The organism is Pseudomonas fluorescens, assembly GCF_019212185.1.
Lineage (GTDB): Bacteria > Pseudomonadota > Gammaproteobacteria > Pseudomonadales > Pseudomonadaceae > Aquipseudomonas.
Genome location: NZ_CP078138.1, coordinates 578,509 through 693,851 on the forward strand (window position 1 = coordinate 578,509; position 115,343 = coordinate 693,851).

At 61.0% G+C, this 115,343-nt stretch carries 96 protein-coding genes and 2 pseudogenes (2 of these 98 only partly in view); 44 read left to right on the forward strand and 54 right to left on the reverse strand.

Annotation, left to right across the window (positions count from 1 at the left end; all coding sequences use genetic code 11):
* The 9 genes from KW062_RS02495 to ubiE form a co-directional block, all read right to left on the reverse strand.
* Nucleotides 1-28, reverse strand: partial view of a 16S rRNA (uracil(1498)-N(3))-methyltransferase gene (locus KW062_RS02495; RefSeq protein ID WP_027617400.1) — the beginning only. 680 nt of this gene lie to the left of the window's left edge; 28 of the gene's 708 nt are visible here — the first part of the coding sequence; it begins with the start codon at nucleotides 26-28; the stop codon falls past the left edge of the window.
* Nucleotides 25-819 carry a twin-arginine translocase subunit TatC gene (gene tatC / locus KW062_RS02500; RefSeq protein WP_027617401.1) on the reverse strand — a complete coding sequence of 265 codons (795 nt, stop codon included), beginning with the start codon at nucleotides 817-819 and terminating at the stop codon, nucleotides 25-27. The genes KW062_RS02495 and tatC overlap by 4 nt, the downstream gene beginning before the upstream one ends.
* A complete protein-coding gene (tatB, locus tag KW062_RS02505; protein ID WP_027617402.1) occupies nucleotides 816-1,238 on the reverse strand; it encodes a Sec-independent protein translocase protein TatB in 423 nt (140 codons plus the stop codon). The genes tatC and tatB overlap by 4 nt, the downstream gene beginning before the upstream one ends.
* Nucleotides 1,239-1,248: 10 nt before the next feature.
* On the reverse strand, nucleotides 1,249-1,527 hold the full coding sequence (locus KW062_RS02510; protein ID WP_027617403.1) for a twin-arginine translocase TatA/TatE family subunit: 279 nt from the start codon (nucleotides 1,525-1,527) through the stop codon (nucleotides 1,249-1,251).
* Between the two features lie 25 nt (nucleotides 1,528-1,552).
* On the reverse strand, nucleotides 1,553-1,885 hold the full coding sequence (locus tag KW062_RS02515) for a phosphoribosyl-ATP diphosphatase (RefSeq protein ID WP_027617404.1): 333 nt from the start codon (nucleotides 1,883-1,885) through the stop codon (nucleotides 1,553-1,555).
* A complete protein-coding gene (gene hisI / locus KW062_RS02520) occupies nucleotides 1,878-2,279 on the reverse strand; it encodes a phosphoribosyl-AMP cyclohydrolase (RefSeq protein WP_027617405.1) in 402 nt (133 codons plus the stop codon). Before hisI ends, KW062_RS02515 begins: the two co-directional genes overlap by 8 nt.
* Before the next feature lie 81 nt (nucleotides 2,280-2,360).
* Nucleotides 2,361-3,965: a ubiquinone biosynthesis regulatory protein kinase UbiB gene (gene ubiB / locus KW062_RS02525; RefSeq protein WP_027617406.1), complete on the reverse strand. Its 1,605-nt coding sequence runs from the start codon at nucleotides 3,963-3,965 to the stop codon at nucleotides 2,361-2,363.
* Complete coding sequence (locus KW062_RS02530; RefSeq protein WP_027617407.1) at nucleotides 3,962-4,585, reverse strand: ubiquinone biosynthesis accessory factor UbiJ; 624 nt, start codon at nucleotides 4,583-4,585, stop codon at nucleotides 3,962-3,964. Before KW062_RS02530 ends, ubiB begins: the two co-directional genes overlap by 4 nt.
* Entirely contained in the window at nucleotides 4,585-5,355 is a 771-nt protein-coding gene (gene ubiE / locus KW062_RS02535; RefSeq protein WP_027617408.1) for a bifunctional demethylmenaquinone methyltransferase/2-methoxy-6-polyprenyl-1,4-benzoquinol methylase UbiE, read from the reverse strand. The genes KW062_RS02530 and ubiE overlap by 1 nt, the downstream gene beginning before the upstream one ends.
* 165 nt (nucleotides 5,356-5,520) lie before the next feature.
* On the opposite strand from ubiE, the gene KW062_RS02540 reads away from it, so the two are divergent.
* The 3 genes from KW062_RS02540 (at nucleotide 5,521) to KW062_RS02550 (ending at nucleotide 7,356) form a co-directional block, all read left to right on the forward strand.
* Nucleotides 5,521-5,796, forward strand: a complete 276-nt coding sequence (locus tag KW062_RS02540) for a polyhydroxyalkanoic acid system family protein (RefSeq protein ID WP_027617409.1) — start codon at nucleotides 5,521-5,523, stop codon at nucleotides 5,794-5,796.
* Nucleotides 5,797-6,056: 260 nt separating this feature from the next.
* On the forward strand, nucleotides 6,057-6,479 hold the full coding sequence (locus KW062_RS02545) for a phasin family protein (protein ID WP_105754055.1): 423 nt from the start codon (nucleotides 6,057-6,059) through the stop codon (nucleotides 6,477-6,479).
* 10 nt (nucleotides 6,480-6,489) lie between these two features.
* Nucleotides 6,490-7,356, forward strand: a complete 867-nt coding sequence (locus KW062_RS02550) for a phasin family protein (protein ID WP_105754054.1) — start codon at nucleotides 6,490-6,492, stop codon at nucleotides 7,354-7,356.
* A 132-nt stretch (nucleotides 7,357-7,488) separates the two neighbouring features.
* Here the strand turns inward: KW062_RS02550 and KW062_RS02555 are convergent, their stop codons facing one another.
* The 10 genes from KW062_RS02555 to KW062_RS02600 form a co-directional block, all read right to left on the reverse strand.
* Nucleotides 7,489-8,109, reverse strand: coding sequence for a TetR/AcrR family transcriptional regulator (locus KW062_RS02555; protein ID WP_027617412.1), 621 nt, complete (start codon nucleotides 8,107-8,109; stop codon nucleotides 7,489-7,491).
* A gap of 75 nt (nucleotides 8,110-8,184) precedes the next feature.
* On the reverse strand, nucleotides 8,185-9,867 hold the full coding sequence (gene phaC, locus KW062_RS02560; protein WP_027617413.1) for a class II poly(R)-hydroxyalkanoic acid synthase: 1,683 nt from the start codon (nucleotides 9,865-9,867) through the stop codon (nucleotides 8,185-8,187).
* 113 nt (nucleotides 9,868-9,980) lie between these two features.
* Entirely contained in the window at nucleotides 9,981-10,838 is an 858-nt protein-coding gene (gene phaZ / locus KW062_RS02565) for a poly(3-hydroxyalkanoate) depolymerase (protein ID WP_105754053.1), read from the reverse strand.
* 72 nt (nucleotides 10,839-10,910) lie between these two features.
* Nucleotides 10,911-12,590, reverse strand: coding sequence for a class II poly(R)-hydroxyalkanoic acid synthase (gene phaC, locus KW062_RS02570; protein WP_105754052.1), 1,680 nt, complete (start codon nucleotides 12,588-12,590; stop codon nucleotides 10,911-10,913).
* Between the two features lie 257 nt (nucleotides 12,591-12,847).
* Entirely contained in the window at nucleotides 12,848-13,219 is a 372-nt protein-coding gene (locus KW062_RS02575) for a gamma-butyrobetaine hydroxylase-like domain-containing protein (RefSeq protein WP_105754051.1), read from the reverse strand.
* A gap of 143 nt (nucleotides 13,220-13,362) precedes the next feature.
* Complete coding sequence (gene hslU, locus KW062_RS02580; protein WP_027617417.1) at nucleotides 13,363-14,700, reverse strand: HslU--HslV peptidase ATPase subunit; 1,338 nt, start codon at nucleotides 14,698-14,700, stop codon at nucleotides 13,363-13,365.
* Nucleotides 14,701-14,752: 52 nt separating this feature from the next.
* Nucleotides 14,753-15,283, reverse strand: coding sequence for an ATP-dependent protease subunit HslV (gene hslV, locus KW062_RS02585; RefSeq protein ID WP_007975582.1), 531 nt, complete (start codon nucleotides 15,281-15,283; stop codon nucleotides 14,753-14,755).
* Between the two features lie 221 nt (nucleotides 15,284-15,504).
* Complete coding sequence (locus KW062_RS02590; protein WP_027617418.1) at nucleotides 15,505-16,203, reverse strand: SPOR domain-containing protein; 699 nt, start codon at nucleotides 16,201-16,203, stop codon at nucleotides 15,505-15,507.
* 1 nt (nucleotide 16,204) lies between these two features.
* Nucleotides 16,205-17,941, reverse strand: coding sequence for an arginine--tRNA ligase (argS, locus tag KW062_RS02595; RefSeq protein ID WP_105754050.1), 1,737 nt, complete (start codon nucleotides 17,939-17,941; stop codon nucleotides 16,205-16,207).
* Nucleotides 17,942-18,096: 155 nt separating this feature from the next.
* Entirely contained in the window at nucleotides 18,097-20,316 is a 2,220-nt protein-coding gene (locus KW062_RS02600; protein ID WP_027617420.1) for a primosomal protein N', read from the reverse strand.
* A gap of 289 nt (nucleotides 20,317-20,605) precedes the next feature.
* Between KW062_RS02600 and rpmE the strand changes: the two genes are divergently transcribed.
* Complete coding sequence (gene rpmE / locus KW062_RS02605; RefSeq protein ID WP_027617421.1) at nucleotides 20,606-20,824, forward strand: 50S ribosomal protein L31; 219 nt, start codon at nucleotides 20,606-20,608, stop codon at nucleotides 20,822-20,824.
* A gap of 441 nt (nucleotides 20,825-21,265) precedes the next feature.
* The gene (locus tag KW062_RS02610; RefSeq protein ID WP_027617422.1) at nucleotides 21,266-22,534 is read left to right on the forward strand and encodes a malic enzyme-like NAD(P)-binding protein; all 1,269 of its coding nucleotides are present in this window, start codon (nucleotides 21,266-21,268) and stop codon (nucleotides 22,532-22,534) included.
* Nucleotides 22,535-22,717: 183 nt separating this feature from the next.
* Here the strand turns inward: KW062_RS02610 and KW062_RS02615 are convergent, their stop codons facing one another.
* Complete coding sequence (locus KW062_RS02615; protein WP_371321439.1) at nucleotides 22,718-25,159, reverse strand: penicillin-binding protein 1A; 2,442 nt, start codon at nucleotides 25,157-25,159, stop codon at nucleotides 22,718-22,720.
* 218 nt (nucleotides 25,160-25,377) lie between these two features.
* On the opposite strand from KW062_RS02615, the gene pilM reads away from it, so the two are divergent.
* The 12 genes and pseudogenes from pilM (at nucleotide 25,378) to KW062_RS02675 (ending at nucleotide 40,868) form a co-directional block, all read left to right on the forward strand.
* Nucleotides 25,378-26,418: a type IV pilus assembly protein PilM gene (gene pilM / locus KW062_RS02620; RefSeq protein WP_027617424.1), complete on the forward strand. Its 1,041-nt coding sequence runs from the start codon at nucleotides 25,378-25,380 to the stop codon at nucleotides 26,416-26,418.
* Nucleotides 26,418-26,987 (forward strand): PilN domain-containing protein, encoded by a 570-nt coding sequence (locus KW062_RS02625; protein WP_105754048.1) that lies wholly within the window; start codon nucleotides 26,418-26,420, stop codon nucleotides 26,985-26,987. The genes pilM and KW062_RS02625 overlap by 1 nt, the downstream gene beginning before the upstream one ends.
* Nucleotides 26,984-27,595: a type 4a pilus biogenesis protein PilO gene (locus tag KW062_RS02630; protein WP_027617426.1), complete on the forward strand. Its 612-nt coding sequence runs from the start codon at nucleotides 26,984-26,986 to the stop codon at nucleotides 27,593-27,595. The genes KW062_RS02625 and KW062_RS02630 overlap by 4 nt, the downstream gene beginning before the upstream one ends.
* A complete protein-coding gene (locus KW062_RS02635) occupies nucleotides 27,592-28,119 on the forward strand; it encodes a pilus assembly protein PilP (protein WP_105754047.1) in 528 nt (175 codons plus the stop codon). The genes KW062_RS02630 and KW062_RS02635 overlap by 4 nt, the downstream gene beginning before the upstream one ends.
* Nucleotides 28,120-28,240: 121 nt before the next feature.
* Nucleotides 28,241-29,464, forward strand: a pseudogene (locus KW062_RS02640) (type IV pilus secretin PilQ); the annotation flags it as partial.
* Between the two features lie 4 nt (nucleotides 29,465-29,468).
* On the forward strand, nucleotides 29,469-29,987 hold the full coding sequence (gene aroK, locus KW062_RS02645; protein WP_027617428.1) for a shikimate kinase AroK: 519 nt from the start codon (nucleotides 29,469-29,471) through the stop codon (nucleotides 29,985-29,987).
* Between the two features lie 148 nt (nucleotides 29,988-30,135).
* Nucleotides 30,136-31,236, forward strand: coding sequence for a 3-dehydroquinate synthase (aroB, locus tag KW062_RS02650; protein ID WP_027617429.1), 1,101 nt, complete (start codon nucleotides 30,136-30,138; stop codon nucleotides 31,234-31,236).
* 10 nt (nucleotides 31,237-31,246) lie between these two features.
* Nucleotides 31,247-32,836, forward strand: coding sequence for an SPOR domain-containing protein (locus KW062_RS02655; protein ID WP_105754045.1), 1,590 nt, complete (start codon nucleotides 31,247-31,249; stop codon nucleotides 32,834-32,836).
* Nucleotides 32,837-33,184: 348 nt separating this feature from the next.
* Nucleotides 33,185-37,630, forward strand: a complete 4,446-nt coding sequence (gltB, locus tag KW062_RS02660; RefSeq protein ID WP_105754044.1) for a glutamate synthase large subunit — start codon at nucleotides 33,185-33,187, stop codon at nucleotides 37,628-37,630.
* 33 nt (nucleotides 37,631-37,663) lie between these two features.
* On the forward strand, nucleotides 37,664-39,082 hold the full coding sequence (locus KW062_RS02665) for an FAD-dependent oxidoreductase (RefSeq protein ID WP_027617432.1): 1,419 nt from the start codon (nucleotides 37,664-37,666) through the stop codon (nucleotides 39,080-39,082).
* A 252-nt stretch (nucleotides 39,083-39,334) separates the two neighbouring features.
* Nucleotides 39,335-40,402 (forward strand): uroporphyrinogen decarboxylase, encoded by a 1,068-nt coding sequence (hemE, locus tag KW062_RS02670; RefSeq protein WP_027617433.1) that lies wholly within the window; start codon nucleotides 39,335-39,337, stop codon nucleotides 40,400-40,402.
* 118 nt (nucleotides 40,403-40,520) lie between these two features.
* The gene (locus KW062_RS02675; RefSeq protein WP_027617434.1) at nucleotides 40,521-40,868 is read left to right on the forward strand and encodes a YgiW/YdeI family stress tolerance OB fold protein; all 348 of its coding nucleotides are present in this window, start codon (nucleotides 40,521-40,523) and stop codon (nucleotides 40,866-40,868) included.
* Between the two features lie 44 nt (nucleotides 40,869-40,912).
* On the opposite strand, the gene KW062_RS02680 is transcribed toward KW062_RS02675, so the two are convergent.
* Nucleotides 40,913-42,142 carry an MFS transporter gene (locus KW062_RS02680; RefSeq protein WP_306218831.1) on the reverse strand — a complete coding sequence of 410 codons (1,230 nt, stop codon included), beginning with the start codon at nucleotides 42,140-42,142 and terminating at the stop codon, nucleotides 40,913-40,915.
* A 166-nt stretch (nucleotides 42,143-42,308) separates the two neighbouring features.
* Between KW062_RS02680 and KW062_RS02685 the strand changes: the two genes are divergently transcribed.
* A complete protein-coding gene (locus KW062_RS02685; protein WP_027617436.1) occupies nucleotides 42,309-43,196 on the forward strand; it encodes a LysR family transcriptional regulator in 888 nt (295 codons plus the stop codon).
* Nucleotides 43,197-43,206: 10 nt separating this feature from the next.
* Here the strand turns inward: KW062_RS02685 and KW062_RS02690 are convergent, their stop codons facing one another.
* Nucleotides 43,207-43,566, reverse strand: coding sequence for a DUF6124 family protein (locus KW062_RS02690; RefSeq protein WP_105754042.1), 360 nt, complete (start codon nucleotides 43,564-43,566; stop codon nucleotides 43,207-43,209).
* Nucleotides 43,567-43,964: 398 nt separating this feature from the next.
* On the opposite strand from KW062_RS02690, the gene KW062_RS02695 reads away from it, so the two are divergent.
* Nucleotides 43,965-44,564, forward strand: a complete 600-nt coding sequence (locus KW062_RS02695; protein ID WP_027617438.1) for a helix-turn-helix domain-containing protein — start codon at nucleotides 43,965-43,967, stop codon at nucleotides 44,562-44,564.
* Complete coding sequence (locus tag KW062_RS02700; protein WP_027617439.1) at nucleotides 44,554-45,426, forward strand: queuosine precursor transporter; 873 nt, start codon at nucleotides 44,554-44,556, stop codon at nucleotides 45,424-45,426. Before KW062_RS02695 ends, KW062_RS02700 begins: the two co-directional genes overlap by 11 nt.
* 48 nt (nucleotides 45,427-45,474) lie before the next feature.
* Here KW062_RS02700 and queC read toward each other — a convergent pair whose 3' ends face one another.
* From queC to KW062_RS02800, 20 genes are all read right to left on the reverse strand, one after another.
* Nucleotides 45,475-46,173 (reverse strand): 7-cyano-7-deazaguanine synthase QueC, encoded by a 699-nt coding sequence (queC, locus tag KW062_RS02705; protein ID WP_027617440.1) that lies wholly within the window; start codon nucleotides 46,171-46,173, stop codon nucleotides 45,475-45,477.
* A gap of 130 nt (nucleotides 46,174-46,303) precedes the next feature.
* A complete protein-coding gene (locus KW062_RS02710) occupies nucleotides 46,304-47,527 on the reverse strand; it encodes a beta-ketoacyl-ACP synthase (RefSeq protein ID WP_027617441.1) in 1,224 nt (407 codons plus the stop codon).
* The gene (gene fabG, locus KW062_RS02715) at nucleotides 47,527-48,255 is read right to left on the reverse strand and encodes a 3-oxoacyl-ACP reductase FabG (protein ID WP_027617442.1); all 729 of its coding nucleotides are present in this window, start codon (nucleotides 48,253-48,255) and stop codon (nucleotides 47,527-47,529) included. Before fabG ends, KW062_RS02710 begins: the two co-directional genes overlap by 1 nt.
* Nucleotides 48,248-48,712: a hotdog family protein gene (locus KW062_RS02720; protein ID WP_105754041.1), complete on the reverse strand. Its 465-nt coding sequence runs from the start codon at nucleotides 48,710-48,712 to the stop codon at nucleotides 48,248-48,250. The genes fabG and KW062_RS02720 overlap by 8 nt, the downstream gene beginning before the upstream one ends.
* Entirely contained in the window at nucleotides 48,709-49,902 is a 1,194-nt protein-coding gene (locus KW062_RS02725) for a beta-ketoacyl-[acyl-carrier-protein] synthase family protein (RefSeq protein ID WP_105754040.1), read from the reverse strand. Before KW062_RS02725 ends, KW062_RS02720 begins: the two co-directional genes overlap by 4 nt.
* The gene (locus KW062_RS02730; RefSeq protein ID WP_371321427.1) at nucleotides 49,899-50,387 is read right to left on the reverse strand and encodes a hypothetical protein; all 489 of its coding nucleotides are present in this window, start codon (nucleotides 50,385-50,387) and stop codon (nucleotides 49,899-49,901) included. The genes KW062_RS02725 and KW062_RS02730 overlap by 4 nt, the downstream gene beginning before the upstream one ends.
* Nucleotides 50,384-51,616 (reverse strand): NAD(P)/FAD-dependent oxidoreductase, encoded by a 1,233-nt coding sequence (locus KW062_RS02735; RefSeq protein ID WP_371321440.1) that lies wholly within the window; start codon nucleotides 51,614-51,616, stop codon nucleotides 50,384-50,386. Before KW062_RS02735 ends, KW062_RS02730 begins: the two co-directional genes overlap by 4 nt.
* A 1-nt stretch (nucleotide 51,617) precedes the next feature.
* Nucleotides 51,618-52,778 carry a sodium:proton antiporter gene (locus KW062_RS02740; protein WP_105754038.1) on the reverse strand — a complete coding sequence of 387 codons (1,161 nt, stop codon included), beginning with the start codon at nucleotides 52,776-52,778 and terminating at the stop codon, nucleotides 51,618-51,620.
* Complete coding sequence (locus KW062_RS02745) at nucleotides 52,775-55,114, reverse strand: MMPL family transporter (RefSeq protein ID WP_105754037.1); 2,340 nt, start codon at nucleotides 55,112-55,114, stop codon at nucleotides 52,775-52,777. The genes KW062_RS02740 and KW062_RS02745 overlap by 4 nt, the downstream gene beginning before the upstream one ends.
* A complete protein-coding gene (locus KW062_RS02750; RefSeq protein WP_105754036.1) occupies nucleotides 55,098-55,754 on the reverse strand; it encodes an outer membrane lipoprotein carrier protein LolA in 657 nt (218 codons plus the stop codon). The genes KW062_RS02745 and KW062_RS02750 overlap by 17 nt, the downstream gene beginning before the upstream one ends.
* Nucleotides 55,748-56,176 (reverse strand): acyl-CoA thioesterase, encoded by a 429-nt coding sequence (locus KW062_RS02755; RefSeq protein WP_027617450.1) that lies wholly within the window; start codon nucleotides 56,174-56,176, stop codon nucleotides 55,748-55,750. Before KW062_RS02755 ends, KW062_RS02750 begins: the two co-directional genes overlap by 7 nt.
* Nucleotides 56,169-57,713, reverse strand: a complete 1,545-nt coding sequence (locus KW062_RS02760; protein ID WP_105754035.1) for an HAL/PAL/TAL family ammonia-lyase — start codon at nucleotides 57,711-57,713, stop codon at nucleotides 56,169-56,171. The genes KW062_RS02755 and KW062_RS02760 overlap by 8 nt, the downstream gene beginning before the upstream one ends.
* Nucleotides 57,694-58,641: an LpxL/LpxP family acyltransferase gene (locus KW062_RS02765; RefSeq protein WP_027617452.1), complete on the reverse strand. Its 948-nt coding sequence runs from the start codon at nucleotides 58,639-58,641 to the stop codon at nucleotides 57,694-57,696. The genes KW062_RS02760 and KW062_RS02765 overlap by 20 nt, the downstream gene beginning before the upstream one ends.
* Nucleotides 58,638-59,372: a glycosyltransferase family 2 protein gene (locus KW062_RS02770; protein WP_105754034.1), complete on the reverse strand. Its 735-nt coding sequence runs from the start codon at nucleotides 59,370-59,372 to the stop codon at nucleotides 58,638-58,640. The genes KW062_RS02765 and KW062_RS02770 overlap by 4 nt, the downstream gene beginning before the upstream one ends.
* A complete protein-coding gene (locus KW062_RS02775) occupies nucleotides 59,365-61,047 on the reverse strand; it encodes an acyl-CoA synthetase family protein (protein WP_105754033.1) in 1,683 nt (560 codons plus the stop codon). Before KW062_RS02775 ends, KW062_RS02770 begins: the two co-directional genes overlap by 8 nt.
* Nucleotides 61,044-61,589 (reverse strand): membrane protein, encoded by a 546-nt coding sequence (locus KW062_RS02780; RefSeq protein WP_027617455.1) that lies wholly within the window; start codon nucleotides 61,587-61,589, stop codon nucleotides 61,044-61,046. The genes KW062_RS02775 and KW062_RS02780 overlap by 4 nt, the downstream gene beginning before the upstream one ends.
* Nucleotides 61,586-61,840: an acyl carrier protein gene (locus KW062_RS02785; protein WP_007909503.1), complete on the reverse strand. Its 255-nt coding sequence runs from the start codon at nucleotides 61,838-61,840 to the stop codon at nucleotides 61,586-61,588. Before KW062_RS02785 ends, KW062_RS02780 begins: the two co-directional genes overlap by 4 nt.
* A gap of 9 nt (nucleotides 61,841-61,849) precedes the next feature.
* Nucleotides 61,850-62,110 (reverse strand): phosphopantetheine-binding protein, encoded by a 261-nt coding sequence (locus KW062_RS02790; RefSeq protein WP_027617456.1) that lies wholly within the window; start codon nucleotides 62,108-62,110, stop codon nucleotides 61,850-61,852.
* On the reverse strand, nucleotides 62,091-62,900 hold the full coding sequence (locus KW062_RS02795) for a lysophospholipid acyltransferase family protein (RefSeq protein ID WP_105754032.1): 810 nt from the start codon (nucleotides 62,898-62,900) through the stop codon (nucleotides 62,091-62,093). The genes KW062_RS02790 and KW062_RS02795 overlap by 20 nt, the downstream gene beginning before the upstream one ends.
* Complete coding sequence (locus KW062_RS02800) at nucleotides 62,876-63,595, reverse strand: beta-ketoacyl synthase chain length factor (protein ID WP_027617458.1); 720 nt, start codon at nucleotides 63,593-63,595, stop codon at nucleotides 62,876-62,878. Before KW062_RS02800 ends, KW062_RS02795 begins: the two co-directional genes overlap by 25 nt.
* Before the next feature lie 356 nt (nucleotides 63,596-63,951).
* On the opposite strand from KW062_RS02800, the gene KW062_RS02805 reads away from it, so the two are divergent.
* Nucleotides 63,952-64,722 carry a ParA family protein gene (locus KW062_RS02805; RefSeq protein WP_027617459.1) on the forward strand — a complete coding sequence of 257 codons (771 nt, stop codon included), beginning with the start codon at nucleotides 63,952-63,954 and terminating at the stop codon, nucleotides 64,720-64,722.
* A 14-nt stretch (nucleotides 64,723-64,736) separates the two neighbouring features.
* Here the strand turns inward: KW062_RS02805 and trxC are convergent, their stop codons facing one another.
* The gene (trxC, locus tag KW062_RS02810) at nucleotides 64,737-65,171 is read right to left on the reverse strand and encodes a thioredoxin TrxC (protein ID WP_105754031.1); all 435 of its coding nucleotides are present in this window, start codon (nucleotides 65,169-65,171) and stop codon (nucleotides 64,737-64,739) included.
* Between the two features lie 196 nt (nucleotides 65,172-65,367).
* Here trxC and KW062_RS02815 point away from each other — a divergent pair, with 196 nt between their 5' ends.
* Both KW062_RS02815 and KW062_RS02820 read left to right on the forward strand, forming a co-directional pair.
* Entirely contained in the window at nucleotides 65,368-65,664 is a 297-nt protein-coding gene (locus KW062_RS02815; protein WP_105754030.1) for a type II toxin-antitoxin system HigB family toxin, read from the forward strand.
* Nucleotides 65,661-66,062, forward strand: coding sequence for a helix-turn-helix domain-containing protein (locus KW062_RS02820; RefSeq protein WP_027617462.1), 402 nt, complete (start codon nucleotides 65,661-65,663; stop codon nucleotides 66,060-66,062). Before KW062_RS02815 ends, KW062_RS02820 begins: the two co-directional genes overlap by 4 nt.
* 6 nt (nucleotides 66,063-66,068) lie before the next feature.
* On the opposite strand, the gene selO is transcribed toward KW062_RS02820, so the two are convergent.
* From selO to KW062_RS02835, 3 genes are read right to left on the reverse strand one after another with little or no spacing between them, the layout of a single operon-like run.
* On the reverse strand, nucleotides 66,069-67,532 hold the full coding sequence (selO, locus tag KW062_RS02825) for a protein adenylyltransferase SelO (RefSeq protein WP_105754029.1): 1,464 nt from the start codon (nucleotides 67,530-67,532) through the stop codon (nucleotides 66,069-66,071).
* Nucleotides 67,533-67,580: 48 nt separating this feature from the next.
* A complete protein-coding gene (gene mscK / locus KW062_RS02830) occupies nucleotides 67,581-70,931 on the reverse strand; it encodes a mechanosensitive channel MscK (protein ID WP_027617464.1) in 3,351 nt (1,116 codons plus the stop codon).
* Between the two features lie 33 nt (nucleotides 70,932-70,964).
* A complete protein-coding gene (locus KW062_RS02835; RefSeq protein ID WP_105754028.1) occupies nucleotides 70,965-72,707 on the reverse strand; it encodes a potassium/proton antiporter in 1,743 nt (580 codons plus the stop codon).
* A 319-nt stretch (nucleotides 72,708-73,026) separates the two neighbouring features.
* On the opposite strand from KW062_RS02835, the gene KW062_RS02840 reads away from it, so the two are divergent.
* The 4 genes and pseudogenes from KW062_RS02840 to KW062_RS29170 all read left to right on the forward strand — a co-directional run bounded on the left by KW062_RS02840 (nucleotide 73,027) and on the right by KW062_RS29170 (nucleotide 75,594).
* Nucleotides 73,027-73,257 (forward strand): hypothetical protein, encoded by a 231-nt coding sequence (locus KW062_RS02840; protein WP_027617466.1) that lies wholly within the window; start codon nucleotides 73,027-73,029, stop codon nucleotides 73,255-73,257.
* Nucleotides 73,254-73,556: a cell division protein ZapA gene (locus KW062_RS02845; protein ID WP_027617467.1), complete on the forward strand. Its 303-nt coding sequence runs from the start codon at nucleotides 73,254-73,256 to the stop codon at nucleotides 73,554-73,556. The genes KW062_RS02840 and KW062_RS02845 overlap by 4 nt, the downstream gene beginning before the upstream one ends.
* A 169-nt stretch (nucleotides 73,557-73,725) precedes the next feature.
* Nucleotides 73,726-74,730 (forward strand): annotated as a pseudogene (locus KW062_RS29165) (HAMP domain-containing protein); the annotation flags it as partial.
* 132 nt (nucleotides 74,731-74,862) lie between these two features.
* A complete protein-coding gene (locus KW062_RS29170; RefSeq protein WP_371321441.1) occupies nucleotides 74,863-75,594 on the forward strand; it encodes a methyl-accepting chemotaxis protein in 732 nt (243 codons plus the stop codon).
* A 67-nt stretch (nucleotides 75,595-75,661) separates the two neighbouring features.
* Here the strand turns inward: KW062_RS29170 and KW062_RS02855 are convergent, their stop codons facing one another.
* Together KW062_RS02855 and putA are read right to left on the reverse strand one after the other, a co-directional pair.
* Entirely contained in the window at nucleotides 75,662-77,464 is a 1,803-nt protein-coding gene (locus KW062_RS02855; protein WP_105754026.1) for an acyl-CoA dehydrogenase, read from the reverse strand.
* 273 nt (nucleotides 77,465-77,737) lie between these two features.
* Nucleotides 77,738-81,691 carry a trifunctional transcriptional regulator/proline dehydrogenase/L-glutamate gamma-semialdehyde dehydrogenase gene (putA, locus tag KW062_RS02860; RefSeq protein ID WP_105754025.1) on the reverse strand — a complete coding sequence of 1,318 codons (3,954 nt, stop codon included), beginning with the start codon at nucleotides 81,689-81,691 and terminating at the stop codon, nucleotides 77,738-77,740.
* Nucleotides 81,692-82,151: 460 nt separating this feature from the next.
* Between putA and putP the strand changes: the two genes are divergently transcribed.
* Entirely contained in the window at nucleotides 82,152-83,636 is a 1,485-nt protein-coding gene (gene putP, locus KW062_RS02865) for a sodium/proline symporter PutP (protein ID WP_027617471.1), read from the forward strand.
* A 169-nt stretch (nucleotides 83,637-83,805) separates the two neighbouring features.
* On the forward strand, nucleotides 83,806-84,642 hold the full coding sequence (locus KW062_RS02870; RefSeq protein ID WP_105754024.1) for a 23S rRNA (adenine(2030)-N(6))-methyltransferase RlmJ: 837 nt from the start codon (nucleotides 83,806-83,808) through the stop codon (nucleotides 84,640-84,642).
* 93 nt (nucleotides 84,643-84,735) lie between these two features.
* Here the strand turns inward: KW062_RS02870 and msrA are convergent, their stop codons facing one another.
* The 5 genes from msrA to aceE form a co-directional block, all read right to left on the reverse strand.
* The gene (msrA, locus tag KW062_RS02875; protein WP_027617473.1) at nucleotides 84,736-85,386 is read right to left on the reverse strand and encodes a peptide-methionine (S)-S-oxide reductase MsrA; all 651 of its coding nucleotides are present in this window, start codon (nucleotides 85,384-85,386) and stop codon (nucleotides 84,736-84,738) included.
* A 74-nt stretch (nucleotides 85,387-85,460) separates the two neighbouring features.
* A complete protein-coding gene (locus tag KW062_RS02880; RefSeq protein WP_027617474.1) occupies nucleotides 85,461-88,154 on the reverse strand; it encodes a sensor domain-containing phosphodiesterase in 2,694 nt (897 codons plus the stop codon).
* Nucleotides 88,155-88,362: 208 nt separating this feature from the next.
* The gene (locus KW062_RS02885; RefSeq protein WP_105754124.1) at nucleotides 88,363-89,760 is read right to left on the reverse strand and encodes an alkaline phosphatase D family protein; all 1,398 of its coding nucleotides are present in this window, start codon (nucleotides 89,758-89,760) and stop codon (nucleotides 88,363-88,365) included.
* 297 nt (nucleotides 89,761-90,057) lie between these two features.
* Complete coding sequence (aceF, locus tag KW062_RS02890; protein ID WP_105754023.1) at nucleotides 90,058-91,698, reverse strand: dihydrolipoyllysine-residue acetyltransferase; 1,641 nt, start codon at nucleotides 91,696-91,698, stop codon at nucleotides 90,058-90,060.
* A gap of 11 nt (nucleotides 91,699-91,709) precedes the next feature.
* Nucleotides 91,710-94,355 carry a pyruvate dehydrogenase (acetyl-transferring), homodimeric type gene (aceE, locus tag KW062_RS02895; protein WP_027617477.1) on the reverse strand — a complete coding sequence of 882 codons (2,646 nt, stop codon included), beginning with the start codon at nucleotides 94,353-94,355 and terminating at the stop codon, nucleotides 91,710-91,712.
* Between the two features lie 382 nt (nucleotides 94,356-94,737).
* Here aceE and glnE point away from each other — a divergent pair, with 382 nt between their 5' ends.
* The 13 genes from glnE (at nucleotide 94,738) to KW062_RS02960 (ending at nucleotide 111,672) form a co-directional block, all read left to right on the forward strand.
* Nucleotides 94,738-97,677, forward strand: coding sequence for a bifunctional [glutamate--ammonia ligase]-adenylyl-L-tyrosine phosphorylase/[glutamate--ammonia-ligase] adenylyltransferase (gene glnE / locus KW062_RS02900; RefSeq protein ID WP_105754022.1), 2,940 nt, complete (start codon nucleotides 94,738-94,740; stop codon nucleotides 97,675-97,677).
* A 208-nt stretch (nucleotides 97,678-97,885) separates the two neighbouring features.
* Entirely contained in the window at nucleotides 97,886-98,920 is a 1,035-nt protein-coding gene (waaF, locus tag KW062_RS02905; RefSeq protein WP_105754021.1) for a lipopolysaccharide heptosyltransferase II, read from the forward strand.
* Between the two features lies 1 nt (nucleotide 98,921).
* Complete coding sequence (gene waaC, locus KW062_RS02910; protein WP_027617480.1) at nucleotides 98,922-99,983, forward strand: lipopolysaccharide heptosyltransferase I; 1,062 nt, start codon at nucleotides 98,922-98,924, stop codon at nucleotides 99,981-99,983.
* Nucleotides 99,983-101,104, forward strand: a complete 1,122-nt coding sequence (locus KW062_RS02915; RefSeq protein ID WP_027617481.1) for a glycosyltransferase family 4 protein — start codon at nucleotides 99,983-99,985, stop codon at nucleotides 101,102-101,104. Before waaC ends, KW062_RS02915 begins: the two co-directional genes overlap by 1 nt.
* A complete protein-coding gene (rfaP, locus tag KW062_RS02920; RefSeq protein WP_105754020.1) occupies nucleotides 101,104-101,910 on the forward strand; it encodes a lipopolysaccharide core heptose(I) kinase RfaP in 807 nt (268 codons plus the stop codon). The genes KW062_RS02915 and rfaP overlap by 1 nt, the downstream gene beginning before the upstream one ends.
* Nucleotides 101,910-102,662 carry a lipopolysaccharide kinase InaA family protein gene (locus KW062_RS02925; protein WP_027617483.1) on the forward strand — a complete coding sequence of 251 codons (753 nt, stop codon included), beginning with the start codon at nucleotides 101,910-101,912 and terminating at the stop codon, nucleotides 102,660-102,662. Before rfaP ends, KW062_RS02925 begins: the two co-directional genes overlap by 1 nt.
* Entirely contained in the window at nucleotides 102,662-104,098 is a 1,437-nt protein-coding gene (locus KW062_RS02930) for a lipopolysaccharide kinase InaA family protein (protein ID WP_105754019.1), read from the forward strand. Before KW062_RS02925 ends, KW062_RS02930 begins: the two co-directional genes overlap by 1 nt.
* 142 nt (nucleotides 104,099-104,240) lie before the next feature.
* Nucleotides 104,241-105,998 carry a carbamoyltransferase family protein gene (locus tag KW062_RS02935; RefSeq protein WP_027617485.1) on the forward strand — a complete coding sequence of 586 codons (1,758 nt, stop codon included), beginning with the start codon at nucleotides 104,241-104,243 and terminating at the stop codon, nucleotides 105,996-105,998.
* Nucleotides 105,982-107,112 carry a glycosyltransferase gene (locus KW062_RS02940; protein ID WP_027617486.1) on the forward strand — a complete coding sequence of 377 codons (1,131 nt, stop codon included), beginning with the start codon at nucleotides 105,982-105,984 and terminating at the stop codon, nucleotides 107,110-107,112. Before KW062_RS02935 ends, KW062_RS02940 begins: the two co-directional genes overlap by 17 nt.
* A complete protein-coding gene (locus tag KW062_RS02945) occupies nucleotides 107,112-108,008 on the forward strand; it encodes an antimicrobial resistance protein Mig-14 (protein WP_105754018.1) in 897 nt (298 codons plus the stop codon). Before KW062_RS02940 ends, KW062_RS02945 begins: the two co-directional genes overlap by 1 nt.
* 8 nt (nucleotides 108,009-108,016) lie before the next feature.
* Nucleotides 108,017-109,420 (forward strand): PIG-L deacetylase family protein, encoded by a 1,404-nt coding sequence (locus KW062_RS02950; RefSeq protein WP_105754017.1) that lies wholly within the window; start codon nucleotides 108,017-108,019, stop codon nucleotides 109,418-109,420.
* 85 nt (nucleotides 109,421-109,505) lie between these two features.
* On the forward strand, nucleotides 109,506-110,462 hold the full coding sequence (locus KW062_RS02955; protein WP_027617489.1) for a glycosyltransferase family protein: 957 nt from the start codon (nucleotides 109,506-109,508) through the stop codon (nucleotides 110,460-110,462).
* 109 nt (nucleotides 110,463-110,571) lie between these two features.
* Nucleotides 110,572-111,672: a glycosyltransferase gene (locus KW062_RS02960; RefSeq protein ID WP_105754016.1), complete on the forward strand. Its 1,101-nt coding sequence runs from the start codon at nucleotides 110,572-110,574 to the stop codon at nucleotides 111,670-111,672.
* On the opposite strand, the gene KW062_RS02965 is transcribed toward KW062_RS02960, so the two are convergent.
* Entirely contained in the window at nucleotides 111,658-112,263 is a 606-nt protein-coding gene (locus tag KW062_RS02965; protein WP_033866049.1) for a toluene tolerance protein, read from the reverse strand. The genes KW062_RS02960 and KW062_RS02965 overlap by 15 nt on opposite strands.
* Nucleotides 112,264-112,372: 109 nt before the next feature.
* Here KW062_RS02965 and KW062_RS02970 point away from each other — a divergent pair, with 109 nt between their 5' ends.
* Both KW062_RS02970 and msbA read left to right on the forward strand, forming a co-directional pair.
* On the forward strand, nucleotides 112,373-113,545 hold the full coding sequence (locus KW062_RS02970; protein WP_027617492.1) for an O-antigen ligase family protein: 1,173 nt from the start codon (nucleotides 112,373-112,375) through the stop codon (nucleotides 113,543-113,545).
* A 15-nt stretch (nucleotides 113,546-113,560) separates the two neighbouring features.
* Nucleotides 113,561-115,343, forward strand: the 5' portion of a protein-coding gene (msbA, locus tag KW062_RS02975) for a lipid A export permease/ATP-binding protein MsbA (RefSeq protein WP_027617493.1). 26 nt of this gene lie beyond the right edge of the window; only the first 1,783 of its 1,809 coding nucleotides appear in the window; it begins with the start codon at nucleotides 113,561-113,563; its stop codon lies beyond the right edge, outside the window.

Consider the following 115,343-nt stretch of genomic DNA (forward strand, 5'->3'; position numbering starts at 1 on the left):
CAGCCTCTTCGAGGAGCAGCAGATTCACGGCTGGGTCGCTGGCGGCTGGTCGTTGTGATCGTCTGCCGCCTGGTCGTCCGGATGGTCGCCGCGCTTGCTGATCAGGCTGCCAAACAGGATGCCGACTTCAAACAGCATCCACATCGGCACGGCCAGCAGGGTCTGGGAGAAGATATCCGGCGGCGTGAGGATCATCCCGACCACGAAACAGCCGATGATCACGTACGGACGGATTTTCTTCAGGTAGGCCACGTCGACCACGCCGATCCACACCAACAGGACCACAGCCACCGGGATTTCAAACGCCACGCCGAAGGCGAAGAACAGCGTCATGACGAAATCCAGGTAGCTGGTGATGTCGGTCATCATCTCCACGCCGGCCGGAGTGGCGGCGGCGAAGAATTTGAAGATCAGCGGGAACACCAGGAAATAGGCGAACGCCATGCCGGCGTAGAACAGCACAATGCTTGAGCACAGCAACGGCACGGCGATGCGCTTCTCGTGCTTGTACAGGCCGGGTGCGATGAAGCCCCAGATCTGATGCAGGATCACCGGGATCGCCAGGAACAGCGAGACCATCATGGTCAGCTTCAACGGCGTCAGGAACGGCGATGACACGTCGGTGGCGATCATCGTCGCGCCGGCGGGCAGGTAGGCTCGCAACGGGGTCGAGACGAAGGTGTAGATCTGCTGGGTGAAGGCGAACAGCCCGGCGAAGATCAGGAAGATCGCCGCGACGCAGCGCAGCAGTCGGGTACGCAGCTCGGTGAGGTGCGAAACCAGCGGCATGTGTTGGTCATTCTCTGGAATATCGCTCATGGGGCTCGCGGCGGCAGAGTGGAGTCATGGGGGGCAGGCGCCGCAGCGGCCGCCTCGGGAGTAACGCTGGCTGGCGCAGGCGGGCTGGCCGGTGCCGGGGCTGGCTCGACCACCGGGGCCGCGGCCTGGGCGTTCTGCTCGGTCGAGGTGGCCGGCGGAGTCGGCTGTTGCTGGACCGGATTGAGGATGTTGCGCGCCTCTTGTTCCAGCGACAGGATGTGCTCGTTGTGCAGTTGCCGACGGATTTCGTCGGCACCGATTTCACGCTCAACTTCCTGTTTGATCGCATTGAAGCTGCGCTTCAGGCGCCCGACCCACAGGCCGGCGGTGCGCGCAGCGCCGGGCAGGCGCTCGGGACCCAGCACCAGCAGGGCAACGAGGCCGACCAGCAGCAATTCAGAGAAGCTGATACCGAACATTAGTCTGTGCTCACGAGTCTTTGCGGGTCGGCTCTTCGACTTTCTGCGCCTGCACGTCGATGGTGTGCGGCTCTTTCAGGGTCGAAGCCTGTGGCTGCACTGGCGGTACTGGCTGTGCAGTGGGTGGGACGCCCGGCTCGGCGGGTTTTTCATCGTCGTTCATGGCCTTGCGGAAGCCCTTGATCGACTCGCCGACGTCGGTGCCGAGGTTTTTCAGTTTCTTGGTGCCGAACACCAGAACGACCACCACGAGAATGACGATCCAGTGTTTCCAGTCAAAAATGCCCATGTTGCAACTCCTCTCTAATCGTTATTCAGTTGGACGGACGCGAGGCTTTCTCGACGTGCCCGGAAAGGCCGAAGCGACGGTCCAGTTCGTCCAGGACCGCCTGTGGATGCTGGCCCAGTTGGGCGAGCATGATCATGCTATGGAACCACAGGTCTGCGGTTTCGTAGATGACATCGCTGCAATCTCCGCTGGCGGCGGCATCCTTGGCGGCGATGATGGTCTCGACCGACTCTTCGCCGACCTTTTCCAGAATCTTGTTGAGGCCCTTGTGGTACAGGCTGGCGACGTAGGAACTGTCGGCGGCAGCGCCTTTACGGTCTTCGAGCACTTGGGCCAGGCGGTTCAGGGTGTCACTCATGGGTGTGTCCTGCGCTGTAGATGGCATGCGGGTCCTTGAGCACCGGATCGACGGTTTTCCAGTCGCCGTTTTCAAAGACGCGATAGAAGCAGCTCTGGCGACCGGTATGGCAGGCGATGTCGCCAATCTGCTCGACCATCAGGATGATCACGTCGGCGTCGCAGTCCAGACGCATCTCATGCAGGGTCTGGACGTGGCCGGACTCTTCGCCCTTGCGCCACAGTTTGCCACGCGAGCGCGACCAGTAGATGGCGCGGTTCTCGGCGGCGGTCAGTTGCAGTGCTTCGCGGTTCATCCAGGCCATCATCAACACGCGCCCGGTCTTGTAGTCCTGGGCAATCGCCGGCACCAGGCCGTCACTGTCCCATTTGATCTCGTCCAGCCAGTTTTTCATCTTCGACTCCGACAACCTGACCCGGCGTGTTCGCTGGGCCCAGGCGAATTGAAACAGTGTGCCAGCCGATGACGCGGCTGGCTATCGACGAACGACCAGATACAAGCCCACAGCCACCATTACGCCGCCTGGCCAGTGGCCCAGTTCGTTCAGTGGACCACCCGCCAGCAGGATTGCGCCACCGGCCAGATGGGCTGTACCGAGCAGGCGCAGGAACCAGTCGTCGCGGCGCCGGTGCCAGGGTGGCGGAGGATCGGACGCGTGGGGTTGGGACATGCGCTCCAGCAGATCGCGGGTCATGCTGGCCAGGTGCGGCAGTTGCTCCACCTGACTGTGCAGGTTGCCGAGCAGGGTTTTCGGGCTGACGCGCTCGCGCATCCAGCGTTCGAGGAATGGCTGGGCGGTGTTCCACAGGTCCAGGTCGGGGTACAGCTGACGACCCAGGCCTTCGATGTTGAGCAGGGTTTTCTGCAGCAGGACCAACTGCGGCTGCACTTCCATGTTGAAGCGGCGAGCGGTCTGGAACAGGCGCATCAGCACCTGGCCGAAGGAAATATCTTTTAACGGTTTTTCGAAGATCGGCTCGCACACGGTGCGAATCGCCGCCTCGAATTCGTTGAGCTTGGTTTCCGCCGGCACCCAGCCGGAGTCGATGTGCAACTGTGCCACACGGCGGTAGTCACGCTTGAAGAAAGCGAACAGGTTGCGTGCCAGGTAGTCCTGGTCTTCCGGGGTCAGGCTGCCGACGATGCCGCAGTCGATGGCAATGTACTGCGGACTCCACGGGTTGACGGTGCTGACGAAGATGTTGCCCGGGTGCATGTCCGCATGGAAGAAGCTGTCGCGGAACACCTGGGTAAAGAAGATTTCGACGCCGCGTTCGGCGAGCATTTTCATGTCGGTGCGTTGGTCGGCGAGGGTTGCCAGGTCGGTCACCTGGATTCCGTAGATACGCTCCATCACCAGCACTTTGGGGCGGCACCAGTCCCAGTAGACCTGAGGCACGTAGAGCAGCGGCGAGCCATCGAAGTTGCGCTTGAGCTGGCTGGCGTTGGCCGCCTCGCGCAGCAGGTCGAGTTCGTCGTAGATGGTCTTTTCGTAGTCCTGGACCACATCCACCGGGTGCAGCAGGCGCGCGTCGGCGGAAAGCTTTTCGGCGGCTCGGGCGAGGATGAACAACCATGCCAGGTCCTGCGCGATGATCGGCTTGAGGCCCGGGCGGATGACCTTGACCACCACTTCTTCGCCGGTTTTCAGTTGCGCGGCATGCACCTGCGCCACCGAGGCCGAAGCCAATGGCTCGACGTCGAAACGGCTGAACACTTCGCTGATCTTCTTGCCGAGTTGCTCTTCGATCAGCTTCACCGAAAGCTGCGAATCGAACGGCGGAACGCGGTCCTGCAGCAGCATCAACTCGTCGGCAATGTCTTCCGGCAGCAGGTCGCGGCGGGTGGACAGGATTTGCCCGAACTTGATGAAAATCGGTCCCAGGTCCTGCAATGCCAGGCGCAAGCGTGCGCCACGGCTGAGATCGAGGGGCTTGCGCGGGAACCAGCGCCACGGCAGTGCGTAGCGCAGGGCCAGCAGGAACCAGGGCAGGGGCAGGGCAAACAGCAGGTCATCGAGGCGGTAGCGGATCACGACGCGCTGGATGCGCAACAGACGGCGGACGGCGAGCAGCTTCATGCGTTATCGCTTGAGTCGAGGGATCGGGAAAGACGCTCCAGGCGCGCCTCAAGACGTTCCAGGTCGAGTTTGACCTGGTCCAGTTCACTGAATCGGGCTTCGGCTTCGCGCTGGCCCACCAGGGTGCGCGATTCTTCGGCGAGGTATTCGGCGAGGTTCTGGTTGAGACTGGCGAAACCTTGTTGATACCAGCGGGCGCGACTGCGCAGGTGACCGCCGATCAGGTGGCTGGCGACCGGGCCGAGCCAGCGCGAGAGTTCGTACTCCCAGTCCAGCTCCAAGTCCTGCAGCACGCCGGCCAATTCCAGCAACACGCCGCTGTCGCCATCGAGCTCGACTTCGGGGCGGTGCAGGATCGCCGTCTTGTCCTTGCTCAACGCCAGCGCCAGCAAACTGGAAGCGGGGGCGCGCAAGGTGCAGTCGGCTTCGGCTTCCCAATGCGCGGCCAGCAGCAGGCCTTCATCGCTAGGCAGGATGAACAGCTGCAGTGCCGGGCTGCGACACTCGACGGCAATCACCTTGCCGCTCAGGTGCGCCAGGCGCGGCAGCGCGGTGCTGTCGAGACGAAGAACCCGATTCAGGCCGAGTTCGACACTGGCGAGCAGGCCGGCGAGCAGCATCAGGGCTTGATGCCGCGGTGCAGGGCGACGATACCGGAGGTCATGTTGTGGTAGGTCACGCGGTCGAAACCGGCCTCGACCATCATCGACTTCAGGGTTTCCTGGTTCGGGTGCATGCGGATCGATTCGGCCAGGTAGCGATAGCTTTCCGGGTCGTTGAGGATCAGCTTGCCGACCATCGGCATAAAGGCAAACGAGTAGGCGTCATAGACCTTGGACATCAGCGCATTGGTTGGCTTGGAGAACTCCAGCACCAGCAAGCGGCCGCCGGGCTTGAGTACGCGTAGCATCGAGCGCAGGGCGTCTTCCTTGTGGGTCACGTTGCGCAGGCCGAAGGCGATGGTCACGCAATCGAAGTGGTTGTCCGGGAAGGGCAGCTTCTCGGCGTCGGCCTGGACGAACTCGATGTTGCCGGCCACGCCTTTGTCCAGCAGGCGATCACGACCGACCTTGAGCATGGACTCGTTGATGTCCGCCAGGACTACCTGGCCGGTAGGGCCAACCAGGTGCGAGAACTTGGCCGCCAGGTCACCGGTGCCGCCCGCGATGTCCAGCACGCGATTGCCTGCGCGCACACCCGACAGCTCGATGGTGAAACGCTTCCACAGACGGTGCATGCCGCCGGACAGCACGTCATTCATCAAGTCGTACTTGGCCGCTACCGAGTGGAATACTTCGGCGACTTTTTCCGCCTTCTGGCTTTCCGGAACGTTCTTGAAGCCAAAGTGCGTGGTGGGTTCGGCATCGCTGCCTTTGCGCTGATCAGTCATATCGCTGTCACCATAAGAGAATGCGCGCCATTCTAATCCCCAAGCCATGCTTTGTCTTGGAATGGCTAAAGGTAAGATGGGCGACCTTCGGGACGATTTGCCGCAGTGGCGGTCAGATTTACCGACAAGCATCCATCGCTGAATTTACAAAGAAGGAGTCATTCAATGGCCCGCATTAGTGTTGAACGTGCCCACAGCCTGGGTAAGGACGCGGCCCGCGAGAAGGCCGAGAAGCTGGCGAAGAAGCTCTCCGAGGAATACGGCCTGGAGCCGCAATGGGCCGGCGACACCCTCAATCTCAAGCGCTCCGGGGTCAAGGGGGCGGTGCATGTGGCCGAGGATTCGATTCGGGTCGATGTCGAGCTGGGCCTGATGATGTCGGCGATGAGCGGCGTGATCAAGGCGGAAATCGAGAAGGCGCTGGACAAGGCGTTGGTTTGAATCGGGCATCGATTTGCAGATATCCCCCCTTCCTCCTGTGGGAGCCGGCTCGAACTGGCGATGGCGTGCTCGAGGGCAGTGCATGGTTTGAGGGCCTCTTCGCGACGGTGCGACGATTCGACAGGCTCGCTCCCACAATTCAAACGGTGCACTCAGCAATCCCGGGTTAGGGTGCCGTTTCTAATTTTTCTCCCTACCGTGTGCCTGAGCCCGACTCTTTCGCGGGCAGTTCCTCAAACCTTCTGCGCGTGAGGTGCACTATGGCCAAAGTTATTCTGAAGAAAAAAACCGACGTTCAGCCTGCCCCGGTGAATGAAGTGAAATCCTATGCCCGCAAGATCTGGCTGGCTGGCCTGGGTGCCTACGCCAAGGTTGGCCAAGAGGGCAGCGAGTACGTTCAAGAGTTGATCAAATCGGGTCAAGCTGTTGAAAAGAAAGGCAAAAAAGTTGTGGGTGAACAACTTGAAGCCGCCAACACTCAGATCGATAACGTCAAGGGTGAAGTGGTCAGTCTCAGGGAGCGTGTTGAAGTGCAGTTCGACAAAGTCGAGCGGGCTTTCGACACCCGTGTCGCCAATGCCTTGAATCGTGTCGGCATTGCGTCTAAACATGACGTTGAGACACTCTCTGCTAAGCTCGATGGGCTGACGGCATTGCTCGAACGTGTCGCGCGTAAACATTAAGGAGAACGGGATGGCTGGTAAAAAAACCACTGATAAAGAAGGCAGCTCGTGGATCGGGAAAGTCGAAGACTACTCCCGCAAAATCTGGCTGGCTGGTTTAGGCGTGTACTCGAAGATCGACACTGACGGCAGCAAACTCTTCGATGCATTGGTTAAAGATGGCGAGAAAGCAGAGAAGCTCACCAAGAGCGCTGTGGGTAAAAAAGTCGACGCTGCCAAAGACTCTGCGTCGTCCGCCAAGTCGCGTATCTCCGGCGTGAAAGATCGTGCGCTGGGCAAATGGGATGAACTGGAAGGGGCTTTCGACAAGCGCCTGAACAGCGCCATTTCCCGTCTGGGCGTGCCAAGCCGCAATGAAGTCAAGGCACTGCACAGCAAGGTCGATACCCTGACCAAGCAGATCGAAAAACTCACCGGTGCCAAGGTTGCACCTGTTGCGGCGAAAACCGCAGCGGCCAAACCTGCTGTTGCCAAGCCAGCCGCCAAACCGGTTGCCGCCAAGGCCGCCGCCAAACCTGCAGCCAAACCTGCAGCCAAAGCAGCGGCCAAGCCGGCTGCGAAAACGGCAGCGGCCAAACCCGCCGCCAAACCCGCCGCCAAGCCGGTCGCCGCCAAGGCCGCAGCAAAACCGGCAGCCAAGCCAGCCGCCAAGCCTGCGGCGAAAACCGCAGCGGCCAAGCCTGCAGCCAAACCGGCCGCAGCGAAAAAGCCGGCAGCCAAAAAGCCTGCGGCACCGAAAGCGCCAGCCGTCGCTGCGAAGCCGGCCGCTGCTGCCGCGCCAGCGCCGGTCAGCTCGGCAAACTCCGCCGCCGCGCCAGCACCTGCTGCAACCCCGACTGCAACGCCAACTCCAGCGGCGCCAACCAGTCAGTCCTGATTACTGCGGGACACACAAAAACGCCCGGCCTGCGAAGGTCGGGCGTTTTTGTTTGGGCCTTTTGAGTTGAACCACAGACCACCGTAGGAGCTAGCCTGCTCGCGATGGGGCCTACGCCACACCGTACTGCGTTCAGGCGTGCGCTTCGAGATATTGCTGCGCCAGTTGCTCGGTCGCTATCTTGCCCGCCGGCTGCAGGTGGGGCGCCACCAGCATCATGATCTGATAGACCACCACCCGCACCTCGCCTTCACGATCGAGAATCCGCTGGTAGTCGAGGGAGAACAGCAGGGTCATGGTGATCTGCTCGACCAGTTGCCCGAGAGCACGGGTATCGCTCACCAGTCTTCCCTCAGCCTTGAGGCGCGCCAGCAATGAGGCCAGCGTACGCTTGAGGGCGTTGAGCAGGTTGCGGATGCCCTTGGCCAGTTTCGGCAGGCGTCCGGCCAGGTTCGACAGGTCCTGGAACAGAAAGCGGTAATGCGCCAGGCGCTCGATGATCAGGTGCAGGAACAGCCAGTACTCGTCCGGACTCAAGCGTGCATCGGAGGGCGGATCCAGCAGCGGTGTCAGCTCACTTTGAAAGCGTTCGAACAAACCGAGAATCAACGGCTCCTTACCGTGAAAGTGGTAGTAGAGGTTGCCGGGGCTGATCCCCATTTCGTTGGCAACCTCCATGGTCGAGACATTCGGTTCGCCCTTCTGGTTGAACAACAACAGGGCGCATTCAAGAATCCGGTCGCGGGTTTTCATCCAGTCTTCTTAGTGGTCGATGCTTGAGGTCGGTGAATGCGACGGCCCGTGTCCCGGCCGCCGCGCAGTCTGTGGTCAACGCACCCGCACATAGGTGCCAGGTGCGGCTTCCTGAGGAGGGTATTTCTGGTTCCCCAGCGCCATAAGGGTTTCCCGTTGGGCGCCGGAGCGCGCCTGGATCCAGCCCAGCCACTCGGTCCACCAACTGCCCTCGGCCTGCTTGGCATCGTAGTACCAGGCCCGCGGGTCGCTGGTCATTTTTGCGCTCTCGACATAGTGGGCCTTGGGGTTGCCCGGTGGGTTGAGAATGCTCTGCACGTGACCGCTATTGGACAGCACGAAGCGCCGATCGCCGCCAAGCAGCAGGGTGGAGCGGTAGACCGCGTCCCACGGGGTGATGTGGTCATTCATGCCGGCCACGCTGAAACTGTCGACGTTGACTTTCTGCAAGTCGATCGGCGTACCGCACACCTCCAAGCCGCCTGGGTGGGTCAGCGGGTTGTGCTTGAAGAAGTCCAGCAGGTCGCCGTGCAGGGCTGCCGGCAGGCGTGTGTTGTCGTTGTTCCAATAGAGGATGTCGAACGCCGGCGGCTCCTTGCCCAGCAGGTAGTTGTTGACCCAGTAGTTCCAGATCAGGTCGTTGGGGCGCATCCAGGCAAACACCCGGGCCATGTCGCGGCCATCGAGCACGCCTTGCTGATAGGAACGGCGTTTGGCTGCTTCGAGGGTCTGCTCATCGGCAAACAGCGTGGCCGGGCTGTCCAGTTGGCTGTCGAGCAGGCTGACCAGGTAGGTCGCACTGGCGATCCGGCGCAATTGCCGCTTGGCCTGCAGATGGCCCTGCAAGGCTGCGATGGTCAGCCCGCCGGCACAAGCGCCCATCAGGTTGACGTCGCGGCTGCCGGTGATTGCCCGGCAGACGTTCATCGCCTCTTCCACGGCTTCGACGTAGCTGGACAAGCCCCATTCGCGGTGCCGCACATCCGGGTTGCGCCAACTGATCATGAACACTTGCAGGCCATTCTTCAGGGCAAACTGGACGAAGCTGTTGCTCGGGCTCAAGTCGAAAATGTAGTACTTGTTGATCTGCGGCGGCACCACCAGCAATGGCCGGGCGTACTGCTTTTCGCTCATCGGCTTGTACTGCATCAACTCCAGCAGCTCATTGCGAAACACCACGGCGCCGGGGGTGGTGGCGACGGTTTTGCCGACCTCGAAAGCATGCTTGGTGACCTGGCTGGGCAAGCCATTGTTGTGTAGCAAGTCATCGAACAGGTGGGTCAGTCCGCGGACCAGGCTGTGGCCGCCGGAGTTGAACAGCTCCTTGACCGCCAGCGGGTTGAGTAGGGTGTTGGAAGGCGAAACCGCATCGTTGATCAGGGCGAAGGCGAAGTGCGCGCGGGCGCGGTCATCGTCGGGCATGCCGCTTTCGTCGATCCAGCTTTTGACCTGTTTCTGCCAGCTCAGGTAGGCCTGCAGGCTGCGCCGGTAAAAGGGATTGAGGCTCCAGCTGGGATCGCTGAAGCGACTGTCGGTGGCGTGCGGCTGATGCAGCGTTTCGCCCAGCAATACTCGACCCAATTGCCCGCCGAGCGCCAGTGCGTGACGAGCGCTGTGCACGGGATGGCGCAAGCCATGGGCGGCGACGCTGCGCAGGGTTGAGAGCAGGTCGCGGCCACGCAGGCCGGTGATCGCACTCTGGGCATTGATGAACGTCGCCGCTGTCGGCAGGGTGCCCGGTGCTGGTTTGTCTCGCATGAGTCAACACTCCTTCGTCAAGCCTTCTACAGGTTGCTCAATCCCGCACGCACGCTAACGGCGCGGCAGGCCTGACCGGCGCCCTCGACTGCCTTGTCGAGGTGCGCGGTGTCTCATGTGCCGCCATAGGGCGCCGGATGCGGGTGCATGACCGCGCGCTGGCGTTCTTCCTGAAGGAATTTCATGATGATGGGGGCGACGGCCTCGGCCCGGGTGATCAGGAATAAATGACCGTCGTCGATTATGTGTAGCTGGGCATTGGGAATACGCCAGGCGAGCATGCGCATATTGACCAGCGGGATCAGCGGGTCGTCGTCACCGGCCAGCACCAGGGTGGGTTGGCGGATCTTGTGCAGCCAGTGAATGCTGGTCCAGCCCAGGCCTGCGAACAGTTGCCAGTAGTAGCCCAGCTTGCCAGCCGAACGAACCTTGCTGGCGTGGTCGGCTGCCAGGTTGGGGTCGCGGCGGAACGAACCGCCATAGATCATTGGCGCGATGCGAATCACGTGGGACGGCTGGATGTAGCGTCGCGGGCTGGCCATCATCCACAGCACCTTCGGCTTGCCCGGGACCATCACCGCGCCGGCTGCCGTTGCCGCCAGCACCAGTTTCTTGCAGCGTTCGGGATAGTCATGGGCGAACTGTTGCGCCAGCGCGCCACCCCATGACACGCCAATCGCGTTGACCTGGCCGTAGTCGAGGTAGTCGAGCATCCGCGCGGTCAATTTGGCCAGCCCGGGAAAACGGTACGGACGTCGAGGCGTCGACGAGCCGCCCACACCCGGCACGTCGAAGGCAATCACCTCAAGGTCCGGATCCAGCGCTTGGACGAACGGAAACACCAGCTCCAGGTTGGCGCCGATGCCGTTGAAAATCAGCAAGGGGGTCAAGTGCGACTTGCCCGGGCGTACCGCGGTGCGGATGGTCTGGCCATCCAGGTCGACGGTACGAAAAATGAACGGTTGCGCCATGATTCGGAACCTGCAGTTGGGGTCGAGCAGATTCCAGCTGCAAGCGCCCGGCTTGCAGCTGGAAGCTTGTCGCTAGCGTTCGTGTACGTACGTCCCCGGTGCGGCTTCACCCGCAGTAAAGGTCTTGTTGCCAAGGGCGGTCGGGGCTTTTTTCAGCTTGCCCGCACGTTCGGCCTGCCAGGCCTGCCAGTGCAGCCACCAGGAATCGGTGTGCTTGGTCGAGTTTTCCTGCCATTCATCCGCACTCGATGCCGATTCCGAGTTGGTCATGTAGCGCGACTTCGGATTGCCCGGCGGATTCAGAATGCTCTGGATATGACCGCTGCTGGACAGCACAAACTCGACCTTGCCGCCAAACAGCTGGGACGACTTGTAGCAGGACTTCCACGGTGTGATGTGGTCGCTGGTGCCGGCCAGGGCATAGACATCGGCGGTGACCTGCTTGAGGTCGATCGGCGTGCCGCACACTTCCAGTGCATTCGGACGGATCAATGGGTTGCTCTTGAACATTTCGATCAGGTCGCCGTGGAACGCCGCCGGCAAGCGGGTGGTGTCGTTGTTCCAGAACAGGATGTCGAAGACCGGCGGCTCGTTGCCCAGCAGGTAGTTGTTGACCCAGTAGTTCCAGATCAGGTCGTTGGGGCGCATCCAGGCGAAGACTTTGGCCATGTCTTTGCCTTCCAGCACGCCGGCTTGATAGGAGTGGCGCTTGGCGCTTTCCAGGGTCTGCTCGTCGACGAACAGGGCCACCTGGGAGTCGAGGGTGGTGTCGAGCACGCTGACCAGCAGAGTCAGCGCATTGACCTTCTTCTCGCCGAGTGCGGCGTAGTGCCCCAGCAAAGCGGTGCAGGTAATGCCGCCGGAGCAGGCGCCGAGCATGTTGACGTCTTTGCTGCCGGTGATGGCGCTGACCACGTCGACCGCTTCCTTGAGCGCTTCGATGTAGGTCGACAGGCCCCACTCGCGCTGCGCCTTGGTCGGGTTGCGCCAACTGACGATGAAGGTCTGCACGTTGCTGCGCAGGCAGAAGCGCGCCAGGCTTTTTTCCGGGCTGAGGTCGAACACGTAGAATTTGTTGATCTGCGGCGGCACCACCAGCAGCGGGCGTTCGTAGACCTGTTCGGTGATGGGGCGGTACTGGATCAGCTCCAGTACGTCGTTGCGAAACACCACCGCGCCTTCGGTGGTGCCCAGGCTCTTGCCGACTTCGAAGGCGCCCATGTTGACCTGGCTCGGCATGCCGCCGTTGTGTACCAGGTCCTTGGCGAGGTGCGAGAGACCATCAAGCAGGCTCTTGCCGCCAGTCTCGAAGAAGCGTTTGACCGCTGCGGGGTTGGCCGCGCTGTTGGTCGGGGCCATGGCTTCGGTCATCAGGTTGATCACGAAGTGACCGCGGCTGATGTCCTGCTCGGACAGGTTGCTGTCGCCGATCCAGTCGTGCAGCTCCTTGCGCCAGGCCAGGTAGGTTTGCAGGTAACGTCTGTAGAGCGGGTTCTGGCTCCATGCCGGATCGTTGAAACGACGGTCATCGCCTTCCGGTTGCAGCTCGGACTTGCCGAATATCACGTTCTTCAGCTCAAGGCCGAAGTGAGCAACGTGCTTGACGCTATGGATGGGTTGTTTGATGGCCTGTGTCAGCACCATGCGAGCAGAACCAAGCAGATCTTTTCGGCGCAAGCCGATGACAGGATTTAGCCCCAGGGTGTTTTCCGAGGCTTGGCGTTTCAGGTCATCGTTATTCTTGTTACTCATCTACGACGCTCCATTGTCCCGAGTCGAGTACCTGAGTCCGGCTGTGGAGTCACACAGCTCTTGCCAGGTGCGCGCTCGGGTGACCGTTAATTGCACATCGCTGAGTTTTCAGTTCAGGGAGCGCTGCACAGAACTTGCCAGCTCCATTGGTTACCCGAGTTTAATTTTTTTCGCAAGCAGGCCAATCAATGGCTCACGGGGGGAGCATTCAAGCAGATGAAATTAGAAAATGCGCTCTAAAGAGCGAGAGGCCCGGACTAGAGCATCAGCTTGACGACGGACTCGCTGGGGTCGCGGGATTTTCCGGCGGCCTTGAGCTCGTCCAGATAGTCGGCCCAGAGATCGTCCTGACGTCGCGCCAATTGGTAGAGATAATCCCAAGTGAACAGGCCGCTGTCGTGGCCGTCATCGAAGGTCAATTTCAGTGCGTACTGACCGGCCGGTTCGACCTTGCTCAGGCCGACGCCGATCTTGCCAAATTGCAGGATAGGTTTGCCGTGGCCCTGGACCTCGGCGGAGGGGGAGTGCACGCGCAGGAATTCTGCGGGCAGTTGGTACTCTTCGCCGGACGCGTATTTCAGCGACAGGGTTTTCGAGGCTTTGTGCAGTTTGATGTCAGTGGGGATCATGGCCGGATGTCCGCTTTGCGAGGCTCCCTGTGGGAGCGAGCCTGCTCGCGATGGCGGTATATACATCAACACAGTGGTTGAATGTACCTCCGTCATCGCGAGCAGGCTCGCTCCCACAGGTTCTCTATCGCTGTAAGAGTTGCTTACAGGATATAACGGGACAGATCTTCGTTCTGCGCCAATTCACCCAGGTGGCTGTTGACGTAGTCGGCGTCGATGCGGATTGGCTGCTCGCCATGGGCACTGGCCAGGTCGCCGGCGCTGAACGACACCTCTTCGAGCAGGCGCTCGAGCAGGGTGTGCAGGCGGCGGGCACCGATGTTCTCGGTCTTCTCGTTGACCTGCCAGGCGATCTCGGCCAGGCGCTTGATGCCGTCTGGCTGGAACTCGATGGCCAGGCCTTCGGTTTTCAGCAGGGCGGCGTATTGCTCGGTCAGGGACGCGTGCGGCTCGCTGAGGATGCGCTCGAAATCTTCCGGCGAAAGGGCCTTCAGTTCGACGCGAATCGGCAGGCGGCCTTGCAGCTCCGGTACCAGGTCGCTCGGCTTGCTCAGGTGGAACGCGCCGGAAGCGATGAACAGGATGTGGTCGGTCTTGACCATGCCCAGTTTGGTGTTGACGGTGCAGCCCTCGATCAGCGGCAGCAAGTCGCGTTGCACGCCTTCGCGGGACACGTCGACGCCACCGGCATTGCCGCGCTTGGCGACTTTGTCGATTTCATCGATGAACACAATGCCGTGCTGCTCGACTGCTTCCAGAGCCTTGGCCTTCAACTCTTCATCGTTGACGAGGCGGCTGGCTTCTTCGTCGCGCACCAGCTTGAGCGCTTCCTTGACCTTGAGCTTGCGGGCCTTCTTCTTGCCCTTGCCCATGTTGGCAAACAGGCTCTGCAACTGATTGGTCATTTCTTCCATGCCTGGCGGCGCGGAAATGTCGACGCCGGCGTTCTCGGCGACTTCGATTTCGATCTCTTTGTCGTCCAGTTGACCCTCACGCAGGCGCTTGCGGAACAGCTGACGGGTGTTGGAGTCCTGGGTCGGCGCTTCGTCGTTGTTGAAGCCCATGCGCGCCGGCGGCAGCAGCGCGTCGAGGATGCGCTCTTCGGCGGCATCTTCGGCGCGATGGCGAACCTTGGTCATTTCCTGTTCGCGCAGAAGCTTGATCGCAGCATCGGCCAGGTCGCGGATGATCGACTCGACGTCACGGCCGACATAGCCGACTTCGGTGAACTTGGTCGCTTCGACCTTGATGAACGGCGCGTTGGCGAGTTTCGCCAGGCGACGGGCGATTTCGGTTTTGCCGACACCGGTTGGGCCAATCATCAGAATGTTTTTCGGGGTTACTTCAACGCGCAGTTCTTCGGGTAGTTGCATCCGGCGCCAGCGGTTTCGCAGGGCGATGGCGACGGCGCGCTTGGCGTCGTCCTGGCCGATGATGTGGCGATTGAGTTCGTGGACGATTTCACGGGGAGTCATGGACATAGTAATTGGCGGACCTCAAGCAAGCAGGAGCCGTGGCGCAGGGCGCACGGGCTTACTCGGCGCAGTCCTGCTCCTCAATGGTCTGGGTGTGGTTGGTGAACACGCAAATGTCGCCGGCGATGCCCAGGGCGGTCTCGACGATTTCACGGGCCGACAGATCGGTTTTTTTCAACAGGGCACTGGCTGCGGCCTGGGCGTAGGCGCCACCGGAGCCCATGGCGATCAGGCCATCTTCGGGCTCAACCACATCGCCGTTGCCGGTGATGATTAGGGAGGCGTCTTTGTTGGCAACGGCGAGCATCGCTTCGAGGCGGCTCAGGGAGCGGTCGGTGCGCCATTCCTTGGCCAGTTCGACGGCGGCACGCACCAGATGACCCTGATGTTTCTCAAGCTGGCCTTCGAAGCGTTCAAAGAGGGTAAAGGCGTCGGCGGTGGCGCCAGCGAAACCGGCGATGACCTGGCCGTGGTACAGGCGGCGAACTTTTTTCGCGTTGCCTTTCATCACGGTGTTGCCCAAGGAAACCTGGCCGTCGCCGCCCATGACGACTTTGCCGTGGCGGCGAACTGAAACGATGGTGGTCAAGGGAAGAGTCTCCACGCAGCGGGGCGAAAATGCCTTATGCAGACTCATATGGGGGTGGTGTGGCGTTTTTCAACTGTAGGACGTGGAGCAGGACGGGCGGTCTGTAGGAGCGAGCCTGCTCGCGATGAGGCCATCAGCAACACCGCATCAAATTCATCGCCAGCAGGCTGGCTCCTACAATGGATTGGGGTACACCGCAGAATCCCGGTGAAAACCGCCGATCAGCGGCTCTGACGTTGTTGTAACAACAAGTTGCTGAAACCGCTGCCGGCCAGTTGCTTCTGCGCCGTCGTCAGTTGCTCACGATTGCTGAACGGACCAACCAATACCCGATACCAGGTTTCATCCTTGACCGTGCCCGACTCCACCGAAACCGATTGGCCGAGCAGGATGATCTGTGCTCGAACCTTGTCAGCATCGGCTTCCTTGCGGAATGAACCGGCCTGCAGGAAGAACTTAGTCACCGGCGCGGCCTTCGCCACCGGTGGCGCTGGTGGTGGCGTCAGGCCGCTGAGGGCGGCTTGGGCGCGGGCAGTGTCGATCTTCGCCGCTTCTGCCGGTGTCACAGGCGCCACGGGGGCGGTCTGCGGGGTCGGCAGGGTTTTCTCGGGCACGGCGTCCGGCGGCACGATGACTTCCGATTCCGGCAGCAAGGTGTAAAAGTCGTACTTCGGCTTCACCGGTTGCTGCGGGCTCGGCGGGGTCTTGTTGGCCTCGGCCATGCGCGTGGCTTTCTGTTCTTCCTGCTTGACCCGCTTGACGTCGTCGCCCTTGCCGGGCTCCAGCTTCATCAGGAACACGATAAACGCGCCCACGGTCAGACCGATGGCCATCCATAGCCAGCCCGGAATCGGCTGTTTTGCTGGAGCTTGGTAACGGCTGGCGCCACGCTTGGGTGCAGGTTTTTTCTTGGCAGCCAACTTACATACGCTCCAGGGTTTCCAGGCCCAACAGCTCCAGGCCTTGCTTGAGAGTGCGACCGGTCAGTGCGGCGAGGCGCAAGCGGCTCTGCATCTGCGTCGGGGTTTCGGCGGCGAGGATCGGGCAGTTCTCGTAGAAGCTGGAGAACAGGCCGGCAACGTCATACAGGTAGGCGCACAGGATGTGCGGCGTGCCTTTCTCGGCGACGTTGTTCAGCACCTCGGCGAATTGCGCCAGCTTGGCGGCCAGCTCCTGTTCGTGGGCGGCTTCGAGGACGATCTGCCCGTCAACTTCGTTGAAATCCTTGCCCAGCTTGCGGAACACGCCGGCCACGCGGGTGTAGGCGTAAAGCAGGTACGGCGCGGTGTTGCCTTCGAAGTTGAGCATCAGGTCGAAGTTGAAGCTGTAGTCGCTGGTGCGGTGCTTGGACAGGTCGGCGTATTTCACCGCGCCAATGCCCACCACCTTGGCGATGTTGCGCAGGTCGGCTTCGGCCAGTTCCGGGTTCTTGTCCTTGACCAGGCTGTAGGCGCGTTCCTTGGCTTCGTTGAGCAGGTCGATCAGCTTGACGGTGCCGCCATCACGGGTCTTGAACGGACGGCCATCGGCGCCGTTCATGGTGCCGAAGCCCATGTGCTCCATTTCCATCGGATGGGTCACGAAGCCGGCCTTGCGGGCCACGGCAAATACTTGCTGGAAGTGCAGGGCCTGACGCTGGTCGACGAAGTACAGGGCGCGGTCGGCCTTGAGCACGCCGCTGCGGTAGCGCACGGCCGCCAGGTCGGTGGTGGCGTACAGGTAGCCGCCGTCGGCCTTGACGATGATCACCGGCAGCGGCTCGCCGTCGGCGTTCTTGAATTCATCGAGGAACACGCATTGTGCGCCGTTGCTCTCGACCAGCATGCCCTTGGCCTTGAGGTCGTTGACCACGTTGATCAGGTCGTCGTTGTAGGCGCTTTCGCCCATCACGTCGGCCATCGTCAGCTTGACGTTCAACTGCTCGTAGATTTTCTGGCAGTGCGACAGCGAGATGTCCTTGAACTTGGTCCACAGCGCCAGGCATTCGGCATCGCCGGCCTGCAGCTTGACCACCAGGCCGCGCGCGCGGTCGGCGAACTCGGCGGACTCGTCGAAGCGCTGCTTGGCGGCGCGGTAGAAATTTTCCAGGTCCGACAGCTCGTCGCTGGTGATCGGGTTTTCCTGCAGGTAAGCCATCAGCATGCCGAACTGGGTGCCCCAGTCGCCTACGTGGTTCTGACGGATCACGGTGTCGCCAAGGAACTCCAGGACCCGTGCCACGCCGTCACCAATGATGGTCGAGCGCAAGTGGCCGACGTGCATTTCCTTGGCCAGGTTCGGCGCCGACAGGTCGACCACGGTGCGCTGCACTGGGCCGGTCTTGCGTACGCCGACGTGGGCGTCGGCCAGGGCGGCATCCAGGCGCGCTGCCAGGGCCTGGGTGTTCTGGAAGAAATTGAGGAAGCCCGGGCCGGCGATTTCGGCCTTGCTGACGTTTTCGTCGGCTGGCAGCGCGGCGATGATTTTCTCCGCCAGGTCGCGCGGCTTCATGCCGGCCGGCTTGGCCAGCATCATGGCGATGTTGCTGGCGAAGTCACCGTGGGTCTTGTCGCGGGCGTTCTCCACCTGAATCGCCGGCGTCAGGCCTTCAGGCAACACACCGTCGGTAACGAGTTGGGTGAGGGCTTGCTGGATCAACTGGCGAATGGTGTCTTTCATGGGCTTCTCTTTCAACCGCATAGCGGCGGCGCGTCAATGCGCGGGTGGAAAAACTGGGCATTATCCGTTGCCAGGGCGGGCTTGCCAACCTTAGCAGGCCGGTTATGGATGTGTGGTGACAATTCGCCGCCCTTCACTGGCAAGCGACCTGCCGATCAATACAAGTCCACCGGATCCACATCCAGCGACCAGCGCACTGCCCGGCCGCTGGGCAAGTGCTCCAGCACCAGCATCCAGCTGTTGAGCAGTCGGTGCAGGGGCGCCCGGGCGCTGGCTTGCACCAATAATTGTGCGCGATAACGCCCGGCGCGGCGTTCCATGGGGGCCGGCACAGGGCCGAGGAGTTCGATGCCGCCGAGGTTCTGTTCGGCCAGCAGGCGCTCCGCTTCGCTGCAGGCTTCGTCGAGGAAGCTTTCGGCCTGGCCGGGCTTGTGCGCCTCGGCGCGGAGCAGGGCCAGGTGGGCGAAAGGCGGCAGGCCGGCGGCACGACGCTCGCTCAGAGCCTGCTCGGCGAAGGCGAAGTAGCCCTGTTCGGTCAATTGCACCAGCAGCGGGTGATCGGCGAGATGGGTCTGGATAATCACTTTGCCCGGCTCTTCGGCACGCCCGGCGCGTCCGGCAACCTGCACGATCAACTGCGCCATGCGTTCGCTGGCGCGGAAATCGCCGGAGAACAGGCCGCCATCGGCGTCGAGGATCGACACCAGGGTCACTCGTGGGAAGTGGTGACCCTTGGCGAGCATCTGGGTGCCCACCAGAATGCACGGTTGGCCTTTTTGGATAGTGGCGAACAGCTGGTTCATCGCATCCTTGCGCGAGGTGCTGTCACGATCGACCCGCAACACCGGATAGTCCGGGAACAGAATGCCCAAGCGTTCCTCTGCGCGTTCAGTGCCGGCACCTACCGGGCGCAGGTCGACTTTGCCGCACTTGGGGCAATGCCGCGGAACGCGCTCGACGTAGCCGCAGTGATGGCAGCGCAGTTCACCGGAGCGTTGATGCACGGTCATGCGCGCATCGCAGCGTTGGCATTCGGACATCCAGCCGCAATCGTGGCAGAGCAGGGTCGGCGCGAACCCGCGGCGGTTGAGGAACACCAGGACTTGCTGGCCGGCCGCGAGGGTCTGGCCGATGGCCTGTTGCATCGGCCCGGAAATGCCGCTGTCCAGCGGTCGACTCTTGACGTCCAGGCGCAGGAAGCGCGGCTGTTTGGCGCCGCCGGCACGCTCATTCAGGCGTAGCAGGCCGTAGCGTCCGGTGTAGGCGTTTTGCAGGCTTTCCAGGGACGGCGTTGCGGAGCCGAGGACAATCGGGATGTTTTCCTGGCGTGCCCGCACCAGCGCCAGGTCGCGGGCGTGGTAGCGCAGGCCTTCCTGCTGTTTATAGGAGCCGTCGTGCTCTTCGTCGATGATGATCAGCCCGGGGTTTTTCATCGGTGTGAACAGCGCCGAACGGGTGCCAATAATAATGTCGGCCTCCCCATCGCGGGCGGCGAGCCAGGCATCCAGGCGTTCACGGTCGTTGACCGCTGAGTGCAGCAGAGCGATCCGTGCATTGAAACGTTGCTCGAAGCGCGCCAGAGTCTGCGGCCCGAGGTTGATTTCCGGGATCAGCACCAGGGCTTGCTTGCCGGCCTCCAGGGTGGCGCGGATCAACTGCAGATAGACTTCGGTCTTGCCGCTGCCAGTGACACCGGCCAGCAAAAACGCGTGAAAACCGTCCATCCCGGCACTGATGGCTTCATAGGCGGCGCGCTGTTCGGGGTTGAGTGGCAGCTCTGGCTGGGCCAGCCAGTGTTCATGGCGCTCGCCGGGTGCATGCTTGCGGATTTCGACCTGGACCAGATCCTTGGCCAGCAGCAAGTCGAGGCTGTCCTTGCTCAGCATCAGTTTGCTCAGCAGCGCATGGGCGACGCCATGAGGGTGCTGGGCCAGGGTCGCGAGGGCCTCGCGTTGGCGCGGGGCGCGGGCAATGCGTGGGTCGTCGAGCCTGGCGCCTGGCGCCGCTGACCAGAAACGCTCCTGGCGGGCTTCGGCCAGTTCGCCCTGGCGCAGCAGGACCGGCAGGGCCCAGCTCAGAGTGTCGCCCAGGCTGTGCTGGTAATACTGGGAAGTCCACAGGCACAGCTTGAACAACGAGGCCGGCAGCGGCGGCGTGGCATCCAGCAGGGCCAGCGCCGGCTTGAGCTTGTCGGCAGGCACTTCGCTGTGATCGCTGATTTCCACCAGGATTCCGATCATCTCCCGGCGTCCGAACGGCACCCGCAGGCGCATGCCTGGTTGCAATTGCGTGCGCTTGACGCCGGCCGGGGCTCGATAATCGAACAGGCGGCGCAGGGGCGAGGGCAGGGCGAGGCGCAGAATGGCGTCGGGCACGCGGGAAAGTCTCGATAGCTGACATAGAAGATGGCGCATTCTCTGTAGGAGCGAGCCTGCTCGCGATAGCGACGTGTCAGACGACATATCCGCTGACTGACACTGAGCTATCGCAGGCAAGCCCGCTCCCACAAGGGTTGGGTCGCACCCATAGGGGGCGGAGCCTAGCAGACGACCGGTTTGAGGGACAGCTTGCGTCATCGTCAAGGTCTGGTAGAATCCGCGGCCTAATTACGTGCGGTATTCAACAATGGTGTTGAGTGGCGGCACGCTAGCTGAGGAAAACACCATGAAAGCTGATATCCATCCAGAATACCCAGTCATCGCTGTGACCTGCAGCTGTGGCAACAAGTTTGAAACTCGTTCGACTTTCGGCAAAGCTCTGCCAATCGACGTTTGCAACGAGTGCCACCCGTTCTACACCGGTAAGCAGAAGACTCTGGACACCGGCGGCCGTGTACAGCGCTTCGCAGACCGCTTCGGTGCGTTCGGTGCGAAAAAGGCCTAAGGCCGATCTACCGGGAAAACCCTCGCGGTTTTTTCTCGGTGATGAAAAAAGCGTCCCTTGCGGACGCTTTTTTTATGCCTGTGATTTTGCTTTTCGCAAGCGCGGCCTGGAGCAATCGCGAGGTGTTTTGGCTCAGGTTCAGGGTTCAGTTGTACTGCTGGTTGCACCCAATCGGCTACAGCCCTCTGGATTGAGCATCCCGTCAGGGGCTGCGGGGGTGTTGAGGTCTCGAGGGCGCCTGAATGGCAGGTACGCCATAAAAAATTGTAGACATTTTTTATATCGATTGTGAACACTTGTAGGCCTTGTGTTCCGTGGCTCTTGGGCGAAAGTCGTAGGGCAGGGCGCTTGACAGGGGTGACCGGTCAGTCTTGTGGGGACTTTGCGAGGCGCGTATCCTCGCTGACCAGTCTGTCCAACAGTAAAAAGCGGAATGCCCCTATGTCTGATCTGAAAACTGCCGCTCTCGAATATCATGCTCAACCTCGTCCAGGTAAGCTGAGTGTCGAGCTCACCAAGGCCACCGCTACCGCCCGCGACCTGTCGCTGGCCTACAGCCCCGGCGTAGCCGAACCAGTACGCGAAATTGCTCGCGATCCTGAGCTGGCCTACAAATACACCGGTAAAGGCAACCTGGTTGCAGTGATTTCCGATGGCACCGCGATTCTTGGCCTGGGCAACCTCGGCCCGCTGGCGTCCAAGCCGGTAATGGAAGGCAAGGGCGTACTGTTCAAGCGTTTCGCCGGCATCGACGTATTCGACATCGAAGTCGATTCCGAAAGCCCGCAAGCCTTTATCGACACGGTAAAGCGCATCTCCATCACCTTCGGTGGCATCAACCTGGAAGACATCAAGGCGCCTGAGTGCTTTGAGATCGAACGTGCTCTGATCGAGCAGTGCGATATTCCAGTGTTCCACGATGACCAGCACGGCACCGCGATCGTCACCGCGGCCGGCATGATCAATGCCCTGGAAATCGCTGGCAAGACCCTGCCAGAAGCCAAGATCGTCTGCCTGGGCGCTGGCGCTGCCGCCATCTCCTGCATGAAATTGCTGGTGAGCATGGGCGCGAACATCGAGAACATCTACATGGTTGACCGTACCGGTGTGATCCACTCCGGCCGTGACGACCTGAACCAGTACAAGGCAGTCTTCGCTCACGCGACCGACAAGCGTTCCCTGGCGGACGCGCTGGAAGGCGCTGACGTGTTCGTCGGCCTGTCCGGTCCGAACCTGCTGAGCGCTGAAGGCCTGAAGTCCATGGCCGCCAACCCGATCGTGTTTGCTTGCTCGAACCCGGATCCGGAAATCTCCCCTGAGCTGGCGCACGCCACTCGTAATGACGTGATCATGGCGACCGGTCGTTCGGACTACCCGAACCAGGTGAACAACGTACTGGGCTTCCCGTTCATTTTCCGTGGTGCCCTGGACGTTCGCGCCAAGCGCATCAACGAAGAAATGAAAGTGGCTGCGGCCAACGCCCTGCGTGAACTGGCCAAGCTGCCAGTGCCTCAGGAAGTGTGCGACGCCTACGGCGGTATCAAGCTGGAATTCGGCCGTGAGTACATCATTCCGAAACCAATGGATGCCCGCCTGATCACCGTGATCTCCGATGCCGTGGCCAAGGCCGCCATCGAGACCGGCGTAGCGACCCTGCCGTATCCGAAGAACTACCCGCTGAAAAGTGTGGATGATGTGTTCAACGGCTAAGTCGTTGTAGCGCGTCAATAGAAAACCCCGGCTCTGGCGAGTCGGGGTTTTTTTATGCCTGAGGTTTTGTGTGGGGTTGTACCGGCCCTTTCGCGGGCAAGCCCGCTCCCGCAGAGAGCACCTCAGCAGTCAATAAAAAGCCCCGCACTCCTCACGGAGGCGGGGCTTTTTGGCTGGGCCAGATCAGAACAGATCGATCGGCGCCACTTCATCCGCCGGCAGCGGGCTGCCAGGTGCGGTGCCGTTGCCCAGCTCGCTGCCATTGGGCGGCGTGTCTTCGGCCTTGAACAGTTCGAAGTAGGCGCCTGGTGTGCCTGGGGAGGCGGCGCGGCCGCTGATCGGGTCGACGCGCAGGCTGAGGATGCCCTCAGGCTCTGGCTGGGTGTGGGGCGGCTTGTCCTTGAGGGCGGCGCCCATGTAGCTCATCCAGATCGGCAGCGCGACGGTGCCGCCGAACTCGCGTCGGCCGAGGCTTTCGGGTTGATCGAAGCCAGTCCAGACGGTGGTCACGTAATCGCCGTTGTAGCCCGAGAACCAGGCATCCTTGGATTCGTTGGTGGTCCCGGTCTTGCCGGCCAGGTCGGTGCGACCCAGCGCCAGGGCGCGACGCCCGGTGCCAAGTTTGATCACGTCCTGCAGCATGCTGTTGAGAATATAGGTGGTGCGGGCATCGACAATCCGCTCGGCGACCGCAGGCGCCTGCTCGGTGGCAGCGGTTGTGGCCGGTGCTTCGCCAGGTGTCGGGTTGATGGTGAACGCCTCGTCGGTAGGTGCTGCGATGCCGCTGGTGGCGGTGTCGCCCTTGGGCACGCTTGGCGGGTTGGCGACGAACAGTGTGTCGCCATTGCGGCTTTCGATCTTGTCGATGATGTACGGACTGATCTTATAGCCGCCGTTGGCAAAGGTGCTCCAGCCGGTGGCAATTTCCATCGGCGTCAGGGTGGCGGTGCCCAATGCCAGGGACAGGTTGGGTGGCAGGTCCTGTTTGTTGAAGCCGAAGCGGCTGATGTAGTCGATGGTCTTGCCGACGCCCATGGCCTGCAGCAGGCGGATCGACACCAGGTTGCGCGACTTGTATAGCGCCTCGCGCAGACGGATCGGGCCGAGGAAGGTGTTGGTGTCGTTCTTTGGTCGCCAGACCTTGTCCAGGTACTCGTCGACAAACACGATCGGTGCGTCGTTGACCAGTGTGGAGGCAGTGTAGCCACTGTCCAGGGCGGCGCTGTAGACGAACGGTTTGAAGCTGGAGCCCGGTTGACGCTTGGCCTGCATGGCGCGGTTGTAGTTGCTTTGCTCGAAGGCGAAGCCGCCGACCAGGGCGCGAATGGCGCCGTTTTGTGGGTCCAGCGAGACCAGGGCGCTTTGGGCGGCTGGCAGCTGTTTGAACTTCAGGCTGCTATCGGCTTGGCGCTGCACCCGAATCAGGTCGCCGATCTGTGCCACATCCGACGGCTGGCGTGGATTCGGGCCCATGCTGTTGGTGTTCAGGAAGGGGCGCGCCCACTTCATGCTGTCCCAGGAAACATGTTCGGTCCCGCTGCGGGTCAGGACCTGCAGGCCGTTCTTGTCGACTTCGCTGACAATGGCCGGCTCAAGGCTGCTGATGGTCCGTTGCTTGGTCAGCTCAGTGGCCCAGGCGTCCGGGGTCTTGCCCGGCAGTCGGGATTCCGGGCCGCGGTAGCCGTGACGCTGGTCGTAGGTAATCAGGCCTTCGTGGACGGCGGTGTTGGCCATTTCCTGCAGGTTGCTCGGCACCGTGGTGGTGACGCGGAAACCTTCGGTGTAGGCATCGGCGCCGTAGCGGCCGACCATTTCGGCGCGGGCCATTTCGGCAATGTACGGTGCGTTCACTTCCGGGGTTGGCACGTGGTAGCTGGCATTCAGCGGTTCGTTGATCGCCGCCTGATACGCCGCCTCGTCGATTTTCCCGAGCTTGTACATGCGGCCCAGGATCCAGTCGCGACGCTCTTTACTGCGTGCCGGGTTGGCCAGCGGGTTGAAGCGCGAAGGGGCCTTGGGCAGGCCGGCGATCATCGCCATCTGCGCCAGACTGACGTCGCGGATCGATTTGCCGTAGTACACCTGCGCCGCCGCCTCGATGCCATAGGCGCGGTTACCCAGGTAGATCTTGTTCACGTACAGCTCGAGGATCTCGTCCTTGCTCAGCTGTCGTTCGATTTGCAGGGCCAGCAGGATCTCGGTGGTCTTGCGCGAGAAGCTGCGTTCGCTGGTCAGGAAGAAGTTCTTTGCCACCTGCATGGTGATGGTGCTGCCGCCGGACTGAATATGTCCGCTCTTGACCAGTTGGGTCGCGGCGCGCATCAGGCTGCTTGGATCGACCCCATAGTGGTTGAGGAAGTTGTCGTCCTCAGCACTTAGTAACGCATTGATGAAGTTGGGGGGAATGTCGGCAAAACGGATTGGATTGCGGCGCATTTCGCCGAATTCTGCGATCAACTTGTCGTCGCTGCTGTAGACCCGCAACGGAATCTGCAACTGGATACTTCTGAGCGCCTCCACCGACGGCAGTCCAGGACTAAGGTAGAGGAACGCGCCGCTCAGACCCAGAAGCAGTCCGCAGAAAATGGCGACGATGGACCACCCGAAAAATTTCAGCAGACGAATCAAGGCTTTTGGATATCCAGGGCAAAGAATGAATTTGGCGTCAGGGCATTCAGGGTAAACAAGGCTCGACCTGCGCTTGAAGAAAGCGGAGAAAAACGCTGGGCATTATAAGCATTTTTCCGCCAACAGCGCAGTTGGCGGCTGGGTCAAGGCACTGGCATTGGACGCCGGTCGCCATCAAGAGTTCGTAACTCACGGAAAGTCATAGGGAATTGCCAATGCCGGGAGTCTTCAGCAAAAAACCTCGAATGTTATTGGGTCTCGATATCGGCTCTACCTCGGTCAAGCTGCTCGAGCTTGGCGGCACGAGTTCGCGATATCAGGTGGAGGCGTTCGCAATAGAGCCTTTGCCGGCGAATGCGCTGGTTGAGAGGAGTATCACCGAGCCCGAGTTGGTCGGGCGCGCGGTATCAAGGTTGGTGACCAAGGCTCATGCCCGCTCCCGGCATGTCGCCGTGGCGGTTTCCGGACCGGCGGTCATCACCAGAGTGTTGGAGATGCCCGCAGGGCTGTCAGCCGATGAGTTGGAAAATCAGCTGAGAATCGATGCTGACCAGTACGTCCCTTATCCCCTGGATGATGTAGCGCTCGATTTTCAGGTAATCGGCGCCTGCGCGGACAATCCCGGGCGAGTCAATGTGCTGGTGGCTGCCTGTCGAAGGGAGCGTGTCGAGTTGTTGGAGGCGGTACTTGATCTGGCAGGGTTAGTGCCCGCTGTGGTGGATGTCGAAGCCCATGCGTGGCAGCGGGCCGTCACCTTGTTGTCCGGCACGCAGCGGCCTGCCGTGGCATTGATTGATATAGGCACTCACCTGACCACGCTGCATGTATTGAGTGAAGGCCTGATCGTCTTCAGCCGCGAGCACCTGTTTGGTGGTCAACAACTCGCTGAGAATATTCAGCGACAACACGGTCGGGAGAGTGAGCCGGTTGTGCGGATGGAGGAATGGTCTGACGGCTGCTCGGGTGAAATCCTCCAGCCCAGCTGTGAGGCGCTGTTGCAGCAAATTTCTCGTTCGCTGCAGTGGTACATCGATTCGGACTCAGCGCGGAAGGTCGAGCGCGTCCTGCTGGCCGGCGGAGGTGCCTCGATTGACGGTCTGGCGCCGATGATTGAGCGATGCCTGAAAGTTCCCACGCAGGTGGCCAACCCCTTTACCAGCATGACACTGGCTGCCCAGGTGAACCCGGCCTCCCTTGCCGACGCCGCCCCTGCCTTGATGATTGCCTGTGGTCTGGCATTGAGGAGTTTTGACTGATGACTCGCATCAATCTGTTGCCGTGGCGCGAAGCTCGGCGTGAGGCGGGCCGCAGGCGTTTTCTGCTGGTGTTGGGCGGCGTAGTGCTGCTGTCGGCAGGCAGTATCGTCCTGGGGGATCGCTACATCAATCATGCAATCGAGCGCCAGGCCGCGCGTAATGCTTATGTCGTCCAGCAAATCAGTGCGCTTGAGGAGCGGGTGGGGCAACTCAATGAGTTGAAATCGAGGCGCGCGCAGTTGGTTGAGCGGATGCGAATTATCCAGGGGCTGCAAGGGCAGCGATCAGGCGCCGCGCAAGTCTTCGATCAGTTGGCCAGGACCCTTCCTGATGAGGTGTATTTCACCGACCTGCAATGGCGCGATCGGACGTTGGTCATCAATGGTGTGGCCGCTTCCAACCAGCATGTTTCCGAACTGTTGCGCAATCTCGATGCCGCCGAGGTGTTTGACGCTCCAAGTCTGACCGAGATCAAGGTTGCCGGCGACGGATCGGGCAAACACGCGGCCAGTTTGTTCCGTCTCAGCGTTCGTCAGACCGAAACACTGCCTGTGGCGTCGAGGTCATGAGTGTTCTCGTGAAGTTGGCTCGATTCGAGTTCAGTCGTGACGACCTGCACGGTGCGGGGTCCCGGCCGCGAGCGCTCAGGGCTTTGATAGGCGTGTTGTTGATGCTGATTCTGCTGGTGTCGGGCTACACCGTTCACTTGCGTGATCGGCAGGGTCAACTGGAGAACGCTCGCGGTGAAGAGCGCGATCGTAAGCAGCAATTCGCGAACAGAGTCGCCCAGCTCGGCAATGTGCAGCTCTATCTCGACCAGGTTCAGGATATGCAGCACTCGTTCGACGAATTATTGCGGCAACTGCCCAGCGACACTGAAGTCCCGGGATTGCTGGAGGATATATCCCGTGCCGGATCAGTCGGTGGCCTGCAGTTTGAGGAAATCCGACTACTACCCGAAGAGGCTCAGCCGTTTTACCTCGAATTGCCGATTCAAATTACTGTAGTTGGCGACTATCACGGTCTGGCGACGTTCGTCAGTGCAGTATCCGCTCTGCCACGGATCGTCACCTTGCACGACTTCAGCCTGGCACCGGTTAGTCGGGCGGATGGCGCCATGCTGCGTTTGAATATCCTGGCCCGGACTTATCGCTATCACGAAGGGCATCAGCTGTGAGGCCGCTGCGCTGGGGCGCGCCTGTTGCTTTCCTTATCGGGCTTGGCGGCTGCGGCGAGGGGCAGGGCTTCGTTGATCTGGATGGCTTCATGGATGAAGTACGGTTGAAATCGCCTGACAGTATCGAGCCAATCCCGACCTACCCCTCATTACCGCCATTTTTCTACGACGCCGTCTCGTTACGCAGTCCGTTCCTGCCACCGTCCGGGACCGCTTTTGCGGCTCAGGACGCAGGGCGAACAAGGGTAAGTCCGGATCCACTGCGGATCCGCCACCCCCTTGAACGTTTTGCTGTCGAGCAGTTCGTGATGGTGGGAACCATGGCGAATGCGGCGGGTGCCTCGGCGCTGCTGCGTGTGGCGGGCGGCGTACATCGATTGCAGGTGGGGGACTACCTGGGGCGCGATGACGGGCGGATCGTGTCGATCAGTGAAACCCGGGTCGATCTGCTGGAAATCGTTGCCGATGGCGAAAACGCCTGGCGCGAGCAACCGCGATCCATCTCCTTGAACGTGCGCTCATAGTGGAAGCCAGACAATGAACAGGATTCTTTCCACCCTCGGTTTCGTGCTGGGTTTTGCGTTGCTGTCGGCGACCGCCCAAGCGGTCATTCACCCGATGCACGGCGTTGTCGAACCGGATGGGTATCGCGGCGACAAGCTGTCGTTGAATTTTCAGGACATTGAGGTGCGCTCGGTGCTGCAGCTCATAGCCGATTTCACTCAGCTCAATCTGGTGGCCAGCGATGCCGTGCAAGGCAGCATCACGTTGCGCCTCCACGACGTGCCCTGGGACCAGGCTCTGGATCTGGTGCTCAAGACCAAGGGCCTGGACAAGCGTCAGGTTGGCAATGTGTTGTTGGTCGCTCCGGCACAAGACATCGCAAACCGCGAGCGCCAGGAGCTTGAATCGCAACAGCGCGTAGCCGAACTGGCGCCCTTGCGGCGAGAGCTTTTGCAGGTCAACTACGCCAAGGCGGCGGATATCGCTCAGCTATTCCAGTCAGTCACCGGAGTCAGGCCTGTAGAGCGGGGTTCGCTGACCGTTGACGACCGGACCAATAACATCATTGCGTACCAGACCCAGGAACGTCTGGACGAGTTACGGCAAATCGTCGCTCAGTTGGACGTTCCGGTGCGCCAGGTGATGATTGAAGCGCGCATCGTCGAGGTGAACGTGGATTACGACAAAAGCCTTGGGGTGCGCTGGGGTGGATCGATTCGGCGAGGCAACTGGAGGGCTTCGGGTGCAGGGAGTCCAGGTGAGTCCGGTAGTGCGCCGTTCGTCGACATGGGCGCAGTAGGTGCCACCTCGGGGCTGGGGGTCGGGTTCGTCAGCGACAACCTATTACTCGACCTGGAGCTGACCGCAATGGAAAAAACCGGCAACGGTGAAATTATCTCCCAGCCCAAAGTGCTTACGTCCGACAAGGAGGTCGCGAAAATCCTCAAGGGCACCGAGATCCCCTATCAGCAGGCCGGCGCCAACGGCGCGACCTCGGTCTCTTTCAAGGAGGCCTCGCTGTCGCTGGAAGTCACTCCGCAGATCACGCCGGACAACCGCATCATCATGGTGGTCAAGGTGACCAAGGATGAGCCTGATTACTTGAATAAAGTGCAGGATGTGCCGCCTATCAGGAAAAACGAGGTCAATGCCAAGGTGCTCGTAATCGATGGTGAAACCATCGTTATTGGTGGGGTTTTCTCAAATACTCAAAGCAAGGTCGTAGATAAGGTGCCATTTCTCGGTGATGTGCCGTATCTTGGCCGCCTTTTCCGGCGTGACGTGGTGGCGGAGAAAAAATCCGAGCTGCTGGTATTTCTCACTCCGCGTATCATGAATAACCAGGCGATTGCTGTGAGTCATTGATTCTGTGCGAAATTTGATTCTTGTTGGGCCGATGGGTGCGGGTAAAAGCACCATCGGTCGCTTGCTGGCCAAAGAGCTGCGTCTGCCGTTCAAGGATTCCGATAAGGAAATTGAATTGCGCACAGGCGCCAATATCCCGTGGATCTTCGATAAAGAAGGCGAACCCGGCTTCCGTGATCGCGAGCAGGCAATGATCGCCGAGCTCTGTGAGCTCGATGGCGTGGTGCTGGCGACTGGTGGCGGTGCCGTGATGCGTGAAGCCAACCGTCACGCGCTGCATGCCGGCGGGCGGGTGGTGTATTTGCATGCTTCGGTCGAGCAGCAGGTCGGGCGCACGGCGCGTGACCGCAATCGTCCATTGCTGCGCACCGCCGATCCGGCTAAAACCCTGCGTGATCTGCTGACGCTGCGCGATCCGCTATATCGGGAAATCGCCGACGTCGTGGTGGAAACCGATGAGCGGCCGCCGCGCATGGTCGTGCTGGATATTCTGGAACGCTTGCAGCAACTGCCTCCCCGTTAATTCAGGGCGCGAAATGCGCTATCCTCGGCGTCGCGTCATGATGGCCGGCGAGTGTGGCGCATCAGCAACGGGCAACGTCACACAGGCAGACGTTACCCGTCGATAGCGCAAGGCGGGACGCCTGATTCCAACTTTTCTGTGGGGACACATGCAGACACTTAAGGTCGATCTAGGCGAGCGTAGCTACCCGATTCATATTGGTGAAGGGTTGCTGGATCAGCCCGAGCTGCTGGCGCCGCATATCGCAGGGCGGCAAGTGGCAATTATCTCCAACGAGACGGTTGCGCCGCTTTATCTGGAGCGTCTGACCCGCAGCCTCGCAGGTTATTCAGTGATTTCCGTGGTGTTGCCCGACGGCGAAGCCTTTAAGACCTGGGAAACCCTGCAAACCATTTTCGATGGCTTGCTGACCGCGCGCCATGATCGGCGCACCACCGTGATCGCTCTGGGCGGCGGGGTGATTGGCGATATGGCCGGTTTTGCCGCGGCCTGCTACCAGCGTGGGGTCGATTTCATTCAGGTGCCGACCACCCTGTTGTCGCAAGTCGACTCGTCGGTGGGCGGCAAGACCGGTATCAACCATCCGCTGGGCAAGAACATGGTCGGTGCCTTCTATCAGCCCAACGTGGTGCTGATCGATACCGCGACCCTCAATACGCTGCCGGCCCGCGAGCTCTCCGCCGGGCTGGCCGAAGTGATCAAATACGGGCTGATCTGCGATGAGCCCTTCCTGACCTGGCTCGAAGAAAACGTCGATCGCCTGCGGGCGCTCGACCAGGACGCCCTGACCTACGCCATCGAGCGCTCTTGCGCGGCCAAGGCGGCGGTGGTCGGTGCCGACGAGCGTGAATCCGGTGTGCGGGCCACGCTGAACCTGGGCCATACCTTCGGCCACGCCATCGAAACCCACATGGGCTATGGTGTCTGGCTACACGGTGAGGCAGTCGCTGCTGGCACCGTGATGGCGCTGGACATGTCAGCACGCCTCGGCTGGATCACGGCCCAGGAGCGCGATCGGGGCATTGCCCTGTTCCAGCGCGCCGGGTTGCCGGTCATTCCTCCCGAGGAGATGACCGAGGCGGATTTTCTCGAGCACATGGCAATTGACAAGAAAGTAATCGACGGACGTTTGCGCCTGGTGTTGTTGCGCCGCATGGGTGAAGCAGTTGTCACCGACGATTATCCGAAAGAGATTTTACAGGCAACGCTGGGAGCGGATTACCGCGCCCTGGCTCAGCTTAAAGGTTAATAAGATCCCGATGACCAGTTTGCATGCCGACGAGGCGTTCCTAGGCCACTTCCAGCTGAACCATGACCCCTTCGCTCCGCGGGTGCCTGGCTTCAAGTTTTTCCCTGCCCAGCGCAAATCTGTGCTCGGACAGTTGCACCATCTGGCCCGTTACAGCCAGTTGCTGTTGGTGGTCACCGGCCCCTTGGGCAGCGGCAAGACTTTGCTGCGCCAGGCGCTGGTTGCCAGCACCAACAAGCAGTCGGTGCAGAGTGTGGTTGTGTCCGCCCGTGGCGCCGGTGATGCGGCAGGTGTATTGCGGCAGGTGGCGCAGGCACTGGACGTTGCCGACGCAGAGGTGGGGGCAATTCTCAAGCAGGTGGTGCAACTCGCACTGACCGGCCAGGAAGTCTACATGCTGGTGGACGATGCCGAGCAGCTCGACGAGTCGGCCCTGGAAGTCTTGCTGGCCTTGGCTGCCGGTGCGCCGGAAGGGCGTCCCCATGTGTTCCTGTTTGGCGAGCCTTCTCTGATCGCCGGTCTGGATCAGTTGAGCGCCGAAGAAGAGCGTTTCCACGTTATCGAATTGCAGCCTTACACCGAAGAAGAGACTCGGGAATACCTCGGGCAGCGTCTCGAGGGTGCGGGCCGTGGAATCGAACTTTTCACCGCAAATCAGATCTCTGAGATTCACGAAAGCTCCGAGGGCTGGCCTGGAAACATCAATCAGGTGGCTCGCGATGCGATGATCGAAGCCATGATCGCCAGCCGTTCTGCGGTGAAGCGTCCAAGTATGGGGTTCAACATGCCGAAGAAACACGTATTGGCGATATCTGCCGTGGTCGTGGTTGCGGTGGCTGCCGCCTGGCTCTTGCCGGGTCGCAGCAAAGCACCAACCACCGGTGCGCCGGCTAACGAGCAGGCGCAATTGCCCCTGGGCCAGGGTGCCAATGGTGCTGCGCCGTCGGTCGAATTTGCCGGCAATACCCAGCCCATGCCGTTGCCGTTGGTCGGGCAATCGCAGCCGGTCATGCGCGGTCCATTGGCTGAGGAAGCCGGTGGCATTACCGAAGGTGACGATGGCGTTCCGGTGCCTGGGTCCAGCTCGGTGCCACCGACCGTGACCACTATCGCCCCGCCTGCTGGCGTTGCAGCTGGCCCGGCACCAGCACCGGCGGCCAAACCTGTTCCAGCCCCGACGCAAGTCGCCGTTGCCAAGCCAACCCCTGCGCCAGTCGCCAAGCCAGCTCCAGCCCCTGTGGTTAAGCCTGCGCCGGTGACCAAACCGGTCGAGAAGCCGGCAACTGTCGCAAAAGCGACACCGGCGGCAGCTGGCGGCACCTGGTACGCCGGTCAGAAGCCTGGCAATTACGTCGTGCAGATTCTCGGCACCAGCTCCGAAGCGGCGGCACAGAGCTTCGTCAAGGAGCAGGGCGGTGAGTACCGTTACTTCAAGAAAGTCCTGAACGGCAAGCCGCTTTACGTCATCACCTATGGCAACTTCGCCAATCGCGATGCGGCCGTATCTGCCATCAAGGCCTTGCCAGCGAAGGTTCAGGCTGGTAAACCTTGGCCTCGCTCTGTCGCCAGCGTCCAACAGGAACTGGCAACAGCTCGCTGAAGATTCGGCGGCCTTACCCAGGCCGCCTCTCCCGGCACCTCAAAATTTCTACAAGGCATGCTGCCCTGGAGGCCGCGTGCCTTGTGGTGTCTGCGTCACAGTAGTCTTTGAGTCGTGCGGTCAAAATTGAAAAAAGTTTTGACTAGCACAGTAGATAGCTTTAAACCTTTCATAAATGCGACATGAATTTGCGACATTTCGTCGTCAAATTTGTGGGCGTCTGTGTCGGTGTGTACAATGACCTCCCTTTTGCCCCCGCAAAGCTGGCGTTCGTTCGGCGTGGATGGTAAGTGGTTGAATTGAAAAGAAATTTGCCTCGATAAGAGGCAGCCTGGTGAGAAAGTGTCTATGAAAGCAGGTCTGTACCAACCAGATGAATTCAAGGATAACTGCGGCTTCGGCCTGATAGCCCATATGCAGGGCGAGCCCAGTCATACCCTTTTGCAAACGGCCATTGAGGCCCTGACCTGCATGACCCACCGTGGTGGGATCAACGCCGACGGCAAGACCGGTGACGGTTGCGGTCTGCTTATTCAGAAGCCGGACCAGTTCCTGCGAGCGATCGCCCAGGAAACCTTCGGCGTCGAAATGCCCAAGCAATATGCAGTGGGCATGGTGTTTTTCAACCAGGATCCGGTGAAAGCCGAAGCTGCTCGCGAGAACATGAACCGCGAGATCCTGGCTGAGGGCCTGCAATTGATCGGCTGGCGCAAAGTGCCAATCGACACCAGCGTGCTCGGGCGCCTGGCCCTGGAGCGTTTGCCGCAGATCGAGCAAGTGTTCATCGGTGGTGATGGCCTGAGCGATCAGGACATGGCCATCAAGCTGTTCAGCTCCCGTCGTCGCTCGTCCGTGGCCAACGCCGCCGACACCGACCACTACGTCTGCAGCTTTTCCCACAAGACCATTATCTACAAAGGCCTGATGATGCCGGCGGACCTCACCGCCTTCTATCCAGACCTCAGCGACCAGCGCCTGCAAACCGCAATCTGCGTGTTCCACCAGCGCTTCTCCACCAACACTTTGCCGAAATGGCCGTTGGCCCAACCGTTCCGCTTCCTGGCGCACAACGGCGAGATCAACACCATCACCGGCAACCGCAACTGGGCCCAGGCCCGTCGCACCAAGTTCACCAACGATTTGATGGACCTGGAAGAGCTCGGCCCGCTGGTTAACCGCGTGGGTTCCGACTCCTCGAGCATGGACAACATGCTGGAGCTGATGGTCACCGGCGGTATCGACCTGTTTCGTGGCGTGCGGATGATCATTCCGCCAGCGTGGCAGAACGTCGAGACCATGGACCCGGACCTGCGTGCGTTCTACGAATACAACTCGATGCACATGGAACCGTGGGACGGCCCGGCCGGCGTGGTCATGACCGATGGTCGCTACGCGGTGTGCCTGCTCGACCGTAACGGTCTGCGTCCGGCGCGCTGGGTCACCACCAAGAACGGCTTCATCACCCTGGCCTCGGAAATCGGCGTCTGGAACTACCAGCCTGAAGACGTGATTGCCAAGGGCCGCGTTGGTCCGGGGCAGATCTTTGCCGTGGACACTGAAACCGGGCAGATCCTCGACACTGACGCGATCGACAACCGCCTGAAGTCCCGTCATCCGTACAAGCAATGGCTGCGCAAGAATGCCCTGCGTATCCAGGCGACCATGGAAGACAACGACCACGGCTCGGCGTTCTACGACGTCGATCAGCTCAAGCAATATATGAAGATGTACCAGGTCACCTTCGAGGAGCGTGACCAGGTACTGCGTCCATTGGGCGAGCAAGGCTACGAAGCCGTGGGCTCGATGGGCGACGATACGCCGATGGCCGTGCTGTCCCAGCGCGTGCGCACGCCGTACGACTACTTCCGCCAGCAGTTCGCGCAGGTGACCAACCCGCCGATCGACCCGCTGCGTGAAGCCATCGTCATGTCGCTGGAGATCTGCCTCGGTGCCGAGCGCAACATCTTCCAGGAGTCGCCGGAGCATGCCTCGCGCGTGATCCTCAGCTCGCCGGTAATCTCGCCGGCCAAGTGGCGCTCGCTGATGAACCTCGATCGCCCGGGCTTTGAACGCCAGGTCATCGACCTCAACTACGACGAGGCCCTGGGCCTTGAAGCTGCGGTGCGCAACATCGCTGACCAGGCCGAAGAGGCCGTGCGTGCCGGTCGGACTCAGATCGTCCTGAGCGACCGCCACATTGCGCCCGGCAAACTGCCGGTCCACGCTTCGTTGGCCACCGGCGCGGTGCACCACCGTCTGACGGAAAAAGGCCTGCGTTGCGACTCCAACATCCTGGTCGAGACCGCCACCGCGCGCGATCCTCACCACTTCGCAGTGTTGATCGGCTTCGGTGCGTCGGCGGTCTATCCGTTCCTGGCCTACGAAGTGCTGGGTGACCTGATCCGTACCGGTGAAGTGCTGGGCGACCTCTATGAGGTGTTCAAGAACTACCGTAAAGGCATCACCAAGGGCCTGTTGAAGATCCTCTCGAAGATGGGCATCTCGACCATCGCTTCGTACCGTGGTGCACAGTTGTTTGAGGCCATCGGTCTGTCCCAGGAAGTCTGCGACCTGAGCTTCCGTGGCGTGCCAAGCCGCATCAAGGGTGCACGTTTCGTCGACATCGAAGCCGAGCAGAAAGCCCTGGCCGTTGAAGCCTGGAGCCCGCGCAAGCCGATCCAGCAAGGCGGCCTGCTGAAGTTCGTCCACGGTGGCGAATACCACGCCTACAACCCGGACGTGGTCAACACCCTGCAAGCCGCTGTACAGCAGGGCGACTACAGCAAGTTCAAGGAATACACGACGCTGGTGGACAACCGTCCGGTGTCGATGATCCGCGACCTGTTCAAGGTCAAGACCCTCGATACGCCGCTGGACCTCAGCGAAGTCGAGCCGCTGGAGTCGGTGCTCAAGCGCTTTGACTCCGCCGGTATCTCGCTGGGCGCACTGTCGCCGGAAGCTCACGAAGCCCTGGCCGAAGCCATGAACCGCCTGGGGGCGCGTTCTAACTCCGGTGAAGGTGGTGAAGACCCGGCGCGCTACGGCACCATCAAGAGCTCGAAAATCAAGCAGGTGGCCACCGGCCGTTTCGGTGTAACCCCGGAATACCTGGTTAACGCCGAAGTGCTGCAGATCAAGGTCGCCCAGGGCGCCAAGCCGGGCGAGGGTGGTCAATTGCCAGGCGGCAAGGTCAACGGTCTGATCGCCAAACTGCGTTATGCCGTGCCGGGCGTGACTCTGATTTCGCCGCCACCGCACCACGACATCTACTCGATCGAAGACTTGTCGCAGCTGATTTTCGACCTGAAACAGGTCAACCCGAAGGCGCTGGTCTCGGTGAAACTGGTGGCAGAAGCGGGCGTCGGCACCATCGCTGCCGGTGTGGCCAAGGCCTATGCCGACCTGATCACCATCTCCGGCTACGACGGCGGCACCGGTGCATCGCCGCTGACCTCGATCAAGTACGCCGGTGCGCCGTGGGAACTCGGCCTGGCCGAAACCCACCAGACCCTGCGCGGCAACGACCTGCGCGGTAAAGTCCGGGTACAAACCGACGGTGGCCTGAAAACCGGCCTCGACGTGATCAAGGCGGCCATCATCGGCGCTGAAAGCTTCGGCTTCGGCACCGCGCCAATGATCGCCCTGGGCTGCAAGTACCTGCGTATTTGCCACCTGAACAACTGCGCCACCGGCGTGGCAACGCAGAACGAGAAGCTGCGCAAGGATCACTACATCGGCACCGTCGACATGGTGGTGAACTTCTTCACCTACGTCGCCGAGGAAACTCGTGAGTGGCTGGCCAAGCTGGGCGTGCGTTCCCTCGAGGAACTGATCGGCCGTACCGATCTGCTGGAAATCCTCGAAGGCCAGACTGCCAAGCAGCACCACCTGGATCTGACGCCATTGCTCGGCAGCGATCACGTTCCGGCCGACAAGCCGCAGTTCTGCCAAGTCGATCGCAACCCGCCGTTCGACAAGGGCCTGCTGGCCGAGAAGATGGTCGATATGGCCACTTCGGCGATCAATGACCTGAGCGGCGCCGAATTCGCCCTGGATATCTGCAACTGCGACCGTTCCATTGGTGCGCGGATCTCCGGCGAAATCGCCCGCAAACACGGCAACCAGGGTATGGCCAATGCGCCAATCACCTTCCGCTTCAAGGGCACTGCCGGGCAGAGCTTCGGCGTGTGGAACGCCGGCGGCCTGAACATGTACCTGGAAGGCGACGCCAACGACTACGTCGGCAAGGGCATGACCGGCGGCAAGCTGGTCATCGTGCCGCCAAAAGGTAGCGTCTACCGCACGCAGGACAGTGCCATTATCGGCAACACCTGCCTGTACGGCGCCACGGGCGGCAAGCTGTTCGCCGCCGGTACTGCGGGTGAGCGTTTCGCCGTGCGTAACTCCGGTGCCCACACCGTCGTGGAAGGCACTGGCGATCACTGCTGCGAGTACATGACCGGTGGTTTCGTCTGCGTCCTGGGCAAGACCGGTTACAACTTCGGCTCTGGCATGACCGGCGGTTTCGCCTATGTGCTCGACCAGGACAACAGCTTCGTTGACCGGGTCAACCACGAACTGGTGGAAATCCAGCGGATCAGCGGCGAGGCGATGGAAGCCTATCGCAGCCACCTGCAGAACGTGCTGAACGAGTACGTCGAGGAAACCGATAGCGAGTGGGGTCGTGAACTCGCCGAGAACCTTGATGACTATCTGCGTCGTTTCTGGCTGGTCAAGCCGAAGGCTGCCAACCTGAAGTCGTTGCTTTCCAGCACCCGTGCCAACCCGCAGTGATATGCGCCTGAAGAGTTTGATGAGGTTTTAACAATGGCTGAACGTCTGAATAATGACTTCCAGTTCATCGAGGTCGGGCGCAAGGATCCGAAGAAGAAACTGTTGCGTCAACGCAAGAAAGAGTTCGTGGAAATCTACGAACCGTTCAAACCTCAGCAGTCGGCCGACCAGGCCCACCGCTGCCTGGGTTGCGGTAACCCGTATTGCGAATGGAAGTGCCCGGTGCACAACTTCATTCCCAACTGGCTGAAGCTGGTGGCCGAGGGCAACATCCTCGCCGCCGCCGAACTGTCGCACCAGACCAACACCCTGCCGGAAGTCTGCGGCCGGGTGTGCCCGCAGGACCGTCTGTGCGAGGGTGCCTGTACCCTCAACGACGGTTTCGGCGCGGTGACCATTGGTTCGGTGGAGAAGTACATCACCGATACCGCCTTTGCCATGGGCTGGCGTCCGGACATGTCCAAGGTCAAGCCGACCGGCAAGCGCGTCGCGATCATTGGCGCGGGCCCGGCGGGCCTGGGCTGTGCCGACGTACTGGTGCGCGGTGGCGTGACCCCGGTGGTGTTCGACAAGAACCCGGAAATCGGTGGCCTGCTGACCTTCGGCATCCCCGAGTTCAAGCTGGAAAAGACCGTGCTGAGCAATCGTCGCGAAGTCTTCAGCGGCATGGGCATCGAATTCCGCCTTAACACTGAGGTCGGCAAGGACGTGACCATGGAGCAACTGCTCGAGGAATACGATGCCGTGTTCATGGGCATGGGCACCTACACCTACATGAAGGGCGGCTTTGCCGGTGAGGACCTGCCGGGCGTCTACGACGCGCTGGACTTCCTGATCGCCAACGTCAATCGCAACCTGGGTTTTGAAAAGTCGCCGGAAGATTTCGTCGACATGAAAGGCAAGAAGGTTGTGGTGCTGGGCGGCGGCGACACGGCCATGGACTGCAACCGTACGTCGATCCGCCAGGGCGCCAAGTCGGTGACCTGCGCCTACCGTCGTGACGAAGCGAACATGCCGGGCTCGCGCAAAGAGGTGAAGAACGCCAAGGAAGAAGGCGTGAAGTTCCTCTACAACCGCCAGCCGATCGCCATTGTTGGTGAAGACAAGGTCGAAGGCGTGAAGGTAGTCGAGACCCGTCTCGGCGAGCCGGACGCCCGTGGCCGTCGCAGCCCCGAGCCGATCCCGGGTTCCGAAGAGATCATCCCGGCCGACGCCGTGGTCATCGCCTTCGGTTTCCGCCCAAGCCCGGCGCCGTGGTTCGAGCAGTTCAGCATTCAGACCGACAGCCAGGGCCGCGTCGTGGCGCCGGAACAAGGTCAGTACAAGCACCAGACCAGCAACCCGAAAATCTTCGCCGGTGGCGACATGGTGCGCGGTTCCGATCTGGTGGTAACCGCGATCTTCGAAGGCCGCAATGCCGCCGAAGGGATCCTGGATTACCTGGGCGTATAAAACCGATTTCGATTTGAAATGGGATCAAATGTGGGAGCGAGCCTGCTCGCGAAAGCGGTCTGTCAGCCAACATCAATGTTGGATGTACCGGCCCCTTCGCGAGCAGGCTCGTTCCCACAGTTGTTTCGCGGAGTTGCTAAACTCCGTATTTCATTGCGACAAATTGACCCGATAGACAAAAGGCTGACCTGCATTCGTGCCTTTTGCGTCCGGCTCTGAGAAAATGCCCGCACTTTTTTTCCGGATGCCGACATGACTGCCCTGAAGAACGACCGTTTCCTTCGCGCCCTGCTCAAGCAACCCGTAGACGTCACGCCCGTGTGGATGATGCGTCAGGCCGGTCGCTACCTGCCTGAATACCGCGCCAGCCGCGCCAAGGCCGGTGACTTCATGAGCCTGTGCATGAACCCATCGTTCGCTTGCGAAGTCACGTTGCAGCCGCTCGACCGTTATCCACAGCTGGATGCGGCGATCCTGTTCTCCGATATTCTGACCATCCCCGATGCCATGGGCCAGGGCCTGTACTTCGAAACCGGTGAAGGTCCGCGCTTCAAGAAAGTCGTCAGCACCCTGGCCGACATCGAAGCTCTGCCAATTCCAGATCCGCACAAAGACCTCGGCTACGTGATGGACGCAGTCAGCACCATCCGTCGCGAACTGAATGGCCGTGTGCCGCTGATCGGTTTTGCCGGCAGCCCGTGGACCCTGGCCACCTACATGGTCGAAGGCGGCTCGTCGAAAGACTACCGCAAGACCAAAACCATGCTCTACGACAACCCGCAGGCCCTGCACCTGTTGCTGGACAAGCTGGCCCAGACCGTCACCAGCTACCTCAACGGCCAGATTATGGCGGGCGCGCAAGCGGTGCAGATCTTCGACAGCTGGGGCGGTAGCCTGTCGGCGGCGGCCTACCAGGAGTTCTCCCTGGCCTACATGAAGAAAATCGTCAGCGGCCTGATTCGTGAGCACGAAGGGCGCAAGGTGCCGGTGATCCTGTTCACCAAGGGCGGTGGCCTGTGGCTGGAAAGCATCGCCGATGCCGGTGCAGATGCACTGGGCCTGGACTGGACTTGCGACATTGGCAGCGCCCGCGAGCGCGTCGGCAGCAAAGTCGCCCTGCAAGGCAACATGGACCCGACCGTGCTGTACGCCAAGCCAGAAACCATTCGCAGCGAAGTCGGGCGGATCCTCGCCAGCTACGGCAAAGGCAGCGGCCACGTGTTCAACCTCGGCCACGGCATCACCCCGGAAGTCGATCCGGAACACGCCGGTGCCTTCCTGCGTGCGGTGCACGAGTTGTCGGCGCAGTATCACGAGTGATCGTGACCCGATAAAAAACGCCCGGCAAATGCCGGGCGTTTTTTTGCACGCAGATTAAGTTTCAATTCAGCGAGCCTGTTTACGCTGAGTCCATCGAAATCCAGATGGAACCATCGCCATGAAAGCACACTACCTCGCTCTGCTCGTTGCCCCCCTGTTCAGCACCGCGGTCCTGGCTGCCGGTTACACCGGGCCGGGTGCCGAGCCCATCACCACGGTGGCCGCGGCCAACGAAGCGGCTGACGACACGCCTGTCGTCCTGCAGGGCTTTGTGGTGAAGAAGCTGAACAACGACGACAAATACGAGTTCAAGGATTCCAGCGGTACGGTCACCGTTGAAATCGATGATGAGGACCTACCGGCGGTCGCCTTCAACGACAAAACCCGGGTCAAGCTGACCGGTGAAGTGGAAAAGGGCCTGCTCAAGCGTGAGATCGATGTCGATCGGGTGGAAATTCTCAACTAAGACCGTGTTTCTCCCCAAGGGCCGCCATGCGGCCCTTTTTTGCGTCAGGACTTGGCGCTCTCTGCCAGGGTCGGCAACTTCGCCAGCTTCAATGCGACCAGCAGTGCAATCACCAGCAGCGTGCCGATGAACAACCCGATGCCGTTCCAGCCGCCCTGGTGCCAGAACACGCCGCCCACCGTGCCGGCGATGCTTCCCCCGGCGTAGTAGCTGAACAGGTACAGCGACGATGCCTGGCCCTTGGCTTTGGTGGCGCGGCGGCCGATCCAGCTGCTGGCGACCGAATGTGCGCCGAAGAAGCCGAAGGTGAAGATCAGCATGCCGAGAATCACCAGCGGCAGCGGGCTGAGCATGGTCACCGCGAGACCGGCGAGCATCAGCACAATAGTGCCCCACAGCACTTTACGGCGTCCCAGGCGGTCCGCCAGCGAGCCGATTTTCGCCGAACTGTAGATCCCCGACAGGTACACCACCGACAGCAGCCCGACGAAGGCCTGGTCCATGTGGTAAGGCGCGGCCAGCAGGCGGTAGCCGATGTAGTTGAACAGGGTGACGAAGGCGCCCATCAGCACAAAGGCCTCAAGGAACAGCAGCGGCAGGCCGGCGTCGCGAAAGTGCATGGTGAAGCCGTCCAGCAGGCTGCGCGGGTGCAGGGAACGTGAGCGGAAGTTGCGCGACTCGGGCAGGACTTTCCAGAACAGCGCGGCGGCGATCAGGGCCAGACCGCCGATCACCAGCATCGCGGTGTGCCAACTGACGAAGTCGATCAGCACCCCGACGATCAATCGTCCGCTCATCCCGCCAATGGCATTGCCGCCGATGTACAGGCCCATCGCCAGGCCGATGTGTTGTGGATGAATTTCTTCGCTCAGGTAAGTCATGGCCACCGCCGCCAGCCCGCTCAGGGACAGGCCGGTCAGGGCGCGCATCAGCAGAATGCCTTCCCAGGTCGGCATCAGCGCGCTGGCCAGGGTGCAAAGGGCAGCGGCGAACAACGCGGCGACCATCACCGGCTTGCGCCCGATGCGGTCGGAGATGGGGCCGGTGATCAGCAGGCCGATGGCGAGCATGCCGGTGGAGACCGAAAGGATCAGGCTGCTCTGCGCCGCGTTGATCGAAAACTCCTGGGAGAACATCGGCATCATCGGCTGCACGCAGTACAGCAGGGCGAAGGTCGCGAAGCCGCCGCAGAACAGCGCCAGCACCGTGCGCAGGAACATCGGCGTGCCTTTTTCGATGTAGATCTCGTTCAGCGAATTGAGTTGATCGTCCAGCGCGGTGGGGGGGAGATCATGGGCGAGTGGCGCAGCAACAGTTTTCACGGGGACCTCGGGAGTACAGGGCACAGCAGGCAATGGAAAAAGCATATAGCCGGCTAATGTTTCTATCCAATATATTGTTCGACCTGTTTGATAGCTTTCACGACCTAATGGAAATCCCATGGAATTGCGTCATCTGCGCTACTTCATCGCCGTCGCCGAAGAACTGCATTTTGGCCGCGCCGCACAGGCACTGGGCATCTCTCAGCCGCCGCTGAGCCAGCAGATCCAGGTGCTGGAGCAGGAAGTGGGCGCGCGTCTGTTCGAGCGTACCAATCGTCGGGTCGAGCTCAGCGAGGCGGGGCGTTTGTTTCTCGAGGAGGCGCGGCTGGTGCTGGCGCAAGTCGACAAGGCGGCGGACGTCGCGCGACGGGCGCAACTCGGTGAGCTGGGCGAACTGAAAATCGGCTTCACCTCGTCGGCGCCCTTCAACTCGACCATTCCGCAAGCGATCTTCGGCTTTCGCCAGCGCTTCCCGGCAGTGCATCTGAACCTGCGGGAAATGAGCAGCACCCAGGTGGCCGATGCGCTGGTGGACGAGTCAATCCAGATCGGCATCATGCGCCCCCTGCCGTTGCCGGATTCGCTGCAGGTAGTCGAGCTCAACCGTGAACCACTGGTGGCGGTCCTCAGCTCCAAGGATCCGCTGTCGCTGGGCAGCGAGGAAGGCTTGTTCCTCTCGGCCCTGGCCCATGAGCCTTTCGTGTTTTTCCCGCGCAGCTACGGCAGCGGTCTGTACGCGCAACTGCTGAGCCTGGCCCGCGACGCCGGCTTCAGCCCGCATTTCGCCCAGGAAGCCGGAGAAGCCATGACCATCATCGGCCTGGTGGCGGCGGGCCTGGGCGTCTCGGTACTGCCGGCGTCCTACCAACGCATGCGCATCGACGGCGTGGTCTACCGCCCCTTGCTCGACCCGGCGGCGGAGACGGCGGTGTGGCTAGTCCAGCGCAAGGACCAGAAATCGCCGATGGCGCGAGCGTTTGTCGAGTTGCTGACGAGCAGGGTGTAGTGGTTGGACGTTACGACGCTTTGGGTAATCCATCGGGTTGCTCCAGATCGTCTAGAACACGATTGACCAACAACTCGCCCAGTACGGCCAATTGCTGAATCGCCAGCGCCACATTACGCCGTGAACCCTCCAACTCGTACGCCAGATCGGTGCTCATGGCATTGAGCGAAGCCAGGGTTTCACTGGCATGACAGAGCAGGGATTCGGTGTCGACGTTTGGGTTGATGGTGAAGATGTGGCTGATGGGGTCAATTTTGCCAGGTTGCCGCAACCGTGCGCTGACAGTGCGCCCGCTGAGTTCGGCCAACTTGGAAATGTCAACATCCAGCGCCTCTTGCGATACTGGTGAGTCGGGGAAGTTTGTTTTCATGCCGGAGCTCCTTGCAGGGCTTCAAGAAGTATTGGCCCAAGGCTGATAGTCGCAATTGAATGGTGGCTACAAGACGTGACGAGCCTAACTAAGTGTCAATCATATAATCAATGAAATTCATCAAAATAATGCACATTGGTTAAGTCTAGTGGGTGTCTTCCAGGTGTCTGTAGGGTGATTCATAAAAGTTCGTTTAAAGTTGAGCGGCCTGCAGGATTTTCTGTTTTGATATTTCTGTAAGTAAAATCCATTCTTTTTGTAGTACGCGTCCGCTTATAAAAAATCCCGCGTCGAGTGCTATTGTTTGAGTCCGAATGCCATGTTTGTATTGGGAGTTTTGATTGGTCGTCTGCTTGAGGCCGAAAAAATATTGAATGGGTGAAGGTGGTGTTCTAAAGATGCACAGAAAAGAAAAGTCCGAGAGGTTGAAGAGTAATGTCAGGTATCTGATAGAAAGCCGTGGGGAGACGCGCCTTTCCTTGTGCAACGCCAGCGGTTTGACCAGAACGACGATTTACAACATTCTCGAGGGTCGCGTTGTGAATGTTCAGCAATCGACCATCAGGAAAATATCCGACTTCTTTGGTGTGTCTTGCACGGAAATAGAGATCGTTGATTTCGAAGAGAAAGAAACACTGGAAAGCAGTTATTCGGTGTTTGGAAATATGAATCCTGCCGCCGTTCCCATCATCATGGAGAGCGCTGTCGTTTCTAGTCTTGATAAGAAGATAGGTCAGCTGATCGTATCTCATCCACTGACCTACTATTTTGGTGCCGCAAGTAATCTGATAGGGGTTTTGCTGGAAAGTGACGTTGGCGGATCAAGCGAGCCGGGGGATCTGCTGATCGTTAGAAAAGGCTTTTGGAGTGGCGAAGGCGAAGGTCTGGTGTACGACTTGATGACGAAAACGGTGTGCGTTGTTCGGGGCGAAAATTTTGATGAGCGTATGACTGGTGTGGTCGGGGAAATTGTTGAGGAGCGGTTCAATGGCGATTGATTTAGGGGAGGTAAAGTACAAGCTTTTGGGGTTTGAGAATCACAAGGCTCTCGCCGTTTTGATGGTGGTGTCGACGGGTAAAGTATTCAAAATATCGTTGCGTGATCTTTTGAAAAGCGAGGTGCTGGATGAGCTAAGTAGGTCGGAAGTTAAGGGTATTTACCGAAAGTACTATTCGAACAGAGATGCGCCGACGGCTTATGAGATCAGTGATCGGCACGAAAGGTCGTGGATGACTTACGTGGTGCTTAATTTGGCTCTGTTTGCGCTTTATATATTTACCAATGTTGCTTCTGCGAAGCTTGTATATCTTGAGTATTTTGATGTTGTTGTGACCCCAGGGGTTTTTCTCTACCCGCTGACATTTTTGATAGTTGATCTATTGAACGAGTCGTACGGACTGCGACTGGCGAGAAAAGCGATACTGTTTGCTTTCTTGAGCAATGCTTTCATTCTTGGTTTGCTGATGAGCAGTAGCCTATTGCCGGGGATGACTGGTTGGCAACTGGATAAGCCCTATAGCGACGTTGTCAATCATGTCATAGCTGCTTTGGTCGCGTCATCCGTATCATTTATAATTTCCGAGTATGTTAATTCTTATTTGCTTTGTAAAATCAAAGAGTTAACGAACTCAAGGTTTTTGTTCTTGCGGGTTTTCTTGAGTACCTTTTTTGCGGTGATTATAGATAGCTTTGTTTTCTGCTTCATTGCGTTCTATGGGTCAATGGATAATGAGCAGATTATGGAAATTATCTATGTCCAGATCATCATAAAAATGTGCTTCGCAGTTTTCAATGTGCTGCCCGCCTATGGTGCAAGGTCGTTGTTCAAAAAGTATATTTCCAACGGGCGGGCTGCGTGAGGGACGGATCTATCTGCTTCCGAACATCTTGATACTGAGTTGCGTCCGCTACGACAGGACGACTTTTGCTTTTAGCGAATTCATCACTTCCGTTCTGTTTTCAAGAAACGCCGAAAGTCCTTTCGCCCGAAGGTTACAGGCATCGCAATGTTTGCACCCTTCGCCTTGTATTCCCTGGTAGCACGTCAGGGTCTCGTTACGGACCAGTTCCAGTTGTCCGTAGTGTTCGGCCAGTGCCCAGGTCTCCGCCTTGTTCAGCCACATCAGCGGGGTTTCGATTTCAAGCATGTAGTCCATGCCCAGTACGACGGCCAGGTTGAGCGCTTTGACGAACTGATCCCTGCAATCCGGATAGCCGGAGAAATCTGTTTCGCAGACGCCCGTGATGACACTGCGGGCCTGGATTTGATAAGCGTAAATAGAAGCCAAGGTTAGAAAGATGATGTTCCTGCCCGGGACGAAGGTACTGGGTAAACCACCGTTCGCGCTATCCGGGAGAGGCAATGGGATGTTGTCACGTGTCAGGCTGCTGATAGCGAGTTCGCCCAGCAGTGAGGCGTCCAGAATCTTGTGCGCGGCGACGCCCAGTTTTGTTGCAAGCTGCTGCGCCACCTCAATTTCTGCCCGATGGCGCTGGCCATAGTCAAACGTGATGCAGTGCACCTCGTCGTACCTGGCCATGGCGTGGATCAAGCAGGTCGTTGAGTCTTGTCCACCACTGAAAACGATAACGGCTTTGTTCGTCATTTATTCATCCTTTGGAGTTGTGCCAGGAGCCAGCGATCTGATTGTCTACTTCCTGATGCAGTTCAGACCGCTCGCTCTCCTTATCTCTGACACTTGACCGATTGCTGTCCATTTGTCCTGAATCAATAGTTCACCACCGCCGAAAAACCAACGACGTATTCACCCCACCAAACGCAAAGTTATTGTTCATCACATACCGATTGCTCATCTGCCGGAATTCGCCACGCAGGTAGTCCAGGGCGCCGCATTGGGGGTCGATGTGGTCGAGGTTGAAGGTGTGGGCGTAGTCGTCGCGATTGAGCATTTCGATGCTGAACCACGACTCCAGTGCGCCACAGGCGCCGAGTGTGTGGCCGAGGAAGCTTTTCTGCGAGCTGATGGGCATGTGGCTGCCGAACAGGCTGCTGGTGGCCTGGGTTTCGGCAATGTCGCCCTGTTCGGTGGCGGTGCCGTGGCCGTTGACGTAGCCGATTGCCGCGGGTTGCAGGTCGGCATCCTCGAGCGCCAGTTCCATCGCCCGGCGCATGGTGGCCTGCTCGGGACGGGTGGTGTGCTGGCCGTCGGCGTTGCTGCCGAAGCCGACGATTTCCGCGTGGATATGGGCGCCTCGGGCCAGGGCGTGTTCGAGTTCTTCGAGCACCAGCATGCCGGCGCCTTCGCCGATCACCAGGCCGTCGCGGGCGCTGTCGTAGGGCCGTGGGCTGGTTTGCGGTGCGTCGTTTTTCAGGCTGGTGGCGTAGAGCGCGTCGAACACCATCGCCTCGGTCGGGCACAGCTCTTCGGCGCCGCCGGCGAGCATCAGCGGCAGGCGGCCGAACTTGATGGCTTCGTAGGCGTAGCCGATGCCCTGGCTGCCGCTGGTGCAGGCGCTGGAGGTGGGGATCAGGCGACCGGTCAGGCCGAAGAAGATGCTGATATTGGCCGCCGTGGTGTGGGGCATCATGCGCACGTAGGAGTTGGCGTTGAGTCCTTCGGCCACCGAGTTCAGCAGCATGTTGCCGAAGGCCTTGATCTCGTCGGTGCTGCCGGTGGACGAGCCGCAAGCGACGCCCATGCGCCCGTCCTTGATCGACTCGTCGCCGAGCAAGCCGGCATCGGCGAGCGCGCGCTCAGCCGCACCCACAGCCAGCCGCGACACCCGGCCCATGCTGCGCAGCTGTTTGCGGGTCCAGTGTCCGGGCACCTGAAAATCATCGATCGGTCCGGCCAGGCGGGTGTTCAGTTCGGTGAAGCGATCCCACTCGTGCATTCGGCGGATGCCGCTATGGTTGGCCTTGAAATGCCCGGAGATGGTTGCCCAGTCGCTGCCCAGGGAGGTGATGCCGGCCATGCCGGTGACGACGACGCGCTTCATCAGCACAGCCCTCCATTGACGGCCAGCACTTGCCGGGTGATGTACGAGGCTTCCGCCGACATCAGGAAATTCACCGCGCCGGCCACCTCTTCCGGGGTGCCCATGCGTTGTGCGGGGATCATTTTCATCAGTTCTTCCACCGGCACGTTGTCGTCGAGCATGGCCGTGTCGATCAAGCCGGGTGCGACACAGTTAACGGTTATTTTGCGCTTGGCCAATTCGATCGCCAACGCTTTTGCCGCGCCGATCAGGCCGGCCTTGGAGGCGCTGTAGTTGACCTGGCCGCGATTGCCGATCAGTCCGGAGACCGAGGTGATGCAGACGATTCGTCCCGCTGCGCGGCGGCGGATCATCGGCATCATGACCGGGTGCAGGACGTTGTAGAAACCGTCGAGGTTGGTGCGCAGCACAACGTCCCAATCGTCCTCGCTCAGTGCGGGGAATGCGCCGTCGCGGGTCAGCCCGGCATTGAGCACCACGCCATAGTAGGCGCCATGGGCCTCGACATCGGCTTCCAGCGCAGTCTTGCAGGCGGCGCGATCGGACACGTCGAATTGCAGCACCCGGGCGTTGCGGCCCAGGGCTTCGATCTCGGCCTGCACTGCGCTGGCTTCTGCCAGGCCGCTGCGGCAATGCACGACAATGTCATGCCCGGCCTGCGCCAGGCGCAAGGCAATGGCGCGGCCGATGCCACGGCTGGAGCCGGTGACCAGTACGGATTCAGTCATCGCGGGACTCTCTGGGTGGATCGAGATAGTGAGCCGCCTTGGGCGGCTTGAACACATTCAAGCGGGCGCTGGCGTGGATGCCCGGCGCATTGATATGGCATTCGAACACGCCCATGCCGTTGTCATCCTCAAGCGATCGCCGGCCATGCAGGGTGAGTTCGGTCCCCACCGGGAAGTGATCGACGTTGCATTCGAATTTTCGACTGCCAAGCAGGAACCCGAGTTCCACCGCGCGGCCTTCCTCGCGGGCCCGGCAGCCGGCAAAAGCGGCGACGGTCTGGGCCATCAGCTCAATGCCGACCCAGGCCGGCAGGCTGCCGTCCTCGCGGCTGAACAAACCGCCGGGCTTGACCGTCATGCGGGTGTGGATCTGTTCTTCGTCAAAGGCCAGTACCTGGTCGATGAGGATCATGTCGCCGGCGTGGGGCAGCAGTTCGGCGAGCGGCCAGTCAATCATGGTGCGTCTCCGATAATCAGGCTGACGTTGTTGCCACCGAAGGCGAAGGAATTACTCATCAGGTAGCGCGCAGCTGTGGACGCCAGGCGATCTTGCGGGGTCACCCAGTGCAGCGCTGGCAGTTCGGGATCGGCCTGGCCATCCCAGAGGTGCGGCGCCAGGCGGTTGTCGGGGTTGTCCGGGCTCAGGCTTAGCCAGCAAAACGCAGCTTCCAGGGCGCCGGCGGCACCGAGGGTATGGCCGGTCAGGGGCTTGGTCGAGGAGCAGGGCAGGCCCTCGGGAAACAGGCTGGCAACGGCGCGGCTTTCCATGGCGTCATTGTGCTGGGTGGCAGTGCCGTGCAGGTTCAGGTAGCTGATTTGCCCGGCTTGCAGGCCGGCGCGGGCCAGGGCTTTGTGCATGGCTTGCAGCGCGCCACGGCCAGCGGGTTCCGGTGCGGAAATATGGTGTGCATCAGAGCTGGCGCCGCCGCCCAGCAAGGCGATGGCGGGTGCATGGGCAGAGCGGGTCATCAGGAACAGCACCGCCGCCTCGCCGATGTTGATGCCGTTGCGGTTGACCGAGAACGGATTGCAGCGTTGCCCGGACACCGCTTCCAGTGCCGAAAAGCCGTTGAGCGTCAGCTTGCACAGGCTGTCGACGCCGCCGCACAGCACTGCGTCGCACAGGCCCAGGTCGAGCAGGCGCTGGGCGCTCATCAACGCACGGGCGCTGGAGGTGCAGGCGGTGGAAATCACGTAGGCCGGGCCGCTGATCTGTAGCCAGTCGGCGAGAAAGTCGGCTGGCGCGCCAAGCTCCTGCTGCCGATAGTCATAATCAGCGGGGAACTGCCCGGCTTGCAGGTACGTCCCCAGGCTTTCACTGGCCTCATGGATCCCCGAGGTGCTGGTGCCCAGCACTACGGCAATGCGCTCGCGACCGTAGGTGTGGATTGCCTGTTCGATCTCGACACGAATCTGCAACGCCGCCTCCAGCAGCAGCTGGTTATTGCGGCTGGCGTGGCGGCTCAGTTCAGCGGGGATCGGTGGCAACTGGCCCTGGACCGCGCCCACCGGCAGCGAACGCTCGGGCACCCAGCCGGATGCTGCGCGCATGCCCGAGTCGTCCCCGGCAAACAGGCGCTCGGCGACTTGGCGTTTGCCACGACCGAGGCTGCAGACCAGCCCGAGGGCGTTGAGGTAGGCGGTCATGGCATGTCTCCACTGAGCGGCGTGACCTGATACTTCGGCCCCTTCATCAGCCTCAGTTCAAAGTTCAGCGGTTGCTGGTAGCGCACGTCCCAGCGTTCCGGCAGCGCGCGTTGTGCACCATGCTGCCAGGCGACGGGGTAGTTGGCCGACAGTTCAGCTGTTGGGGTCAAGGCGAACAGCAAGGCGGCGAACAGCTCCCTGGCCTCGGGATTGGGCGGCAGCAGGCCGTCAGCCTGCCATTCACCGTCTTGCAGGATCTGTCGCGCCTGGGGAATGCCCAGCAGGTCCATCATCGACCAGCGAATACCACTGCCTTCCTGCTGAACCACCAACACCCAATCCTGGCGTTGCTGGTCGACGGTCTGCTCGATGTGCAGTTGTAACGGCAGGGCGAGGGTCGGTTGCGCGGCGGGCAACGGCGCGCGACTGGCGCAGGCACTCAGCAGCAGGGCACAGGACAGCAGCATCAGACGAATCAGGTTCATGTGGCGTCCCGGGCACAGATTTGCGAAATCATCTTCAATCGACGGCGCGCTTCGCTGACAAACGGGTTGCGCTCATCCCAGGCGTAGCCGGCGAGGATCGAGCTGATCATGCGGCGGATCTCCACGGTGCCGCCCTCATGGTAGATCACGTCCTGGAAGGTTCCGTTGTACCAGCCTTCGACATAGCAACGGAAGGTATCGACGCCGCGCTTCAAGGGCTCGGCGAACTCGCTCTGCCAATCGACAGCGTGGCCTTGCAGTTGGCGATCGAGTACGGCAGCGGCCATGCTCGCCGAGCGCATGGCAATGGTCACGCCGGAGGAAAACACCGGGTCGAGAAACTCCGCAGCATTGCCCAGCAAGGCGAAGCCGGGTCCGTGCAGGGTTTTGACGTTGGCCGAGTAGCCGCCGATGGTCCTGGCCTCGGTGTCCCATACGGCGTTCTCCAGAGCGCCGGCCAGGCTGGGGGTTTCGGCGATGAAGCCTTGCAGGCAGGCGTCGAGGTCGTCCGTGCGGCCAGCGAAGTGTTCCGCCGCCGCCACCACGCCCACCGAGCAACGACCGTTGCTGAAGGGGATGGTCCAGAACCAGATATCGCGCTGGGTCGGGTGGGTGGTGATGAGGATCTTTTCGCGGTCGAACGTTGGGCTGTCGATCTGGTCCTGGACATGGGTAAACACCGCCTGGCGCGGCGGGAAATTCGAGGGTAGTTCAAGGTCCAGCAGGCGCGGCAGGACCCGACCGTAGCCGCTGGCGTCGAGGACGAAGGCGGCCTCCAGCATGTACTGGCTGGCATCTTCGCGCTGGACGATCAGACGCGGTTGCGGCCGCTCGAAGTCGACGCTGACGATGCTCTCGCCGTAGCGGATTTCCACACCCTGCAGGGCGGCCTGATCAGCCAGCAGCTTGTCGAAGTCAGCACGCTGTACCTGGAAGGTGGTCGGTTTGCCGGCGGTGAAGGTGTCGCCAAAATCGAAGGCGCTGTAGCGCTCGCCCCAGGCGAAGGCAGCGCCATTTTTCAGCTGGAATCCGGCGGCGTTGACCGCGTCGAGCATGCCAGCTTCCTCGACGAAATCCAGGCAATGGCAGAGCAGGCTTTCGCCAATTGAAAACCTCGGGAAGTGCTGGCGTTCGATCACCAGCACATCGTGACCCTTGCGCTTGAGCAGTGCACCGGCAATGGCGCCGGAGGGACCGGCACCGATGATGACGACCTGACGACGTTGCAGTTCAGTGAGGGACACTTGGATTCCTTGGCGCAGTGGCACTGTTCAGGGGCGCGCGCTGCAGACCGAGCAGGGCCGGCAGCAGCGTCGCGGCGAGGCCCATCAGCATCAGCGCGAAGTACAACGCACCACTGATGAGCTGTTGTTGCAGCAACAGATTGAGAAAGACGATCTCGCTCAAGCCGCGAATGTTCAGCAGCACGCTTTCGCGCCAGCGGCTGGCGCCGGCGAAAGACTCTCCGGCCCAACCCAGGCCGAGCCAGTTGCCCAGTAGTTTGCTGGCAATCGGCAGCAGTAACAGGGCCACCAGTTGCAGCCAGCCGAGGCTGTCCAGCGCGTTGTGCACATTGATCTGCACAATGCCGAAGGTGAGGATCAGCGGGATCGCGATCCAGGTCTGCAGGGCGGTCATGAGGGCGGCGGGCAGGGGCGGCACGAACGGCACCTTCAGGGTCGCCATGCACAGCAGGTAACCGATGCCCAGAATCAATGCGTTGAGCCGGTAGTGTTCGGCCACCACCAGCAGCGCAAAGAAACCCGCACAGTAGATCAGTGGCCTGCGCAGGCCCAGCAGGCGCAACAACAGCGGCGTGCAGCCGGCCAGCAACGGCAGCAACAGGCTGCTCAGGTGCAGACTGCCTTGGGCCAGGGCGAACAGGGTCCAGCAGGTCAGGTCGATGAGGATTGCGGTTTGTACCAGGCGCCGAGTGGCTGCCGGCGGATAGTCGATATGCCGCAGGTACAGGTACAGCACCGGAATCGCGGTAATGGCGAACAACAGCCCAACCGCCAGCGAGCTGATCCACGGCTGTGCCGGCAATAGCCAGACTGCGGTAGCCAGGCCGCAGGCGAAGGGGATGACGAAACTCGGCAGGGCGATTTTCAGGCTCTGGCGATCCAGGCGCAGGTCGATCACGTCGCTGAGGATATGCCCCAGCAACAGGGCGAACGCCAGGCTGTAGAGGTTTTTCAGCCAATCCGGGGCGATCAGTTCGGCGCCGCTGAGATGCCAGCCGGGCTCGATCCAGAAGTACATCAGCAGTGGCAGGCCGAAGGTTGCCAGCAGCAATTGGCTGACGATCGGAATCAGGCCGAAGCGCTTGCCGATACGGGTCGCCATCGCGAACAGCGCCAAAGCCATGAGCCAGAACAGGGCGATTATCATGCCGCTGGCTCCACCAGTGACGCGGCATGCGACTGGCGTCCGGCCCAGGGCGCGAGCATGAAGCTGAACATCAGGCCGAGGCTCACCGACAGGCCGAAGTTGCTCACTGCCGGGGTGCTGGAAATCGCCAGCAGGCCGAACGACAGCCAGGTGGTCAGCGCCGCCAGCAGGGTGCCCAACAGGCTCACGGCGGCGCCGCCGATCTGCTCGCGCATGAGGATCGCGTAGTCGACACTGATGGCCGTGACCAGCAACAGGCCGAACAGGCTGAACAGCGTCAGCGGTTGTCCCAGCCAGCCGAGGCTGGCCAGGCTGCACAGAGCGGCCAGCAGCGGTAGGGCGACAATCCGCGTGGCACCACCAAGCCCGAAGGGCAGGAGCAGCACCAGGACGATCAGCACGCAGGAGGCGAGCTTCAATTCGGCGGCGCTGATCTGGGTGGCGGCAAAGACTTTGTTCAGGTCGCCAAGGCGGTCCACCAACTCCACACCGGGCATATCCAGGGCTTGCAAGCGCAGCAGCGATGAATCGTTCAGGCCTTGCAGGCTCACTGTTGCCGCCACCCCGTCAGCCGTCTGGCCCAGCCACAGCGTGCGGTAGGGTTCGGCCAGGGGGCCTTGCAGCGCGGCGTCGATGTCCTCGTCGGGGAGCGCCTGCAGGGCCATCAGTTCGCTCTGCAACGCGGCCTCCGGCACGCCGAGTTGCAGCAGCGGCTGCCAGTGCTGTGGCAGTTTGGCCAGGGCCTCGCGCAGACGTTGCTGATCGGCGGGCGTGCTGAGCAGTTGATCGAGGCTCAGGTAGCCTTCGAGCTTGTCCAGGGCGACCAGTTGCTGCAGGCGCTCGCTCAGGGCGTGTTGGCGTTCGAGCAGTTGCTGCTGGTCGGCGGCGCGCACCAGGAAGAACTGGCTGGTGGGCTTGTAGCCGGTAATCTGCGCGATAGTCCGCGCCTCGTTGGTCAGTTGCTCGGGGGTGCCGACCCATTGGCGAATGTCGTTGTGAGTGCGCAATTGCAGCAGTCCGCCGACACAGAAGGCCAATAGCAGGGCCAACAGCAGCGGGGTGCGCAGGTGCTTGAGCAGGGCTTCACGCAGATTGAGCAAGGCCTCGCAGATGCGCAGCGGCCATTGTGCCGGGCGCAACTCGACACCTTTGAGCAGTGCCGGCAACAGGCACACCGCCGATAGGTAGGCGCCAAGCAGCCCGGCGGCGGAGAACACGGCGATCTGGGTCAGGGCCGGGAAGGGCGTCCAGGCCAGCGCCAGGTAGCCAATGCAACTGGTGATCAGGCTCAGGGTCAGCCCGGGCAGGGTCAGGCGCAAGGCCGGCCAACTGCGCCAGGGTTTCAGGCTCCAGCTCTTGGACAAGTAATGCAGCGGGTAGTCAACGGCCACGCCAATCAGGCTCGACCCCAGCACCAGGGTCATCACATGCATGCGCCCGAACAGCGCCACGCAGGCCACCGCGCCGAACAGCATGCCCACCAGTACCGGAATGAATGCAAGCAGCACCCGCCAGTGACGGAACGCCAGCAACAGCAGGAGCAAAATCCCCAGGGTTGCACCGCCGCCTACCCAGGTGATTTCCCGAGTGGCTTGCTGCTGCCCGGCGGCGGCGTACAGCAGGCCGCTGGCCGCCAGCAGTTGCACATCAGATTTGGCTGCCTGCTGCCGGCTGCTTTCCAGCAGTCCGGCCACCTGCAGCGGCAGGTTCATGTCGAAGGCGTCGCCGCGGGTGCGGGCACGCAGCAGCACCCAACTCTTGCCGTCGGCATCGGCGATCAACGCGCCGCTGCCCAGGTCCAGTTGCACCGCGCCGCGCCGAGGCTGGCTGTTCTGGATGCGTCCGGTGAGACCCAGCCAGTCGTCCTGGCTGGGCACCAGGCTGAAGCTGCTGAAGGGGTCGAACAAAGCCTGCACCCGTTGCTCGATAAAGGCCTCGGGATGTTCGATCAGTTGCTCCCGATCTGCTTCTGAAAGCATTGCCAGGCGCCCGCGCAGGAGCTGTTCACGCAGGGCCGGCAGATCGGCCTGGAGGTTCCACTGGACCTTCTCGAACAGGCTGCTGGCCTGCCACTGTTCGCCCAGGGTTTGCGCCATGTGGATCGCCTGGCTGCGGTCCTGGTGGCCGACCAGCACCAGCATTTCCCGATTCAGCGGTTCCTGCATGCGCTGTTCGGCGCGCAGTTCGAGGGCGTCTGGGGCAGTGCCGGGAGCCAGTTCCAGAAGGTTGGCGGACAGCGGAGCACCATCGCGCCATTGCCAGGCACCCATCGCGAGCACAGCCAGCAACAGGCTGAGGAACAGCCAGGGCAGCTTGCGCTCACTGGGCAAAGTCATGTTGCTCCGCGTCGCTCAAGGGTTGACTGTCGGTACTGTCGAGCATGCGCAGCACGGTGCTGTCGCCTTGAGCTTCCAGCAGTTCGATGCGTTGCACCAGGACACCGCCATCGATGTTGATCTGTTTGAACACCTGCTTGAGCAGCAATGAGCGCGGGACCAGGGTCAAAGTCCAGTGTTGTGCGTCGCCGTTCAAGGCCAGCTCGAAATCCCGCTGCAGACCACTGCTGTCGCCTTGCAGCACCGCAAGGAACAAACGGTTCTGTTCGGCCCCGGCACTTTTTCCGGGCAGCTGTTGCCAGGTATCGCCTTCGCGGCGGGCAATGCCTTGAGGGGTGATGCGGTAATCCTGCTGCAAGGGCGTTTTCAACAACCACAGCAAGCCATGGTCCTTGGCCAGGACGAAGTTGCCTTTGCTGGTCAACGGCTGCGGCAGGGCACGCAGGTGTTTTTCCTGGACGAAGTTACCGTGGATCACCGCCGGCTTGGCCAACTGCTCGCTCAACTGCTGCAAGTCGAAGGCCTGGGCCAAGGCGGGCATCAACAGTGCAATCACCACGCCCCCTGTCGGTGCGAGCCTGCTCGCGAAAAACTCAAGAACCCCCCGGACTAGCTGGTGCCCCATCACCGCCCTCAACATTGCAAAGCCCTCTCCACGGCATCAATCAACACCTTCGGCGACACCAACTGCATCTCCCGACTGTCCAGCGCCACCGCCACCTGCACGGTGCTGGCGCGGGTCAACCGTTCGCCTGTGCTCAGATCGCTGATCAGGTAATTGATCTTCAGCCGGTTCTCCCACTCCACGAGGCTGGCGCGCACATTGAGCTCCTGGCCGAACACCGCGCCGCGCACATAGCGCAGCTGCAGGTCGATCACCGGCCAGGCATAGCCCGCCTCCTGCATGGCCAGGTAGTTGTGGCCGAGCTGGTCGAGCAGGGCGCAGCGCGCGACTTCCAGGTATTTCACGTAATGCCCGTGCCAGACCACGTGCATGCTGTCGACGTCGAAGAACGGCACGCGGATCTGCGTGTCGCTGTGCAGCACTCCCTTGCTACGCATGCAGCCTCCAGTGTTGTTCGCCGATTCGTTGCAGGCACAGACGCAAATCGCCTTCCAAAGCGCGGTCTTCGATCACCGGCGCGAAGTCCTCGCCGAGCGCTTCGTGCATGGCGGCCAGGGCTGGCGGCAAAGGCCGGGCATCCTCGACCTGGCTGCGCAGCCAGACGCCTTGGTTGGCCGCAAGCAAAGTGGCCGCCGCGACCTGTTCGGTCAATTCCAGCACTCGCAGCGCATCGCGGGCGGCGATGGTGCCCATGCTGACTTTGTCCTGGTTGTGGCACTCGGTGGAGCGCGAGAACACACTGGCTGGCATCGTGTTTTTCAGCGCTTCGGCGGTCCAGGCGCTGGCGCCGATCTGCACCGCCTTGAAACCGTGGTTGAGCATGGCCCGCTCGGCGCTGGCGCCGGACAGGTTGCTCGGCAATCCATGGTTGTAGCGCTCGTCGACCAGCAGCGCGAGTTGTCGGTCGAGCAGGTCGGCGACGTTGGCCACGAGGTTTTTCAGGCTGTCCATGGCGAAGGCGATATGCCCGCCATAGAAGTGCCCACCGTGCAGGACGCGCTCGGCCTCGGCGTCGATGATCGGGTTGTCGTTGGCGCTGTTGAGTTCGGTCTCGATAAACGAGCGCAGCCAGTTCAGGCTGTCTGCCAACACGCCCAGCACATGGGGCGCACAACGCAGGGAATAGCGGTCCTGCAGGCGGTGCAGCGGGGCGGTAGGGGCATTGATCGCCAGGTCTGCGCGCAGCCAGGCGGCGACCTGCATTTGCCCGGGATGGGGTTTGGCGGCGAACAGGCGCTCGTCGAAATGTTCCGGGTTGCCTTGCAGAGCGACCACATTCAATGCGGTGATGCGCGTGGCCAGTTGCAGCAGGTAGTCGGCGCGGGCGAAGGCCAGGCAGGCCAGGCCGGTCATCACGGCCGTGCCGTTCATCAACGCCAGGGCTTCCTTGGGGCGCAGCACCAGCGGCGTCCAGCCCAGTTGTTGATGGACCTCGGCGGATGTACGGCGCTCGCCGCGAAACAGCACTTCACGCTCACCGGAGAGCGTCGCCGCGACGTAAGACAGGGGCGTCAGGTCGCCGCTGGCGCCCACCGAGCCTTCTTCCGGGATCAGCGGCAAAATGTCGTGTTCGAGAAACGCTTGCAGGCGCTCCAGCAGTTCCACGCGTACCCCGGAGACGCCTTGGCACAGCGACTGCAAACGCGCCGCCAGCACCGCGCGAGTGGCTGCCGGGTCAAGCAGCTTACCCAGGCCACAGCCATGAAAGGTGTACAGATGACGGGGCAACGCCTCGACGTGATGCAGCGGCACCGCCACCACGCAGGAATCGCCATAGCCGGTGGTCACGCCATAGATCACGCCTTCCTTGTCCAGCAGCGAATCGAGGAATCGCGCACCCTTGGCGATGCGCTCGCGGAACGCGCTGTCCGCTTGCAGGCGCGCCGGTGCCCTCTGCCGGGCCAGCGCCAGCACGTCCTCTATGCGCAAAGGGAGTTCGCCGAAGGTGATCGGCTCAAGCGTTGGCGTCGTCATCGGTCTTCCAGAAAGGGTAGAAATTGAACCACTGTTGGGGCGCTTCGAGGCAATAGTGACCCAGCCGCTCGGCGTAGCGCGAAGCCCACTGATGAATGACCTGCTCGCGCTCACTGCGTTTCCAGACCACTGCATCGGCAAAGGGTTCAAGGGTCAGTCGATAGCCGCCGGAGGGCTTTTTCAGGCACAGCAGCAGGTTCACCGGACATTTCAGCAGTCCGGCCAGCAGCCACGGGCCCTGGGGAAAGGCCGCCGGATGCCCGAGGAAGTCCACCGTCACGCTGCGCCCGCCGTGCAGCGGCACGCGGTCGCCGGCAATCGCCAGCCATTCGCCGCGCTCCAGGCGTTCGTGCAGTTGCAGCATGATCAGTGGATCGAGCTCACTGACTTGAATCAGCCGCAAATGGGTCGCCCCGGCTTCACCCAGCAGGCGGTTGAACTGTTCGGCGTGCTTGGTGTGCACCAGCACGTTCATGGTGACCCGTTCGCCGATTTCCGCCAGCGCGCGGCAGACCTCGAGATTGCCCAGGTGCGCGCCGACCAGCAGTTGCCCGCGAGCGCCACGCAGTTGAGTGCGCAGCAAGGCTGGGTCGTGGATTTCAATCTGTTCGATGCCCAACTTGCGATTCCACACGTCGAGCTTGTCGAGCATCGAATCGGCGAAGGCCATGAACTGGCCAAATACCCGCCAATGGCTGGGACGCAATTGGTCGCGCCGGCTCCAGTCGGCCAGGCGTTGCTGGTATTGCCAGATGCTCTGGCGGGCATTGCGGCCGAACAGGAAAAAGTACAGCACGATGCCGTAGAGCAGCGGGCTCAGCAGGCGGCGGCCAAGGACTTTGGCGGCGACTGCGGTGAACTTCATCAGCCAGAAACTGCCGCGCTCCTTGCGGTCTGCCCAGTGCTGCTTGTCCAGCGGACGATTCATGCTCGGCACCGGCGCCAGAGGATCAGCGGCGACCGCAACAACATGCCGAAGAACAACCGGGTGTGCATGCTGGAAATCAGCACGTTGTCGTGGAACAGGCGGAAATGCGACACCCCGTCCAGCGGGTAATGCACGCGGGTTTGCAGCCACTGCATGGGCTGATTGCGCCAGGCCAGGCGCACCAGGATGTCCGAGTCGAAATCCATGCGCTTGCCAATGTTCGCCGAGGCGATCAGGGCCAGGGTCGGCGGCAGCGGGTACACGCGAAAGCCACACATCGAGTCGCGGATCTGCAGAGACAGGGTGTTGATCCAGACCATCACGTGGGTCAGGTAGCGGGCGTACAGGCGGCCCTTGGGCACGCTGGCGTCGTACCGCGGATAGCCGCAGATCAGCGCGTCGGGGTGGCGCCTGGAGTGTTCGATGAATCGCTTCACGTCCTGCAGGTCGTGCTGGCCGTCGGCATCGACCTGCAAGACGTGGCTGAAGCCCAGGCGCGAGGCTTCGCGCAGGCCGCACATGACCGCAGCGCCCTTGCCCTGATTGCTTGCGAGCCGGACCAGGAACACCCGGTCACGTTTGGCCAGGCCGTCGAGTACCCGGGCACAGGAAGGGTGACTGGCATCGTCTACCAGGATGCATGGCAAATCATTGGCCAGCAGCGTATCGACCACGGTCGCAATCGCACCTTCGTGGTTGTAGACCGGAATCACCGCGCAGGGGTTATGCATCATCCGCCGCCTTGAGCAAGATCCGCCCGCTGGAGCAGGTGGCGGTGGCATTGCGGTAAGTGAAGTACAACTTGCTGCGCTCGGCATCGAAGCGCAGGTGCAACTGGATTTCATCGCCCGGACGTACCAGTTGCTGGAACTTCAGCACTTCCATGCCGGCGAATACGTGCGGCAGGCTCATCAATTGCTGACCCAGATTCATCGCCCAGTCCACTTGCACCACGCCAGGCAACACCGGGGCTTGGGGGAAGTGGCCAGTGAAATAGGCGAGGTCGGGAGGGACGGCCAGTTGCAGGTTCCATTCGCCTTCGGTTTGCGACTGTTCGAGGACTTCCGGGGCCTTGGTGCGCGGCGCCAACAGCAGGGCGTCGACCTCGCGCTGGGGCAGTTTGCCCTGGGCATTCAACGGCAGTTGCCGCAGCAGGCGCCAGCGCCGAGGCAGAGCCAGGCTTTCGCAATATTGGCTGAGATGCTGGCGCAGGGCCTGAGTCAGGCCGCGGCGCCCGCCATTGCGCAGCGCGTGGAGGCCCGATTCGCTCAGGACCAGCACGGCGCCGAGAGACGCACGATTCTCCTGCACCACCCCCAAACGTGCTTCGGCGACCCAAGGGTGGGTGACCAAGGCCTGTTCCAGCATGGGTAATGAAATGCGTTTTTCTTCCAGCTTGACGATACGATCCAGCCTCCCCAGCAGCTCGAAGCGGCCGTCAGTGGTGATTCGCGCGGCATCGGCCGTGTGTTCGATGTGTCCGGCTGGCAAGTAGGGCGAGGCGATCAGCAGTGCGCCATCGCTGTCCTGGCTCAGCGTGATGCCGGCGAAGGGCTGCCACAGCGGCTGTCCCTGGCGCCAGGCGATGCCGCCGGTTTCCGAGCTGCCGAGAATTTCCGTCGGCCACTGCTGCAAGCGTTCATGCAAGCTCTGCGCGGCAGCCTCGGGCAGGGCCCCACCGGAGGAGAACACCCGGCGCACCGCACTCAAGGCCGGCCAATCGAGGTTATCGCCCATGCGTTTAAGCAGTGCCGGGCTGGCGACCCAGGCAAATGCCGGGTGGTCGAGGCTGGCGCGTTGCAGGTCTTCGGGGAAGGCCAGTTGCCGACGCACGAAGGAGCGTCCGGCGCACAGGGGCCACAACACCCGAAATAACAGGCCGTAGATGTGTTGCGTGGCGACGCTGCCGATCAGGCAGGCGTCGCCCAGGTCGGCGCCCCACAGCAGCTCCAGGGCTTCGACTTCGTTGGCCAGTTGGCGCAGGGATTTATCGATACGCTTGGGTTCGCCGGTTGAGCCGGAGGTGCACAGGCTCAACTGGCAACGGTCGAGGTCCAGTAGCGCGGGGGCCAGGGGTGAGGCTTGGCAGTCGGTCAGGTGGGCATCGCCGGGTTGGTCGGTCAGCCACAGATCGATGTCGCTGGACCAGCGTTGACGGGTTTGCGCTTGCAGGTCAGCGGGCAGCAGCACGCCGACCCCGGCCCGCCAGGCGCCAAGCAGGGCAATCGCCAGGTCGGCGGCGTCTTCCAGATGCACGGCGATGCACTGCACGCCCTGGGCCTGCAGATGGGCAGCCAGGCTCAGGGCCTGTTCGCACAACTGGGTATGGTCCAGCGCCGGACTAGTGGTCACGGTTCGGGACATTGGCATCTTGAGCAGCAATTGCTCAAGTTTGATCCACTTCATGGCTGGCCTCGTAGCCGTTGTCGAATGAGCCACTCAATGGCAAACATCAGGCCGATCAATCCGTAGGAAATCAGGCCGGTATACAGCGTCCACCAACTCAGCGGCGCCCAGAGAGTCAGCGCGGCCGCGCACAAACCGTTGCCCAGGAAAAATACGCACCAGGCCCAAGTGACCTGGCGGGTATAGACAACCGCTCGCGGCGGCAACTGCGGCTCGCGCAGGCGGGCCAGGCGTTCGACCATTGGCGGACCATATTTCAGACTAGCGGCGAACAGACCGAGCATCAGCGCGCTGATCAGCACCGGGTACCAGCGCAGCAGATCCGGGCTGTCGAACAGTGCCAGCAACAGGCAAAAGGCAATGACCGCACCGGCCATCCACAGGCTGCCTGGCTGGCGTTTACCGGCCAGGGCCTTGGCCAGCCACAGACCGCCCAGCAGCAGGGCGAACTGCCACGGGGCGAAATGTGCCATGCCGTAATACACCGCAAAGGGGTACAGCAGGCCCGCGAGCAGCAGGCCAAGGCCGATCAATTGGCTCATGCGGCCGGTTGAACCAGGCGGTAGACCGCTTCGACCACATCGCCGACGGTACGCACCGACTTGAACTCTTCGGCGGCGATTTTCTTGCCGGTCTGGCGCTTGATGTGGTCAATCAGGTCGACGGCATCGATGCTGTCGATTTCCAGGTCCTGATACAGGTTGGATTCCAGGCTCACGCGCGCCGGGTCCAGTTCAAAGAGCTCGACCAGGGCATCGCGAAGGGTGTTGAAAATATCGTCACGAGTTTGCATGGTCCGGTCTCAAGCTGCCTGTTTTGCTGTGACGAACGCCGCAAGGCTCGCCACGTTGCTGAAATGATTGCGGGTGTCCTTGGCGTCGGCATCGATCTTGATACCGTACTTTTTCTGGATGGCCAGACCCAGCTCCAGCGCATCCACCGAGTCCAGGCCGAGTCCTTCGCCGAACAGCGGGTCTTGGTCATTGATGTCCTCGACAGCCATGTCTTCAAGGCCGAGGGCATCGATGATCAGTTGTTTCAAATCACGGTTCAGATCGCTCATCTGTGGCGAGCTCCTTAATGTAGTAATGGTGCAAATAGTCATTGAGCTTGCGCGAGGCCTGCGGCGCAGAGCCTGCACTGGCAAAGGCCTGCGGATCGATATCGGCGCCGACGCGGAGGCTGAAGTGCACGCGGCGGACGGGAATCCGGTACCAGGGCTCGGCTTTCGTCAACGTGCTGGGGTTGACCTTGATGATTACTGGGGTCAGGACGCTTGCACCGCGCAGCGCGATGGCCGCGCCACCGCGGTGAAACGCCGGCGGCTGGCCGGGCCGGGTGCGGGTGCCTTCGGGAAAAATGATCAGGGTTTGCCCGCTTTTCAGGGCTTCGGCTGCCGTATCGAGCATATCCATGCTGCCATCGTTGCTGATGTACTCGCTGCAGCGTAGCGGAGTGCGGGTGAAAGGATTGTCCCACAGGCTTTGCTTGACCACGCAGTTGGCGTGTCGCACCAGGCCGATGAGGAACACCACGTCGATCAGCGACGGGTGATTGGCGATGATCATTTGTCCGGGACGGCCCAGGCGCTCAGCGCCCTGGATTTCATAGGTGAGTACGCCGGTTCGGGCCATAAAGCGCACAAAGCACCAGAACAGCCAGCTGACAATCTGGCGTGCCCGTTGGCGGTGCGTCTGGGCGTCACCGGGCAGCCACCCTAGCACGGGGAAAACCACCAGGCGCAGGCACAGACCGCCCAGTCCGAACAGGGCAAAGCTCGCGGCAGTCGCCAACAGCCGCCAGTAATAGGCGTCGCGGTTTTTCTCGGTCACGGGTTGCGTTGCCAGGTCCATACACGATTTTTCCAGGCATGTTGGCAGGTAGTCTGCTGGCCGAGCAGGGTCTGCAGCAGATTCAGCGCGTGCGGCCAGTGGGCGTTGGACAACGGATCGGGTGAGCTGTTCAGGGTCAGTTGCCAGTCATTTCCGGGGGTTATCAACAGGCCAACGGCATAGGGAAAGGGCACGTCGTCGATCCACGGCGAGTAGGCTTCTGGCGGCTGGTCTTCGCTGATCACCAGCAAGACAGCCGGTGCGCCTTCGTCCAGCAGCGCCACCGCTTCGAGCATGCCGTGCTCCAGCCCATCGCCTGCGGCGGCCAGTGCGGTCATTTCGCTGGTTTCGCCACGCATGATCGACCACAGGCCAATGATTGCGTTATGCACCGAGAGGCTGAACTGCGTGGGTGACAAGGGCTGCTCGGCGGCCAGGTCGCTGAGAATCTCGAAAGTGCGCGGGGTTTCGCCGTGGCGGGAAACGAACACCAGGGGCAGCGCGTCGAGGCCCTCCGCCAGCGGCCAGCCGACGCTGAACGCCATCCGCGCCAGGCGACTCAGGCGTCGACGTTGCATGGCAGGAAGAAAGGACACATCGGGCGCCGCATCGCTGCTCGCCAGCTTGACCGGTTGTCGGCACCAAGCCTGCCAGTCGTCCACGCTTTCGAGCCCAGGGGCCCAGGCGCGCCATTGGGCGATGCTGAATGTGATCACGTGAAATTCATCCCGCCCCTGCGGGCTTGTTTGACGCGGTGAGTCGTTTCGACTGGCGATTGACCTTGCGTGGCACGAGGGCCGAGTGTCGCGCATTATCCCGGTGCCGTTGGTGTGTAGCAAATGTTGGTTACATTTTGTTCAATGGATGATCAGCGTTCTCAAACCGCTGAGGATGGACGATTATCCACATTGCGCTGGCAAAATCTGCCCGGCACATCCGGAGGGAAATGACGAAATCACTGATTTTTCTGCAAAGAATGTAATTGACCCTGTAGTCCGTATCTCGTCGAGGTAGCTAAGCAGTGCAGTCGGCTACTACACTCGATCATTCTTTGATACACGGAGGTTTTGCAATGCGGCGCGTGGTGTTCAATCAGAAAGGTGGCGTGGGCAAATCCAGTATTGCCTGCAATCTGGCGGCGGTCAGTGCCAGCGAGGGCTATCGCACCCTGCTGGTGGATCTCGATGCCCAGGCCAACTCCACTCAATACCTCACGGGCCTGACCGGCGACGACATCCCGATGGGCATTGCCGATTTTTTCAAGCAAACCCTGTCGTCCGGGCCGTTCTCCAAGAAAAACAGGGTGGATATTTACGAAACCCCGTTCGATAACCTGCATGTGATTACCGCTACGGCGGAGCTTGCCGATCTGCAGCCCAAGCTCGAGGCTAAGCACAAGATCAATAAGCTGCGCAAACTGCTCGAAGAATTGTCGGAAGACTACGACCGGATCTACCTCGATACCCCGCCCGCCCTGAATTTTTACGCGGTTTCGGCGTTGATCGCCGCCGATCGCGTGCTGATCCCCTTTGACTGCGACAGTTTTTCCCGCCAGGCGCTATATGGCCTGATGGCGGAAATCGAAGAGTTGAAAGAGGACCATAACGAAGGCCTGCAGGTGGAAGGGATTGTGGTCAACCAGTTCCAGGCCCGCGCCAGTCTGCCTCAGCAAATGCTCGACGAGTTGATTGCCGAAGGTTTACCGGTGTTGCCGGTGTACCTGGGCAGTTCGGTGCGGATGCGCGAATCACACCAGGCCAACATGCCGTTGATCCACCTGGACCCTCGGCACAAGCTGACCCAGCAGTTTGTCGACTTGCACAATCTGCTCGAGCATTCCTGATTCGCCGCTGCGGATCAGATGCCCTGGCTGCGTAACCAGGCCAGCAACTGAGGTAATGGCAGCGCCCCGCTCTGGCGCGCCACTTCGCGGCCATTTCTGAACAGGATCAGGCTGGGGATTGAACGGATGCCCAGTTGCGCCGACAACTGCTGATTGGCCTCGCTGTCGAGCTTGGCCAACCGGCATTTCCCCTGCAACTGCCCGGCCGCTTGCGCGAATATCGGCGCAAACGACTTGCACGGTCCGCACCAGTCCGCCCACACATCCACCAGCAACGGCAGATCGCCCTTGATCTGGCTGGCGTAATCGTTCTGCTTCAAATCGAAAGGTTTGTTCAACAACACCTCGGCCTTGCAGCGCCCGCATTTGGGTTGGTCACCCAGGCGTTCAGCGGGAATGCGGTTGAGGCCGTTGCAGTGCGGGCAGGGGATGAGCAGTGGGTCGGTCATGGCAGGGGTCCAATCAAAGGCGGATATCCCCTATCTGGAGACAACGCCTGACAATTTCAATCAAGTGTCGCTGCGGTCAGTGCCTAGGCTGGTGAGAGTCCAAGCCACACCGTTGGTCAGCCTTGCACAATCGCATATTGCGATATATGTGGATTGTGATTAACTGCGACATAGCAAAGTGCGATAGGGAGATTGCATGCATGTGATTACCGAGAAGCGTATTTGGGAAGCGAAGGCGCAGTGGCCTCAGTCCGCGACTGCACTGGATCAGTGGTACCGCCTGGTCAAGCGCAACAATCCTCGGGATTTCGCGCAATTGAAGGCGATGTTTCCGGCAACGGACAGAGTGGGCTCACTGCATGTGTTCGATATCGGCGGGAACAAGCTGCGTCTGATAGACGTGGTGCACTTCAAGGCACAGCGGTTGTATATCAAGCAGGTGTTGGATCACTGTGAATATGACAAGGGAAAATGGAAGGAGGAGCGTCGATGAGCGTTCTGATCAAGCAAGCTGCGGAGCACTGGCACTTCATCGCGCCACTGCTGCGCAAACCGAAGAATGAAGCGGATTACGATGTGCTGGTGACCGCCCTCGATGAGCTGCTGGAGCTGGTGGGAGAGGATGAAACCAGCCCGCTGATGAGCCTGGTGGACATCCTCAGCGACTGGATCGAAGCTTACGACCAGCAACACCGGCCAATGCCGCTGGCCAGTGGAGTGGATGCCTTGCGCTACATGATGCGCGAGCATGGCCTGAGCCAAAGCGAGCTGCCTGGCGTCGGCGCGCAGTCGGTGGTCTCGGAAATACTCAGCGGCAAGCGCCAGCTCAACCTGAGGCAGGTCCGCTGGCTGGCCGAGCGCTTCGGGGTGTCGGTGGACACCTTTATCTGACGGGTTTTACGACGAGCAACTGATTTCCAGATGCTTGCCCCATTCCGGTGGCCGTTCCGCGAAGTGGGCCATGCCGGGTTGTTCATTGAACGGCTCGCTCAATACCTCGTGCAGGCGCCGGACGACCGAGTAATCACCGGCTTCGGCCGCGTCGATGGCCTCCTGCGCAAGGTAGTTGCGCAAGATGTACAGCGGGTTGACCGCGTGCATGCGCTGGCGGCGTTCGCTCTGGTCATCGTTGCCATCGCGGGACACGCGGGCGCAGTAGCGTTCGGCCCAGGCATCGAAACCCTTGATATCGACGAAGTCATCCCGCAGGCGGGCGACGGCCGACTCGGCGCTATGCTCGCCCAAGTGGCGGAAGAACAGGTTGTAGTCGACGCCGCTACTCTGCATCAACTGCAACAGTTGCTCGACCAGCGCCTGATCGTTGTCTTCGCCCGTGGTCAGACCCAGCCGACGGCGCATCAGGTCCAGATAGTGAACCTGGAACAGCGGCAGATACAGGCCGAGGGTTTCACGCAGCGCTTCGACGCTGATGAAGGGCGTCAAGGCTTGAGCAAGGGCGCTGAGGTTCCACTGGCCGATCGGTACCTGATTGCTGAACGAATAGCGACCCCTGTCATCGGAGTGGTTGCAGATGAAGTTGGCGTCGAAGTCATCAAGAAAGGCGAACGGGCCGAAATCGAAGGTGATGCCGAGAATCGACATATTGTCGGTGTTCATCACCCCATGACAGAAACCATAGGCTTGCCATTTGGCGATCAGCTCGGCGTTACGTTCAACGATTTCGCGGAACATCGCCAGATAAGGTTCTGGTTGCTCCCGGAACTCGGGGAAGTGCATGGCCAGGACGTGCTCACCGAGGGCCTTCTGCTGCTCCGGCCGCTTCGTGTAGTAGAAATACTCGAAATGACCGAAGCGGATGTGGCTGGGTGCCAGGCGCAGGACCATTGCCGCTCTTTCCTGCTTTTCGCGCCACACCGGGGTATCCGAGCCGATCACGCACAACGCGCGGGTGGTCGGGATGCCCAATGCATGCAGCGCCTCGGAGGCGAGAAATTCGCGAATCGACGAGCGTAGCACCGCACGACCATCGCCCATGCGCGAGTAGGGCGTCTGCCCGGCACCCTTGAGGTGCAAATCCCAATGTTCCCCTGCCTGGTTGTAGACCTCACCGAGCAGCAGCCCGCGTCCGTCACCCAGTTGCGGATTGTAGGAGCCGAACTGGTGCCCCGAGTACACCATCGCCCGTGGCTCGGCCTCGGCCCACAGTTTGTGGCCGCCGAACAATTCGGCAAATAACGGGCTCTCGGCCACTGCCGGGTCGAGGTCGAGCAGCGCCATGGCGGCAGGGCTGGCCACCACCAAGCGTGGTTCGCTGATGGGCTCGGGCAGGACGTGGGTTGAGAACGCGTCGCCCAAGCGGGCGAAGCGGTTATCGAAGGTCAGTTCGTCGAGGGCTTTCAACGGCCATCTCCAGCAGAATGTCCGAGCATTCTGCTGGGGATTGCGTCGTTAGTCGAGTTTGGGGGCAGGCGGCTTTTGCTCGGTCGGCGCGCCGTTCGCCGGAACGATGGTTTTCGCTTCAGGCTCAATCGGCACCATTTTGTATTCCTGGCCATGCAGGTTCTTCAGGTAGACCTCCATCTGCCGGAACGAAATGTTGATGTGCTGCTTCTTGAACTCGCGGTTGATGAAACGGTTGATTTCGTCGAGCACCGGGTTACGGTCGCCAAGGTCGCGCACATGCACCCGCAGTTCGTGGTCCAGGGTACTTTCGCCGAAGTTCAGGAAGTACACATGGGGCTCGGGCTCTTTCAACACGCGCGGGTTTTCACGAGCGGCCTTGAGCAGCAGTTCCTTGACCAGGTCGAGGTCGGAGCCGTAGTCCACGCCGAGTTTCAGGGTTACCCGGGTGACGGTGTCGGTCAGCGACCAGTTGATCAGTTGCCCGGTGATGAACGTCTTGTTCGGGACGATGATGTCCTTGCGGTCGAAGTCGGTGATGGTGGTGGCGCGGATGCGGATCTTGCTCACCGTCCCTGACAGGTTGCCGATGGTGATGGTGTCGCCGATCCGCACCGGGCGCTCGAACAGGATCATGATCCCGGAGATGAAGTTGGCGAAGATCTCCTGCATGCCGAAACCCAGGCCGACCGACAGCGCTGCTACCAGCCATTGCAGCTTGTCCCAGCTGACGCCAAGGGTGGACAGGGTCGAGACAAAGCCGACGCCGGCGATCACGTAGGTCAGCAGGGTGGTGGTGGCGTAGGCGCTACCCTGGGCCAGGTCGAGCTTGGACAACACCAGTACTTCCAGCAGTCCGGGCAGGTTGCGCGCCAACGCCAGGGTGATGCCGATAATGATCAGCGCGCCAAGCATGTCGCCGATACTGATCGGCACCATGCTCATGTTGGCGCCGGTGCCGCTGGTGTATTCGTACAGCGTGACGTTGTCCAGATACGAGAACACGGTGATCAGGTCGGCCCAGACCCAGTACAGCGCGGCGATGAAACCACCCAGCAGGGCCAGGCGGATCAGGCGCAGGGATTGCTCGTTGACCTTTTCGATGTCCAGGGTCGGCTCTTCGACCACCGCTTCGCCGTCGCCGGCTTCCTTGGCCGCCAGGCGCTTGGCCAGTGCGCGCTGGTAGGCCAGGCGCCGTGCCGCAACGGCCAGGCCGCGGACGAAAGTGGCCTCGATCACCAGCCAGAACATCAACAGATAAAGGGTGTTGATCAGGCGATCGCTGAGTTTCAGTGCGGTATAGAAGTAGCCGAAGCATACGGCGATGAACAGGGCCACGGGCAGGGCGGTGAACAGCACTCCGACTGCCTTGCGGAATAGCGAAGCATTGTTATGGGCCGGGCTGTTGAGCAACAGGCGGCTGAGCAGCCAGGCCATCAGCGCATAGCAGGTCAGGACCACGGCGATGCCCAGTACGTCGTCGGCCAGCGCCGCCGGTTGCAATTCCGCCACCGAAACCACCGACACCAGGGCAAACACCACGATGCCCAGGCGACGGATCCAGCGGCGCAGGAATTCGACCTGCGCACGTTCCCAGCGGAAGTGCAATTCGGCCACGCCGCCCGGCGCGAGGATCCGGTAGGCGGTGTAGAACACCAGCCAGGCCTGGGATATCTGCAACAGCGCGGCACCGAGGTTGGCGTTCTGCCCACGGGCGTCGAACTGCAAGGCGTAGCCGCACAGCGCCAGCGCCAGGGCGACCGGCATTGCCAACAGCACGTTGATCAGGATCGCCTGCGGGGTGTGCCATTGGCTGTCACGCTTGAAGTGCCCGATGTCCTGGTGGACCTTGTTCAGTCGTGCATACAGGTATTTGCGGCGCCACAGCAGGAAGCCGATCAGCAAGGCCAGCGGGGTAAACAGCAGCGGGCGCTGGATCAGGCCGTCACTGAGTTCGCTGAGGCTGGAGATCCACGGCAAGGTATCGATCTGTTTTGCCAGGCGCGACGGCACGCCCCGCATCCATTCCGGATCCAGCGGCTTGTTGCTGGGAATCCAGAACATCTGCTCATCCAACGTCGCTCGCAGATTCGACGCCGTGGTCAGCAGTTGTTTCTGGTTCAGTTGCAGGGTGATGGATTCGTTGAGCAACGCGCTCAGCTCGCGGTTCAAGCGCTCCAGCAGATCGGCGCGGGTGAATGCCAGATCCAGCAGGTTCTTGCGCAGCTGTGGGGTGACCTGGTCGGGAGGCTGGGAGGCCAGCAAGTTATCCACATAGGCGGTGGGATTGCTGATCAGTTCGCGCTGTTGATTGACTTCGAACTGATACAGGCGGATGTCGGCAATCTGGTCGGCGAGGTCGCGGTCCACCCGCAGGCGTGGCAGGGCCTGCTTCTGTTTGTAGAGGATCTTCGACAGCAGCAGGCTGCCCTTGAGCACGCTGATCTGTTCGTCCAGGGCCGCGTCGCTCTGGGTCACGATGTCGAGCTGCTGCTTGGTCTGCAGGTTCTGCTGGGTCAACTCATTGAGGCGGTCGGTGCTCTTGAGCAGGTAATCGGACAGCTTCAGGTTGGCGGCGCTTTCGGTGGCCAGCAAACTGCTGCCGCCGGACTTCTGCGCTTCGATCGACTGCTGGGTGACCGTCTCCTGGGATTGCGCCAGGCGCTTCTGGTTGATCAGGGTCTGCAGGTCCTGGATTTCCTGCTCCATGCGCGCAGTCCGCTCGATCAGCAGGTCGTGCTGGCTGTTGCCCAGGTCTTGCAGTTGGCTATTGCCGGCCAGTTCCTGGCGGCGCAGAGGGATCAACGCGTTGAGGGCGGCGAGTTCGGCACTGAGCTGGTCGCGCTGTTCGGCGGAGAGGGTCTTGCCGCCGTCTTTACCGGCCTTGAGGATGTTGTTGATCTGCAGGATGCGCGACTGGCTGCTGGCGATTTCGGCCTGGGCGCGCTCGGGACGGGTTTGCGCGGTGATGATCAGGCTGTTGGCGTCGGCCAAGGCTTTTTGCAGATCACTTTGTTGGGTGCTGCGATCGGTGAGCATCTGCTCCAGTTGCGGCACCGTCAGGTTGGCGTAGCGCTGTGCCACCGGCACCACTTTGGTCGCGGTGAGGCGCTCCAGCTCGCGCTGATTCTCGAGGTTCTGCTTGGGGGCAGTGCTCAGCTGTTGCTTGAGGTCGCTCAGGCGTTTTTCATAATCGTTCTTGTTCGACAGCTGGGTCAGGGTCTGTTGCAGCACGGTCTGCAGGGCTTTCTGGTCAGCCTCGGGCAGTTTGCGCGCGGCAATATTGTCCAGGCTCTTCTGGACGCTTTCGGCGGACGGTGGTTCGGCCGCTTGCAGGGTGCCAATGGAGAGACTCAGCCCCAGCAGGGCTATCGCTAGAAATGTACGCAGGGTTGGCATAGTGACCGATCAAAAGCAGGGCGAAAAAAGAGTTTAGAGGAACAACCCGGGGCCCGGGCGACTTCCTTCGGGGAATCTGACGCCCACTTTGGCAATCTTGTTCCCCTCCATGACCGCCACCGTCCAGATGGTGTTGTTCCATTCCACCTGGTCGCCGACTACCGGAGCACCGCCGACTTTCTGGGTGATGAAGCGACCCAGCGGCATGTCCGGATCGACCCCTTCGAGCTGCAGCCCGTACAGCGCGGAAACCGCGCCCAGCTGGGCGTCGCCTTCGAGCACGAAGTCGCCGAAGAAGCGCAAATCGAGGCCCCGTTGGGGGGCCTGGCTGAAGAGTTTTCCGAGGGCCGCAAGGTTGTGTTCATGGCCGATAACGCAAAGCAAATCATCGGCTTCCAGCACCGTACTACCCGACGGATGGAGCAGTTGCTGACCGCGAAACAGCGCTGCGATACGTGTGCCCTCGGGCATTTTCAGCTCGCGCAGTGCCGCACCGATGCACCATTTTTCAGCACCGAGGCGATAAACGAACAGCTCCCATTCGCTGGTCACGTGAACTTCAAGGGCGGCGCGGGAAATCGGTGCAGGCTCGGGAGGTACCGTGACCTTCAACAGCTTGGCGACCCACGGCAGGCTGGTGCCCTGCACGAGCAATGAGACCAGGACGATGAAGAATGCCAGGTTGAAATACAGCTGGGCGTTGGGCAGCCCGGCCATCAACGGGAACACCGCCAGAATGATCGGTACCGCGCCACGTAGGCCGACCCACGAAATGAACACCTTTTCCCGGCCATGGAAGGCTTTGAATGGCAGCAGTCCTACGATCACCGAGAGTGGGCGGGCAAACAGGATCATCCACAGGGCCAAGCCGAGGGCGGGCGCAGCGATGGGCAGCAAATCGTGGGGGGTGACCAGCAGGCCGAGGACCAGGAACATGCCGATCTGTGCCAGCCATGCCATGCCGTCGAGCATATGCAAAATACCGTGGCGGCTGCGCACCGGGCGGTTACCGATCACCAGGCCGCACAGATAGACCGCGAGGAAGCCGCTGCCGTGCAGGGCGTTGGTCAGGGCGAAGACGACGAGACCGCCGGCGATCACCAGGATCGGGTACAGGCCGGTGGCCAGGTTGATGCGATTGACCATCTGCAGCATCAACCAGCCACCGCCCAGGCCAATCAGTCCGCCGATACCGAATTCGCGCAGAAGATGAGTCAGCAGGCTCCAGTGCAGGCCGGTCTGGCCGCTGGCGAGCATGTCGATCAGGGTGACCGTGAGGAACACCGCCATTGGGTCGTTGCTGCCAGACTCGATTTCCAGGGTGGCGGTCACCCGCTCGTTCAGGCCTTTGCCACCGAGTAGGGAGAACACCGCCGCGGCATCGGTCGAGCCGACAATCGCGCCGATCAACAGGCCCTGGATCAGGTTCAGGTCGAACAGCCAGGCAGCAGCCATGCCAGTCAAGCCGGTGGTGATCAGTACCCCGACCGTGGCTAGCGACAACGCCGGCCACAGCGCCACGCGAAAGCTCGATACCCTCGTGCGCAGGCCGCCGTCGAGCAGGATCACAGCCAGGGCCAGGTTGCCGACCAGGTAAGCAGTGGGGTAGTTGTTGAAGATGATGCCGCCGCCGTCGACGCCGGCGGCCATGCCCACTGCCAGGATGATCACCAGAATCGGGATCCCCAGGCGCGAGGAAAGAGAACTCACCAGAATGCTCGCACCTACCAGCAACGCGCCGATCAAGAACAGGCTGTTGATGGTCGTCGCATTCAAAGGCAGTACTCCGCAAAGCAGGAAAAGACGGGCGCCAACTGCCTATGCAGCGTGCGTGCCAGCGATTCTAACCTGTTGAAATGTGATGCTGTCAAAAAGCTTTTGCAGAGCAAAAACTTAACTCCCGGCACGCCCGCGCAATGAGTGTGTCGCTTGGCGATATGACGAAGGGCGGGAACCAGAATGACCATTCACAGTCTTTAAAACTCGCGAGAAAGTCGCTGTCAGACAATTCCAGGCTCTACGCCTGAATAACCCTGGCGCCTGTGGTGACTTTTCTTTATCTTACGCGCCCTTTGAAAATGCCCGGAAAATCAAAATGTTGGAAACAACCCTCAGCCAATTGGAACAACTGGTCAGCGAACTGGTGCAACAGAACCAGGAACTGCTCGGCAAAAACACTTCCCTGAGTGCCGAACTGGCTCAGGCCAAGGACGAAAACGAAAGCCTGCAACTGAGCCTGATGGAACAGGAAGAGAAACAAGGCGCGACCGTCGCGCGCATTCAGGCCCTGGTTGAGCGTGTGAGCTCGGGTCCTGTCAGCGCATGAACCACGGTGTCGATGGGGTGAAAGTCGTCTCGATTCTCGGGGAGGACTATTCGATCAAGGCGCCGGCCGGTGAAGAGCAGACCCTGCTGGACGCCGCGCTGATGTTGAAAGCGGCGCTGGCCGAGACCAAAAAGCGCTACCCGACCCTGATCGGCGACAAACTGCTGGTGCTGGCCGCAATGAATCTGTGCTCCAAGCAACTGGAAATGCAAAAGCGCCACCAGCAGGAACTCGACCGTTATCAAGAGCAAGTCAGCGCCACGGTTGAGGTGATTGCCAAGACGATCAGCCAGGCCTGATCGATATGAGCACAACCAAAGAGTAAATTGTCGATACGGTTGTATACAATCGGCACGGCAGTTGCAATGTGTTCCGCCTCTTACTCTTTGGGGGTGCCTCATGCAGTTCTGGCGACGCAGTATTCAATGGCAGTTGATCCTGAGCATGGGCACCGCCCTGCTCGTGAGCATGCTGATCGTGGTTGGCATTTATACCCTGGTGGTCAACCGCCTTGCCCAGAGCTATCTGGTCGAGCAGGCGCTGCCCTCGAGCATCGAGGCGATGCGCAACGACATCGAACGCATCCTCGGCCAACCGCTCACCGCCGCCAAAGATATCGCCAGCAACAGCATGCTGCGCGACTGGTTGGCGACCGGTGAAGACAGCGCGCAAATTCCTGCTTATACGCAATATCTGGAAGGCATCCGCGCCGAACACAAGGCTTTCACCGCTCTGATCATCGGCGGTGCTTCTCATCATTACATCACTGAAAAAGGCCTGGACCGCACCCTCAGTCGCTCCAAGCCCAGCGATGCCTGGTTCTTCTCGTTCCTGGACAGCGATCAATCGCGCACCCTCAATATCGACAATGACACCGCCACCGGAGAATTGGCGCTGTTCATCGATATCAAGGTCGAGCAGGCCGGCAAGGTGGTGGGCGTTGCCGGGCTGGGGCTGAGCGTGAAGGAGTTGTCGCAGCTGATTCACGACTTCAGCTTCGGTGAGCGCGGCAAGGTCTATCTCGTGCGTTCCGACGGGCTGATCCAGGTCCATCCTGAGGCGCAATTCAGCGGCAAACGCACCTTGACCGAGCAAATCGGCGAGTCGGCGGCGCAGGCCATCATGGGTCAAAAAACCGCCACGAGTCGCAGCTTTACCCGAGAGGGCGAGGATTATCTGGCATTGAGCATGCCGCTGCGGGGGCTTGGATGGAGTCTGGTGGCCGAAGTGCCGCAGTCGCAGATCTACGCCGAAGCCCGACGTGCCATGTGGATGAGCAGCGGTATCGGTCTGGCGGTGGCATTGGTTTGCCTGTTGCTGGTGGTGCTGCTGGCCCGTGGTTTGGTGCGGCCGATTCGTCAGGTAACAACTGCGCTGGTCGCTATCGGTAGCGGTGGTGGCGATTTGACCCATCGGCTGGATGCCAGTCGTGCCGATGAGTTGGGTGATCTGGCCCGTGGCTTCAACCGGTTCCTCGATAGTCAGCGAGATATGATCGGCGAAGTACTGGCCACCAGCGATCGCTTACGGATGGCGGTCGGGCAGGTGGCGACCGTCGTCGAGAACACTGCCGAGCGCTCCGGACGTCAGCAGGAAATGACCGACATGGTCGCCACCGCCGTTCATGAAATGGGCCTGACGGTGCAGGAAATTGCGCAAAACGCCGGAAACGCGGCAGTCGCTTCGCAAAGTGCGCGAGATGAAGCCATGCAGGCGCGGGAAGTGGTGGGTGGCTCGATTCGCCATATTGAAAGCATGTCCGATGAAATCGGCGTCGCTGCCGGTGCCGTGGCTGAGTTGGCGGACCAGGTGGCGTCGATCGATCAGGTATTGGCAGTGATCCGCGGAATTTCCGAGCAGACTAATCTGCTGGCGCTCAACGCAGCCATTGAAGCGGCGCGGGCCGGCGATATGGGGCGCGGATTTGCCGTGGTCGCCGACGAGGTGCGGACGTTGGCGCGGCGTACCCAGTCGTCCACCGATGAGATTCAGCAGATGATCGGCAGCCTCAAGCAGGGGGCGCACAACGCTGTGTCATCCATGCATAGCGGCCAGGCAGCAACGGGTACCGGAGTTGAATCGAGCCAGCGCACGGGCGCCTCGTTGACCGCTATTACCGGGCAGGTAGAGCGCATCAGCGACATGAATCACCAGGTCGCGACGGCGACGGAAGAGCAGTCGGCGGTGACCGAGGAAATCAACCGCAACGTGCAGGGTATTTCCGATCTGGCGCGGGCGACGGCAGGGGAGGTGCGGGCTTGTCGTGAGGATTGTCAGACGTTGCAGCGCTTGGCGGATGATCTGGCGCGGCAGATGGGTGGGTTTCGTCTGAGCTGATAAATGCGTTGACTGTGCTGACATCCACTCGCAGTTAATGGATGTCAGCGACAGCGCAAGGCTTGAATCAGAACCACTCATCCTGCATCCCCAGGCAAACATCATCCCGAGCTTCAAGAATGGCCAACTCATGCTGGCAGCCCGGCACCTCCCAGGTCAGGAAGTACCGCGCCGCCTGCAACTTGCCTTTATAGAAAGCCACATCCGCTGCATTGCCCTTGGCCAGCCCTTCCTCGGCACGAATCGCTTGCTCCAGCCAGCGCCAGCCGATCACCGTATGACCAAATACTTTGAGGTACAGCGCCGAGTTGGCCAGGCTGCTGTTGACCTTGCCTTGCCCGAGATCGGTCAGCAGGCCGATGGTCACCGTTTGCACGCGCGCCACCAGTGTTTCCAGCGGCTCACGCAGTGCATTCAGTGACTCGAATGCCTGGGCCCGCGCGCCGGTGGCGGCGATCAGACGGATCAATTGCTTCAGGCCTGCACCGCCGTTCTGCGCCAGTTTGCGTCCCAGCAGGTCCAGCGACTGAATGCCATGGGTGCCTTCGTGGATCGGGTTCAGGCGGTTGTCACGGTAATACTGCTCCACCGGGTATTCGCGGGTATAGCCGTGACCGCCGAGGATCTGGATCGCCAGTTCGTTGGCCTTCAGGCAAAACTCCGACGGCCAGGATTTGACGATCGGGGTCAGCAGATCGAGCAGTTCATGGGCCTGTTTGCGTTCGGCTTCGGTCTCAAGGGTGGTGGTGTCATCGAACAGCCGGGCCGCGTAAAGGCCGAGGTCGAAGGCGCCTTCCACGTAGGCTTTCTGGGTCAGCAGCATGCGCTTGACGTCGGCATGCTGGACGATCGACACCGGTGCAGTGGTTGGATCCTTGCTGTCCGGCAGGCGGCCCTGCGGACGTTCCCGGGCGTATTCCAGCGAATAGAGATAGCCGGCGTAGCCGAGCATCACCGCGCCCATGCCGACACCAATGCGCGCTTCGTTCATCATCTGGAACATGCAGCTCAGACCCTGGTGTGGTTTGCCCACCAGATAGCCGACGCAATTCCCGTTATCGCCGAAATTCAGCGCGGTGGAAGTGGTCCCGCGCCAGCCCATCTTGTGGAACAGCCCGGCCAGCAGCACGTCATTGCGCTGGCCCAGGCTGCCGTCGTCGTTGACCAGGAACTTGGGGACGATAAACAGCGAAATGCCCTTCACCCCGGGCGGCGCGTCGGGCAGTTTGGCCAGGACCATGTGCACGATGTTTTCCGACAGCGGGTGGTCGCCACCGGAGATGAAAATCTTGTTGCCCTTGATTCGATAACTGCCGTCGGCCGCCGGTTCGGCGCGGGTACGAATATCCGACAGCGACGAGCCAGCGTGGGGTTCGGTCAGGGCCATGGTGCCGAAGAAGCGGCCGTCGATCATCGGCTGTAGGAAGCGCTGTTTCTGCTCATCGGTGCCGAAGCTTTCGATCAGGTTGGCCGCGCCCATGGTCAGGAACGGATAGGAAGTGGACGCTGCGTTGGCCGATTGGAAGTGAGCGAAACAGGCTTGCGACAGTAAGGTGGGTAACTGCATGCCTCCAGCCTCGAAACTGCGTGCGGCATTGAGGAAGCCGGCTTCGAGGAACGCGTCGACGGCGGGTTTGACTTCCGGAATCAGGATCGCCTTGCCGTCTTCATAGCGCGGCTCGTTTTCGTCGCCCTTGCGGTTGTGCGGGGCAAAGAATTTTTCGGCGATGGTACGGGCGGTGCCGATGGCGGCATCGAAGGTTTCGCGGCTGTGCTCGGCGAAACGCTCACGCTGGGTCAGACCCTCGGCATCGAGGACTTCGTACAGCTCGAAAGCCAGATTGCGGGAACTGAGCAACGTCTCGGACATGGCGGCCTACCTTTTATTGGGATGGGCCGAGTCTAGGATGGGGAATAAACGATTAACAGGATGATTGATGAGCGTGATAGAGCCGCCAAACACCAACCTGTAGGAGCTGGCCAGCGAACGCGACAACACGTTGTTTCAGATTGACCGCGTTATCGTTCTTCGCTGGCAAGCCAGCTCCGACAGAGCGAGTGCATATTTGCGGTCTAGCGGCGCAGGCAAAAAAATGGGCGCCGATGAGGGCGCCCACTTTGTAGTCTCTGACGTTCGGCGAATTTAGCCGATCGTCATCAAGCTCGCATTACCACCCGCCGCAGCGGTGTTAACGCTCAACGCGCGTTCGATCACCAGGCGCTCCAGCGCAATGTTGGTTTCGCCTTGCGAGAGACCCTGGACGCCGACAATCGCGCCGGCGCGCTTGGCTACTTGCTGGCAGACCGCTTGCAACTGGTCGGAATGGCCGTGGTGCAGGACGGCATCAAACACCACCTCATCCTTGTTCCAGTCGGAAATCAGGTTGATGCGTGCCTGAATATCCTTCGGCAGGCGTGCGAACAGCTTCTTGCTCAGCTCGGTTTCCGGCCAGACAGCCGAACCACCTACAGCCAATACCGCCGCCAGTTGTGTCAGCAGGTCGGCTTCGACTTCTGCCAGGCACAGCACGTGCTCGCGGGGTAGGATCGCGTAGCTGTTGCGCTCGCCGGTCGGGCCGGCCAAGGTGCGGGTGATACCGCTTTGCGATTGCTTGGCGAACTGCGCGCACAGGGCGCTCAGGTCATTGAGCTTGTGGCTTTCAGCCCAGGTTTTCAGGGCCGTCAGCGGCTTGCTCATGGCGTCACGCAGACGGGTATCCGGTGCGGTCTCGGCGTCGGCACGGGCAAAGGATTGCTCGATCGCGTCGCTTGGGCGAGTCGACAGCAGGCGATACAGGTACAGCGGACCACCGGCTTTAGGGCCAGTGCCCGACAGGCCTTCGCCACCGAACGGCTGGACGCCGACCACGGCACCCACGATGTTGCGGTTAACGTAGACGTTACCGGCATTGACGTTGTCGATCACCTTGGCGATGGTCTCGTCGATGCGAGTGTGCACGCCCAGGGTCAGGCCGTAGCCAGATGCGTTGATCTGCGCGATCAACTGGTCGATATCTTTGCGCTTGTAACGAACCACGTGCAGTACCGGGCCGAAGATCTCGCGTTGCAGCTCATCGAAGCTTTCCAGCTCGATCAGGGTCGGCATGACGAAGGTGCCGCGTTTGACTTCTTCGGCGTCGGCGATAGCCACTTGGTACACGCTGCGGCCTTTGTCGCGCATGCCCTGGATGTGCTTCTCGATACCGGCCTTGGCTTCGGCGTCGATCACCGGGCCGATGTCCACGTTTAGGCGTTCCGGGTTGCCCAGGCGCGATTCGGCCATGGCGCCCTTGAGCATTTCGATGACACGGTCGGCGGAATCTTCCTGCAGACACAGCACGCGCAAGGCCGAGCACCGCTGGCCGGCGCTGTCGAAGGCCGAGGACACCACGTCGATGACGACTTGTTCGGTCAGTGCCGAAGAGTCGACGATCATCGCGTTCTGGCCGCCGGTTTCGGCGATCAGCGGGATTGGACGACCCTGGCTGTCCAGGCGCCCGGCAATGTTGCGTTGCAGCAAGCGAGCCACTTCGGTGGAACCGGTGAACATCACGCCTTTGACCCGATCGTCGCCGACCAGGCCGGCACCGACGGTTTCGCCACGGCCCGGCAGCAGTTGCAACACGCCTTCGGGAATCCCGGCTTCCAGCATCAGGCGCACCGCCTGGGCAGCCACCAGCGGGGTTTGCTCAGCAGGTTTGGCCAGCACTGGGTTACCGGCGGCCAGGGCAGCAGCCACCTGGCCGCTGAAAATTGCCAGCGGGAAGTTCCACGGGCTAATGCACACCACCGGGCCCAGTGGGCGGTGGGCGTCGTTGCTGAAGTCGTTGCGCGCCTGCACCGCGTAGTAGCGCAGGAAGTCCACGGCTTCGCGCACTTCGGCGATGGCGTTGGCAAAAGTCTTGCCGGCTTCGCGGGCCAACAGGCCCATCAGCGGCTGGATATCGGCCTCCATCAGATCGGCAGCGCGTTCCAGGATCGCTGCGCGTTCGGCCGGTGGCGTGGCTTGCCAGATCGGTGCGGCGTTGAGGGCGCACTGGATCGCATTGTCGACGTCTTCGACCGTGGCTTCCTGGACATGGCCGACTACGTCACGCAGGTCCGACGGGTTCAGTACCGGTGCTGGGGTTTCGCTGCTGGAGGCGCAACCGAGCATCGGCGCGGCTTTCCAGTTGTTGTGCGCGGTCGCGAGCAGGGCGCAGGACAGCGACGCCAGGCGATGTTCGTTGGCCATGTCGATGCCGCTGGAGTTAGCGCGCTCGGAACCGTACAGGTCACGCGGCAACGGGATGCGCGGGTGCGGCAGGCCGAAACCACCTTCCACGGTCGCCATCTGTTCAATGCTGGCGACCGGATCGGCCACCAGTTCCTGGATGGAAATCGACTGGTCGGCGATGCGGTTGACGAACGAGGTGTTCGCGCCGTTTTCCAGCAGGCGACGTACCAGGTAAGCCAGCAGGGTTTCGTGGGTGCCGACCGGTGCGTACACGCGGCACGGACGGTTCAGTTTGCCCTCGGAAACTTTGCCTACAACCTGTTCGTACAGTGGTTCACCCATGCCGTGCAGGCACTGGAACTCGTACTGCCCTGGGTAATAGTTCTGACCGGCGATGTGATAGATGGCCGACAGAGTGTGGGCGTTGTGCGTGGCGAACTGCGGGTAGATGACTTCCGGCACCGACAGCAGTTTGCGTGCGCAAGCAATGTAGGAAACGTCGGTGTACACCTTGCGGGTGTAGACCGGATAGCCTTCCAGGCCTTCAACCTGGGCGCGCTTGATTTCGCTGTCCCAGTACGCGCCTTTCACCAGGCGGATCATCAGGCGATGACGGCTGCGACGAGCCAGGTCGATCACGTAGTCGATCACGTAAGGGCAGCGCTTTTGGTAAGCCTGGATGACGAAACCGATACCGTTCCAGCCGGTCAGTTGCGGCTCGAAGCACAGTCGCTCGAGCAGATCCAGCGACAGCTCCAGGCGGTCGGCTTCTTCGGCATCGATGTTCAGGCCGATGTCGTATTGCTTGGCCAGCAGGGTCAGCGACAGCAGGCGCGGGTACAGCTCGTCCATCACGCGCTCGTATTGGGCGCGGCTGTAGCGTGGGTGCAGGGCCGACAGCTTGATGGAAATGCCTGGGCCTTCATAAATGCCACGGCCGTGGGAAGCCTTGCCGATCGAGTGGATGGCTTGCTCGTAGGACGCGAGGTATTTCTGCGCGTCATGTTCGGTCAGTGCGGCTTCACCGAGCATGTCGTAGGAATAGCGGAAGCCCTTGCTTTCGAACTTACTGGCGTTGGCCAGGGCTTCGGCGATGGTTTCGCCGGTGACGAACTGCTCGCCCATCAGGCGCATGGCCATGTCGACGCCCTTGCGGATCATCGGCTCGCCGCTCTTGCCGATGATGCGGCTCAGGGACGAAGTCAGGCCGGCTTCGTTGTGGGTGGAGACCAGTTTGCCGGTCAGCAGCAGGCCCCAGGTGGCGGCGTTGACGAACAGCGAAGGGCTGTTGCCCAGATGCGGTTGCCAGTTGCCGGTGCTAATCTTGTCGCGGATCAGTGCGTCGCGGGTGCCTTTATCCGGAATCCGCAGCAGGGCTTCGGCCAGGCACATGAGCGCCACGCCTTCCTGGGACGACAGGGAAAACTCCTGCAGCAGGCCCTGAACGATGCCGGCACGGCCACCGGCGCTCTTCTGATTGCGCAGTTTTTCGGCAATCGAGGCAGCCAGTTTGTTGGTGGCTTCGGCCATCGTTGCCGGCAGGCGCGCCTGCTCGATCAGCATTGGCACCACTTCGGGTTCCGGGCGACGGTAGGCGGCGGTAATGGAAGCGCGCAGCACCGATTGCGGGAGGATGCTTTCAGCGAACTCGAGGAAGCACTGGTGCGCGTGGTCGACCTGCACCTCGGCACTGTCGTCCGCATCGACGCGGGTCAAACCGTTGAGCTCGGTCAGGGTTGCACCACCCTCGAGTTTTTCCAGGTAATTGAAAATCGCCTGCTTGATCAGCCAGTGTGGCGTGCGATCAATCGAGGTCGCGGCGGCTTTGAGGCGCTCGCGGGTTGGGTCGTCGAGTTTGACCCCAAGGGTGGTGGTAGCCATATTTTTATCCTCATGTTTGCCACGACTGCGTGGCATCAGCTGGCGGCAAGATTAGCCGCGAGCTGAAAGAGGTGCAACCGGGTGCAACCCTTTTTTTGCCTGAATTAACGGCAGTTCGTCAGGAAGTAAATTCAAGCAAGTGCCGGCCGCTCCTGCTTGGTGCTTTTTGTCCCAGTCCGTTGAGTTTCTTGCTCCGAAAAGGAGCAAAAACTGTCCTCTAAAATAAATTTCCGACTGGGTGCAACTTAATCGGCCGAAACTGGTTGCACCTTATTTGCATTGTTGAATAGGATTCGCGCCCAAGGTGCAACCGTCCACAAGACGATTCATCGGCTGATGGCTTTCCTGGGGAAACATCAGTCATAAATGCGCGGATTATCCGATCGTCTTTCAAGCGTAATCGTTTGGCGGCGCTCCATCAGACCGCTGCTACATAAAAACAAAGCCAGGGCGTAACTCAATGAGTGCAAGCAATCCAACCCTGATCACGTTCGTGATCTACATCGCAGCAATGGTGCTGATCGGCTTCATGGCCTATCGCTCCACCAACAACCTTTCCGATTATATTCTCGGTGGCCGTAGCCTCGGCAGCGTGGTGACCGCGCTTTCCGCTGGCGCTTCCGACATGAGCGGCTGGTTGCTGATGGGCCTGCCGGGCGCCATCTACATGTCCGGTCTGTCGGAAAGCTGGATCGCCATCGGCCTGATCGTCGGTGCCTACCTGAACTGGCTGTTCGTCGCCGGTCGTCTGCGCGTGCAGACCGAGCACAACGGCGACGCTCTGACGCTGCCGGACTACTTCTCCAGCCGTTTCGAAGACAAGAGCGGTCTGCTGCGGATCATCTCTGCGATCGTGATCCTGGTGTTCTTCACCATTTACTGCGCCTCCGGCATCGTGGCTGGCGCCCGTCTGTTCGAAAGCACCTTCGGCATGTCCTACGAGACTGCGCTGTGGGCCGGCGCTGCGGCGACCATTGCCTACACCTTTGTCGGTGGTTTCCTGGCGGTAAGCTGGACTGACACTGTGCAAGCCACACTGATGATCTTCGCCCTGTTGCTGACGCCGATCATCGTGCTGCTGGCCACCGGTGGCGTCGACACCACGTTCCTCGCCATCGAGGCGCAGAACCCTGAAAACTTCAACATGCTCAAAGGCACCACCTTCATCGGGATTATCTCGCTGATGGGTTGGGGTCTGGGCTACTTCGGCCAACCGCACATCCTGGCGCGCTTCATGGCGGCGGATTCGGTGAAATCGATCGCCAACGCCCGCCGTATCTCCATGACCTGGATGATCCTGTGCCTGGGCGGCACCGTGGCGGTAGGCTTCTTCGGCATTGCTTACTTCTCGGCGCACCCGGAAGTTGCGGCTCCGGTGACCGAAAACCATGAGCGCGTGTTCATCGAACTGGCGAAGATCCTCTTCAATCCATGGATCGCGGGCGTGCTGCTGTCGGCCATCCTGGCGGCGGTCATGAGCACCCTTAGCTGCCAGTTGCTGGTGTGCTCGAGCGCCTTGACCGAAGACTTCTACAAGGCTTTCCTGCGCAAAAATGCTTCCCAGCTGGAACTGGTGTGGATTGGTCGTGCGATGGTCCTGGTGGTTGCGCTGATTGCCATTGCCATGGCTGCCAATCCGGAAAACCGCGTACTGGGTCTGGTGAGCTACGCCTGGGCCGGCTTCGGTGCCGCTTTCGGTCCGGTGGTACTGATTTCGGTACTGTGGAAAGGCATGACCCGGAACGGCGCACTGGCCGGTATCCTGGTCGGCGCGATCACCGTGATCGTCTGGAAGCATTTCGCTCTGCTCGGCCTGTACGAAATCATCCCGGGCTTCATCTTCGCCAGCCTGGCCATTTTCATGGTCAGCAAGCTGGGCGAGCCGTCGGCGGGCATGCTGCAGCGTTTCGCGGCGGCGGAGAAAGATTTCCACCTGAACAAGTAATCGAAGGGGCTTAGGTCCTGATCAATTACTGATCAAAAAAACGGCTCGCACCCTCAAGGTGCGGGCCGTTTTTTTGTGCTCGTCTTTCCTGCCCAGGGGCCACTCGGCTGTGAACCCCTGACGCTGGGCGCACTACAGGGTAAACTTCGCCTCCTTCGCAGGAGCAATCATGAATTATCGTCACGCCTTCCACGCCGGCAATCACGCCGATGTGTTCAAACACCTGACCTTGACCCGCCTCATCGCCCTGATGTCGCGCAAGGAGCAGCCGTTTGCCTATCTCGACACTCACGCCGGCATTGGTCTGTATGACCTGCAAGGTGATCAGGCCAGTCGGACCGGCGAGTATCTGGAAGGCATCGCGCGGCTGTGGGGCGAGCCGGACTTGCCGATTCTGACGGCTGACTACATGCAGGTGCTGCATGAAATGAACCCGGATGGCCAGTTGCGCTACTACCCCGGTTCGCCAGAGCTGGCTCGGCGCCTGACCCGGCCACAGGACCGGGTGTTGCTCAACGAGAAGCACCCGGAAGACGGCTTGCTGCTCAAGGACAACATGAAGGGTGATCGTCGGGTCAAAGTGCATCTGGGCGAAGGTTGGCATGTGCCGCGTGCGCTGTTGCCGGTGCCGGAAAAGCGCGGCCTGATGCTCATCGACCCACCGTTCGAGAAGCTTGACGAGATGCAACGTTGCGCCGCGTCGCTAAAAGAGGCGATTGGCCGGATGCGTCAGACCGTGGCTGCGATCTGGTACCCGGTGAAGGATCAGCGCATGCTGCGCCGCTTTTATCAGGACCTGGCCGGCAGCGGTGCGCCGAAGCTGTTGCGTGTCGAATTACTGGTTCATCCGCTGGACACCCCGAACAGCCTGAACGGCTCCGGGCTGGCGATCGCCAATCCACCGTGGGGGTTGGAAGAGGAGTTGCGTGAGTTGCTGCCTTGGCTGTCGAAGAGGCTCGGCCAGACCCAGGGTGGGTGGCAGATGGATTGGCTTATTGCTGAATAAGGTCACCGTCTGACCGATCCCATCGCGGGCAAGCCCGCTCCCACAGTTTTGGTGGGAGCGGGCTTGCCCGCGATGCTTTTCAGCTGCCGAAAGTCAGATCGGGCAGGTCACGCCCGTACCGCCGATCCCGCAGTAGCCTTCAGGGTTTTTCGCCAGGTATTGCTGGTGATAGGCCTCGGCGAAGTACACGGTTGGCGCTTGGTCGATCTCGGTGCTGATCTCGCCCAGACCAGCCTTGCTCAGTTCCGCCTGGTAGGTGGCCTTGCTCTTTTGCGCCGCTTCCAGTTGCTCCGGGGTCGTGGCATAGATGGCCGAGCGGTACTGGGTGCCGATGTCATTGCCCTGGCGCATGCCCTGGGTCGGGTTGTGCAGTTCCCAGAACATCGCCAGCAGTTCGTTGTAGCTGACCTTGGCCTTGTCATACACCACCAACACCACTTCGGTGTGGCCGGTCAGGCCCGAGCAAACCTCTTCGTAGGTTGGGTTCGGGGTGAAGCCGCCAGCGTAACCGACCACCGTGCTGACCACGCCGTCACGCTGCCAGAAGCGTCGCTCTGCGCCCCAGAAGCAGCCCAGGCCGAAGATTGCGAAGTCGACATCCTGGAAGAACGGGCCGAGCAGCGGAGTGTCTTTGAACACGAAGTGGTTTTCCGGCAGCGTCATCGCTGTTTCACGGCCAGGCAGAGCTTGTTCTTTGGTAGGCAGCACGTTTTTATTCACCAGAATTTCCGAGCGCAAGACCATGATCAGTCCTCCAGTCAGGTTGGGGATGTAGGTAAAGAGTCAGACCACCAGTGTGCCCGAGTGTTGCCGCGCTGTCAGGCGATTGGGCCGCGTGGGTAGCGTTTGAGCTTGTCGATCAGCTCGGCCCCGGGAATGGGACGGTCGAACAGGTAACCCTGGCCAACGTCGCAGCGATGGCGCCGCAGGAACGCCAACTGGGCGGCGGTCTCGATCCCTTCGGCTACCACCTTGAGCTTGAGGTTGTGGGCCATTGCAATCACCGCCGAGGTGATTTCCATGTCGTCCTGGTTGTCAGGGATTTCGTGGATGAAGCTGCGATCGATCTTGATGATGTCGATCGGGAATTTCTTCAGGTAACTGAGGGACGAGTAGCCGGTGCCGAAATCGTCCATGGCCAGGGTCAGGCCCAGACGCTTGAGTTGCTCGAGTTGCTGGTGGGTGTCTTCGGTGGCTTCCAGCAGCAGGCCTTCGGTCAGTTCCAGCTCCAGCAAATGCGCGGGAAGCTGCTCTTCCTTGAGAATATTGGCGATCGACGACACCAGATCCGGGTCGGAGAATTGCTTGGGTGAAAGGTTGATTGCCACCTGCAGATTGCCCAGGCCTGCGGCGCTCAACTCGATGCTCATGCGGCAGGCCTGGCGGGCGATCCACTTGCCGATCGGGATAATCAGGCCGGTCTCTTCGGCGACGCTGATGAACTGGTCCGGGCGGATCATGCCCTTTTCCGGGTGATTCCAGCGCAGCAGCGCCTCCATACCCAGCAGGCGGCCGGTGCGCAGGCACAACTTGGGCTGGTAAAACACGTCCAGTTCATTCTGGGTCAGGGCGCGGCGCAGGTTGTTTTCCACGAACAGCTTGTAGCTGGCCTCGGCGTTCAAGGCCTCAGTGAACACCTGGACCTGATGCTTTCCATTGGCCTTGGCCTTGTGCAGCGCCAGGCCGGCATTGCGCATCAGGGTCTGCGGATCGCTGCCGTGCAGCGGCGCACACGCCACGCCCACCGAGGCGGTCACGCTGATCAGCTGGTTGTCGACGAACATTGGCTTGTCCAGCGTCATCAGCAACTGGCTGGCCATTTGCTGGCCGACATGCAGGCTGGCGTCGTCCAGCAGCACGGCGAATTCGTTACTGGCAAACCGCGCCAGGCTGCCGCTCGGGCTCAGGCTGTTACGCAGGCGCCGGGCGAGGCTGATCAACAGCTTGTCGCCGGTCTGGTGGCCGAGGCTGTCGTTAATCCGCTTGAAGTTGTCGATGTCCACCAGCAGCAGGCAGGTCGGGCTGTCGCTGTTGCGGGCGAAGCGCTCGTCGAGGTTGCGGATGAATGCCGGGCGGTTGCCCAGGTTGGTCAGGTTGTCGGTGTAGGCCAGGCGCTCGATACGTTGCTGGGCGAGCTTGGTCTGGGTGATGTCTTCGTAGATGCCGATGTAATGGGTCAGCTCGCGGTTGTCGCCGTACACCTTGGAGATCGACAACTGGCCCCAGTAGGGCTCCAGGTTTTTGCGCCTACTCTTGAATTCACCTTGCCAGCTGTTGCTCTTGGCCAGGCTGGAGGGCGCATCGAACAGCAGCTCGCTGAGGTTCTCCAGGGCCGGCAATTCCGACAGCCGATAGCCGTGGACTTCTTCGGTGCTGTACTGGGTGATCGCAGTGAAGCTCGGGTTGACGTATTCGACCACGCCATCGCAATTGACCAGCAAAAAGGCGTTGGCGCTTTGCTCGACAGCGCGCTGGAACAGGTGCAGGGCGCTGGTTGCCGTGCGGCGGTTGTGATTGTTGATGACCTGGGCGAACTGGTCGGCCAGTTCACCGGCGAAGGCGACTTCATCGGATTGCCAGGCGCGGGTGACACCGGTCTGCTCAAGGCAGAGCACGCCGACCACCTGGCCATCGACGCGGATGCTGGCGTCGAGCATGGCGTTGACGTCGCGCGGGCGCAGGCTCTCGGCCATGTCCCGGGTGCGCGGGTCGTGCATGGCGTTGTGCGCATCGATGGCCCGGCTGGAGTGCAGGGCTTCGAGGTAATCGGGGAAGCCGCTGGCATCGATGATCTCCGGCAGGCGGTACTCCTGGGAGGCGCGGTGGTAGGCGGAGATCGGCAGCAGGCGCTGGCCGTCGAGGTTCCACAGGCTGGCGCTGTCGATTTCGTAGATCTCGCAGGCGCTGCGGGTAATCAGTTTGGCGGCCTCCTGCAAGGAGTTGCCGGAACTGTAGCGCTGGCGTGCGAGCAGCAGGATCAGGTCTTGTTGGGCGCGCATGCGCTCAAGATGCTGCAATTGCTCCTGTTGTGCGCGCTGATTCAATTCCAGGGCAATCTGCAGGCGTGAGTTCTGGGTTTCCAGATCGAGTGCCGGCACCAGCGGATCATTTTCGAACATGCCATCGACCACCAGCAGGTAGCCGCGTAGCAGGTGACGATTGTGTTGCTTGTAGGCTTCGCCCATTTCCAGCAGGTTCAGGGAGCCTTGGGCTGTGTGCAGGGTATAGCGCACCAGGTAATGCGGGCTTTCAGTCAGTTGCTGCTGGATTGCGTCGTGCAACTGGTAGCGGGCCTCGGGCTCCATCAGGCTGGCGTAGGGCGAGCCGACCAGAGCGCAGAGTTCGACCGCTGGCAAGCCAAACTGACGTTCGCAGTTGGGGTCGAGAAACAGCAGGGCCCAGCTTGCTTCATTCAGCCGTTCGAAACGCAACATGCCGAGCCGCGAGGGCACAGGCAACTGCGTCACTACCTCGGCCACCATTCGGTTGGCGGCATCGGGATGGCTTTTCATTGAAGAAACTCGCTTCGGAAATGCTGAGCGCGATGGGCTCTCGCCCTCTGTTCTGTTGCCTGGCGCAAGGTTGCATGATGCAGCACGGACTGACAATAGAAGATGAAGGCTAAATGCTATAAGCGTTTATCGGCAGGCCTGCGAATTTCTGTAGGAAAAACTAACAGCTAGAAGCCGGCTTGGTGGCAGCCGGCTCCTGAGATGTTTTTTACAGCTGCAGTGGCAGGTTGACCGAGTACAAGTGCTCACCGTCGCGGTCGCGGTACTCCACTCGAATATGCTCCCGCTCGACCTCGAGGTAGGCAAAGTTATCCTGGCTGATCACTTTGCTGGTCCATTCAAGGTGATAGTCGCCCGATTCGGTCTGCGCCAGAGGCTGGTCGAGGATGAAGGAGGAGGCGCTTGCATAGGGCAGCAGGGCGCTGTTGCAAAAGGGCGACGAGACGATGGTCTGGACCTCGAAGTCCGCATCCTCACTGTGTCGCAGGCGCGAAGTCAGCGAGCCGTGGACGTCACCCGTAACGACGATGACGTTCTTGATTCTGTGCTTGCGAATGGTGTCCAGGATGCGCAGGCGTTGCTCGGGAAAAGCCTTCCAGGCGTCAGTGCCGTTGTCTTTATTGTCGGGAAAGAACATCACACTGGTGACCAGAAATTTGACCCGCGCAGGGCTATTGATCAGCCAGGAAATCAGCGCGTCTTCCTGTTCTGCATCGAGGATGCGCCGGTCATTGGCTGAAAGGTCGCGTCGGGTTCGACTGTCAGTGACAAACCATTCGATATCCCCTTGGGCGAACTGATACCAGTAATGTCCCAGTTTGCGCGCTGGCTGCCCACTGGGAAGCAGTTCATGGACGGGGCTGTGGCTGGCTTGATAAATCTCATAGGCCGCCATGGCATTGCGGTACAACGCGACGTCATTGTTGGCATTGGCGGGCCAGTTATCTTCTATTTCGTGGTCATCCAGAATCATGTAGGTCGGCACTGATGCCATGAGCGCCTGGATATGGGGTTGGGAAAAGGCTGCGCGGTATTTGGCAAGGATCTCCTTGTATTCGCGATCGGGGCTGACAACGTTCATGTCGTCGACGTAGACCTGGTCGCCGGTCATCACTAGCGCGCCGACGGGAATTAATGCGTTTTTTTTGACGAAGTTATGAATGGCCGAGAAAATCTTATCGCCCTTTGAGGGATATGAAGGGATTCCCAGGGTCATTCGCAAGTAACGGCAGGAGCCAACGATGTAACTTCGTGGTGTAGTTACTTCGCTGGAAATCGTGCGGAGTTGATAAATCTGCTTGGGCCACTGTAAGGGCCACTCCAGTAGTGTTTGCTCGCTCGGCTGCTCTTTGCCGGAACTGAACCAGCCAGCCTGATATTCATAGCGCGTGTCGCTGCCCAGGTTATTCAGGGCGATGACGTTCGAGAAGTCACGGAGTGCTGAAAGCTCGGCAAACAGGGGGGCAGACCAGTCGGTATCGCCACGACGTCGATAACGTACGGCGGCATATGTCCACTCGTTGTTAATGGATCCACCACGAATAAACAGGCGTGTGTGATGGGGCGTTGTATGGCCGACAATAGGGCCGACAGTAGGCTGAAACATATTCGAGTCCATTCGAAGTGCATCATTAATTTGGGGAGTAACCCGTCAGCGTTGCGCTGAACCCGACTTATCGTATGGCGATGGGCGCAATAAATATTGGGGAGGAAGCGGACCCAGAATGTGGTCTGTTTAAGCGCGAGGGGTGGTATCGAGGTTTGATGCCGGTAGGCGCATTCGCAGTGTTCGTTAAATGGCAGGCAAAAAAAGCCCCGCCAAATTGGCGGGGTTGAGGTACGAGCGTGGCGCTCGGAAACGTGGAGCGCGAAGGGCCCTTCGGTGAAGAAGGGCCGTCCGGTCTTACAGCAGGATGGTGCGGATGTCGCCCAGCAGGTCGCTCAGACGCTTGGTGAAACGGGCCGCAGCGGCGCCGTTGATCACGCGGTGGTCGTAGGACAGCGACAACGGCAGCATCAGTTTCGGCTGGAAGGCTTTACCGTCCCAGACCGGCTGGATAGTGGCCTTGGAAACACCCAGGATCGCCACTTCCGGCGCGTTGACGATCGGCGTGAAGCCGGTGCCGCCAATGTGGCCGAGGCTGGAGATGGTGAAGCAGGCGCCTTGCATCTCGTCTGCCGAGAGCTTCTTGGTCCGGGCTTTTTCAGCCAGGGAAGCCGCTTCGGCCGCCAGTTGCAGCAGGCTCTTCTGGTCGACGTTCTTGATGACCGGCACCAGCAGGCCTTCAGGGGTGTCGACGGCGAAGCCGATGTTGACGTACTTCTTGCGGATGATTGCCTTGCCGCTTGGCGCCAGCGAGCTGTTGAAGTCCGGCAGTTCCTTGAGCAGGTGCGCGCAGGACTTGAGCAACAGCGGCAGCACGGTCAGCTTGACGCCAGCCTTCTCGGCCACGGCTTTCTGCGCGATACGGAACGCTTCCAGCTCGGTGATATCCGCCGAGTCGAATTGGGTCACGTGCGGCACGTTCAGCCAGCTGCGGTGCAGGTTGGCAGCGCCAGCCTGCATCAGGCGGGTCATCGGCACTTCTTCGATTTCACCGAAGCGGCTGAAGTCCACGACCGGGATCGGCGGAATACCAGCACCACCGGTTGCGCCGGCGGCCGGAGCTTCCTTGGCCTTCTGCATCATCGCCTTGACGTAAACCTGCACGTCTTCCTTGAGGATGCGACCGTGCGGGCCGGTAGCGCCTACAGCGTTCAGCTCGACGCCGAACTCGCGGGCCAGCTGACGAACCGCCGGGCCTGCGTGAACTTTGCCAGCGCTGGGTGCTGGAGCAGCGGCCGGGGCTGGAGCAGCCTCGGCTTTGGCCGCAGGAGCAGCAGCTGGCGCTGGCGCAGCTTCAGCCTGGGCCGCAGGAGCGGCGGCAGGTGCAGGAGCAGCCGGTGCCGCAGCGCCAGTCACTTTCAATTTGAGGATGAAGTCGCCAGTGCCGACTTCGTCTTCGAGCTTGACCGCGATGCTTTCCACGACGCCGGCAGCCGGCGAAGGGATTTCCATGCTGGCCTTGTCCGATTCCAGGGTGATCAGCGATTGATCAGCCTCAACGGTGTCGCCGACCTTGACCAGTACTTCGATGATCTTGGCTTTGCCCGACGAGCCGATGTCCGGAACATGAATGTCCTGGACAGTGGCGGCAGCCGGGGCCGCGGCTGGCGCAGGAGCGGCCGCCGGGGCTGGCGCAGCAGCAGGTGCCGCCGCAGCGGGTGCAGGAGCCGCTGCCGGAGCCGGAGCCTCGGATGCCGCAGCGGCACCCTCGATTTCCAGTTCCAGCAGTTCGTCGCCTTCTTTCAGGCGATCGCCCAGCTTCACTTTCAGGCTCTTGATGATGCCGGCCTTCGGAGCTGGAACTTCCATGCTCGCCTTGTCCGATTCCAGCGTCAGGATGCTCTGTTCGGCTTCGACACGGTCGCCGACCTTCACAAACAGTTCAATTACTTCACCTTCACCGCTGCCGATGTCAGGTACGCGAATGAGTTCGCTCACAGGGGTTCTCCTCAGCAGTCCAGTGGGTTGCGTTTTTCCGGGTTGATACCGAACTTGACGATAGCTTCAGCTACCACCTTAGGCTCGATGTCACCACGGTCAGCCAGTGCTTCCAGGGCTGCCAACACCACGAAATGACGGTCAACTTCGAAGAAATGACGCAGTTTCTTGCGGCTGTCGCTGCGGCCGAAACCGTCGGTGCCCAGGACTTTGAATTCCTTGGACGGTACCCACTGACGGATCTGCTCGGCGAACAGCTTCATGTAGTCGGTAGAGGCAATCACCGGACCTTTACGGCCGTTCAGGCACTCTTCGACGTAGCTCAGCTTAGGCTTCTGGCCAGGGTGCAGACGGTTGCTGCGTTCTACGGCCAGGCCGTCGCGACGCAGTTCGTTGAAGCTGGTAACGCTCCACACGTCAGCGCCGACGTTGAACTCTTCACGCAGGATCTTCGCCGCCTCACGGACTTCACGCAGGATGGTGCCGGAGCCCATCAGTTGAACGTGGTGCGCCGCTTCGCGGGTGTCTTCCTCGAGCAGGTACATGCCTTTCTTGATGCCTTCTTCGGCACCGGCCGGCATGGCTGGCTGCTGGTAGGACTCGTTCATCACGGTGATGTAGTAGAAGACGTCCTGTTGCTCTTCGGTCATCTTCTTCATGCCGTCCTGAATGATCACCGCCAGCTCGTAGCCGTAGGTTGGATCGTAGGTGCGGCAGTTCGGGATGGTGGCAGCCAGCAGGTGGCTGTGACCGTCTTCGTGTTGCAGGCCTTCACCGTTCAGGGTGGTCCGGCCGGCGGTGCCGCCGATCAGGAAGCCACGGGTACGGCTGTCGCCAGCGGCCCATGCCAGGTCGCCGATACGCTGGAAGCCGAACATCGAGTAGAAGATGTAGAACGGCAGCATTGGCTGGTTGTGGCTGGAGTACGAAGTACCGGCAGCGATGAAGGAGCTCATGGCGCCCGCTTCGTTGATGCCTTCTTCAAGGATCTGACCTTTCTGGTCTTCCTTGTAGAACATCACCTGGTCTTTATCGACTGGCTCGTAGAGCTGGCCGACGGACGAGTAGATGCCCAGTTGGCGGAACATGCCTTCCATACCGAAGGTACGGGCTTCGTCCGGGATGATCGGTACGATGCGCGGGCCGATTTCCTTGTCCTTGACCAGTTGCGCGAGGATCCGCACGAAGGCCATGGTGGTGGAGATTTCACGGTCGCCCGAGCCGTCCAGGATCGCCTTGAGGGTGTCCAGTGGCGGAGTCGGGATGTTGAAGCTTTGCGCGCGGCGCTGAGGGACAAAGCCACCCAGTGCGGTACGGCGCTCGCTCAGGTAACGGGCTTCGGCGCTGCCTTCTTCCGGTTTGAAGAACGGCAGGTTTTCGAGTTCGTCGTCTTTGACCGGGATGTCGAAGCGATCGCGGAACAACTTCAGGCTTTCGACATCGACCTTCTTGGTGTTGTGCGCGGTGTTTTTCGCTTCGCCGGCACCGGTGCCATAACCCTTGATGGTCTTGGCCAGGATAACGGTAGGTTGTTCTTTGTGGTTGACCGCTTCGTGGTACGCCGCGTAGACCTTGTACGGGTCGTGGCCGCCACGGTTGAGCTTCCAGATCTCGTCGTCGGACAGATCGGCAACCATTGCCTTGAGTTCAGGCGTGTTGAAGAAGTGTTCACGAACGAACGCGCCGTCTTTGGCTTTGTAGTTCTGGTACTCGCCGTCGATGACTTCGTCCATGCGACGTTGCAGGATGCCGTCGACGTCCTTGGCCAGCAGTGGGTCCCAGAAACGGCCCCAGATGACTTTGGTCACGTTCCACTGGGCACCGCGGAACACGCCTTCGAGTTCCTGGATGATCTTGCCGTTGCCGCGAACCGGGCCGTCGAGGCGTTGCAGGTTGCAGTTGATGACGAAGATCAGGTTGTCCAGCTTCTCGCGGCCGGCGAGGGAGATGGCGCCTAGGGATTCCGGCTCGTCGCACTCGCCGTCGCCCAGGAAGCACCAGACTTTCTGCTTGCCTGGCTGGATGAAGCCACGGTGCTCCAGATACTTCATGAAGCGTGCCTGGTAGATCGCCTGGATCGGACCCAGACCCATGGATACGGTCGGGAACTGCCAGAAGTCAGGCATCAGCCAAGGGTGCGGGTAGGACGACAGGCCCTGACCGTCGACTTCCTGGCGGAAGTTGTTCATCTGGTCTTCGGTGATGCGGCCTTCCATGAATGCGCGGGCGTAAACGCCTGGCGAGGTGTGGCCCTGGAAGTAGATCAGGTCGCCGCCGTGTTCGTCGGTCGGGGCCTGGAAGAAGTAGTTGAAGCCGATGTCATACAGGGTCGCACTGGAAGCGAAGCTGGAGATGTGACCGCCGAGGTCGGAATCTTTCAGGTTCGTACGCATTACCATGGCCATCGCGTTCCAGCGGACCAACGAGCGAATGCGGCGTTCCATGAACAGGTCGCCAGGCATGCGTGCTTCGTGGGTAACAGGGATCGTGTTGCGGTAAGGCGTGGTGATGGCGTATGGCAGTTGCGAGCCGCTGCGGGTCGCAAGTTCACCCATACGGGTCATCAGATAGTGAGCACGGTCTTCGCCTTCTTTGTCGAGAACCGATTCCAGGGCGTCCAGCCATTCCTGGGTTTCGACGGGATCGAGGTCTTGCATGGCTTGCTCCAGGGCGGAAAGGCTACCAGAATCGGTTGCCTGAGTTAGCGACTGGCCTTGTGGGCAGACGTTTATGAATTCTTGGATTGCCGGAGGTTATTCGGCGGCGTGTAGTTTTACTACAAATCTTCGGGCATTTCAGCCTTTCGCCTGTATAGACGAGTAGTAAAACTACAGGGGAACGGCTTGTGGCCTCCTGCTGCGTTGTGAGGATAATCGTTAATCTTGGTCTTTCGTCATTCGCAATAGGGTACAGCTTGATGCTGGCTGCCAAAAAAACCGGAATTTCAGCTATTTCTAACTTTTGTTCGACAGTCATTTGCGTAGTGGATGTGACGGGTTCACTACAAACCGCCCTTTCTACGCCGATCAAGGATAGACCATGAGCCTTCCTTCGCTTGCCCCACTGCCTGCCATTCTCCTGCCATTGGTCAGTCGCGCCGAGCAATCGTTCCGCGCCGCGGTCGCGGCCCTCGACGACGACCATGGCCTGTCCAACTGGACACCTGAGCGTTGGTCCGAATTCGCCCGGGTCACCGCCGCCAGCGACTTCGTCATTGAACAGAGCGTGCGTGACCCTTTGATGTTGCTGGGTCTGGTGCAGTCCGGCGAACTCGACCGCAGTTATGCCCCCGGTGAGTTGTGCACGCAAATCGCCACGGCGGTGCAGGCCGCGACCACCGAGGACGAACTGGCCCGCGCGTTGCGTCGCCAGCGCAATCGGCACCAGGTGCGGATCGTCTGGCGCGACCTGACGCGCCAGGCCGACCTGGTGCAGACCTGTCGCGATCTCTCGGACATGGCCGATGCGTCTATCGATCAGGCTTATCAATGGTTGTACCAGCGCCATTGCCAGCAGTTTGGTACGCCGACCGGCTCGCGCAGTGGCGAGCCGCAGCAGATGGTCATCCTCGGCATGGGCAAACTCGGCGCGGTGGAGCTCAATCTGTCGTCCGACATCGACCTGATCTTTGCCTACCCCGAGGGCGGTGAGACCGTTGGGGTGAAGCGGGCGTTGGATAACCAGGAGTTCTTTATCCGGCTGGGCCAGCGCCTGATCAAGGCGTTGGACCCGATGACTGTCGACGGATTTGTGTTCCGCGTTGACATGCGCCTGCGCCCTTACGGTTCCTCCGGGGCGCTGGTGCTCAGCTTCAATGCGCTGGAGCAGTACTATCAGGATCAGGGGCGTGACTGGGAACGCTACGCGATGATCAAGGCGCGGGTGGTGGCCGGCGATCAGGTCAAGGGCGCGCAATTGCTGGAGTTGCTGCGTCCTTTTGTTTATCGGCGCTACCTGGACTTCTCGGCAATCGAAGCACTGCGCACCATGAAGCAGCTGATTCAGCAGGAAGTGCGGCGCAAGGGCATGGCCGACAACATCAAGCTGGGTGCCGGCGGTATTCGCGAAGTCGAGTTTATTGCCCAGGCCTTCCAGTTGATTCACGGCGGTCGCGACTTGAGCCTGCAGCAACGGCCTCTATTAAAGGTGCTTGGCACGCTGGAGGGGCAGGGCTATCTGCCGCCGGCGGTGATCAGCGAGTTGCGTGAAGGCTACGAATTCCTGCGCTACACCGAGCATGCGATCCAGGCGATTGCCGATCGGCAGACGCAAATGCTCCCGGGCAACGAGCAGGATCAGGCGCGTATCGCGTTCATGCTGGGCTTTGCCGGCTGGCAGTCGTTCCATGAGCAACTGATGTATTGGCGTGGCCGGGTCGATTGGCATTTCCGCCAGGTGATCGCCGATCCTGACGAGGAGGAGGGCGAGGAAGGCGAGGTGATCGTGGGTGGCGAGTGGCTGCCACTGTGGGAAGAGGCGCAGAACGAGGAGGCGGCCTGCCGGCAGTTGCAGGAAGGTGGCTTCGCCGATGCGCCGAAAGCCCTTAAAGCCTTGGCCGGGTTGCGCGGCAGCCCGCAGTTGCGGGCGATGCAGCGCCTCGGGCGCGAGCGGCTTGATGCTTTTATTCCGCGCCTGCTGGCCCAGGCGGTCGAGCATGCCAATCCGGACCTGGTGCTGGAGCGCGTGTTGCCGCTGGTCGAAGCCGTGGCCCGGCGCTCGGCCTACCTGGTACTGCTCACGGAGAATCCCGGGGCGCTGCGCCGCTTGCTGACCTTGTGCGCAGCCAGTCCGTGGATTGCCGAGCAGATCACCCGCTTTCCGCTGCTGCTCGACGAGTTGCTGAACGAGGGGCGCCTGTTCAAGCCGCCGTTGGCGCCGGAATTGGCCGCTGAACTGCGCGAGCGCCTGACGCGGATTCCCGAGGACGATCTCGAGCAGCAAATGGAAGCCCTGCGCCATTTCAAGCTGGCCCATCGCTTGCGCGTGGCCGCTTCGGAAATTGCCGGCAGCCTGCCGTTGATGAAGGTCAGCGATTACCTGACCTGGCTTGCCGAAGCGATTCTCGAGCAAGTGCTGGCCCTGGCCTGGCGCCAGACGGCGGCCAAGTACGGTTCACCGCAGCGCCCAGACGGCACCTTGTGCGATCCGGGGTTTATCATTGTCGGTTACGGCAAGGTCGGTGGGCTGGAGTTTGGCCATGGCTCTGACCTGGACCTGGTGTTTATCCATGACGGCGACCCGCAGGCGGAAACCGATGGGCCCAAGCCTATCGACGGCGCGCAGTTCTTCACGCGCCTCGGGCAGCGGATTATCCATTTGCTGACGACCCAGACCAACTCCGGGCAGTTGTACGAAGTCGATATGCGCCTCCGGCCTTCGGGGGCTTCGGGCCTGCTGGTCAGTTCGCTGGGGGCGTTCGAGCGATATCAGGAGAATGAGGCCTGGACCTGGGAGCATCAGGCGCTGGTCCGTGCGCGTGTGCTGGTGGGCAGCGAGGATGTCGGCCAGGCATTCGAGAAAGTCCGCGCCAAAGTACTTGCCCGGGAGCGGGATTTGCCCAAGCTGCGCCAGGAAGTCAGCGAGATGCGCGCCAAGATGCGCGACAATCTGGGGACCAAGAGCACGACCGCCGGCAAGGCTGCCAATGCCTTTGAAGCGACATCGCCGTTCGACCTCAAGCAGGACGCCGGTGGTATCGTCGATATTGAATTTATGGTGCAATACGCGGCTTTGGCTTGGTCGCATAGCCATCCGCCATTGCTGCGCTGGACTGACAATATCCGCATTTCTGAGGAGCTGGAGCACGAAGGGCTGATGTCGGTTGAAGACGCCAGCCTGCTGCGCGAGGTGTATAAAGCCTACCGTGCGGCGGCCCATCGGCAGGCCTTGCAAAATGAGGCCGGGGTGGTTCCTGGCGATCAGTTTGTGCAGGAGCGCCGGCAGGTGATGCGGATCTGGCAGGAACTGGGGCTAAGCTGATAGCGAATGCATCACCCAATGTGGTAGCGGGCAATGTGGGAGCGGGCTCGCCCGCGATGTCAGGCACCGACAATGTTGACGGTGCCGGCCTCATCGCCAGCAGGCTGGCTCCCACAGGTATGCGACACCTAATGTGGCAGGCTGGCCCCCACAGTGATTCTCGAGGCGGGGAGGCATAAGGCCTCCCCGGTTCGTTTTTGGAAGGCACATGAAAATTCTGATCGTTGGGCCCAGTTGGGTCGGTGACATGGTGATGGCGCAGACACTGTTCCAGTGCCTGAAGCAGCGTCATCCGCAGTGCGAAATCGACGTCCTGGCCCCGGAGTGGAGTCGGCCGATTCTTGAGCGCATGCCCGAAGTACGCCAGGCCTTGAGCTTCCCGCTCGGCCACGGCGCGCTTGAGCTGGCGACGCGCCGGCGCATCGGCAAGTCCCTGGCAGGTGAGTACGATCAGGCGATCTTGCTGCCCAATTCATTGAAATCGGCGCTGGTGCCGTTTTTTGCCGGCATTCCCAAGCGCACGGGCTGGCGTGGCGAGTTCCGCTATGGCCTGCTCAACGACGTGCGCACCCTCGACAAGGCGCGTTACCCGCTGATGATCGAGCGCTTCATGGCACTGGCCTACGAACCAGGTGTCGCGTTGCCCACGCCGTACCCGAGACCAAGCCTGCAGATCGATCCGGTGACCCGCGAGGCCGCGCTGGCCAAATTCGGTTTGACCCTCGATCGCCCGGTGCTGGCGCTGTGCCCGGGCGCCGAGTTCGGTGAAGCCAAGCGCTGGCCGTCCGAGCACTATGCCAAGGTCGCCGAGGCGAAAATCCGTGATGGCTGGCAGGTCTGGCTGTTTGGCTCGAAAAACGATCATGCGGTGGGTGAAGACATTCGCTCGCGACTGATACCCGGCCTGCGCGAAGAAGCGGTCAATCTCAGTGGCGGCACTTCGCTGGCAGAAGCCATCGATCTGTTGTCCTGCGCCGACGCCGTGGTCTCCAACGATTCCGGCTTGATGCACGTGGCGGCGGCGCTGAATCGTCCGCTGGTGGCGGTCTACGGCTCGACCTCGCCGGGCTTCACCCCGCCGCTGGCCGAACACGTCGAGATCGTGCGCCTGGGTATCGAGTGCAGTCCGTGCTTCGATCGCACCTGCCGCTTCGGTCATTACAACTGCCTGCGTCAATTGCTGCCGCAACCAGTGAACGAAGCCCTGCAGCGGTTGCAGGGCGCCGTGGTCGAGGTTCAATAAGTTGCGGGTATTGCTGATCAAGACCTCTTCGCTGGGCGACGTGATTCATGCGTTGCCGGCGCTGACTGATGCTGCACGGGCGATCCCGGGGATCCAGTTCGACTGGGTAGTCGAGGAAGGCTTCGCCGAGATCCCGACCTGGCATCCGGCGGTGGGCAAGGTGATCCCGGTGGCGATCCGCCGCTGGCGCAAGAATATCTGGCAGACCATCAAGAGCGGCGAGTTCAAGCGCTTCAAGCAAAGTGTGCGCGCCAGTCGCTACGACCTGGTGATCGACGCCCAAGGCCTGCTCAAGAGTGCCTGGCTGACGCGCTACGTGCGCGCACCGGTGGCTGGGCTGGATAAAAACTCGGCCCGTGAGCCGCTGGCCGCGCACTTTTACTCGCGGCGCCTGGCCGTGGCCCGTGGACAGCATGCCGTGGAGCGTCTGCGCCAGTTGTTTGCCGTGGCCTTGGGTTATGACCTGCCACAGGGGGTGGGCGATTACGGGCTGAACGTCGAGCGCCTGGTCGAACTGCCGCGCAAAAATCCCTACGTGTTGTTCCTGCATGGCACCACCTGGGACACCAAGCACTGGCCGGAAGCGTACTGGCGGGAGTTGGCCGAGCGCATGGGACGCCTCGGCATGGCGGTTAAATTGCCGTGGGGCAACCCGGCGGAGAAAGCCCGCGCCGAGCGGATCGCCCAAGGCCTGCGCAATGCCGAAGTGCTGCCCAAACTGAACCTGGCCGGCGTGGCCAAGGTCCTGGCCAGTGCCCAGGCCTGTGTCGCGGTGGATACCGGTCTCGGTCACCTGGCTGCAGCGCTGGACGTGCCGACCATCTCCCTGTTCGGCCCGACCAATCCCGGCCTGACCGGTGCCTATGGCCGCGGCCAGGTGCACCTGGGGAGCGACTTCCCCTGCGCCCCCTGCCTGCAGAAAAAATGTACCTACCAACCGACGGCTGAAGACCAGCGTCGGTTCGATCTCAAGCGCGAGTGGCCGTTGTGCTTCACTCGCCTGAACCCCGAGCGTGTCGCGAGCCGACTGAGCACGTTGTTAATGGCTGAGGAGCTGCGTTGATGCAATTGGCTTTTGTGCTGTACAAATATTTCCCGTTTGGCGGCCTGCAGCGCGACTTCATGCGCATTGCCCTCGAATGCCAGCAGCGCGGGCATCAGATTCGCGTTTACACGCTGATTTGGGAAGGCGACATCCCGCCCGGTTTCGAAGTGCTGGTTGCGCCGGTCAAGGCCATCTTCAACCATCGGCGCAACGAAAAACTCAGCGCCTGGATGGCTGCCGACCTGGCCAAGCGTCCGGTGGATCGCCTGATCGGCTTCAACAAAATGCCCGGCCTGGATGTGTATTACGCCGCCGACGGTTGTTTCGAAGACAAGGCGCAGAACCTGCGCAACTCGCTGTACCGGCGCTGGGGCCGCTACCGCCACTTCGCCGAGTACGAGCGGGCGGTGTTCGCCAAGGACGCGAAAACCGAAGTGCTGATGATCTCCGAAGTCCAGCAGCCGCTGTTCATCAAGCATTACGACACGCCCCTGGAACGCTTCCACTTGCTGCCGCCGGGCATTGCCCAAGATCGCCGGGCGCCGCCGAACGCAGCCGAGATTCGCGCGGATTTCCGTCGTGAATTCGCCCTCGCCGATGATGACTTGCTGCTGGTGCAGATCGGTTCCGGGTTCAAGACCAAGGGCGTCGATCGCAGCCTCAAGGCCCTGGCCGCATTGCCTGCCGAGCTGCGCAAACGCACCCGGCTATTTGTAATTGGCCAGGACGACCCCAAAGTATTCCAATTGCAGAGTGCCGCATTGGGCTTGGGCGACAACGTGCAGTTTCTCAAGGGGCGCAGTGATATCCCGCGTTTCCTGTTGGGCGCCGACCTGTTGATCCACCCGGCGTACAACGAAAACACCGGCACCGTACTGCTCGAGGCCCTGGTCGCTGGTCTGCCGGTGCTGGTGAGTGCGGTGTGCGGCTACGCGCATTACATCGCCGAGGCCGACAGCGGCCTGGTGCTGGACGAGCCGTTCGACCAGGCGCAACTCACGCAGTACCTGACGACCATGTTGAGCGATGACGCCGCACGTGCGGCCTGGAGCCGAAATGGCCTGGCATTCGCCGACACGGCCGACCTTTACAGCATGCCGCAGCACGCGGCGGATGTAATTCTGGCGGAGCACCATTGATGAAGCTGATTCTGGCCGAGCCCTTCAAGAGCCTGTGGGCTGGACGCGATGCGTTCCACGAAGTCGAAGGCCTGCAGGGCGAGGTCTACCGCGAGCTGGAAGCGCGCCGCACCTTGCGCACCGAGGTGGCCGGCAACGGTTTCTTCGTGAAAATTCACCGCGGTATCGGCTGGGGCGAGATCTTCAAGAACCTGCTCACGGCGAAACTCCCTGTGCTTGGCGCAGGTCAGGAGTGGCGGGCGATTCAGCGCTTGCAGCAGGCCGGCGTACCGACCATGACGGCGGTCGCCTATGGCGAGAAAGGGCGCAATCCGGCTGACCAGCACTCCTTCATCATTACCGAGGAATTGGCGCCCACCGTCAGCCTCGAAGATTTCAGCATCAACTGGCGCATGCAGCCGCCGGAGCCCCGACTCAAGCGTGCGTTGATCGACGAAGTGGCGCGCATGACCGGCATGATGCATCGCGCCGGGGTCAACCATCGTGACTGCTACATCTGTCACTTCCTGCTGCACACCGACAAACCGGTGACGGCGGACGATTTCAAATTGTCGGTCATCGACCTGCACCGCGCTCAGACCCGTCCGGCGATTACCAAGCGCTGGCGCAACAAGGATTTGGCCGCGCTGTACTTTTCAGCCTTGGACATCGGCCTGACCCGACGCGACAAACTGCGCTTTCTCAAGGGCTACTTCATGCAGCCGCTACGCCAGATCCTGCGCGAGGAAGCGTCGTTGCTGGCCTGGCTGGAAGGCAAGGCGAACAAACTGTACGAGCGCAAACAGCGCTATGGGGATGCGCTCTGATGACTGATTTCCTCGCAGCGCAGGATCGCGAACTGTTCGAACGTCATGGCCTGAACAGCTTTGATGCCCTGTGGGAGCGACAGCTTGAAGCCGTCGACGAACCCAATACCGATGGCGGTGGCTGGAGCAGTGTGTTCCGCCTTGATCTTGATGGCCGCGGCTACTACCTCAAGCGTCAGAGCAACTACCTCACCCGGACACTGCATCGACCGTTCGGCGAACCGAGCTTCGCCCGTGAGTTCCGTAATATCAGCCGTTACCGGCAGTTGGGTATTCCTGCTCTGGAAGCGGTGTTTTTTGGTGAACGCAAAGTGGCCGGCGAAGTCCGGGCGATCCTGCTGACGCGGGCTCTCGATGGCTGGAGCGACCTCGATGCGCTGCTGCAAGATTGGCCGCAGCTCAGTGCGGCGCAACAGACTGCGATCCTGCAGGCCTGTGGTGCGCTCGCCCGGCAGTTGCACGGGGTGCGTCAGGTGCACGGCTGCTTTTATCCCAAGCACATTTTTCTGCAGGCCGACGGCGAGCGCTATCGGGCGCAACTGATCGACCTGGAAAAAACTCGGCCCCTGCTGTTTGGCCAGCGTGACCGGGTGAAGGACCTCGAGCCGTTGCTGCGCCGTGCGCCCGTGTGGAGCGCCGACAACGTGCGCACCTTGTTGGCGACCTATCTGGATCAGCCCGCCGACAGTTCGCTGGTGGATGCCTGGCTTGGGCGCCTGTCGGCCCGGCGCAGTCACAAGGGAGCGCGTTGATGCGTTTGTCTGAATTGAAAAACGCCGGGCGCACACCGTCTCTGCCGTTGAGCCTGGAATTGGCTGATGCGGCGGGTCCTGCTCAGTTGCAACTGCTCAGCCTGCTGCGGGTGCTTCCCGGTCAGCGTTATGTCGGCGCGGGCGTTTGGCGCGGTCGTCCGGTGCTGGCCAAACTGTTAGCCGGTGGCAAGGCGGCGCGGCACTTTCAGCGTGAACTGGACGGTGTGCGCCTGCTCGCAGCGCAGAACCTGACCACGCCCTTGTTGCTCGCCGATGGCTTGAAAGAGGGTGAGGGCGGCTGGTTGCTGTTCGAGCTGCTGGAAGGTGCGCAAAGCCTGGGCGATGCCTGGAAGCAGGTCGAGACCCTGCCGGTGCTGGCGGATGAGCAGAGCGCAGTGTTGGCCGAAGCGCTAACCGCCGTCGCGCAGATGCACAGCAAGGGCCTGTGGCAGTCCGACCTGCACTTGGACAACCTGCTGCGTCATGGCGGCAAACTGTATTTGATCGACGGCGCCGGGATTCATGCCGAAACCGCCGGCCAGCCGTTGTCGCGAGATAAGGTCCTGGAAAACCTCGGGGTGTTTTTTGCCCAGTTGCCCAAGTCGCTGGAGCCGTTCACTGAAGAGCTGCTGGTGTATTACCTGCTGAGCAACGCTGAGCATGCGCTGCCGCTGGAAGCCCTGCAAAAGCAGGTGGATAAGGTGCGCAGTTGGCGCCTGAAAGACTTTCTAATCAAAGTCGGCCGCGAGTGCTCGCTGTTCAGCGTGCAGCGCACCGCCTTTGTCCTGCGGGCGATTCGTCGCGAAGAGCAGGCGGCCATGCTACCCGTGCTGGAACAGGCCGATGCCCTGCTGGACCAAGGTCATCTGTACAAAACCGGTGGTGCGGCGAGTGTTGGCAAGGTCGAGGTGGCGGGGCGCACGCTGGTGGTCAAGCGCTACAACATCAAGGGCTTCGCCCATTGGCTCAAGCGCTTCTGGCGCCCGAGTCGCGCCTGGCATTCGTGGCGCGAAGGCAATCGCCTGACCTTCCTCGGTATCGCTACGCCCAAGCCGCTGGCATTGCTGGAAAAGCGTTTTTTCTGGCTGCGCAGCCGCGCCTACCTGATCACCGAATACCTGCCGGGGCCGGACATCATCGAGCGCTTCGCGCCCTACGTTGAGCGGGGCGACGCGCCGGAAGCCGAACTGCAGGCGCTGGACCGACTGTTCGCCGAACTGATCGCCGAGCGCATCAGCCATGGCGACTTTAAGGGCCACAACCTGTTCTGGGATCAGGATCGCTGGTCGCTGATCGACCTCGACTCGATGTGCCAGCATCGGACCCAAGGCAGCTTTGCGCCCGCCTACGCACGGGATCGGGCGCGGTTCATGCGCAACTGGGCCGAGGATTCGGCGCTGTACCGAGTGATCGATCAGCGCTTGCCGCGGTTGTAGGGCTGCGCCAAACAACCGCTGGGTCATTCTCGTCATCTTTACGCTATAATCTCGCCCTTTAGCTGTTTCTCGCCCTGGTGCGGAGACACACAATTTCCAGGCGCCCCGGCGCCTGCATGCAGACTAAAGAGGCTAGACCCCTGTGGCATTGACGATTCTTGGCCTGTCCGGCGCCCTTAGCCATGATCCTTCCGCAGCGCTGTACATCGACGGCAAGCTGGTCGCGGCTGCTGAAGAAGAGCGCTTCGTACGCGATAAACATGCAAAGAACCGCATGCCTTACGAGTCGGCGAAGTTCTGCCTGGAACAGGCCGGTATCAAGCCGTCCGACGTTGACGTGGTCGCGATCCCGTTCGCTCCGATCAGTATCTTCGGCAAAGCCCGCTGGCAGTACGCCAAGCGTTACTGGTATGCCCCGGATCGCGCCCTCGATGCGATCCTGATGGGCAACCGTCGCTACAAGCGCTACCGCAACAAGATCGTCTGGTGCCTGGAACAACTGGGTTTTGATCCGAAGAAGATCAAGATCGAGCCAGTCGAACACCACCTGGCCCACGCTTCCAGCGCCTACCACTGCTCCGGTTTCAAAGAGAAGACCGCGATCCTCGGTATCGACGGCAAGGGCGAGTACGCCACGACCTTCTTCGGCTACGGCGAAAACGGCAAGATCCACAAGATCAAGGAATTCTTCGATCCGGACTCCCTCGGCGGCCTATACGGCGCGATCACCGAGTTCCTCGGTTTCGACATGCTCGACGGTGAGTTCAAGGTCATGGGCATGGCGCCGTATGGCGATGCCAGCAAATACGATTTCTCGCGCCTGGCTTCGTTCGAAAATGGCGAGTTGGTGATCAACACCGACTATGCCAACGTCATCGGCCTGCGCCGCTACAAAGAGAAGGGCAAGGGTTACTACTTCTCGCCGAAGCTGATCGAGTGGCTGGGTCCAAAGCGTGAAGGCGATATCGCCGACGAGCCTTACATCCACTACGCCGCCAGCATTCAAGCGCTGTTCGAAAAGATTGCGCTGCAGATGATCGACCACTACCTGGGCGACGTGCTCAAGGAAACCGGCAAGCTGGCGTATGCCGGTGGCTGTGCGTTGAACGTCAAGCTGAACCAGAAAATCATCGCCCGCGATGACGTCAAGGAACTGTTCGTCCAGCCGGCATCCGGCGACGCCGGTACTGCTGTTGGCGCCGCTGCCTATGTGTCCAACGCCCGTGGCGTGCCGGTCGAGAAGATGGAACACGTCTACCTCGGCCCGTCGTACAGCAACGAAGACGTGATCGCCGCGTGCGCCCGTCACGAGAACAAGCCGACGTGGCGCAAGCTCGACAACATGCCGGAGCAGATCGCCAAAATCATGGTCGATGGCAACCCGGTGGCCTGGTTCCAGGGACGCATGGAGTTCGGTCCCCGTGCACTGGGTGGTCGCTCGATCATCGGTTGCCCGAGCGTGGCCGGCGTGGCTGATCGGATCAACCACCAGATCAAGTTCCGCGAGCGCTGGAGGCCTTTCTGCCCGTCGATGCTCGACACCGTAGCGCCACAGATGATCAAGATCGATCACCCGGCGCCGTTCATGACCTTCACCTTCGAAGTGGCTGAAGAGTGGAAGACCCGTGTTCCGGAAGTGGTCCACGAAGACGGTACGTCCCGTGCCCAGGTGCTCAAGCGCGAATACAACCCGCGCTACTACGACATGATGAAAGCCCTGGAAGTGCTTACGGGTAACGGCGTGTCGCTGAACACCTCGCTGAACCGTCGTGGCGAACCGATGATCTGCTCGCCGACGGACGCGCTGAACATGTTCTTCGGTTCCGATCTACAGTACTTGATCATGGAAGACATTCTGGTGGTCAAAGACGGCGCAGACGCTTATGACTCGCTCGGCTGAGCGTCATGTGCTGCAGTTCTGCCACGGCTATGACGGGCCGTTCCTGGACTGCGCCCGACAGTACGCCAGCCTGTTCGCAGGCTCCGGCTATCGCGTGACCACGGTGTTTCTCACCGGGGTTGCCGATACCGACGTCGCCGCCGGTTGTGCGTCTGATGAAGTACTGTTCATGGAATACAGCTCCAAGGCCATTCGTGGCCTGAAGCTGGGGGCGATTGCCGATCTGCGCAAGATCGCCCAATCGCGCCAGTTCAGTTTCTGTATCGCCCACCGCTTCAAGCCGATCTACATCGCCTTGCTCGGTACGGCGTTGCCGGTTATTGGCGTGCATCACGCCTTTGGTGACTACCAGCGCCGCTCGCGCAAGCTGTTCGCGCAGATTTTCCGCAAGCGCCTGAGCCTGCTCGGGGTCTCCGATGCGGTGCGTGATGACATGCGCCGCTGCCTGCCGAAGTGGCCGGCGGCACGCATTCAAACCCTCTACAACCGCATCGATGTCGAGGCGCTGCGAGCCAGTCAGGTGTCCTTTGCCGAGGCGCGGGACGCCTTGGGTCTGTCGCCGGATGCCTGGGTGGTTGGTAACGTGGGTCGCCTGCACCCAGACAAGGACCAGGCGACCCTGCTCCACGGTTTCGCCCAGGCCTTGCCACGTTTGCCTGCCAACAGTCAGTTGGCGATCCTTGGCACTGGTCGCCTGGAGCAGGACCTCAAGGAACTGGCCCGCGAACTGGGTATCGGTGATCGCGTGCTGTTCCTCGGCCAGGTCCCCGAAGCCCGTCGCTACTTCCGTGCCTTCGATGTATTTGCCTTGAGTTCCGATCATGAACCTTTCGGCATGGTGCTACTCGAAGCCATGGCGGCGGGTGTGCCGCTGCTGGCCACGGCCTGTGGCGGGGCGAAGGAAGTGGTCGAAGGCGTGGGCATTCTCTTTCCGCTGGGCGATGCCGAGCACCTGGCCCAGGGCCTGCAACACCTGGCGGCCATGGATCAGCATCAGCGCCAGGTGTGCGCCGAGCTGATGCTTGAACGCCTGCACAAGCACTTTTCCGATCGCGCGGTAGGCGATGCATTCTGGCGTTTGCCGGCGGTCATTGATCTGACGACGAGGGCTTGATGCTCAACCGATTCCAAGGCTGGCGCGAACGCGGCTGGTCCGTTGTCGACGCGTCGACCTATGCCGATGCCTGGCAGCGATGGGGCGGCAGCGTGGCCACTCACCCACTGGTGGTCGAACGCCTGGCCCAACTGGCCGGCATCCCGGTGCGCTACCTGGCCTGGGAACGGTCGGGAGAGCTGAAGGCAGCTATTCCGACCTGGGGCCGCGACCTGGCCCTGTCCAAGGACGTGCTCAAGCGCCACGGCAAGAAAGGCTTGTTCGACCTCGGCAACGCCGAACTGATCCTGCCAGCCGCTGCTGATGCCCAGGCTCCATTGCGCCACCGCGCACGTTATCTCTCGGCGCTCAACGAAGGGCGCCTGGTCGGCCTCAAGCTGCAAGCCGAGCAGTTGGCCATGGCGCGCACCCCGGAAGAGCTGTCAAAGAAGTTTCGCTATAACCAGCGCCGCGAACTGCGTTTGCTGGAAGAGGCGGGTGGTGTGGTGCGTCCGGTCAGCGACTTCAGCAGTCAGGAACTGGCAGCGATCTACTGCGATCTGTTCCAGCGTCGCTGGGGCTTCCCGGCCACTGGTGCGGCGCGCATGGGCGAAGTGCTGGAGTTGCTGCGCGAACTGTTGATCGGCTCGGTGATCTTCCTTAACGACGCGCCGATCGCGATCCAACTGGTGTACCGGGTCGAGGCGCCGCAGTGGATCAGCGTTGAATACATCAACGGCGGCGTCGATCCTGAAACCCGCGAGTTCAGTCCTGGCAGCGTGCTGAGTTTCCTCAACACGCAAAGTGCCTGGGAGCAGGCGCGGGCGCTCGACAAGCCACTGCGCTTCTCGTTTGGCCGCGCCGATCGTGAGTACAAGGACCGTTGGTGCAATCCTGTGCCGGTCTTCACCGTATGAGTGCGCCCATGAGTCGCAAACAGCAATTGCTCAAGCGGCATCGCCGCAATAAACGAATCGGCCTGCTGATCGCCCTCGCGCTGTTGATCAGCCTGGGCGTGCTGGTGGCATGGTGGCTGCCGCTGATAGTGGCAGTCTTGGCTTGGGTGGCCCACGAGGCCTGGTTCGCCGACCACCTGTTCTACTCCCCGCGCGACGATTACCAGTGCAGTTTTCCGCCTTACACGCCGCAGCCGAAGATCCGCCTCGACGGTGAGCGTTTGCTGCTTGACGACGGTGTGATGCTGGCCGACGACACCACGCTGATCCTCGCGTTGCGGGTGAAAAGCGGCTGGTTGGGGCGCTTTCTCGATCCGGCAGTCGAGCTGTTGGGCGGTGATAACCCGGATCGACAAGTCTTCGAGCGTGGCGTCAACGGTTTGCGCTACCTCAACCTCAGCGGTCAGGCGCAGGCGCTTTCGGCGGGTCAGTTGCGCGTGCGCGGACGTCATTGCCAGGTGCACGGCGAACCTTTGCTGTGGTCAGTCGAACAGCCGGACTACCGGCGCCAGCGGGTGATGGTGATCGCGCCGCACGCCGATGATGCCGAGCTGGCGGCGTACGGGCTGTACAGCCAGGCCGATGAAACCTGGATTGTCACCCTGACCGCCGGTGAAATCGAAGCCGAGCACTATCAGCAGATGGGCTTGAGCAGCGTCGAGGCCTCGCGACTCAAGGGGCGTTTGCGTGCCTGGGACAGCATTGCCGTGCCGCGCTGGGCCGGGGTGCCGGCGGCACACTGCGTGCAGTTGGGCTATTTCTGCCTGCAGTTGCCCGCCATGCAAGCTGCGCCGAACCAGCCAATGCCTTCGCGCGAAGCCGGGCTCGATGACATCCGCGGGTTCCGTCAGCTCAATCCGTTCGCCTTGCCGGGCGATCAGGATGGTCGGCCGACCTGGAACAACCTGCTGGCCGACCTGCGTGAAGTGCTGCTCAAGGCGCGACCGCAGGTGATCGTCCTGCCGCACCCTTCGCTTGATCCGCACCCCGACCACATCTGCGCCCAGCAAGCGGTGCTGGAGGCGTTGAAGGGTCTCGAATGGCAGCCCACGACATTGCTCGGCTACGCTAATCACTTGCATGACAATGATCGCTGGCCAATGGGCGATTCCGGGGCTGGCATTGCCTTGCCGCCGGTCTTTGATCCGGCGCAAGTGTTGCAGCCGTACTGTCTGGCATTGTCACCGCAGCAGCAAATCGACAAGGCCATGGCCTTGGGCATGATGCATGACCTGCAGCCCCGCGCGCCGTTCAAGCGGCGTCTGCGTCGGTGCTTGCAACGCTGGTTGGCAGGGCGGCGCGGTTCGCCTTATGGGGAGAATGAATTCTTCCGCAAGGCCGTGCGCCGTCATGAGTTGTTCTGGCGTTTGTAAACATGTATTTCGTGAAATATTTCTGCCGCTACTCTGGGTTAATCTCTGCACTTTTTTGGGGCTGCCGGGCCTCGCAAGGAACACGATGAAGGTTTTATTTCTGGTGCAGAAAGAACAGCGGGCGATCCTCGACCGTCTGTATGAGGGCGTGGCCGCGCATTGCGACTGTGACCTGCGCTGGCTCAGCAGTGACGAGCAGCGCAACCTGCGCGGCTATTTCCGTCGTGAAGTCGATGTATCGCGCTATGACCGGATCATTTTTTTCCTGCGCTTCAAGCAGGAGATTCGCCAAGCCAGTTTCATTCGCACCCTCCCCAATCTGGTGATCCTCGAGCACGACGCCTATCAGAACTACATCCCGTGCAAGTACACCGGCAAGTTCAGCGCGCACTATCGCCGGCTGCCGTGGGCGCGAGTGATCAGTTCGGGTTTTGTGGTTGCCGAGCGCTTGCGTGAAGAGGGTTTCGACGCGGTGTTCGTGCCCAAGGGCTACGACCAGGCCCTGTTGCAGGATCAGGGGCGTGAGCGCGATATCGAACTGGCCTTTGTCGGCAGCACCAACAGCGTCGCCTACAGTGGGCGCAAGGCGTTGCTCGACGAACTGGCGAGTGTTGAACCATTGGTGGTGACCCGTACCAAGTCGGGTGACGAATACCGCGATACCCTCAACCGCATCCGTTTTTTCGTCAGTGCCGACGTCGGCATGGGCGAATTCATGATCAAGAACTTCGAAGCCATGGCCTGCGGCTGCGTGTTGTTTGCCTTCGATCAGGGCGAGGCGGAGAGTCGCGCGCTGGGGCTGCAGGACATGCACAACATCGTGTTCTATCGCGACATTGCGCAATTGCAGGAAAAACTGGCGCAATTGCGCGCTAATCCCGAATTGGCGGCAAGCATCGCCCGCAATGGTCGGGATCTGGCCGTAAACCACTTCAGTTTTGCCCGTGTCGGCGAGCGCATCGTCGAAGAGCTCAAGCCGCCGTTGCGGCCGCGTGCAGACCTGAGTCTGATTGAGCGGTTGCGCTTGAAATTCGGCATTTGACCAAGCGTTCAAGGCATTTGAACGTATTGGCAACTATAACTGGCAAGGATCTGGCACTGTTGAGGTTCAGCAGTGCCGAAAGCCGATGTGTACAAGGGCGTCTCGCTCAATGAGTATCCTCAATGTCATGTGGTCCGGCGGCTCTGCCTTTGCCTCCATCCACAAGGTTCATCGGCAGTTGCTTGACCAGGTGGAGCCGTCCACCGCGATCAATACCTGGCTGCTGTGCGGCGATGCGCAAGGTTGTGCCGCCGCCTTCGGCGAGACCCGTGAGTGGCGCCTGTCTTCCAGCCGGCTCAAGGGTAAGCACCTGTGGAAATTTCTGGTGCCGAGCATGCAGGCCCGCTTCTACCAGGCCCTCAAAGGCAGTGATGTGCAGGTGGTCTTGCTCGACGGCCTGGGCACGGCGCGGGCGCTGTTGCCCGCTTTGGGAAAAATCCCGCACCTGCGTGCCGTGGTGATGTTCCATGGGGAAACCCGCATTCGCCCGGCCGATCTTACGCTGCTCGGACAATTTGATCCCTCCCGACTGACCCTCGCCGCCGTTTCGCAAACCCTGGCTGATTCGCTGCACCGCGATCTGCGGATGCCTGTGGTGGCAGTGCGCGGCGCGCTTGATCCGGTGGATTTCCGTTCGCGACTGTTGACACGCGAACAGGCAAGAAGCCGCCTTGCGTTGCCAGCCGGAGCGCCGGTAGTGGGGGCGGTGGGGCGCCTGGTCGACAACAAGGGCTTTGGTTGTCTGATCGAAGCCTTTGCCACCGCCCGACAACAGCAGCCGCAACTGCGCTTGGTGATTGTCGGCGAGGGGCGTGCGCGACCCGCGCTGCAAGCTCGCATCGATCAGCTTGAGCTGGGCGACGCCATCACGCTGCCGGGTCATCTGGATGATGTCGCCACTCTTTACCCGGCGTTCGACTGGGTGGCGATCCCCTCGCTTGAAGAAGGGTTGGGGCTGATCCTGCAAGAGGCCGTGCTGGCGGGCGTTCCGGTGCTGACCACGGATCTTGCGGTGTTCCGCGAGCAACTGGCGGACGCCGGATGGTACGTTCCCGCGCAAGATGAACGTGCCTGGAGTGCGGCGTTGATCAAGGCGTTAAGTGTCGCACCCGGGCAGATCGCGATGGCCCAGTCCGCGGTACTTTCGGCGCAAAGCGCCTGGCTGGAATTTAGTCAGGCTGCCCGTGAATTATTGTCAGGCCGCCAATAGGGATTTCGCCAATGCTTGCATTGGAAAGCTGTCGTTCAGCTTTTCCCGCTCAATATATCGCGCGAAGTGTTGCAGGTTGCGCTTGACTAGATGAGGGGGCAGCGGCCCGCGAGTGAAGCGCATGTCGGCGACATCAATCAGACCGTATTGGTTATCGGGCGTTACCACGATGTTGCCCAGGTGCAGGGAGCGGAAGTAGACCCCGGCGGTGTGCAGCTCACGAATGAATTTGCTCAACGCAGGCAATGCCTGTTGCCAGTCGAAACCTTCTTTGTTGGCAATCTGGCGCAGGGTCTCGCCGGGCAGGGGACGGTACAGCACCGCCGTCATTCCGGGCGTTTCCAGTCGATGAAACTTGAGGGCCTGAAGGGTCGGGATACCGCGTTTTTCCAGCTGCAGGGCGTTATCGATGAAGCGTTTGGAATACGGGCGAAATAGTGCCGAAGACAGCAGGCGCTTGCGGCGAAACAGCTTGAGAATGTTACCGTCCGGCAGCAGGAAGACTTTCGGGCCGAAGCTGTCGGCTTCAAGTACTCTGGCGCCTTCAACCATCTGATTTAACGCGGCATGGGAAAGCCGGAAGCATTGCATGTAGGGAGCCTTGTAGAAAAATGGGGCGTGCATGCGATCAATGATGCCGAAAAGTTGTTGTTTTAACCATGCCGTGATGGCAGTCGGATTTTTCAGCGGGAGCGGTTAGATGCAGGAAACGCGCTGGGCGCAGGTTTGGATGACGACAGGACTGTTATGGTTTTTGCTCGCCATTGCATTTGCTCCGACCAACAAGATTTATCAGCAAGGCCTGGTGGCGTTTCTCTGGTTGCCGACTCTGTTACTGGCCTGGCCTGCACGACAGCGTTTTGTTGAGCTCTGGCGTGGCCAGCGACTGGTATGCCTGGCGGTCATGGGTTTGGGTGTCTGGGCGATGATTACGCTGCTCTGGACCCAGGATCCCGACCCCTCGCGCGGCGCCAAGCGCGCCCTGTATATCATCGTCTTTCTGTTGTTCTTCCCGATTTTGGCCAATGCCCGCCCTGAACGGGTGATCCGCATCATGCAATGGGGCGGGCTTGGGCTGGCAGTGACCGCGTTGCTGGCGGCCATCGAGTTCTACGGGGTAGACGGCAATCACTGGATGGCGCGCCTGGTCGGCCTCGGACAGTTGGCGCATCCGATCCTCGGCGGCTACGTACTTGGCTTGGCCGCGGTATGGCTGGCGCACTGGATTCCGCCAACCCGCGGCAAGCAACTGCTGTGGCTGGTGGCGCTGGCATTTCTCAGCGGTTTTGTCGTGCTCTCGCAAAGCCGTGGCGCCGCGCTGGCCTTGTTGCTGACGTTCGTGACCATGCCTGTCTGGTGCCGCGATCGGCACAGTCGGCTCATCGCGCTGGGCGCGTTGTTGCTGGCGATGCTGGCGTTCTGGTTGCTGGAGCCGCTGGTATTGGCTCGCGGCACCTCTTTCCGGCCCGAAATCCTGAGGTCCAGTCTGGACATGATTGCCCAGCGCCCTTGGACCGGCCTGGGCATGGGCTCTGGTTATACGGTGTTTGCCGAGGGCATACAGTTCGATCATGCACACAACCTGTTTACCCATATCGCCATCGAACTCGGCTTGCCAGGTTTGCTGTTGTGGTGCGTGCTCTGGTTCGCCGTGCTGCGCGAAGCCTGGCGCGCCCGTGATACGTTGTATGGCCGTGGCATCCTGGGGATCTGGATGTTTTCGTTCCTGGCCATGCAGTTCGATGCGGCAAGCATCAGCGGCACGCCGCGCGCCGAATGGTTCATCAGTTGGCTGCCTGTGGGACTGGCCACCGTGTTGGTTTGGACACAGGCCAAATTCCAAGGCTGTGATAAAATTCCGCGTTCTACCTAAGAAGTGAGCTCTACGATGAGTGCAGCACCGCCCAAAGCGGAACAGGATTCGAGCCTGAAAATCTATTTTCGGCTGCTGGGGTACGTAAAACCCTACGTGGGCATTTTCCTGTTGAGTATCCTGGGCTTCGTGATATTTGCCTCCACCCAGCCCATGCTGGCCGGGATCCTCAAGTACTTCGTCGACGGTTTGAGCAACCCGGACGCGGTGCTGTTCCCCCATATACCGGTCCTGCGGGATTTGAAGTTACTGGTCGCCGTGCCCCTGCTGATCATCCTGATTGCGGCGTGGCAGGGCCTGGGCTCGTTCCTGAGTAACTACTACCTGGCCAAGGTTTCGCTGGGATTGGTGCACGACCTGCGAGTCGAGTTGTTTAACAAGCTGCTGGTACTGCCCAATCGCTATTTCGATACCCACAACTCCGGGCATCTGATTTCGCGGATTACCTTCAACGTAACCATGGTCACCGGCGCAGCCACCGATGCGATCAAAGTGGTGATACGCGAAGGCCTGACCGTTATTTTCCTGTTTGCCTACCTGCTGTGGATGAACTGGAAGCTGACGCTGGTGATGCTGGCAATTCTGCCGCTGATTTCGTTCATGGTCGGCAACACCAGTAAGAAATTCCGCAAGCAAAGCAAGCGCATCCAGGTGGCGATGGGCGATGTGACGCACGTCGCATCGGAAACCATCCAGGGTTATCGCGTGGTGCGCAGCTTCGGCGGCGAGACCTATGAGCAGAAGCGTTTCGCCCGCGCCAGCCAGAGCAATACCGACAAGCAACTGCGCATGACCCGCACCAGTGCCATCTACACCCCGGCGCTGCAGTTGGTGATTTACACCGCCATGGCCTCGTTGATGTTCCTGGTGCTGTTCTTGCGCGGTGATGCTACGGCCGGTGATCTGGTGGCCTACATCACGGCCGCAGGCTTGTTGCCCAAGCCTATCCGCCAACTGTCGGAAGTCAGCTCGACCATCCAAAAAGGTGTGGCGGGTGCCGAGAGTATTTTCGAACAGTTGGATGTCGAGCCGGAAGTCGATAACGGCACGGTCGAACGCGAGCGCATCAGCGGCCGCCTGGACGTGCACAACCTGAGCTTCACCTACCCCGGCACTGATCGCGAGGTGTTGAAAAACATCAGCTTCACCGCGACGCCTGGGCAGATGATCGCGTTGGTGGGGCGCTCCGGCAGTGGCAAGTCGACGCTGGCCAGCCTGATTCCACGCTTCTACCACCATGAAAGTGGCAAGATTCTGCTCGATGAAATCGAGATCGAAGACTATCGCCTGCGTAACTTGCGCAAGCATGTGTCCCAGGTCACTCAGCACGTGACGCTGTTCAACGATACGGTTGCCAACAACATCGCCTATGGCGACCTCGCGGGTGCGCCGCGTGAAGACATCGAGAAAGCGGCAGAAGATGCCTATGCGATGGACTTCATTTCCGAGTTGCCGCAAGGGTTGGACACAGAGGTCGGGGAGAACGGCGTTCTGCTCTCCGGCGGACAGCGCCAGCGTCTGGCAATTGCCCGCGCGCTGCTGAAAAATGCCCCGCTGCTGATTCTCGACGAAGCGACCTCGGCCCTCGACACCGAGTCCGAACGCCACATTCAAGCGGCGCTGGATAAAGTCATGAAGGGCCGTACCACCCTGGTAATCGCCCATCGCCTGTCGACCATCGAAAAGGCCGACTTGATCCTGGTCATGGATCACGGTGAGATTGTCGAGCGCGGCACCCACGCCCAACTGTTGGCTCAAGGTGGGTACTATTCCCGCCTGCACGCCATGGGCCTGGATG

Coding starts and splice junctions, on each gene's coding strand:
- tatC (WP_027617401.1), bottom strand. CDS start 819: ATGAGCGATATTCCAGAGAATGACCAACACATGCCGCTGGTTTCGCAC.
- tatB (WP_027617402.1), bottom strand. CDS start 1,238: ATGTTCGGTATCAGCTTCTCTGAATTGCTGCTGGTCGGCCTCGTTGCC.
- KW062_RS02510 (WP_027617403.1), bottom strand. CDS start 1,527: ATGGGCATTTTTGACTGGAAACACTGGATCGTCATTCTCGTGGTGGTC.
- KW062_RS02515 (WP_027617404.1), bottom strand. CDS start 1,885: ATGAGTGACACCCTGAACCGCCTGGCCCAAGTGCTCGAAGACCGTAAA.
- hisI (WP_027617405.1), bottom strand. CDS start 2,279: ATGAAAAACTGGCTGGACGAGATCAAATGGGACAGTGACGGCCTGGTG.
- ubiB (WP_027617406.1), bottom strand. CDS start 3,965: ATGAAGCTGCTCGCCGTCCGCCGTCTGTTGCGCATCCAGCGCGTCGTG.
- KW062_RS02530 (WP_027617407.1), bottom strand. CDS start 4,585: ATGCTGCTCGCCGGCCTGCTCGCCAGTGTCGAACTCGGCCTGAATCGG.
- ubiE (WP_027617408.1), bottom strand. CDS start 5,355: ATGACTGATCAGCGCAAAGGCAGCGATGCCGAACCCACCACGCACTTT.
- KW062_RS02540 (WP_027617409.1), top strand. CDS start 5,521: ATGGCCCGCATTAGTGTTGAACGTGCCCACAGCCTGGGTAAGGACGCG.
- KW062_RS02545 (WP_105754055.1), top strand. CDS start 6,057: ATGGCCAAAGTTATTCTGAAGAAAAAAACCGACGTTCAGCCTGCCCCG.
- KW062_RS02550 (WP_105754054.1), top strand. CDS start 6,490: ATGGCTGGTAAAAAAACCACTGATAAAGAAGGCAGCTCGTGGATCGGG.
- KW062_RS02555 (WP_027617412.1), bottom strand. CDS start 8,109: ATGAAAACCCGCGACCGGATTCTTGAATGCGCCCTGTTGTTGTTCAAC.
- phaC (WP_027617413.1), bottom strand. CDS start 9,867: ATGCGAGACAAACCAGCACCGGGCACCCTGCCGACAGCGGCGACGTTC.
- phaZ (WP_105754053.1), bottom strand. CDS start 10,838: ATGGCGCAACCGTTCATTTTTCGTACCGTCGACCTGGATGGCCAGACC.
- phaC (WP_105754052.1), bottom strand. CDS start 12,590: ATGAGTAACAAGAATAACGATGACCTGAAACGCCAAGCCTCGGAAAAC.
- KW062_RS02575 (WP_105754051.1), bottom strand. CDS start 13,219: ATGATCCCCACTGACATCAAACTGCACAAAGCCTCGAAAACCCTGTCG.
- hslU (WP_027617417.1), bottom strand. CDS start 14,700: ATGTCCATGACTCCCCGTGAAATCGTCCACGAACTCAATCGCCACATC.
- argS (WP_105754050.1), bottom strand. CDS start 17,941: ATGAAAGACACCATTCGCCAGTTGATCCAGCAAGCCCTCACCCAACTC.
- rpmE (WP_027617421.1), top strand. CDS start 20,606: ATGAAAGCTGATATCCATCCAGAATACCCAGTCATCGCTGTGACCTGC.
- KW062_RS02610 (WP_027617422.1), top strand. CDS start 21,266: ATGTCTGATCTGAAAACTGCCGCTCTCGAATATCATGCTCAACCTCGT.
- pilM (WP_027617424.1), top strand. CDS start 25,378: ATGCCGGGAGTCTTCAGCAAAAAACCTCGAATGTTATTGGGTCTCGAT.
- KW062_RS02625 (WP_105754048.1), top strand. CDS start 26,418: ATGACTCGCATCAATCTGTTGCCGTGGCGCGAAGCTCGGCGTGAGGCG.
- KW062_RS02630 (WP_027617426.1), top strand. CDS start 26,984: ATGAGTGTTCTCGTGAAGTTGGCTCGATTCGAGTTCAGTCGTGACGAC.
- aroB (WP_027617429.1), top strand. CDS start 30,136: ATGCAGACACTTAAGGTCGATCTAGGCGAGCGTAGCTACCCGATTCAT.
- KW062_RS02655 (WP_105754045.1), top strand. CDS start 31,247: ATGACCAGTTTGCATGCCGACGAGGCGTTCCTAGGCCACTTCCAGCTG.
- gltB (WP_105754044.1), top strand. CDS start 33,185: ATGAAAGCAGGTCTGTACCAACCAGATGAATTCAAGGATAACTGCGGC.
- KW062_RS02665 (WP_027617432.1), top strand. CDS start 37,664: ATGGCTGAACGTCTGAATAATGACTTCCAGTTCATCGAGGTCGGGCGC.
- hemE (WP_027617433.1), top strand. CDS start 39,335: ATGACTGCCCTGAAGAACGACCGTTTCCTTCGCGCCCTGCTCAAGCAA.
- KW062_RS02675 (WP_027617434.1), top strand. CDS start 40,521: ATGAAAGCACACTACCTCGCTCTGCTCGTTGCCCCCCTGTTCAGCACC.
- KW062_RS02685 (WP_027617436.1), top strand. CDS start 42,309: ATGGAATTGCGTCATCTGCGCTACTTCATCGCCGTCGCCGAAGAACTG.
- KW062_RS02690 (WP_105754042.1), bottom strand. CDS start 43,566: ATGAAAACAAACTTCCCCGACTCACCAGTATCGCAAGAGGCGCTGGAT.
- KW062_RS02695 (WP_027617438.1), top strand. CDS start 43,965: ATGCACAGAAAAGAAAAGTCCGAGAGGTTGAAGAGTAATGTCAGGTAT.
- KW062_RS02700 (WP_027617439.1), top strand. CDS start 44,554: ATGGCGATTGATTTAGGGGAGGTAAAGTACAAGCTTTTGGGGTTTGAG.
- queC (WP_027617440.1), bottom strand. CDS start 46,173: ATGACGAACAAAGCCGTTATCGTTTTCAGTGGTGGACAAGACTCAACG.
- KW062_RS02710 (WP_027617441.1), bottom strand. CDS start 47,527: ATGAAGCGCGTCGTCGTCACCGGCATGGCCGGCATCACCTCCCTGGGC.
- fabG (WP_027617442.1), bottom strand. CDS start 48,255: ATGACTGAATCCGTACTGGTCACCGGCTCCAGCCGTGGCATCGGCCGC.
- KW062_RS02720 (WP_105754041.1), bottom strand. CDS start 48,712: ATGATTGACTGGCCGCTCGCCGAACTGCTGCCCCACGCCGGCGACATG.
- KW062_RS02725 (WP_105754040.1), bottom strand. CDS start 49,902: ATGACCGCCTACCTCAACGCCCTCGGGCTGGTCTGCAGCCTCGGTCGT.
- KW062_RS02730 (WP_371321427.1), bottom strand. CDS start 50,387: ATGAACCTGATTCGTCTGATGCTGCTGTCCTGTGCCCTGCTGCTGAGT.
- KW062_RS02740 (WP_105754038.1), bottom strand. CDS start 52,778: ATGATAATCGCCCTGTTCTGGCTCATGGCTTTGGCGCTGTTCGCGATG.
- KW062_RS02745 (WP_105754037.1), bottom strand. CDS start 55,114: ATGACTTTGCCCAGTGAGCGCAAGCTGCCCTGGCTGTTCCTCAGCCTG.
- KW062_RS02750 (WP_105754036.1), bottom strand. CDS start 55,754: ATGTTGAGGGCGGTGATGGGGCACCAGCTAGTCCGGGGGGTTCTTGAG.
- KW062_RS02755 (WP_027617450.1), bottom strand. CDS start 56,176: ATGCGTAGCAAGGGAGTGCTGCACAGCGACACGCAGATCCGCGTGCCG.
- KW062_RS02760 (WP_105754035.1), bottom strand. CDS start 57,713: ATGACGACGCCAACGCTTGAGCCGATCACCTTCGGCGAACTCCCTTTG.
- KW062_RS02765 (WP_027617452.1), bottom strand. CDS start 58,641: ATGAATCGTCCGCTGGACAAGCAGCACTGGGCAGACCGCAAGGAGCGC.
- KW062_RS02770 (WP_105754034.1), bottom strand. CDS start 59,372: ATGCATAACCCCTGCGCGGTGATTCCGGTCTACAACCACGAAGGTGCG.
- KW062_RS02775 (WP_105754033.1), bottom strand. CDS start 61,047: ATGAAGTGGATCAAACTTGAGCAATTGCTGCTCAAGATGCCAATGTCC.
- KW062_RS02780 (WP_027617455.1), bottom strand. CDS start 61,589: ATGAGCCAATTGATCGGCCTTGGCCTGCTGCTCGCGGGCCTGCTGTAC.
- KW062_RS02785 (WP_007909503.1), bottom strand. CDS start 61,840: ATGCAAACTCGTGACGATATTTTCAACACCCTTCGCGATGCCCTGGTC.
- KW062_RS02790 (WP_027617456.1), bottom strand. CDS start 62,110: ATGAGCGATCTGAACCGTGATTTGAAACAACTGATCATCGATGCCCTC.
- KW062_RS02795 (WP_105754032.1), bottom strand. CDS start 62,900: ATGGACCTGGCAACGCAACCCGTGACCGAGAAAAACCGCGACGCCTAT.
- KW062_RS02805 (WP_027617459.1), top strand. CDS start 63,952: ATGCGGCGCGTGGTGTTCAATCAGAAAGGTGGCGTGGGCAAATCCAGT.
- trxC (WP_105754031.1), bottom strand. CDS start 65,171: ATGACCGACCCACTGCTCATCCCCTGCCCGCACTGCAACGGCCTCAAC.
- KW062_RS02815 (WP_105754030.1), top strand. CDS start 65,368: ATGCATGTGATTACCGAGAAGCGTATTTGGGAAGCGAAGGCGCAGTGG.
- KW062_RS02820 (WP_027617462.1), top strand. CDS start 65,661: ATGAGCGTTCTGATCAAGCAAGCTGCGGAGCACTGGCACTTCATCGCG.
- mscK (WP_027617464.1), bottom strand. CDS start 70,931: ATGCCAACCCTGCGTACATTTCTAGCGATAGCCCTGCTGGGGCTGAGT.
- KW062_RS02840 (WP_027617466.1), top strand. CDS start 73,027: ATGTTGGAAACAACCCTCAGCCAATTGGAACAACTGGTCAGCGAACTG.
- KW062_RS02845 (WP_027617467.1), top strand. CDS start 73,254: ATGAACCACGGTGTCGATGGGGTGAAAGTCGTCTCGATTCTCGGGGAG.
- KW062_RS29170 (WP_371321441.1), top strand. CDS start 74,863: ATGGTCGCCACCGCCGTTCATGAAATGGGCCTGACGGTGCAGGAAATT.
- KW062_RS02855 (WP_105754026.1), bottom strand. CDS start 77,464: ATGTCCGAGACGTTGCTCAGTTCCCGCAATCTGGCTTTCGAGCTGTAC.
- putA (WP_105754025.1), bottom strand. CDS start 81,691: ATGGCTACCACCACCCTTGGGGTCAAACTCGACGACCCAACCCGCGAG.
- putP (WP_027617471.1), top strand. CDS start 82,152: ATGAGTGCAAGCAATCCAACCCTGATCACGTTCGTGATCTACATCGCA.
- KW062_RS02870 (WP_105754024.1), top strand. CDS start 83,806: ATGAATTATCGTCACGCCTTCCACGCCGGCAATCACGCCGATGTGTTC.
- msrA (WP_027617473.1), bottom strand. CDS start 85,386: ATGGTCTTGCGCTCGGAAATTCTGGTGAATAAAAACGTGCTGCCTACC.
- KW062_RS02880 (WP_027617474.1), bottom strand. CDS start 88,154: ATGAAAAGCCATCCCGATGCCGCCAACCGAATGGTGGCCGAGGTAGTG.
- KW062_RS02885 (WP_105754124.1), bottom strand. CDS start 89,760: ATGTTTCAGCCTACTGTCGGCCCTATTGTCGGCCATACAACGCCCCAT.
- aceE (WP_027617477.1), bottom strand. CDS start 94,355: ATGCAAGACCTCGATCCCGTCGAAACCCAGGAATGGCTGGACGCCCTG.
- glnE (WP_105754022.1), top strand. CDS start 94,738: ATGAGCCTTCCTTCGCTTGCCCCACTGCCTGCCATTCTCCTGCCATTG.
- waaF (WP_105754021.1), top strand. CDS start 97,886: ATGAAAATTCTGATCGTTGGGCCCAGTTGGGTCGGTGACATGGTGATG.
- KW062_RS02915 (WP_027617481.1), top strand. CDS start 99,983: ATGCAATTGGCTTTTGTGCTGTACAAATATTTCCCGTTTGGCGGCCTG.
- rfaP (WP_105754020.1), top strand. CDS start 101,104: ATGAAGCTGATTCTGGCCGAGCCCTTCAAGAGCCTGTGGGCTGGACGC.
- KW062_RS02925 (WP_027617483.1), top strand. CDS start 101,910: ATGACTGATTTCCTCGCAGCGCAGGATCGCGAACTGTTCGAACGTCAT.
- KW062_RS02930 (WP_105754019.1), top strand. CDS start 102,662: ATGCGTTTGTCTGAATTGAAAAACGCCGGGCGCACACCGTCTCTGCCG.
- KW062_RS02940 (WP_027617486.1), top strand. CDS start 105,982: ATGACTCGCTCGGCTGAGCGTCATGTGCTGCAGTTCTGCCACGGCTAT.
- KW062_RS02945 (WP_105754018.1), top strand. CDS start 107,112: ATGCTCAACCGATTCCAAGGCTGGCGCGAACGCGGCTGGTCCGTTGTC.
- KW062_RS02950 (WP_105754017.1), top strand. CDS start 108,017: ATGAGTCGCAAACAGCAATTGCTCAAGCGGCATCGCCGCAATAAACGA.
- KW062_RS02955 (WP_027617489.1), top strand. CDS start 109,506: ATGAAGGTTTTATTTCTGGTGCAGAAAGAACAGCGGGCGATCCTCGAC.
- KW062_RS02960 (WP_105754016.1), top strand. CDS start 110,572: ATGAGTATCCTCAATGTCATGTGGTCCGGCGGCTCTGCCTTTGCCTCC.
- KW062_RS02965 (WP_033866049.1), bottom strand. CDS start 112,263: ATGCAATGCTTCCGGCTTTCCCATGCCGCGTTAAATCAGATGGTTGAA.
- KW062_RS02970 (WP_027617492.1), top strand. CDS start 112,373: ATGCAGGAAACGCGCTGGGCGCAGGTTTGGATGACGACAGGACTGTTA.